Source organism: Marilutibacter spongiae (assembly GCF_014145325.1).
GTDB lineage: Bacteria > Pseudomonadota > Gammaproteobacteria > Xanthomonadales > Xanthomonadaceae > Marilutibacter > Marilutibacter spongiae.
In genome coordinates, this window is record NZ_JACHTF010000003.1 from 1 (window position 1) to 110,728 (window position 110,728).

The 110,728-nt window shown below is 69.4% G+C and carries 112 protein-coding genes and 5 tRNA genes (1 of these 117 cut by a window edge); 80 read left to right on the forward strand and 37 right to left on the reverse strand.

Translation table 11 applies throughout. The annotated features are described in order from the left end of the window. Window positions 1-269, reverse strand: a 269-nt coding sequence (locus H4F98_RS03170) for a hypothetical protein (protein WP_220479075.1), incomplete at its 3' end; no start/stop codon positions are given. 94 nt (window positions 270-363) lie between these two features. After that, entirely contained in the window at window positions 364-2,127 is a 1,764-nt protein-coding gene (locus tag H4F98_RS03175) for a glutamine--tRNA ligase/YqeY domain fusion protein (protein ID WP_182685226.1), read from the reverse strand. 125 nt (window positions 2,128-2,252) lie between these two features. Here H4F98_RS03175 and H4F98_RS03180 point away from each other — a divergent pair, with 125 nt between their 5' ends. The 5 genes from H4F98_RS03180 to H4F98_RS03200 all read left to right on the forward strand — a co-directional run bounded on the left by H4F98_RS03180 (window position 2,253) and on the right by H4F98_RS03200 (window position 6,918). Beyond that, on the forward strand, window positions 2,253-2,525 hold the full coding sequence (locus H4F98_RS03180; RefSeq protein WP_182685227.1) for a putative signal transducing protein: 273 nt from the start codon (window positions 2,253-2,255) through the stop codon (window positions 2,523-2,525). A gap of 11 nt (window positions 2,526-2,536) precedes the next feature. Continuing rightward, window positions 2,537-3,064, forward strand: a complete 528-nt coding sequence (locus H4F98_RS03185; protein WP_343064717.1) for an adenine phosphoribosyltransferase — start codon at window positions 2,537-2,539, stop codon at window positions 3,062-3,064. 56 nt (window positions 3,065-3,120) lie between these two features. Continuing rightward, a complete protein-coding gene (gene msrA, locus H4F98_RS03190; protein ID WP_182685228.1) occupies window positions 3,121-3,771 on the forward strand; it encodes a peptide-methionine (S)-S-oxide reductase MsrA in 651 nt (216 codons plus the stop codon). 83 nt (window positions 3,772-3,854) lie between these two features. Then, window positions 3,855-4,628 carry an MliC family protein gene (locus H4F98_RS16785; protein ID WP_182685229.1) on the forward strand — a complete coding sequence of 258 codons (774 nt, stop codon included), beginning with the start codon at window positions 3,855-3,857 and terminating at the stop codon, window positions 4,626-4,628. A gap of 133 nt (window positions 4,629-4,761) precedes the next feature. Next, window positions 4,762-6,918, forward strand: coding sequence for an NHL repeat-containing protein (locus H4F98_RS03200; protein WP_182685230.1), 2,157 nt, complete (start codon window positions 4,762-4,764; stop codon window positions 6,916-6,918). 171 nt (window positions 6,919-7,089) lie between these two features. Here H4F98_RS03200 and H4F98_RS03205 read toward each other — a convergent pair whose 3' ends face one another. The 3 genes from H4F98_RS03205 to H4F98_RS03215 form a co-directional block, all read right to left on the reverse strand. Continuing rightward, window positions 7,090-7,470, reverse strand: a complete 381-nt coding sequence (locus H4F98_RS03205) for a BON domain-containing protein (protein WP_182685231.1) — start codon at window positions 7,468-7,470, stop codon at window positions 7,090-7,092. Between the two features lie 303 nt (window positions 7,471-7,773). Next, window positions 7,774-8,562 carry a hypothetical protein gene (locus H4F98_RS03210; RefSeq protein WP_182685232.1) on the reverse strand — a complete coding sequence of 263 codons (789 nt, stop codon included), beginning with the start codon at window positions 8,560-8,562 and terminating at the stop codon, window positions 7,774-7,776. A 155-nt stretch (window positions 8,563-8,717) separates the two neighbouring features. Further along, on the reverse strand, window positions 8,718-9,260 hold the full coding sequence (locus H4F98_RS03215) for a fasciclin domain-containing protein (protein ID WP_182685233.1): 543 nt from the start codon (window positions 9,258-9,260) through the stop codon (window positions 8,718-8,720). Window positions 9,261-9,547: 287 nt separating this feature from the next. Here H4F98_RS03215 and H4F98_RS03220 point away from each other — a divergent pair, with 287 nt between their 5' ends. The 3 genes from H4F98_RS03220 (at window position 9,548) to H4F98_RS03230 (ending at window position 12,387) form a co-directional block, all read left to right on the forward strand. Continuing rightward, entirely contained in the window at window positions 9,548-10,183 is a 636-nt protein-coding gene (locus H4F98_RS03220; RefSeq protein WP_425487564.1) for a sigma-70 family RNA polymerase sigma factor, read from the forward strand. After that, a complete protein-coding gene (locus tag H4F98_RS03225) occupies window positions 10,180-10,845 on the forward strand; it encodes a ChrR family anti-sigma-E factor (protein WP_182685235.1) in 666 nt (221 codons plus the stop codon). The genes H4F98_RS03220 and H4F98_RS03225 overlap by 4 nt, the downstream gene beginning before the upstream one ends. 90 nt (window positions 10,846-10,935) lie before the next feature. Next, the gene (locus H4F98_RS03230; protein WP_182685236.1) at window positions 10,936-12,387 is read left to right on the forward strand and encodes a M20/M25/M40 family metallo-hydrolase; all 1,452 of its coding nucleotides are present in this window, start codon (window positions 10,936-10,938) and stop codon (window positions 12,385-12,387) included. Between the two features lie 51 nt (window positions 12,388-12,438). Here the strand turns inward: H4F98_RS03230 and H4F98_RS03235 are convergent, their stop codons facing one another. Continuing rightward, window positions 12,439-14,403, reverse strand: coding sequence for a M56 family metallopeptidase (locus H4F98_RS03235; protein WP_182685237.1), 1,965 nt, complete (start codon window positions 14,401-14,403; stop codon window positions 12,439-12,441). Further along, complete coding sequence (locus H4F98_RS03240) at window positions 14,396-14,785, reverse strand: BlaI/MecI/CopY family transcriptional regulator (protein ID WP_182685238.1); 390 nt, start codon at window positions 14,783-14,785, stop codon at window positions 14,396-14,398. Before H4F98_RS03240 ends, H4F98_RS03235 begins: the two co-directional genes overlap by 8 nt. A gap of 217 nt (window positions 14,786-15,002) precedes the next feature. Between H4F98_RS03240 and H4F98_RS03245 the strand changes: the two genes are divergently transcribed. Next, complete coding sequence (locus tag H4F98_RS03245) at window positions 15,003-16,106, forward strand: NADH:flavin oxidoreductase/NADH oxidase (RefSeq protein ID WP_182685239.1); 1,104 nt, start codon at window positions 15,003-15,005, stop codon at window positions 16,104-16,106. A 118-nt stretch (window positions 16,107-16,224) separates the two neighbouring features. Then, window positions 16,225-18,279 carry a M13 family metallopeptidase gene (locus H4F98_RS03250; protein WP_182685240.1) on the forward strand — a complete coding sequence of 685 codons (2,055 nt, stop codon included), beginning with the start codon at window positions 16,225-16,227 and terminating at the stop codon, window positions 18,277-18,279. A 403-nt stretch (window positions 18,280-18,682) separates the two neighbouring features. Here the strand turns inward: H4F98_RS03250 and H4F98_RS03255 are convergent, their stop codons facing one another. From H4F98_RS03255 to ahpC, 4 genes are all read right to left on the reverse strand, one after another. Next, window positions 18,683-19,351: a hypothetical protein gene (locus H4F98_RS03255; RefSeq protein ID WP_182685241.1), complete on the reverse strand. Its 669-nt coding sequence runs from the start codon at window positions 19,349-19,351 to the stop codon at window positions 18,683-18,685. A 219-nt stretch (window positions 19,352-19,570) separates the two neighbouring features. After that, on the reverse strand, window positions 19,571-20,506 hold the full coding sequence (gene oxyR, locus H4F98_RS03260) for a DNA-binding transcriptional regulator OxyR (RefSeq protein WP_182685242.1): 936 nt from the start codon (window positions 20,504-20,506) through the stop codon (window positions 19,571-19,573). A gap of 181 nt (window positions 20,507-20,687) precedes the next feature. Next, entirely contained in the window at window positions 20,688-22,286 is a 1,599-nt protein-coding gene (gene ahpF / locus H4F98_RS03265) for an alkyl hydroperoxide reductase subunit F (RefSeq protein ID WP_182685243.1), read from the reverse strand. Between the two features lie 246 nt (window positions 22,287-22,532). Further along, a complete protein-coding gene (gene ahpC / locus H4F98_RS03270; RefSeq protein ID WP_182685244.1) occupies window positions 22,533-23,096 on the reverse strand; it encodes an alkyl hydroperoxide reductase subunit C in 564 nt (187 codons plus the stop codon). Between the two features lie 36 nt (window positions 23,097-23,132). On the opposite strand from ahpC, the gene H4F98_RS03275 reads away from it, so the two are divergent. The 3 genes from H4F98_RS03275 (at window position 23,133) to pip (ending at window position 25,305) form a co-directional block, all read left to right on the forward strand. Continuing rightward, window positions 23,133-23,315 (forward strand): hypothetical protein, encoded by a 183-nt coding sequence (locus H4F98_RS03275; protein WP_182685245.1) that lies wholly within the window; start codon window positions 23,133-23,135, stop codon window positions 23,313-23,315. Window positions 23,316-23,444: 129 nt separating this feature from the next. Continuing rightward, a complete protein-coding gene (gene prmC / locus H4F98_RS03280) occupies window positions 23,445-24,281 on the forward strand; it encodes a peptide chain release factor N(5)-glutamine methyltransferase (RefSeq protein WP_182685246.1) in 837 nt (278 codons plus the stop codon). A gap of 82 nt (window positions 24,282-24,363) precedes the next feature. After that, a complete protein-coding gene (pip, locus tag H4F98_RS03285; protein ID WP_182685247.1) occupies window positions 24,364-25,305 on the forward strand; it encodes a prolyl aminopeptidase in 942 nt (313 codons plus the stop codon). Window positions 25,306-25,365: 60 nt separating this feature from the next. On the opposite strand, the gene H4F98_RS03290 is transcribed toward pip, so the two are convergent. From H4F98_RS03290 to H4F98_RS03300, 3 genes are all read right to left on the reverse strand, one after another. Further along, window positions 25,366-25,941 (reverse strand): NUDIX hydrolase, encoded by a 576-nt coding sequence (locus H4F98_RS03290; protein ID WP_246372820.1) that lies wholly within the window; start codon window positions 25,939-25,941, stop codon window positions 25,366-25,368. Window positions 25,942-26,012: 71 nt separating this feature from the next. Then, window positions 26,013-26,921: a 5'-3' exonuclease gene (locus H4F98_RS03295; RefSeq protein WP_182685248.1), complete on the reverse strand. Its 909-nt coding sequence runs from the start codon at window positions 26,919-26,921 to the stop codon at window positions 26,013-26,015. After that, the gene (locus H4F98_RS03300; protein ID WP_182685249.1) at window positions 26,918-27,535 is read right to left on the reverse strand and encodes a nitroreductase family protein; all 618 of its coding nucleotides are present in this window, start codon (window positions 27,533-27,535) and stop codon (window positions 26,918-26,920) included. Before H4F98_RS03300 ends, H4F98_RS03295 begins: the two co-directional genes overlap by 4 nt. Window positions 27,536-27,661: 126 nt before the next feature. Here H4F98_RS03300 and H4F98_RS03305 point away from each other — a divergent pair, with 126 nt between their 5' ends. Both H4F98_RS03305 and H4F98_RS03310 read left to right on the forward strand, forming a co-directional pair. Next, entirely contained in the window at window positions 27,662-29,926 is a 2,265-nt protein-coding gene (locus H4F98_RS03305) for a DUF1631 family protein (RefSeq protein ID WP_182685250.1), read from the forward strand. Window positions 29,927-30,094: 168 nt separating this feature from the next. Next, window positions 30,095-31,210 carry an NAD(P) transhydrogenase subunit alpha gene (locus H4F98_RS03310; RefSeq protein ID WP_182685251.1) on the forward strand — a complete coding sequence of 372 codons (1,116 nt, stop codon included), beginning with the start codon at window positions 30,095-30,097 and terminating at the stop codon, window positions 31,208-31,210. Between the two features lie 71 nt (window positions 31,211-31,281). Here the strand turns inward: H4F98_RS03310 and H4F98_RS03315 are convergent, their stop codons facing one another. Genes H4F98_RS03315 through H4F98_RS03325 form a run of 3 tightly spaced genes read right to left on the reverse strand, consistent with a single transcriptional unit; the run spans window position 31,282 to window position 32,772 of the window. After that, window positions 31,282-31,755, reverse strand: a complete 474-nt coding sequence (locus tag H4F98_RS03315) for a DUF3106 domain-containing protein (RefSeq protein WP_182685252.1) — start codon at window positions 31,753-31,755, stop codon at window positions 31,282-31,284. Between the two features lies 1 nt (window position 31,756). Beyond that, window positions 31,757-32,194 carry a hypothetical protein gene (locus tag H4F98_RS03320; RefSeq protein WP_182685253.1) on the reverse strand — a complete coding sequence of 146 codons (438 nt, stop codon included), beginning with the start codon at window positions 32,192-32,194 and terminating at the stop codon, window positions 31,757-31,759. Continuing rightward, window positions 32,191-32,772, reverse strand: a complete 582-nt coding sequence (locus H4F98_RS03325; protein ID WP_182685254.1) for an RNA polymerase sigma factor — start codon at window positions 32,770-32,772, stop codon at window positions 32,191-32,193. Before H4F98_RS03325 ends, H4F98_RS03320 begins: the two co-directional genes overlap by 4 nt. A gap of 167 nt (window positions 32,773-32,939) precedes the next feature. On the opposite strand from H4F98_RS03325, the gene H4F98_RS03330 reads away from it, so the two are divergent. Continuing rightward, window positions 32,940-33,251 carry an NAD(P) transhydrogenase subunit alpha part 2 gene (locus tag H4F98_RS03330; protein WP_182685255.1) on the forward strand — a complete coding sequence of 104 codons (312 nt, stop codon included), beginning with the start codon at window positions 32,940-32,942 and terminating at the stop codon, window positions 33,249-33,251. After that, window positions 33,248-34,675: an NAD(P)(+) transhydrogenase (Re/Si-specific) subunit beta gene (locus H4F98_RS03335; RefSeq protein WP_182685256.1), complete on the forward strand. Its 1,428-nt coding sequence runs from the start codon at window positions 33,248-33,250 to the stop codon at window positions 34,673-34,675. Before H4F98_RS03330 ends, H4F98_RS03335 begins: the two co-directional genes overlap by 4 nt. Before the next feature lie 27 nt (window positions 34,676-34,702). On the opposite strand, the gene H4F98_RS03340 is transcribed toward H4F98_RS03335, so the two are convergent. Further along, a complete protein-coding gene (locus H4F98_RS03340; RefSeq protein WP_182685257.1) occupies window positions 34,703-35,200 on the reverse strand; it encodes a hypothetical protein in 498 nt (165 codons plus the stop codon). A 159-nt stretch (window positions 35,201-35,359) separates the two neighbouring features. Here H4F98_RS03340 and pdxR point away from each other — a divergent pair, with 159 nt between their 5' ends. After that, window positions 35,360-36,847: a MocR-like pyridoxine biosynthesis transcription factor PdxR gene (pdxR, locus tag H4F98_RS03345; RefSeq protein WP_343064718.1), complete on the forward strand. Its 1,488-nt coding sequence runs from the start codon at window positions 35,360-35,362 to the stop codon at window positions 36,845-36,847. A gap of 3 nt (window positions 36,848-36,850) precedes the next feature. Here pdxR and H4F98_RS03350 read toward each other — a convergent pair whose 3' ends face one another. Beyond that, a complete protein-coding gene (locus H4F98_RS03350; protein ID WP_182685258.1) occupies window positions 36,851-37,285 on the reverse strand; it encodes a hypothetical protein in 435 nt (144 codons plus the stop codon). Window positions 37,286-37,397: 112 nt separating this feature from the next. Here H4F98_RS03350 and sufT point away from each other — a divergent pair, with 112 nt between their 5' ends. After that, entirely contained in the window at window positions 37,398-37,958 is a 561-nt protein-coding gene (sufT, locus tag H4F98_RS03355) for a putative Fe-S cluster assembly protein SufT (protein WP_182685259.1), read from the forward strand. A gap of 22 nt (window positions 37,959-37,980) precedes the next feature. Here sufT and H4F98_RS03360 read toward each other — a convergent pair whose 3' ends face one another. Beyond that, window positions 37,981-40,950: a winged helix-turn-helix domain-containing protein gene (locus H4F98_RS03360; RefSeq protein WP_182685260.1), complete on the reverse strand. Its 2,970-nt coding sequence runs from the start codon at window positions 40,948-40,950 to the stop codon at window positions 37,981-37,983. An 845-nt stretch (window positions 40,951-41,795) separates the two neighbouring features. Between H4F98_RS03360 and H4F98_RS03365 the strand changes: the two genes are divergently transcribed. Together H4F98_RS03365 and H4F98_RS16790 are read left to right on the forward strand one after the other, a co-directional pair. Beyond that, a complete protein-coding gene (locus tag H4F98_RS03365) occupies window positions 41,796-44,024 on the forward strand; it encodes a M4 family metallopeptidase (RefSeq protein WP_246372824.1) in 2,229 nt (742 codons plus the stop codon). 177 nt (window positions 44,025-44,201) lie between these two features. After that, complete coding sequence (locus tag H4F98_RS16790) at window positions 44,202-46,430, forward strand: M20/M25/M40 family metallo-hydrolase (RefSeq protein ID WP_182685261.1); 2,229 nt, start codon at window positions 44,202-44,204, stop codon at window positions 46,428-46,430. A gap of 255 nt (window positions 46,431-46,685) precedes the next feature. On the opposite strand, the gene H4F98_RS03375 is transcribed toward H4F98_RS16790, so the two are convergent. The 3 genes from H4F98_RS03375 to wrbA all read right to left on the reverse strand — a co-directional run bounded on the left by H4F98_RS03375 (window position 46,686) and on the right by wrbA (window position 48,176). Further along, window positions 46,686-47,171, reverse strand: a complete 486-nt coding sequence (locus H4F98_RS03375; protein ID WP_182685262.1) for an asparaginase domain-containing protein — start codon at window positions 47,169-47,171, stop codon at window positions 46,686-46,688. A 79-nt stretch (window positions 47,172-47,250) separates the two neighbouring features. Beyond that, complete coding sequence (locus H4F98_RS03380; RefSeq protein WP_343064719.1) at window positions 47,251-47,586, reverse strand: DUF2069 domain-containing protein; 336 nt, start codon at window positions 47,584-47,586, stop codon at window positions 47,251-47,253. After that, window positions 47,583-48,176: an NAD(P)H:quinone oxidoreductase gene (wrbA, locus tag H4F98_RS03385; protein WP_182685263.1), complete on the reverse strand. Its 594-nt coding sequence runs from the start codon at window positions 48,174-48,176 to the stop codon at window positions 47,583-47,585. The genes H4F98_RS03380 and wrbA overlap by 4 nt, the downstream gene beginning before the upstream one ends. Window positions 48,177-48,303: 127 nt before the next feature. On the opposite strand from wrbA, the gene H4F98_RS03390 reads away from it, so the two are divergent. From H4F98_RS03390 to H4F98_RS03400, 3 genes are read left to right on the forward strand one after another with little or no spacing between them, the layout of a single operon-like run. Beyond that, complete coding sequence (locus H4F98_RS03390; RefSeq protein WP_182685264.1) at window positions 48,304-49,572, forward strand: YihY family inner membrane protein; 1,269 nt, start codon at window positions 48,304-48,306, stop codon at window positions 49,570-49,572. A gap of 4 nt (window positions 49,573-49,576) precedes the next feature. Next, entirely contained in the window at window positions 49,577-50,182 is a 606-nt protein-coding gene (locus H4F98_RS03395; protein ID WP_182685265.1) for a TlpA family protein disulfide reductase, read from the forward strand. After that, entirely contained in the window at window positions 50,179-50,448 is a 270-nt protein-coding gene (locus H4F98_RS03400) for an acylphosphatase (RefSeq protein ID WP_182685266.1), read from the forward strand. The genes H4F98_RS03395 and H4F98_RS03400 overlap by 4 nt, the downstream gene beginning before the upstream one ends. Window positions 50,449-50,476: 28 nt before the next feature. On the opposite strand, the gene H4F98_RS03405 is transcribed toward H4F98_RS03400, so the two are convergent. The 5 genes from H4F98_RS03405 to H4F98_RS03425 all read right to left on the reverse strand — a co-directional run bounded on the left by H4F98_RS03405 (window position 50,477) and on the right by H4F98_RS03425 (window position 54,433). After that, window positions 50,477-51,142 (reverse strand): NrsF family protein, encoded by a 666-nt coding sequence (locus H4F98_RS03405; RefSeq protein WP_182685267.1) that lies wholly within the window; start codon window positions 51,140-51,142, stop codon window positions 50,477-50,479. Further along, window positions 51,135-51,746, reverse strand: coding sequence for an RNA polymerase sigma factor (locus H4F98_RS03410; protein ID WP_182685268.1), 612 nt, complete (start codon window positions 51,744-51,746; stop codon window positions 51,135-51,137). Before H4F98_RS03410 ends, H4F98_RS03405 begins: the two co-directional genes overlap by 8 nt. Before the next feature lie 196 nt (window positions 51,747-51,942). Continuing rightward, entirely contained in the window at window positions 51,943-52,701 is a 759-nt protein-coding gene (gene ppk2 / locus H4F98_RS03415) for a polyphosphate kinase 2 (protein WP_182685269.1), read from the reverse strand. 34 nt (window positions 52,702-52,735) lie between these two features. Beyond that, window positions 52,736-53,254 (reverse strand): molybdenum cofactor biosynthesis protein B, encoded by a 519-nt coding sequence (gene moaB / locus H4F98_RS03420; RefSeq protein WP_182685270.1) that lies wholly within the window; start codon window positions 53,252-53,254, stop codon window positions 52,736-52,738. Window positions 53,255-53,305: 51 nt separating this feature from the next. Beyond that, on the reverse strand, window positions 53,306-54,433 hold the full coding sequence (locus tag H4F98_RS03425) for an alpha/beta fold hydrolase (RefSeq protein WP_182685271.1): 1,128 nt from the start codon (window positions 54,431-54,433) through the stop codon (window positions 53,306-53,308). Between the two features lie 95 nt (window positions 54,434-54,528). Between H4F98_RS03425 and H4F98_RS03430 the strand changes: the two genes are divergently transcribed. From H4F98_RS03430 to H4F98_RS03440, 3 genes are read left to right on the forward strand one after another with little or no spacing between them, the layout of a single operon-like run. Beyond that, window positions 54,529-55,674 carry a metallophosphoesterase gene (locus H4F98_RS03430; protein WP_246372826.1) on the forward strand — a complete coding sequence of 382 codons (1,146 nt, stop codon included), beginning with the start codon at window positions 54,529-54,531 and terminating at the stop codon, window positions 55,672-55,674. A gap of 60 nt (window positions 55,675-55,734) precedes the next feature. After that, window positions 55,735-56,874, forward strand: coding sequence for a sialidase family protein (locus tag H4F98_RS03435; RefSeq protein WP_246372828.1), 1,140 nt, complete (start codon window positions 55,735-55,737; stop codon window positions 56,872-56,874). Then, the gene (locus tag H4F98_RS03440; RefSeq protein ID WP_343064720.1) at window positions 56,871-58,079 is read left to right on the forward strand and encodes a sialidase family protein; all 1,209 of its coding nucleotides are present in this window, start codon (window positions 56,871-56,873) and stop codon (window positions 58,077-58,079) included. The genes H4F98_RS03435 and H4F98_RS03440 overlap by 4 nt, the downstream gene beginning before the upstream one ends. Window positions 58,080-58,102: 23 nt before the next feature. Here H4F98_RS03440 and H4F98_RS03445 read toward each other — a convergent pair whose 3' ends face one another. Genes H4F98_RS03445 through paoA form a run of 5 tightly spaced genes read right to left on the reverse strand, consistent with a single transcriptional unit; the run spans window position 58,103 to window position 63,578 of the window. Then, window positions 58,103-58,705 carry a nucleotidyltransferase family protein gene (locus H4F98_RS03445; protein ID WP_246372830.1) on the reverse strand — a complete coding sequence of 201 codons (603 nt, stop codon included), beginning with the start codon at window positions 58,703-58,705 and terminating at the stop codon, window positions 58,103-58,105. Further along, window positions 58,702-59,733 carry an XdhC family protein gene (locus tag H4F98_RS03450; RefSeq protein ID WP_182685274.1) on the reverse strand — a complete coding sequence of 344 codons (1,032 nt, stop codon included), beginning with the start codon at window positions 59,731-59,733 and terminating at the stop codon, window positions 58,702-58,704. The genes H4F98_RS03445 and H4F98_RS03450 overlap by 4 nt, the downstream gene beginning before the upstream one ends. A gap of 49 nt (window positions 59,734-59,782) precedes the next feature. After that, on the reverse strand, window positions 59,783-61,978 hold the full coding sequence (gene paoC, locus H4F98_RS03455) for an aldehyde oxidoreductase molybdenum-binding subunit PaoC (protein ID WP_182685275.1): 2,196 nt from the start codon (window positions 61,976-61,978) through the stop codon (window positions 59,783-59,785). Beyond that, complete coding sequence (locus H4F98_RS03460; RefSeq protein WP_182685276.1) at window positions 61,975-62,931, reverse strand: FAD binding domain-containing protein; 957 nt, start codon at window positions 62,929-62,931, stop codon at window positions 61,975-61,977. The genes paoC and H4F98_RS03460 overlap by 4 nt, the downstream gene beginning before the upstream one ends. Next, complete coding sequence (gene paoA, locus H4F98_RS03465; RefSeq protein ID WP_182685277.1) at window positions 62,928-63,578, reverse strand: aldehyde dehydrogenase iron-sulfur subunit PaoA; 651 nt, start codon at window positions 63,576-63,578, stop codon at window positions 62,928-62,930. Before paoA ends, H4F98_RS03460 begins: the two co-directional genes overlap by 4 nt. Window positions 63,579-63,773: 195 nt before the next feature. Here paoA and H4F98_RS03470 point away from each other — a divergent pair, with 195 nt between their 5' ends. After that, window positions 63,774-65,057: a hypothetical protein gene (locus H4F98_RS03470; protein WP_220479076.1), complete on the forward strand. Its 1,284-nt coding sequence runs from the start codon at window positions 63,774-63,776 to the stop codon at window positions 65,055-65,057. Here the strand turns inward: H4F98_RS03470 and H4F98_RS03475 are convergent. The 4 genes from H4F98_RS03475 to hemA all read right to left on the reverse strand — a co-directional run bounded on the left by H4F98_RS03475 (window position 65,054) and on the right by hemA (window position 69,778). Then, on the reverse strand, window positions 65,054-66,748 hold the full coding sequence (locus tag H4F98_RS03475; protein ID WP_182685279.1) for an O-linked N-acetylglucosamine transferase, SPINDLY family protein: 1,695 nt from the start codon (window positions 66,746-66,748) through the stop codon (window positions 65,054-65,056). The genes H4F98_RS03470 and H4F98_RS03475 overlap by 4 nt on opposite strands. Continuing rightward, a complete protein-coding gene (locus H4F98_RS03480) occupies window positions 66,745-67,236 on the reverse strand; it encodes a GNAT family N-acetyltransferase (RefSeq protein WP_182685280.1) in 492 nt (163 codons plus the stop codon). The genes H4F98_RS03475 and H4F98_RS03480 overlap by 4 nt, the downstream gene beginning before the upstream one ends. An 88-nt stretch (window positions 67,237-67,324) precedes the next feature. After that, on the reverse strand, window positions 67,325-68,410 hold the full coding sequence (prfA, locus tag H4F98_RS03485; RefSeq protein ID WP_182685281.1) for a peptide chain release factor 1: 1,086 nt from the start codon (window positions 68,408-68,410) through the stop codon (window positions 67,325-67,327). 66 nt (window positions 68,411-68,476) lie between these two features. Then, window positions 68,477-69,778 (reverse strand): glutamyl-tRNA reductase, encoded by a 1,302-nt coding sequence (hemA, locus tag H4F98_RS03490; RefSeq protein ID WP_182685282.1) that lies wholly within the window; start codon window positions 69,776-69,778, stop codon window positions 68,477-68,479. 172 nt (window positions 69,779-69,950) lie between these two features. Between hemA and H4F98_RS03495 the strand changes: the two genes are divergently transcribed. The 52 genes from H4F98_RS03495 to rplQ form a co-directional block, all read left to right on the forward strand. Beyond that, the gene (locus H4F98_RS03495; protein ID WP_182685283.1) at window positions 69,951-71,720 is read left to right on the forward strand and encodes a tetratricopeptide repeat protein; all 1,770 of its coding nucleotides are present in this window, start codon (window positions 69,951-69,953) and stop codon (window positions 71,718-71,720) included. Beyond that, window positions 71,717-72,376, forward strand: a complete 660-nt coding sequence (gene lolB, locus H4F98_RS03500; RefSeq protein ID WP_182685284.1) for a lipoprotein insertase outer membrane protein LolB — start codon at window positions 71,717-71,719, stop codon at window positions 72,374-72,376. Before H4F98_RS03495 ends, lolB begins: the two co-directional genes overlap by 4 nt. A 28-nt stretch (window positions 72,377-72,404) precedes the next feature. Next, window positions 72,405-73,331 (forward strand): 4-(cytidine 5'-diphospho)-2-C-methyl-D-erythritol kinase, encoded by a 927-nt coding sequence (ispE, locus tag H4F98_RS03505; protein WP_182685285.1) that lies wholly within the window; start codon window positions 72,405-72,407, stop codon window positions 73,329-73,331. A 4-nt stretch (window positions 73,332-73,335) separates the two neighbouring features. After that, window positions 73,336-73,412: transfer RNA gene (locus H4F98_RS03510), tRNA-Gln, on the forward strand. A gap of 145 nt (window positions 73,413-73,557) precedes the next feature. Then, entirely contained in the window at window positions 73,558-74,517 is a 960-nt protein-coding gene (locus tag H4F98_RS03515; protein ID WP_141518874.1) for a ribose-phosphate diphosphokinase, read from the forward strand. 169 nt (window positions 74,518-74,686) lie between these two features. Then, window positions 74,687-75,340, forward strand: a complete 654-nt coding sequence (locus H4F98_RS03520; protein ID WP_182685286.1) for a 50S ribosomal protein L25/general stress protein Ctc — start codon at window positions 74,687-74,689, stop codon at window positions 75,338-75,340. Between the two features lie 66 nt (window positions 75,341-75,406). Next, on the forward strand, window positions 75,407-75,988 hold the full coding sequence (pth, locus tag H4F98_RS03525; RefSeq protein ID WP_182685287.1) for an aminoacyl-tRNA hydrolase: 582 nt from the start codon (window positions 75,407-75,409) through the stop codon (window positions 75,986-75,988). A gap of 84 nt (window positions 75,989-76,072) precedes the next feature. Continuing rightward, window positions 76,073-77,164, forward strand: coding sequence for a redox-regulated ATPase YchF (gene ychF / locus H4F98_RS03530; protein WP_141518877.1), 1,092 nt, complete (start codon window positions 76,073-76,075; stop codon window positions 77,162-77,164). 117 nt (window positions 77,165-77,281) lie between these two features. Then, a tRNA-Tyr gene (locus H4F98_RS03535) sits at window positions 77,282-77,367 on the forward strand. Window positions 77,368-77,649: 282 nt separating this feature from the next. Continuing rightward, window positions 77,650-77,723 (forward strand) — tRNA-Gly (locus tag H4F98_RS03540). Window positions 77,724-77,757: 34 nt separating this feature from the next. Further along, window positions 77,758-77,833, forward strand: a tRNA-Thr gene (locus H4F98_RS03545). A 47-nt stretch (window positions 77,834-77,880) separates the two neighbouring features. Further along, window positions 77,881-79,071: an elongation factor Tu gene (gene tuf, locus H4F98_RS03550; RefSeq protein WP_182685288.1), complete on the forward strand. Its 1,191-nt coding sequence runs from the start codon at window positions 77,881-77,883 to the stop codon at window positions 79,069-79,071. A 142-nt stretch (window positions 79,072-79,213) separates the two neighbouring features. Continuing rightward, a tRNA-Trp gene (locus H4F98_RS03555) sits at window positions 79,214-79,289 on the forward strand. Between the two features lie 40 nt (window positions 79,290-79,329). Then, complete coding sequence (gene secE, locus H4F98_RS03560) at window positions 79,330-79,707, forward strand: preprotein translocase subunit SecE (protein ID WP_182685289.1); 378 nt, start codon at window positions 79,330-79,332, stop codon at window positions 79,705-79,707. 4 nt (window positions 79,708-79,711) lie between these two features. Beyond that, complete coding sequence (gene nusG, locus H4F98_RS03565; RefSeq protein ID WP_141519602.1) at window positions 79,712-80,281, forward strand: transcription termination/antitermination protein NusG; 570 nt, start codon at window positions 79,712-79,714, stop codon at window positions 80,279-80,281. A gap of 226 nt (window positions 80,282-80,507) precedes the next feature. Beyond that, window positions 80,508-80,936, forward strand: a complete 429-nt coding sequence (gene rplK, locus H4F98_RS03570) for a 50S ribosomal protein L11 (protein ID WP_141519603.1) — start codon at window positions 80,508-80,510, stop codon at window positions 80,934-80,936. Window positions 80,937-80,939: 3 nt separating this feature from the next. Continuing rightward, a complete protein-coding gene (gene rplA / locus H4F98_RS03575; RefSeq protein WP_182685290.1) occupies window positions 80,940-81,638 on the forward strand; it encodes a 50S ribosomal protein L1 in 699 nt (232 codons plus the stop codon). Between the two features lie 348 nt (window positions 81,639-81,986). Then, window positions 81,987-82,511, forward strand: a complete 525-nt coding sequence (rplJ, locus tag H4F98_RS03580) for a 50S ribosomal protein L10 (protein ID WP_141519605.1) — start codon at window positions 81,987-81,989, stop codon at window positions 82,509-82,511. A 69-nt stretch (window positions 82,512-82,580) separates the two neighbouring features. Beyond that, on the forward strand, window positions 82,581-82,958 hold the full coding sequence (gene rplL, locus H4F98_RS03585) for a 50S ribosomal protein L7/L12 (RefSeq protein WP_220479078.1): 378 nt from the start codon (window positions 82,581-82,583) through the stop codon (window positions 82,956-82,958). Between the two features lie 343 nt (window positions 82,959-83,301). Next, the gene (gene rpoB, locus H4F98_RS03590) at window positions 83,302-87,468 is read left to right on the forward strand and encodes a DNA-directed RNA polymerase subunit beta (RefSeq protein ID WP_182685291.1); all 4,167 of its coding nucleotides are present in this window, start codon (window positions 83,302-83,304) and stop codon (window positions 87,466-87,468) included. 110 nt (window positions 87,469-87,578) lie between these two features. Next, the gene (rpoC, locus tag H4F98_RS03595; RefSeq protein ID WP_182685292.1) at window positions 87,579-91,802 is read left to right on the forward strand and encodes a DNA-directed RNA polymerase subunit beta'; all 4,224 of its coding nucleotides are present in this window, start codon (window positions 87,579-87,581) and stop codon (window positions 91,800-91,802) included. A gap of 271 nt (window positions 91,803-92,073) precedes the next feature. After that, on the forward strand, window positions 92,074-92,448 hold the full coding sequence (gene rpsL, locus H4F98_RS03600) for a 30S ribosomal protein S12 (RefSeq protein WP_141519609.1): 375 nt from the start codon (window positions 92,074-92,076) through the stop codon (window positions 92,446-92,448). Window positions 92,449-92,460: 12 nt separating this feature from the next. Beyond that, window positions 92,461-92,928, forward strand: coding sequence for a 30S ribosomal protein S7 (gene rpsG, locus H4F98_RS03605; RefSeq protein ID WP_141519610.1), 468 nt, complete (start codon window positions 92,461-92,463; stop codon window positions 92,926-92,928). Window positions 92,929-93,081: 153 nt separating this feature from the next. Next, the gene (gene fusA / locus H4F98_RS03610; RefSeq protein ID WP_182685293.1) at window positions 93,082-95,172 is read left to right on the forward strand and encodes an elongation factor G; all 2,091 of its coding nucleotides are present in this window, start codon (window positions 93,082-93,084) and stop codon (window positions 95,170-95,172) included. A 68-nt stretch (window positions 95,173-95,240) separates the two neighbouring features. Further along, a complete protein-coding gene (gene tuf, locus H4F98_RS03615; RefSeq protein WP_182685288.1) occupies window positions 95,241-96,431 on the forward strand; it encodes an elongation factor Tu in 1,191 nt (396 codons plus the stop codon). Window positions 96,432-96,785: 354 nt separating this feature from the next. Then, a complete protein-coding gene (rpsJ, locus tag H4F98_RS03620) occupies window positions 96,786-97,097 on the forward strand; it encodes a 30S ribosomal protein S10 (protein ID WP_027070119.1) in 312 nt (103 codons plus the stop codon). 10 nt (window positions 97,098-97,107) lie between these two features. Next, window positions 97,108-97,761 (forward strand): 50S ribosomal protein L3, encoded by a 654-nt coding sequence (gene rplC, locus H4F98_RS03625; RefSeq protein ID WP_141519283.1) that lies wholly within the window; start codon window positions 97,108-97,110, stop codon window positions 97,759-97,761. 12 nt (window positions 97,762-97,773) lie between these two features. Continuing rightward, window positions 97,774-98,379, forward strand: coding sequence for a 50S ribosomal protein L4 (rplD, locus tag H4F98_RS03630; RefSeq protein ID WP_141519284.1), 606 nt, complete (start codon window positions 97,774-97,776; stop codon window positions 98,377-98,379). Then, window positions 98,376-98,672, forward strand: a complete 297-nt coding sequence (rplW, locus tag H4F98_RS03635; protein WP_141519285.1) for a 50S ribosomal protein L23 — start codon at window positions 98,376-98,378, stop codon at window positions 98,670-98,672. The genes rplD and rplW overlap by 4 nt, the downstream gene beginning before the upstream one ends. Window positions 98,673-98,682: 10 nt before the next feature. Next, window positions 98,683-99,510 carry a 50S ribosomal protein L2 gene (gene rplB, locus H4F98_RS03640; RefSeq protein WP_182685294.1) on the forward strand — a complete coding sequence of 276 codons (828 nt, stop codon included), beginning with the start codon at window positions 98,683-98,685 and terminating at the stop codon, window positions 99,508-99,510. Between the two features lie 6 nt (window positions 99,511-99,516). Then, complete coding sequence (rpsS, locus tag H4F98_RS03645; RefSeq protein WP_141519287.1) at window positions 99,517-99,783, forward strand: 30S ribosomal protein S19; 267 nt, start codon at window positions 99,517-99,519, stop codon at window positions 99,781-99,783. Window positions 99,784-99,793: 10 nt separating this feature from the next. Further along, on the forward strand, window positions 99,794-100,129 hold the full coding sequence (gene rplV / locus H4F98_RS03650) for a 50S ribosomal protein L22 (protein WP_111267074.1): 336 nt from the start codon (window positions 99,794-99,796) through the stop codon (window positions 100,127-100,129). Window positions 100,130-100,144: 15 nt separating this feature from the next. Next, on the forward strand, window positions 100,145-100,879 hold the full coding sequence (rpsC, locus tag H4F98_RS03655; RefSeq protein WP_141519288.1) for a 30S ribosomal protein S3: 735 nt from the start codon (window positions 100,145-100,147) through the stop codon (window positions 100,877-100,879). A 6-nt stretch (window positions 100,880-100,885) separates the two neighbouring features. Next, complete coding sequence (rplP, locus tag H4F98_RS03660) at window positions 100,886-101,299, forward strand: 50S ribosomal protein L16 (protein WP_111267072.1); 414 nt, start codon at window positions 100,886-100,888, stop codon at window positions 101,297-101,299. After that, window positions 101,299-101,484 carry a 50S ribosomal protein L29 gene (gene rpmC, locus H4F98_RS03665; RefSeq protein ID WP_141519289.1) on the forward strand — a complete coding sequence of 62 codons (186 nt, stop codon included), beginning with the start codon at window positions 101,299-101,301 and terminating at the stop codon, window positions 101,482-101,484. Before rplP ends, rpmC begins: the two co-directional genes overlap by 1 nt. 9 nt (window positions 101,485-101,493) lie before the next feature. Continuing rightward, the gene (gene rpsQ, locus H4F98_RS03670) at window positions 101,494-101,763 is read left to right on the forward strand and encodes a 30S ribosomal protein S17 (RefSeq protein ID WP_141519290.1); all 270 of its coding nucleotides are present in this window, start codon (window positions 101,494-101,496) and stop codon (window positions 101,761-101,763) included. Window positions 101,764-101,779: 16 nt separating this feature from the next. Beyond that, window positions 101,780-102,148 (forward strand): 50S ribosomal protein L14, encoded by a 369-nt coding sequence (gene rplN / locus H4F98_RS03675; RefSeq protein ID WP_141519291.1) that lies wholly within the window; start codon window positions 101,780-101,782, stop codon window positions 102,146-102,148. Window positions 102,149-102,164: 16 nt separating this feature from the next. Next, the gene (rplX, locus tag H4F98_RS03680) at window positions 102,165-102,479 is read left to right on the forward strand and encodes a 50S ribosomal protein L24 (RefSeq protein ID WP_141519292.1); all 315 of its coding nucleotides are present in this window, start codon (window positions 102,165-102,167) and stop codon (window positions 102,477-102,479) included. 11 nt (window positions 102,480-102,490) lie between these two features. After that, window positions 102,491-103,030 carry a 50S ribosomal protein L5 gene (gene rplE, locus H4F98_RS03685; RefSeq protein ID WP_182685295.1) on the forward strand — a complete coding sequence of 180 codons (540 nt, stop codon included), beginning with the start codon at window positions 102,491-102,493 and terminating at the stop codon, window positions 103,028-103,030. Window positions 103,031-103,046: 16 nt separating this feature from the next. Further along, a complete protein-coding gene (gene rpsN / locus H4F98_RS03690; protein WP_141519294.1) occupies window positions 103,047-103,352 on the forward strand; it encodes a 30S ribosomal protein S14 in 306 nt (101 codons plus the stop codon). A 149-nt stretch (window positions 103,353-103,501) separates the two neighbouring features. After that, window positions 103,502-103,900 carry a 30S ribosomal protein S8 gene (gene rpsH / locus H4F98_RS03695; RefSeq protein WP_141519295.1) on the forward strand — a complete coding sequence of 133 codons (399 nt, stop codon included), beginning with the start codon at window positions 103,502-103,504 and terminating at the stop codon, window positions 103,898-103,900. 13 nt (window positions 103,901-103,913) lie between these two features. Next, on the forward strand, window positions 103,914-104,441 hold the full coding sequence (gene rplF, locus H4F98_RS03700) for a 50S ribosomal protein L6 (protein WP_182685296.1): 528 nt from the start codon (window positions 103,914-103,916) through the stop codon (window positions 104,439-104,441). A 29-nt stretch (window positions 104,442-104,470) separates the two neighbouring features. Beyond that, a complete protein-coding gene (gene rplR, locus H4F98_RS03705; protein WP_141519297.1) occupies window positions 104,471-104,824 on the forward strand; it encodes a 50S ribosomal protein L18 in 354 nt (117 codons plus the stop codon). Between the two features lie 160 nt (window positions 104,825-104,984). Next, window positions 104,985-105,524: a 30S ribosomal protein S5 gene (gene rpsE / locus H4F98_RS03710; RefSeq protein ID WP_141519298.1), complete on the forward strand. Its 540-nt coding sequence runs from the start codon at window positions 104,985-104,987 to the stop codon at window positions 105,522-105,524. Next, window positions 105,517-105,714: a 50S ribosomal protein L30 gene (gene rpmD, locus H4F98_RS03715; protein WP_141519299.1), complete on the forward strand. Its 198-nt coding sequence runs from the start codon at window positions 105,517-105,519 to the stop codon at window positions 105,712-105,714. Before rpsE ends, rpmD begins: the two co-directional genes overlap by 8 nt. Beyond that, a complete protein-coding gene (gene rplO, locus H4F98_RS03720) occupies window positions 105,714-106,157 on the forward strand; it encodes a 50S ribosomal protein L15 (RefSeq protein ID WP_182685462.1) in 444 nt (147 codons plus the stop codon). The genes rpmD and rplO overlap by 1 nt, the downstream gene beginning before the upstream one ends. 7 nt (window positions 106,158-106,164) lie before the next feature. Then, window positions 106,165-107,514 (forward strand): preprotein translocase subunit SecY, encoded by a 1,350-nt coding sequence (gene secY, locus H4F98_RS03725; protein ID WP_182685297.1) that lies wholly within the window; start codon window positions 106,165-106,167, stop codon window positions 107,512-107,514. Window positions 107,515-107,900: 386 nt separating this feature from the next. After that, complete coding sequence (gene rpsM, locus H4F98_RS03730; RefSeq protein ID WP_141519302.1) at window positions 107,901-108,257, forward strand: 30S ribosomal protein S13; 357 nt, start codon at window positions 107,901-107,903, stop codon at window positions 108,255-108,257. Window positions 108,258-108,269: 12 nt separating this feature from the next. Further along, window positions 108,270-108,662 carry a 30S ribosomal protein S11 gene (gene rpsK / locus H4F98_RS03735; protein WP_141519303.1) on the forward strand — a complete coding sequence of 131 codons (393 nt, stop codon included), beginning with the start codon at window positions 108,270-108,272 and terminating at the stop codon, window positions 108,660-108,662. Window positions 108,663-108,676: 14 nt separating this feature from the next. Then, window positions 108,677-109,306, forward strand: coding sequence for a 30S ribosomal protein S4 (rpsD, locus tag H4F98_RS03740; RefSeq protein ID WP_141519304.1), 630 nt, complete (start codon window positions 108,677-108,679; stop codon window positions 109,304-109,306). A gap of 51 nt (window positions 109,307-109,357) precedes the next feature. Then, a complete protein-coding gene (locus H4F98_RS03745) occupies window positions 109,358-110,356 on the forward strand; it encodes a DNA-directed RNA polymerase subunit alpha (protein ID WP_141519305.1) in 999 nt (332 codons plus the stop codon). Between the two features lie 292 nt (window positions 110,357-110,648). Further along, window positions 110,649-110,728, forward strand: the start of a protein-coding gene (rplQ, locus tag H4F98_RS03750) for a 50S ribosomal protein L17 (RefSeq protein WP_182685298.1). The gene runs 298 nt beyond the window's last position; 80 of the gene's 378 nt are visible here — the first part of the coding sequence; it begins with the start codon at window positions 110,649-110,651; its stop codon lies beyond the right edge, outside the window.

A 110,728-nucleotide genomic window follows, 5' to 3' on the forward strand; every position in this document is an offset into this window, starting at 1 on the left:
GGCGCCGGCGCCGTGGCGTCCGGCGGGGGCGCTTGCGCCTCGAGCGGCGGCGGGGTGGGGGCCTCCGGTGCGGTGGCCGGCGGGGCCTGGGCGGGCGCGGGCCCGGCCGGTGCGTCGGCCGGGGGGGTGTTCGCGATCGCGGTCTCGCCGGACGGCGCGGCGCAGGCGCCCAGGGAGAGGATCAGGGCAGCGAAGAGCGCGACCCAGGGCCGGGCGTGCCAGGTCGGGTCGAGGCGGCGCGCGGTGCGCGCTGTGGATGCATCAAGCATGGCAAGCTCCCTGCGGTTCCGGTGCCCGGCGTGCCGCCGGGCGAGCCCGTGCGTGCAGGGTACGACAGCCCCCCGCACGACGTCTTCCTTGTGTTCAGCCCTTGTTGGCCCAGGTGTCGCGCAGTGTCACGGCGCGGTTGAATACCGGCGCGCCGGGCGCATGGTCCTTGCGGTCCGCGCTGAAGTAGCCGATGCGCTCGAACTGGAATGCCTGCTCGGGCGCCGCCGATGCGGCCGCGGGCTCCACGTAGCCGGTGACCACACGGCGCGAGTCCGGGTTGATGTGGTCCTGGTAGGTCTTGCCGTCGGTATCGTCGTCGGGGTCGGCGACGTCGAACAGGCGGTCGTACAGGCGCACCTCGGCCGCGATGGCGTGGACGGCGCTGACCCAGTGGATGGTGCCCTTGATCTTGCGGTTGGCGCCCTCCATGCCCGGTCGCGATTCCGGATCGAGGCTGCCGCGCAGTTCGACGATGTGGCCGTTCGCGTCCTTGACGACCTCATCGCACTTCACGATGCCCGCGCCGCGCAGGCGGACCTCGCCGCCGGCGACCAGGCGCTTGAAGCCCTTGGGCGGGACCTCGGCGAAATCCTCGCGCTCGATCCACAGCCGGTTGGAGAACGGCACCTGGCGCTCGCCGAAGCCTTCGTCCTTGGGGTGGTTGGGGAAGGCCAGCGATTCCTCGTGCCCCTCGGGCAGGTTGGTCAGCACCAGCTTGAGCGGCTCGATGACCGCCATGCGGCGCGGCGCGGCCGCGTCCAGGTCTTCGCGCAGGCAGCCTTCCAGCACCGAGTAGTCGATGACCGAATTCTGCTTGCTGATGCCCAGCCGCTCGGCGAACAGGCGCAGCGACGCCGGCGTGTAGCCGCGGCGGCGGATGCCCTGCAGGGTCGGCATGCGCGGGTCGTCCCAGCCGTCGACCAGGCCGGCCTGGACCAGCGCCATCAGCTTGCGCTTGCTCATCACCGTGTAGTTGAGGTTCGCGCGCGAGAACTCGATCTGCCGGGGCGCGCTGGCTTCCATCGGCAGCCCGGCGTCGACCAGCGGCCGCAGCAGTTCCGGCGAGCCGGCCAGGTCGACCTTCTCCACGCACCAGTTGTAGAGCGGGCGGTGGTCCTCGAACTCCAGCGTGCACAGCGAGTGGGTGATGCCCTCGATGGCGTCGCCCAGCGAGTGCGCGTAGTCGTACATCGGGTAGATCGGCCAGGCGTCGCCGGTGTTCTGGTGCGCGACCTTCTTGATGCGGTACAGCGCGGGGTCGCGCAGGTTCATGTTGCCGCTGGCCATGTCGATCTTCGCGCGCAGCGTGCGCGTGCCGTCGGCGAACTCGCCCGCTCGCATGCGCCTGAACAGGTCGAGGTTCTCCTCGACGCCGCGGTCGCGCCAGGGCGAGTCTCGTCCCGGCTCGGTGAGCGTGCCGCGGTACTCGCGCACCTGCTCCGCGCTGAGGTCGCAAACGAAGGCGTCCCCCTGCGCGATGAGCTTTTCCGCCGCAAGGTAGTACACCTCGAAGTAGTCCGAGGAGTGGCGCAGCGAATGCCAATCGAAGCCCAGCCAGCGCACGTCCTCCTGGATGGCGCGCACGTACTCGGGGTCTTCCTTCGCGGGATTGGTGTCGTCCAGGCGCAGGTTGCACGCGCCGCCGAACTCGGCGGCGATCCCGAAGTCCAGGCAGATCGCCTTGGCGTGGCCAATGTGCAGGTAGCCATTGGGCTCGGGCGGGAATCGGGTCTTGATCGCCGCATGCTTGCCGCTCGCGAGGTCGTCGCGGACGATCTGGCGGATGAAGTCCTGCTTCTGGGGCGCCGGGTCGGTGGCGGGGCTGGCGGTGGCGGGACGATCGGGCGTGGCGGACATGCGTGGGGCACAGGCGTGGGTGGATCGCCCAGTTTAGCCGGTTACGCCGCCATGGGCGGCGTTGACGCCCCGTGCTTGACGACCGGCGTATGCTCGATTCAGCCCCCCGCGCATAAGGTGTGACGATGAAGGTCGTCTATGAAGCCGCCAACCTGATCGATGCCCACCTGGTCAAGCACGCCCTGGAAGACAGGGAGATCCCCGTGTTCCTGCGCGGGGAAAACCTCGTCGGCGGCATGGGCGAGTTGCCCCTGTTCGGGGTGATCGCGGTATGCGTGCCCGACAGCGCCTGGCCAGAGGCCAGCGAGATCGTCGCCGCGCTGCCCATCGCCGAGGCCGCTGAGGCGCCCGCCGCGGATGCCTCGCCCCTGGACGGGGCGGACTGGGTCCCGGCCTGAGCGTGGACGCGGTGCCCCCTTTCCAGGCCTTGCGCGACAGGGTCAGGGACGTCCCGGACTTCCCGTCGCCAGGGGTGCTGTTCCGCGACCTGACGCCGCTGCTTGCCGATCCTCGCGCGTTCGATGCATGCATCGAGGCGCTGGCCGCGCCCTGGAGCGCGGCCGGGATCGACGTGGTCTGCGGGATCGAAGCACGGGGTTTCATCTTCGGCGCCGCCCTCGCGCGACGGCTCGAGGCCGGTTTCGTGCCGCTGCGCAAGCCGGGCAAGCTGCCGCCGCCCGTGGTGGAGGTCGAATACGCGCTCGAGTACGGCGCCGACCGGCTGCAGGCCGCGGCGGGCGCGCTGCAGGGACACCGCCGCGTGTTGCTGGTCGACGACGTGCTGGCGACCGGCGGTACCCTTGCCGCGGCGTGCCGGCTGGTCGAGCGCCTGGGCGCCGGCATCGCCGGTGCGGCGGTCGTCATCGAGATCGAATCCCTCGCCGGGCGCACGCGGTGGCCGTGCGACACGCCGCTGCACGCTGTCCTGCGCTACTGAACGAACCCGCGGCGGTCGGCGACCGTCGCCCCGTCCACAACGATGGAGAAGGATCCATGCTCGGCATCGGTGCCTACAAACAACGCCTGCCCGCACCCGGCGATGCGCTGCCGGGTCGCGACCAGCCCCTGCCGCTGCACAATGCCCACCACGTGCACGGGCGGCCGCTTCGCGACGACTTCGAGGGCCTGGCCTGGCTGCAGTTCGGCATGGGCTGCTTCTGGGGTGCGGAGCGGATGTTCTGGTCCATCCCCGGGGTGGTCACCACGGCGGTGGGCTATGCCGGCGGGCAGACGCCGAACCCGACCTACCGCGAGGTCTGCAGCGGGCAGACCGGGCACACGGAGGCGGTCCGGGTGGTCTACGACCCGGCCAGGGTCGGCATCGGCGTGTTGCTCAAGGCGTTCTGGGAGGGCCACGACCCGACCCAGGGCATGCGCCAGGGCAACGACGTGGGCACCCAGTACCGTTCCGTCATCCACTGTACGGGCGAAGCCCAGTACGAGGCGGCGCTGGCCAGTCGCGAGGCATTCCAGGCGCGCCTGGACGATGCGGGGCTGGGCGCGATCACCACCGAAATCGTGTATCCCGCACCCCGTTTCTACTACGCCGAAGACGAACACCAGCAGTACTTGTCCAAGCATCCGGGCGGTTATTGCGGCCTGGGCGGCACCGGTGTCAGCTGTCCTGTCGGCGTGGGGGCCTGAATACGCAAGCGCCCGGCCTTTTCCCCGCCATCACGCCGGGGGCCGGACGCTTTGCGTCCCGTTCCCGTTCCAGGAGGTCCCCCGTGAAGCACCTTGCCCCCCCGCTTCTGCTCGCACTGGCCGCCATGGCCTTGTCCGCCTGCCAACCCCAGACCGCCGCGGGCGACGACGAGCGCGCCACCGCGGATGCCGCGCCGACGGCAGCGGGCATGACCGACGCGGTGACGGGGGCGGAGGCGGGCACGGATGCCGACGACATGGGGGCGCCTGAAGGCACGAGCGATGCCGACCTGGCGCCGCCCTCGATCATGTCCCCCTCTGACGTCGATCCCGCGAGCGGTCCCTCCTTCGACTGCAGCCGCGCCAGCAGTTCGAGCGAGACGATGGTGTGCTCGGATCCCGCGCTGGCCGCGCTGGATCGCGAACTCGAGGCCGTCTATGGCCGTCGGCTGGCGGCGACTTCCGGCGCGGAACACGATCGCCTCCAGGCCATGCAGCGCGGCTGGGTCAAGGGTCGCGACGAGTGCGGCAAGGCCGAGGACACGCAGCGCTGCGTGCGCGAGGCCTACCAGACCCGCCTGGTCGAACTGCAGATCGAGGGTGGCGAGGTGATGGTGCCCACGCCCGTCGAGTTCGTCTGCGACGACAATCGGCAGCCTTTCACGGCGACCTTCTACAACGACATCGAACCCCGTGCCGCGGTGCTGACGCTGGGCAACGACCAGGCCATCGCCATCGCCCAGCCAGCCGCCAGTGGCAGCCGCTACGGGCGCGAGGGCGTGGAGTTCCGGGAGCACCAGGGCGAAGCGACCGTCGACTTCCATGGCACCCGCCTGAGCTGCCGCGTGGCCCAGTGAGGGTGCGCGCCGGGGCCGGGGCATCCGGCGCCGGTCGACCGCGCGCGGGGCGTTCGCCCGGCACGCGCATGCGTGGATAGAATCAGGCGTCATCGCGGCCGTCGTCGCGTCCCGGCCGAGGATCTTCCATCGCATGACCCGCAGCACGTGGCTCTGGCTGGTCGTCGCCACGACCTTTGCGGCCCTCGCGGCCACCTTCCTGTTCGATCCACCGGCACCCCTGCCCCGCTTCGAGGACGCAGGACCGCCCGCCACCCCCATCGGCGGCCCGTCGCGGGTGCGCCTGCTGGCGGGCGAGGGCGTGCGCGGCACGCTCGACGGCGAGGGGCGTCGTGCCCGCTTCGCCGATCCCTGGGGCCTGGCCCTGTCGCGGGACGGCCATCTGTTCGTGGCCGACGGCGGCGAGGGCAACCGCATCCGCCGCATCGCCCCGGACGGCACCGTGGCGACGCTGGCGGGCGGGCGCGAGGGCTTCCTTGACGGCCCCGGCGGCCTGGCGGCCTTCGATACGCCCTCCGGGCTGGCGCTGGACCTGGCCGGCAACCTGTACGTCGCCGATACCGGCAACCATGCGATCCGCAAGCTGGGACCCGACGGCACGGTCAGCACGCTCGCCGGCAACGGCCGTCGTGGGTATCGCGACGGACCGGGCGCCCAGGCGCAGTTCGATGCGCCGATGGGCGTGGCGGTCGACGCCAGCGGGCGCGTGTACGTGGCCGACACCTACAACGATCGGATCCGGATGATCCAGCCCGACGGTCGCGTCTCCACCCTGGCCGGCGATGGCCGCACCGGCGCCGTCGACGGCCCCGGCGCCGTGGCCCGCTTCGATACGCCGACCGATCTCGTGGCCGGAGCCCGCGGCGAACTGTGGATCGCCGACAGCGGCAACGGTGCCATCCGCCACATGGATGGCCGCGGTCGCGTTTCGACGCCGATGACCGACGTGCCCAGCGTGCCCATTGGCCTGGCCCGGAGCCACGACGGCGTGCTCCACGTGGCCGGCATCTGGCCCAGCCGGGTCCTGCAGGTGGGCCGCGACGGCCGCTGGCGCGTCCTGGAGAGCGACGAACGCCCGGACGCACGCTTCTCGCGGCCCGCCGGCATCGCGGTGGACCGCCGCGGCGGCGTCTTCGTGAGCGACGCGGGCGCGTACCGGGTGCATCGCCTGGTCCAGGCCGCACGCGCCTCCGGTCGCGCACGGGCGCCTGCCGTTCACGATCCGGCACGCGATGAAGGCGCGGGCTTCCCGGAACTGGGGCCTTCGCCCGGCGATCCGCTGCCGGCCACCGGCGGTCGCTGGCCGCTGCGCCCGCAGCTGGGCTGGCACGAGGTCGTGGGCACGCTCGGCGAGGTCCGCGGCAATTACCAGGGCGAAAGCCGCGACCATCTCCACGGCGGCCTGGACATCCGCGGCGACGTCGGCCAGCCGGTCCTCGCCATCGCCGACGCCAAGGTCAACCTGCCGCTGGCGACCTGGGGCCTGGATCGCCTGGGCGAGGGCTTCGCGCTCGACACCGTGCAGTACATCCACATGCGGGTCGGCCGCACGCCGCGCGGCGACCTGCTCGATCCGGAGCGTTTCCAGCTCGTGGCGGGCGACGACGGTACGCCTGCCCGCCTGCGCGTGCGCCGCGGCGAGCGATTCCGCGCCGGCGACATGCTCGGCACGATCAACCGCATGGCCCACGTGCACCTGGTGGCCGGCAACAGCGGCTACGAACGCAACGCGATCGCGCTGGGCTTCGTCGACTTCGCCGACCAGGTGCCGCCGCACATCGACGCGGTTGAAATCGTCGACGCGTCGGGCCGGGCGCTGGCGCGCGTCGACGGCCGGGTGGAGGTCGCACCGGGCGCCGGCGACCTGCAGATCGTGGTCGAGGCCTGGGACCAGGTCGACGACAACCTGCCGCGTCGCCGGCTGGGCCTGTACGCGGTGGGTTACCAGTGGTTGGATGCCGCCGGCCGGCCACTGCCGGGCTTCGACGCACCGCGCTTCAACATCGAGTTCAACCGCATGCCACCGCAGGACGATGCGGTCCTCGTGGCCTATGCACCCGGGAGCGGCATCACCGTGCACGGCAGCGCGGTGACGCGCTTCCGCTATGCATTGGCCAACACCGTCCGCGACGGACGCATCGCGAGAGGCGCCTGGCGCCCGGACGAGATGGCGCCGGGCGACTACCTGCTGCGCGTGCATGCGCGCGACTACAGCGGCAACGAGGCCCAGGCCGGACGCGACCTGCCGGTGCGGATACTGCCGCGCTTGCATGGGGCGGCGATGCCCTGAGCGGGATGACCCTGGGCCGGGTGTCCGTGGGCCGGATGCCCCTGAGCCGGGTGTCCGTGGGCTGGCTGAGCCTGGACAGGACGAAGGCCCTGCCGGGGCAGGGCCTTCGGGTGCCGGCTTCCAGGCCGCCCACTGTGTCGATGACGCGCCGCCGCGTGGGCGGCGTACTGCTTACTTGGAGTCGGCGTTCGACACGGTGAGGTCGCTGGTGTCGACATCGGTCACGCCCTCGGTGCTGCGGGCGATCTCGATGGCCTTGTCGATCTCGGCCTGGCTGCCCAGCGCGCCCGACATGTGGACCACGCCGTTGAGCGTGTCGACGTCGATCTCGGTGCCCTTGGTGAGGTCGTCGGCCAGCAGCTGGCTCTTCACCTTCGTGGTGATCCAGGTATCGCCCATCGGCTGGGTCGACTCGGCGTCGTTGACGGTCTCCTCCGGCTCGGTCTGCTGCGCGGCAGGGTTGGCGACCGCGTAGCCGGTGCCGACCAGCAGCATGGCGCCCATCAGGGCGCTGGCGCCGATATTCGAGATCCGCTTGGTATTGATGCGCATGGTGAACTCCTCGTCGTCTGTGGGATGGCCTCCGCGCGGACGACGTCGGGGGATGCGCCGTGCGGAAACTCCAGTGCCGACGCTACGCAGGCGGCGGTGAACGACGGGATATCGTGGTGTTAACGATGCGTGCGCAAGGTGTTCGCCACGCGTTCGAAACACGCGAAATCCGCGTGTATCGCGACAACGCGTCACAGTTCTGGCCCAAGCGCGGCTGAACGATCACAAGCCCGGCCGACGGTGTTCAGGCCGCGGACGGGGAACGATCCGGCCTCGCGGGAGGCCGGATCTTCGGCGCGCAGGTCAGAAGTCCCAGCGCGCAGAAACGCTCACCGGCACCGAGACGCGACTGCCGGTGTCGTTGATCGACGCCAGGCCCAGTCCGCCGATGGCGCTGTCGTCGTCGGACAGGTCGCCCACGTAGCGCACCCCGGTTTCGGCGGTGATGCTGAAACGGTCGTTGACCGGGATCGTGACGCCGACGTCGAGACCGCCGCTGACCGCCCAGCCCTTGTCGTAGAACGCCGCATCGGGAATGGTGATCGCGGCGGCGGGGATCTCGAAGGTGGCATCGATGGCGTCGGTCTGGGTGGCGCCCAGCCGCGCCGCGAGGTAGGGACGCGCGGCGCCCGCGGCCATGAAGTAGTGGCGGTAGCCGAACTCGATGCTCAGCGCGCGGTAGTCGGAGAACGTGCCATAGACCGGCAGTTCCGTGGCCAGTGCGGGCACGTAGGCGCCGCCGACCTGCACCCGGCCTTCGTCGGCGCGCGCCTGGCGGATCTGCCCGAACACCTCGGCGCGGTCGCTGAGGCCGTAGCTCATTTCGAGCCCCAACGAGGTCGCCATGTCGTAGATGCGGTCGTGGCCGCGGGCACCGATCCGCAACTCGGCGTCGACGCCGGAGAGCGCCGGGTTCAGGGGGCCGAGATCGGGCACCACGGCGGTGGCACCGTCATGCACGTCGCCACTGACCGGCGCCTCCACGCCGCCGGTCAACGAGAACGAAAAGCGGCCGGCCTCGGGGCCGGCTGCTGCGGGGAGGACGGGCGCGGCGGCAATCGCCAGCGCCGGGATGAGAAGCCGTGTCTTCATCGGATCACCTTCTTCCTTGGGAACGGGAAAGGGGGAGACGGGAAAAGGGGGGCGACTCCGCGGAGAGGAAGCACCACGACGAGGCGCGGAGCCGCCCGTTGAAGAACCCGGAGGCGGGGAGTGCGCCTCCGGGGATGCCCTGCCCAGGAGCGAGGTCAGGGCATCAGAACCGTGTCGATCACGTGGATGACGCCATTGGACTGCCGCAGGTCGGTGGCCGTGACCCGTGCGCTGTTGCCCTGGGCATCGGTGAGGGCAACGCCGTCGCCCTGCAGGCGCGCGGTCAGGGGTTCGCCCTGCACGGTGGTCAAGGTGGCGCTGCCGCCGCCGGCTTCGATCTGCTCCACCAGGGTCGCGGCGTCGACGTTGCCCGCCACCACGTGGTAGGTCAGCACGGATGCCAGCTTGGCCTTGTTGGCCGGTTCAAGCAGCGTCTCGACCGTGCCGTCGGGCAGCGCGTCGAACGCGGCGTTGGTGGGCGCGAACACGGTGAACGGGCCCTTGCCCTTGAGGGTGTCCACGAGGCCCGCGGCCTTGACCGCAGCGACCAGGGTGCCGTGGTCGGGCGAGGCCATGGCGCCACCGACGATATCGGTGGCGGGCCGGGTGGACGCCGCGGACGCCATGGGGGTGCCGGCGAAGGCGGTCGGGGCCAGCAGGGCAAGCGAGACTGCAAGGATGAATCGCGTGTGTTTCATCGAAGTCGCTCCTCGGTGCGTTGGGGGATGGCTGCTCGGCGCAGCGGCAGCCTGTACGCGACGCGTGGCGGATCGGATGCAGGGCGATCGTCGGAAGCGCCACGCCGTCCGGCAGTCGACGAGCGGAGGCATCCGATCGGCCAAGGCATGCGTACAACCCCCCAGGCCATATCGCGAGATGCCGCCATGCCCTTCCAGACCAGACGCCCGACGAGCCGCCTTCGCGCTTTGCTGCGTGCATCCACGGGACTTGACCGCTGCACGCGCCAGCGTCGTCCGGCACCCCTATGATGGCCGCTGACCTCGACACCGGAAGGGTGGCGGCCTTCGGGCCGGCCAGACGCTTGAATCGATCGCGCCAGTCCAGACCCGACGACGCCGGCTATTGGGCCGGGCAGATCGCGCGCGTGGCGCAGCAGCAGGACCGCGAGTGCTTCCTGCGCATCCACGACCACTTCGCGCCGCGCCTGCAGCGCTACATGCTCGGCCTCGGGGTCGCCCCCGCGCAGGCGGAAGAGCTGGTCCAGGACGTCATGCTCAAGGTCTGGCGTCGCGCGCGCCTGTTCGATCCAGCGCGCGCCCATTTCTCGACCTGGTTGTTCCGCATCGCGCGCAACCTGCACATCGACCACCTGCGCCGGCAGCCGCACTGGCTGCCGGTGGACGACGGCCTGGAGTACCTGGAGCGCCAGGAAGGCGACCGGGACGACGAAGGGCCGGACGCCGTGGCCGACCATGCCGGGCTCGGCGACGCGATCGACCGGCTGCCGGCCGCGCAGGCACGGTTGCTGCGCATGTCCTACCTGGAATCCAAGAGCCACAGCGAGATCGCCAGTGAGCTGGGGATGCCCCTGGGTACCGTCAAATCCAACCTGCGTCGCTCGTTCGAGAAGCTCAAGGACGCACTGAGGCCGCCCCTATGAATCCCCACCACCACCTCGACGCCGCCACCCTGCTCGGCTTCTCCGCCGGTGCGCTCCCGGACGCATTCTCCGTGGTCGTCGCCGCCCACCTGGAAGTGTGCGCGCATTGCCGGGCGCAACTGGGAAGCGCCGACCGGATCGGCGGGCAGTTGCTTCGCCAGCAGGAAGGCGCCCCGCTTGCGAGCGGGGCGCGGGAAGCGCTGATGGCGCGGCTGGACGCCGACCCGGTGCAGCTCGATCGCCCCGCGTCGCCGGCGCCGGTTCGCGGACGCGCCGACGAGGACCTTTTGCCGGCCGCGCTCAGGCCCTACTTCGGCGAGCGCTACAGCACCCTGCGCTGGCGCATGATCGGGCCGGGCGTCCACCACATCCGCTCGCGCGACGTCGACGACAGCCACCTGATGCTGCTGCGCACGTCGGCCGGGCGCAGCATTCCCATGCACAGCCACGGCGGCAACGAATTGACGATGATCCTGCGCGGTGCCTACGACGATGCCCTGGGCCACTTCGGCGCCGGCGACGTCGCCGACCTGGACTGCGACGTCGAACACCAGCCGGTCACCGCGCCGGGCGTGCCCTGCATCTGCGTGGCCGCCACCGACGCGCCGTTGCGGTTCCGGGGCTGGATCGCGCGTACGCTGCAGCCGCTGTTCGGCCTCTGAGCGTCGCGCCCCCGGCGCGTCGTGGCGTCTGCGACGCGCGCCCGCCGCCAAGGTCGTACCATCGGGATACATCATCTCGGGAGGCGGACCATGCGGCATGCGTTCTTGAAGGGCTTGGGGGTGGTCGTGCTGGGCGTCGCGTCGGCGGGCGCCCGGGCCTCGGGCGACCCGGGGGAAGCAGAATTCCGCGCGCTGTACCGCGAACTGGTCGAAACCAACACCACCCTGTCGTCGGGCAGCTGCACGCGCGCCGCCGAGGCCATGGGCGCGCGGCTGCGGGAGGCCGGCCTGCCCGCGTCCGACGTCGAGGTGATCGCACCGCCCGATCGTCCCCGCGACGGCGCGCTGGTGGCCTTGTTGCGCGGCAGCGACGCGCGCCTGAAGCCGCTCATGCTGCTGGCCCACATCGACGTGGTCGAGGCCAGGCGCGAGGACTGGGCGCGTGATCCGTTCACGCTGGTCGAGGAAGACGGTTTCTTCTACGCGCGCGGCGCCGCCGACGACAAGGCGATGGCCGCGGCCCTGACCGACAGCCTGGTCCGATATCGCCAGGAGGGCTACGTGCCGCGACGCGGCATCAAGCTCGCGCTCACCTGTGGCGAGGAAACCCCCGACACCTTCAACAGCGTGCGCTGGCTGCTGCAGACGCGCCCGGACGTCCTCGACGCGGCCTTCGTGATCAACGAAGGGGCCGGCGGCGAGCTCGACGCGGACGGCAAGCCGGTGGCGTTGCAAGTGCAGGCGGGCGAGAAGGTGTACCAGGACTTCCGCCTCGGCCTGGCCAACAGCGGCGGCCACAGCTCGCGTCCCAAGAAGGAAAACGCCATCGTCCAGATGAGCGCGGCGCTGGTGCGACTGGGCGCGTATCGTTTCCCCATCGCGGTCAACCCCGCGGTGCGGGCCTACTTCGAAGCCCAGGCGGGGCAGGCCTCGCCGGAGGTGGCCGCCGACATCCGCGCCGTGCTCGCCGATCCGGCCGACGAGGCCGCGGCCTTGCGGCTTTGGGACGTCAACCCCGGCTGGAACGGCATGCTGCGCACGACCTGCATCCCGAGCATGGTCGAAGGCGGCCACGCGCCGAACGCACAGCCGCAGAAGGTCACCGCCAACGTCAATTGCCGGATCCTGCCGGGCGTGCCGGTGGACACCGTGCAGGCGACGCTGGCCCGGGTGCTCGACGACCCGTCCATCGGCATCGAACCGGTCGGCGAGATCGGGCAGTCGACCGTGCCGCCGCCGCTGGACGCGGGGATGCTGGCGCCGGTGCGCGAGGTGGCCGAGGGGATCTGGCCGGGCGTCGCGATCGTGCCGACGATGACCACCGGCGGGACCGACGGCCGCTTCCTCAACGCCGCGGGCATTCCCACCTACGGTGTCTCGGGCATGTTCCACGACGCCGAAGGCAGCCATGCGCATGGCCTGGACGAGCGCATTCGCGTGCAGTCGCTGCTGGATGGGCGCCGTTTCCTGTACGCGCTCGTGCGTCGCTATGCCGATTCGGGCTGGGCCCCGGGTGGTCAGGCGGCCACCCCCGCGCCATGAGGAACCGCGGCGAGGCGCGCCAGGGCCGCCCCGCCGCGAACATGGCCTGCGTCAGCGACGAGCCGGCGCGGGCCTGGCCAGACCGGCGGCGAACGCCTCGTCGATCAGTCGCCTGACCTGCGCGTCGGCGCGGACCGCGGCGAGCTCGATCTGTTTGCCGACCGCTTCCATGTCCTTGCCGATCGCTTCCATCGGCTTGCCGGCGTCCTCCATCTGGCGGCCCAGGGCTTCCATGGGCGCCATGCGTGCCTCCATGCGCGCGGAGTGCGCCTCCATCGCGCGCTGCTCGACCTCCATGCGACGCGCGAGCTCGGCCTGCTCCTTCGCCAGCACTTCCATCTCGCGACGCGCCTGCTCGCGCGCCTGGGCGTCGCCGGTGGAGATGCGATCCGCCATCGCGGCCTGGCGCGCGCCCATGGCGCCTTGCCGTTCACCGAGTGCCTGCATGCGGCGACCGGCGGCTTCCAGCGCCTGGTCGTGATGGTCGGCTTCCGAAAGCGCCTCCATCCGTGCGCCCAGGGCCTCCATCCGTTCGCCATGCGGTCGCATCCGCGCATCGAGCGCTTGCATGCGGGCGTCCAGGGTGTCCAGCGGCGCCCACGCAGCCCGCGCCTTGGCGAGCGTGGCCGGATCGGTGACGACGTAGCTCTTGCCCTCGCGGTCGAGCCAGATGAAGTCGCCCTGGATCGATTCGCGCGCCCGTTGCACGGCATCGCGCGTCTGCATGTCGCCGACCAGGGTGATCGCGTCGTGGTCGCTCCGGACGAGCGCATACCCCTCGGCACCGCGGTCCCCGGTGACGTAGTGGGTGGTGGTCAGGCTCGAGGAAGTCGACCGTGCCGGCGCTTCCGGCGCGGCCTGGGGAGGCGTTGCGCGTGCCGGGGGCGCGGGTGGGGCGGCGCTCGATGGGCGGCCGGCTGGTGCGGCCGGCACCACGGGCGCCTGCGCCGGGGTCGCCGGGGCGGGCTGGGCCGGTGCGACCGGCGCGGGCGTCGGCGTCGAGGCGGCATGGGCGATGGCCAGGCCGGCGATGGCCATGGCGACCAGGGGCAGGGCGACCACGCCGCGCAGGGCGCTGCGCGGCGGACGGACGAGTTGCTGTATGCGGGACATGAGCTGACCTCCATGCGCGGCGAGCGCGGGGTTGGGGACGGGAACGGCGTAGCGGTCGAGTTCCGACAGGGCGACGGCGAGGCGGCGCGGCTCGCCGATCAGCGTGGCGGCGAGGTCGTCGGCGACCTGCTCGCGCTCCAGCCGGATGCGGCGCGACAGCCACCAGGTGACCGGGTGGTAGAACAGCAGTATCTCGACCACGCCCTGCAACAGGTTCACCAGGTAGTCGTGGCGACGCACGTGGGCCAGTTCATGCGCCACCAGCGCTTCCAGCAGGGGCGTGGGCATGCGCAGCACGAGCGCGGCGGGGACCATCACGACCGGCCGCCACCAGCCCACCGACAGTGGCGAGTCGCCGTCGGCGAGCACGCGCCAGGCCACGGGACGGCGGATGCCCAGCGCGCGGGCCATGGCGTCGAGGCGGCACTGCCATCCATCGTCGCCGGCGGCCAGGGAGCCGGCATGCAGGCGGTGGACCCAGCGCAGGCCCAGGCCCATGCGGATCGCGAGCAGTCCGGCCCCCGCGGCCCACAGGGCGACGATCCAGGGCAGGCTGTCGGGCGGGAGGTCGGGCCAGGCGTCCGGCCGGAAGGCGGGATCCAGCGCGCCCGGGCTGTCGGGCTGGAAGCTGAAGAAGCGCGCGCCCGCCGCGTCCGCCATGCCCGTTCCAGGGGGCGGCGTCCCGTCGACCGGTGCCGACAGCGCGCGCAGCAGGTGCGAGGCGGGCAGCACGACACAGGCCAGCAGGGCCAGGCACGCCACGGCGTAGCGCGCCTGCGGTCGCGCATGGCGCAACAGGCCCAGTGCGAGCCAGGCCAGTACGCCGACGACCGCCCCCTGCCACAGGAAGGCGAACAGGGTGCCAGCGATGGCAGGCACCAGGGTGGTGGCGAGCTCAGTCATCGCGGGTGTCCTCCAGGAAGCGCTGGATCTCCGCGCGTTCCTCGTCGCTGACGCGGCCGCCACGCAGCGCCGCCAGCACGAGGTCCTTGCCGGAGCCGGAAAAGGCCTTGTGGATCAGGTCGTCGAGCAGCCGCGTCTGCAGCGAGCCCTGCGCCTGTGCGGCGGCATAGACGTGCGAGCGCTGGCTTTCGTCGCGCGTGAGCAGCCCCTTGCCATGCATGACCTGCATGAGTCGAAGCACGGTGGCGTAGGTCAGCTCGGGGCGCTCGCGCTGCATCAGCTCGTGGACCTGCTTGACGGTGCCCGGCCCCAGGCGCCAGAGCGTGCGCAGCAGGCCCAGTTCGGCGGGCGTGGGCTTGGGCGGTCGGGGCGGTCGGGACATTGCGGCAGCCTGGATTCCGATGATGGATGTCACCCTACGCTTGCTAGACAATCTTGTCTAGACCATGTGGTCTATGACTGATGGCAGGGGTGTCGTCGCCGGCTTGCATCGAATGACGTGCCCGTGCCGTCCGCACGTCGAGGCGACATGGTCCCCGGTACGATCCTCGACGCCGCCTGCGCATCGGCGCGGCGTTCCTTTTTCCCGAGACCCCCCCATGCCCGCTCCCCAATTGTTCCAGCCGCTCGACGTCGGCGGCCTTCCGCTGTCCAACCGCATCGTCATCGCGCCGATGTGCCAGTACTCCGCCGTCGACGGTTGCATGACCGACTGGCATCGCGTCCACCTGGGCCAACTCGCGCTCTCGGGCGCGGCGCTGCTCACCCTGGAAGCCAGCGCGGTCGTGCCGGAGGGACGTATCACCCATGCCGATGTGGGCCTGTACGACGACGCGACCGAAGCGGCGATGGCCGCGACGCTCGCCGTCGTGCGCCAATGCTCTGACATGCCGATCTCGATCCAGCTGGCCCATGCCGGCCGCAAGGCCTCGACCCGGCGCCCCTGGGAGGGCGGCGGGCAACTGCCGCCCGGCGATCCGGACGGCTGGCAGACCGAGGCGCCCTCGGCCGTGCCGTTCCAGGCCGGCGAGCAGGCGCCGCGCGCGCTCGATCGCGCGGGCATGGTCGCCATCCGCGACGGCTTCGTCGACGCTGCGCGTCGCGCGGCGCGCCTGGGCATCGAGGCGGTGCAGATCCACGCCGCCCACGGCTACCTGCTGCACCAGTTCCTGTCGCCGCTGTCCAACCGGCGCGACGACGAATGGGGCGGCAGCCTGGAGAATCGCATGCGTTTCCCGCTCGAGGTCTTCGATGCCGTGCGTGCCGCGTTTCCGGCGGAGCGCCCGGTCACCGTCCGCCTCTCGGGGACCGACTGGGTGGTGGGAGGCTGGGACCTGGCCCAGACCCTGGTCTTCTCGCGCGAGCTCGAAGCGCGCGGTTGCGCCGGCATCCACGTCTCCAGCGGTGGCCTGCATCCCGGGCAGGCGATCCCGGTCGGCCCCGGCTACCAGGTGCCGCTGGCGCGCGCGGTGAAAGCGGCCGTCGGCGTGCCGGTGGTCGCGGTCGGGCTGATCACCGACTACGACCATGCCGAGGCGATCGTCGCCACCGGCGACGCCGACCTGGTCGCGCTGGCCCGCGGCATCCTCTACGACCCGCGATGGCCGTGGCACGCGGCGGCGCACCTGGGGGCCGCGGTGAAGGCCCCGCCGCAGTACCTGCGCTGCCAGCCGCGCCGGCACCCGGACCTGTTCGCGGTCTGAGCGTTCCCGGAAGCGGGCCCACGGGGACGAACCTGAACGGTTCGTCCAAACCATCGACACGGGACGGCGCGGCCCCGGGCCGATAGCCTTGCCGCTCTTCATCCTGCTGGAATCGTGCATGAAACTTTCCACCCTCAGCCTCGGCATGGCCGTGGCGCTCGGCCTGGCCGCGTCCTTTCCCGCCGCGGCGGACTCCGCCGGCAAGCCCCTGCTGGGCGACTTCGGCGTCGACCTGAGCGCGCGCGACCTGGGCGTGAAGCCCGGCGACGACTTCAACCGCCATGTCAGCGGCCACTGGCTGGACACCTACGAGCTGAAGGACTACGAGGTCTCGTACGGCTCGTTCAACGAGCTGCGCGACCGCTCCGAGGCGCAGGTGCGCGCGATCATGGACGAGCTGGCCAAGCGCGACGACCTCGCGGCGGGCAGCGACGCCCGCAAGCTGCACGACTACTACCTGAGCTTCATGGACCGCGCCGCGCGCGACGCCGCCGGCATCGCGCCGCTGGCGCCGGTGCTCGACCGCATCGCCGCGATCGACTCGAGCGCGGACCTCGTCGCGGCCTTCGGTCATGTCGACCTGGACGGCACCACGGCGCCGGTCGGCCTGGGCCTGGGGCTGGACCGCAAGGACCCCGACCAGTACCTGGTGTCGCTCGGCGTCGGCGGCCTGGGCCTGCCCGACAAGGACTACTACCTCAACCAGGACGCGCGCTTCGCCGGCATCCGCGACGCCTACGTCGACCACATCGAGCGCATGCTCGGCCTGGCCGGCGTCGCCGATGCGCGCGCGCGCGCCGAGGCGGTCATGGCCCTGGAAACCGCGCTGGCGAAACCGCAGTGGGAGCGCGCCGACAAGCGCGACCGCGACAAGACCTACAACGTGGTGGCCTTCGCCGACCTGTCGCGCCAGTACCCCGGCTTCGACTGGGCCGCGCTCGCGCGCGCGCAGGGCATGGCCTCGCTGGACCGCGTCAACGTCGTCACGCCCAGCGCGGTCAAGCCGGTGCTCGACGTCATCGCCGCCACGCCGTTGCCGGTCTGGCGCGACTACCTGACCTTCCACGCGGTGGACGGCAACGCGCCGTTCCTGAGCACGGAGATCGACGAGGCGTCCTTCGACTTCAATGGCAAGGTGCTCGGCGGGGCCAAGGCCCAGCGCGAGGACTGGAAGCGCGCGCTGGCCCTGGTCGGCGCGAAGGACGGGCTGGGCGACGCGCTCGGCAAGCTCTACGTCGCGCGCTACTTCACGCCCGAGGCGAAGGCCGCAATGGACGACCTGGTCGCCAACCTCCGCGCCGCGCTGCGCCAGAACATCGGCCAGATCGACTGGATGAGCGAGGCGACCAAGGCCGAGGCCTACCGCAAGCTGGAAACCTTCAACCCGAAGATCGGCTATCCCTCCAAGTGGACCGACTACGGCAGCGTGTCGATCGTGCCCGACGACCTGATGGCCAACGTCGTCGCGATGCGCGCGTTCAACCGCGAGGACAGCAACCGCCGCATCGGCACCCGGACCGACCGCGACGAATGGTTCATGACCCCGCAGACGGTCAACGCCTACTACAACTCCACCTTCAACGAGATCGTGTTCCCGGCGGCGATCCTGCAGGCGCCGTTCTTCGACCTCAACGCCGACCCCGCGGTCAATTACGGCGGAATCGGCGCGGTGATCGGCCACGAGATGGGCCACGGATTCGACGACCAGGGCAGCAAGTCCGACTACGCCGGCATCCAGCGCAACTGGTGGACCGACGCCGACCGCGAGCACTTCGAGGCGCGCACCTCGGCGCTGGGCAAGCAATACGACGCGTTCTGCCCGCTGGAAGGGCAGTGCGTCAACGGCGCGCTGACCATGGGCGAGAACCTGGGCGACCTGGGCGGCATCTCGATGGCCTACACCGCCTACCACATGAGCCTGGACGGCAAGCCGGCCCCGGTCATCGACGGCCTCACCGGGGACCAGCGCTTCTTCCTGTCGTTCGGCCAGATCTGGCGCGGCAAGTACCGCGAGGAGGCGCTGGTCAACCTGATCAAGACCAACCCGCATTCCCCGGTGATGTACCGCGCCAACGGGCCGGTGCGGAACTTCGATCCCTGGTACGAGGCCTTCGACGTCAAGCCCGGCGACGCGATGTACCTGCCGCCCGAGCAGCGCGTGCGCATCTGGTAAACCTTTCGCGCGACCCCTGGCCCCGGCCAGGCATTGGCCGACCGGCGCCCGCTCACGCGGGCGCCTTTTTTTCTGGTTCTTCTCCCCACCGACGGGAGAATGGCGCCCGGCTGCCCCGGGCGGCCTGTGGATGCCCAACGCGACACGCTGGGGCGGCCACCCGTCAGCACCGTAGGAGGGGTAGCGCGAAGCAAAACCCATCACTCGTCGTGCGTGCAATTTCGCGACGGTGGGTTTCGCCTTTGGCTCTACCCACCCTACGAGGCCGGGGCAGGGCAGCACCGCAGGATGGGTAGCGCGAAGCAAAACCCATCGCGCGTCGTGCGTGCAATTACGCGACGGTGGGTTTCGCCTTCGGCTCTACCCACCCTACGGCCGTGAACGACCTGTCGACGGATCACGCCTAGCCCGCGTCGGGTGCCCGGAAGGTCACGTTGCCCTCCGCATCGAGGACTTCGATGCGCGCGTCGCCCTCGCGATCGACGCTCAGGCGAATGCGCTCGCGACCTTCGGGGTCGGCCAGCAGGATCTCGGCATCCTCGTCCTGGTTCAGGATCGCGATCCGGCGTTGGACGACCTTGCTGGCCCCGATCACGTCGAGATCGGCAGGGGGGCGGGAGTTGATCTGGAGGCCCGCGGTCGCGCTGCTGCCGTCGGCGGCGACCCGCGTGACCAGGCCCACGGCGTCGTAGTTCGGATAGTCGAACGCGAGCGCGGATATCTTGCCCATGCTTGCATCGGTAATGGCCAGGCCACCCAGTTCGCTGCCCTTGGCGTCGTAGAACACCATCCCGGCGGGCTGCACCGCCCGCGGGTACTCCTTTCCGCCGAGTCGCGGCAACGGGAAGCGTTCGGCATTGGAAATCACCAGGCGCGTGACACCCGACGGGTCGACGATGTTGATGCGCTCGACGTTCAGTTCTCCGTCCTCGTCCAGGGACAAGGGCGACCGTGCGCCGGTGGTGACGATGACTGCCAGCGCGACCGTCACCAGCGCGGCGTAGACCTTGAGACCTCGAACATCGCGGTCAAGGCGGGTCAATCGGGAGTCGCGCGAGTCGTGTTCGGTCATGGGCTTGCCTCTCGAGATGGACCTTCATCCTAGTGGCCGCGAGCGAGGATGGATCGTGCCGTTGGTGTTGGACGTGGCCCCCGTCTTCGCCGTTCGCTTCGTTCGCGGGTCGAGCGGATTGAACGGGTCGCCCGGGTTCACCGGCTGGACGATCGCACGCGTCCAAGGACCTGCGCGCCGACCCGGGCGGGGCGGATCGAGCCGGGTCTCGCCGGGCGATCAGAGGGGCGAGGGCGGTGCGTCGCCGCTGCCGGGGGCGTGCAGCAGTTCGGCCGGCAGTTGCGCGAATTCGTGCGCGAGCTTGCGCAGGAAGGCGTCCATCGCCGAGCTCTTGCGCCACACCATCGCGATCCGGCGGTGCGGAGGCTGGCCGTCGAAGCTGAGCAGGTGGATGCCCGGCGAGGGCGGGATCGGCGGCTGCACCGCGAGCATCGGCAGCAGCGTGATGCCCACGCCCGACGCGACCATCTGCCGCAGCGTCTCCAGGCTGGTGGCGCGGAAGCCATCGCGTTCGTCGGCGCCGGACATGCGGCAGACGTCGAGCGCCTGGTCGCGCAGGCAGTGGCCTTCCTCGAGCAGCAACAGGTGCTGGTCGTCGAGGTCGTCCAGGCGCAGGTGGTCGCGCGCGGCCATCGGGTGCTGGCGCGGCACGGCCAGCATGAAGGGCTCTTCGAAGAGGGGTTCGACGTGCAACTGCTCGTCGTGGATCGGCAGGGCGAGCAGGCCGGCGTCGAGGCGGCCGTCGCGCAGGCGCGCGAGGATCTGGTCGGTCTTCTCCTCGACCAGCAACAGTTCCAGGCGGGGAAACCGCTCGCGCAGCCCGGGCACCACGTGCGGCAGCAGGTACGGCCCCAGCGTGGGGAACATGCCCAGGCGCACCGTGCCGGCCTCGGGGTCCTGGCTGCGCCGGGCGATCTCGGCCATCTGGTCGACCTCGGCGATCACGCGGCGCGCGCGCTCGGCGATGTCATGGCCGACCGGCGTGAGCATCACCCGTCGCGGCGCCCGTTCGACCAGGGCCACGCCGAGTTCGTCCTCGAGCTTGCGGATCTGCGTCGACAGCGTCGGCTGGCTGACGAAGCTGGCCTCGGCGGCGCGGCCGAAGTGCTTGTGCTCGGCGAGGGCCACCAGGTACTTGAGGTCGCGCAGGTTCATGCCGGCGTCCCGCCGGCGCTCGCGTGCCGGTCGCGGGGCGCCCGGGGGGCGTGCGGGGAGGGCAAACAAGGAACCGGCGTGCCTGCGTGCATGTCTCTATATACCCCGTTGGACGGGATGGCGGGTGGCCGGCGCGGCCAGGCACGCGTCCCCGCCGTACCCGGCGGGGACGCGAACGGACTCACGCGGCGACGGCTTCGTCTTCATCCTCGGCCTCGGCCGGTGCCGATGTCCGGATCAGGTGGTCGAAGGCGCCGAGCGCGGCGGTCGAGCCGGCGCCCATCGCGATTACGATCTGCTTGTACGGCACCGTGGTGGCGTCGCCCGCGGCGAACACGCCGGGGACCGAGGTCTGGCCCCGCTCGTCGATGATGATCTCGCCGCGCGGGGACAGCGCGACCGTGCCCTTGAGCCATTCGGTGTTGGGCAGCAGGCCGATCTGCACGAAGACACCCTCCAGGTCGAGACGGTGCGACTCGCCGGAGACGCGGTCCTTGAAGTGCAGGCCATTGACCTTCCTGCCGTCGCCGAAGACCTCGGTCGTCTGCGCGTTGACCTTGATGTCGACGTTCGGGAGGCTTCGCAGCTTGCGCTGCAGGACTTCGTCCGCGCGCAACTGGCCGTCGAACTCGATCAGGGTGACGTGGGCGACGATGCCGGCCAGGTCGATCGCGGCCTCGACGCCGGAATTGCCGCCACCGACGACGGCCACGCGCTTGCCCTTGAACAGCGGACCATCGCAGTGCGGGCAGTAGGCCACGCCCTTGTTGCGGTACTCGTCCTCGCCGGGCACGCCCATCTGGCGCCAGCGGGCGCCGGTGGAAAGCACGACGGCGCGCGAGCGCAGCGATGCCCCGTTCTCGAGTTGCACTTCGACCAGGCCGCCCTCGCGCGCGGCCGGCACCAGCGCCTTCGCGCGCTGCAGGTTCATCACGTCGACGTCGTACTCCTTGACGTGCTGTTCGAGCGCTGTCGCCAGTTTCGGACCCTCCGTGTAGGGGACGGAGATGAAATTCTCGATCGCCATGGTGTCGAGCACCTGGCCGCCGAAGCGCTCGGCCACCACGCCGGTACGGATGCCCTTGCGGGCCGCGTATACCGCGGCGGCGGCGCCGGCCGGGCCGCCGCCGACGACCAGCACGTCGAACGCGTCGCGGGCCTGGATCTGCTCGGCGGCGCGGTCGGCCGCGCCGGTGTCCAGGCGGGCGAGGATCTGTTCAACGCTCATGCGGCCGGTGTCGAAGACCTCGCCGTCGAGCAGCACGGTCGGCACGGACATCACCTGGCGCGCCTCGACTTCCTCCTGGAACAGGGCGCCGTCGATCGACACGTGGCGGATGTTCGGGTTGAGCACGCTCATCAGGTTCAGTGCCTGCACGGTATCCGGGCAGTTCTGGCAGGACAGCGAGAAGTAGGTCTCGAAGCGGTATTCGCCTTCCAGGCCGCGGATCTGTTCGATGACGTCCGCGCCGAGCTTCGGCGGATGGCCGCCCACCTGCAGCAGGGCCAGCACGAGGGAGGTGAACTCGTGTCCCATCGGCAGGCCGGCGAAGCGCACTTCGACGTCGGTGCCGGTGCGGCGGATCGCGAAAGAGGGCCGGCGCGCGTCGTCGCCGTCGCCCGAATACGCGACCTTGTCCGACAGTGCGGCGATGTCGAGCAGCAGGGCCTCGAGTTCCTTCGACTTGTCGCCGTCGTCCAGCGACGCGACCAGCTCGATCGGCTGCTGGACCTTTTCGAGATAGGCCTTCAACTGGGTCTTGAGGTCGGCGTCGAGCATGGGCGGGACTCCTGGCAAAGGGGGAAGGGGAGGGAGGGGAAAGGGACCGCGGGCTGCCGGTGCAGGAGAGAGCGTCGCAGCGGCGTCCACGGCCCGGCAATCGGGGGGAGGACCCGGCGCTGGGGCCGGGTCGCTCCGCGCGGCACTTCGGGTTGCCGCGTCGCCTGGCCTCGCGGCGCGAGGGGCGATGGGGTGGGCGGCGCGCGGCCGCCCGGTACTACGGGTACTGCGGGTGGTGCGTGGGAATCAGATCTTGCCGACCAGGTCCAGCGACGGCGCGATGGTCTTCTCGCCTTCCTTCCACTTGGCCGGGCAGACCTCGTTGGGATGCTCGGCGACGAACTTGGCGGCCTTCAGCTTGCGCAGGGTCTCGGAGACGTCGCGGGCGATGGCGTTGTCGTGCACTTCCATCGTCTTGATGACGCCTTCGGGATTGATCACGAAGGTGCCGCGCAGGGCCAGGCCGTCTTCCTCGATGTGGACGCCGAAGGCGCGGGTCAGCTGGTGGGTCGGGTCGCCGACCAGCGGGAACTGGGCCTTGCCGACGGCGGGAGAGGTCTCGTGCCACACCTTGTGCGAGAAGTGGGTGTCGGTGGTGACGATGTAGACCTCGGCACCGGCCTTCTGGAATTCGGCGTAATGGTCGGCGGCGTCCTCGACCTCGGTCGGGCAGTTGAAGGTGAACGCGGCCGGCATGAAGATCAGCACCGACCACTTGCCCTTCAGGCTGGCCTCGGTGACTTCGATGAACTCGCCGGTCTGGAAGGCGGTGGCCTTGAACGGCTGGACTTGGGTGTTGATGAGCGACATTCAGTCTGTCCTTCTGGTCTGGGGGTGGAGAGAAACATGGCGGCTGCCATGGAATCGAACGCTGGGGCGGGCCACGGGGTGCTGCGCCGCGATAGCGAAAGGATAGGGATGGCGGCCATATTAATCAATTTGATTGATCATATCACTTCAATAGATTTTATCTATCAAAGTGAAAGCCAATTCCTGTCGGGGACGCCATTGCCCCTCTCCGCCCGTTAAGCTTCTCGGCATGGCAGGGTGGCGGCAGGACGAGGTCCTCCCCCGGGAGAGCCCCATCACCCTTCGCACGTACGGACGATGCCGCGGCGCCGGGATGCCGCGCGGCCGTCCGCGAGGACCCCTTCAACGATGCCCCGACTCGACGCCCTGCTGCGCGAAGCGCGCGCCGACACCGGACCCGGCGACGCCGAGGCGCTTGCCGCCCATGTACTCGACCGGCCGGTGTCCTGGCTGTACGCGCACGGCGACGAGGAACTGGAACCCGCCATCCGGGCGCGCTTCGAGCGCCTGCTGGCGCGACGCCGGGCCGGCGAACCCGTCGCGTACCTCACCGGGCAACGCGGATTCTGGCGCTTCGACGTGCGGGTCACGCCCGACACGCTGATCCCGCGGCCGGAGACCGAGCTGCTGGTGGAGCTGGCACTCAACCAACTGCCCTACGATGCCCGGACCGACATGCTCGACCTGGGCACCGGCAGCGGCGTCATCGCCCTGGCCGTCGCGATCGAGCGACCGCGCGCGCGCGTCGATGCCGTGGACGCCAGTGCAGCCGCCCTGGCCGTGGCGCAGTCCAACGCGCAGGCCCTGGACGTGGGCCGGATCGCCTTCCACGAGGGCGACTGGTTCGCCCCGGTGGCGGGACGCCTGTTCGACGTGGTCGCCAGCAACCCGCCCTACATCGCCGACCGCGACCCGCACCTGGCCCAGGGCGACCTGCGCCACGAACCGGTCTCGGCGCTGGCCTCGGGCCCGGATGGGCTGGCGGCGATCCGCGTCATCGCCGCCGACGCCCCCGGGCACCTCAAGCCCGGCGGCTGGCTGCTCGTCGAGCATGGTTGGGACCAGGGGGCGGCCGTGCGCGGGCTGTTCGAAGCGGCCGGCCTGGTCGAGGTGTTCACCGAGCGCGACCTCGAGCATCGCGACCGCGTCACCCTGGGGCGGAATCCCGGTCCCGACCCCGACTGACCGCCCCTGCGTACATGTGCCCGCCCGGTCCAAGCCGGTACACTGCGCCCCTGTTCCACGAAGCCGCCTGGCGAGACCCTGCATGCGCAAGCTCTACCCCGAGATCGAACCGTTCAACACCGGCAAGATCGAAGTCGACGATCGCCATACCCTGTACTTCGAGGAGTGCGGCAACCCCGACGGCAAGCCGGTGGTGATCCTCCACGGGGGCCCGGGCGGCGGTTGCAGCGCCAAGATGCGCCGCTTCCACGATCCGGCGAAGTACCGCATCGTGCTGTTCGACCAGCGGGGCTCGGGGCGCTCCACCCCGCATGCCGACCTGGTCGACAACACCACCTGGCACCTGGTCGAGGACATCGAGAAGCTGCGTACGCGGCTCGACATCGACCGCTGGCAGGTCTTCGGCGGCTCCTGGGGCTCGACCCTCGCGCTCGCCTACGCCGAAAGCCACCCCAAGCGCGTCACCGAGCTGGTGCTGCGCGGCATCTTCATGCTGCGCCGCTGGGAGCTGGAATGGTTCTACCAGGAGGGCGCCTCGCGCCTGTTCCCCGAGGCCTGGTCCAAGTACGTCGCCGCGATCCCGGAAGTCGAGCGCCACGACCTGATCAGCGCGTTCCACCGCCGCCTGACCTCCGAGGACGAGTCCACGCGCCTGGCCGCGGCACGTGCCTGGAGCGTGTGGGAAGGCGCGACGAGCTTCCTGCACGTGGACGAGGACTTCGCCAAGAGCCACGAGGACGCGCAGTTCGCGCTCGCCTTCGCGCGGATCGAGAACCACTACTTCATCCACAGCGGCTTCTTCGAGGTCGACGACCAGCTGCTTCGCGACGCAGGCCGGCTCGCCGACATCCCCGGCGTGATCGTGCACGGCCGCTACGACGTGGTCTGCCCGCCGCAGAACGCCTGGGACCTGCACAAGGCCTGGCCCAAGGCGAAGCTCGCGATCACGCCGACCTCGGGCCACTCGGCCTTCGAGGAGGAGAACATCGACGCGCTCATCGAAGCCACCGACGGCTTCGCCTGAGCCGGGCGGCGCCCTGCGCGGGCGCATCCGCCCCGGTCGCGCGTAGCGCGGTCCCGGGGATCAGGCGGGGCTGCCGTCCGGATTGCGGTCGATCATCCACAGGCCGGCCCACAGCTTGAGGTCCAGCTCGTAGCCTTCGGCCTGGCGGGCCATCAGCCAGGCGGGCGCCTCGGCGCGTGGGATTTCATGGACGGTGATGTCCTCGTCGTCGACGCCCCCGCCCGCGCCGACCCGGGTGAGGTCCAGGGCGCGGACGAAGGCGATGCGTTCGTTGCTCATGCCCGACGAGGTCGGGCCCACCAGCAGGACGTCGACCCGCGCCGCCTCCCAGCCGGTTTCCTCGATGAGTTCGCGCCGCGCGGCCGAGGCCAGGGTGTCGTCGGCGTGGTCGTCGCCGACCAGGCCGGCCGGCATCTCGATCGTGCGGCTGCCCAGCGGCGCGCGGAACTGGTCGACGAACACGACCCGGTCGTCCGGGGTCACCGCGATGATGATCACCGCCATGCCCTTGCCGTGGGTGCGTTCGGCGAATTCCCATTTGCCCCGCCGGTTCAGGCGCAGCCACTGGCCTTCGTACAGCGTTTCGGTCCCGGCCGATGCGTCGCCGCGGGTGTCGTGCATGTCGCTGGTGTCCATGGAGCCTCCCCTGCAATGCGACCGATCCTAGCGCGGCCGCGTGGCAGGCGTGCGGATGCCGCCGGCGACCGTCACGCCGATCCGTACGCGAGCCCGGCGGCCTCGTGCAGGCGGCGTCGCGTCAACGGTCCGAAGCGAAGCGCGTCGCACAGGGCCTGCAGGGCCGCGGCATCGCCCCCGGTACGGGCGAAGTGCGGGCGCACGCCCTCCAGCGGTGCGTCCAGGGCGATGGTCGTGAGCTGCCGGCACAGCAGGGCCTGTTCGCGATGCTCGCGCAGCTTGCGCGCCGTGCTGGCCGCGCCGCGAAGGCGCAGGTACGGCACTTCGTCGACCCGTTCGAGCAGGGCGTCCAGGGTGTCGAAATGCGCCAGCAGCGCCGCCGCGGTCTTGGCGCCGATGCCGGGCACGCCGGGGATGTTGTCCACGCTGTCGCCGGTGAGCGCCAGGTAGTCGGCGATCTGGCGGGCCTCGACGCCGTGCCGTGCCGGCACGCCAGCCGCGCCCCAGCGCTGGTTGCGCGCATAGTCCCACTGCTCGTCGCCCTCGCCCAGGAGCTGCGAGAGGTCCTTGTCGGCGGATACGATCACCGCGCGGTAGCCGCGCGCGCGCGCGGCGTGGGCGGCGCTGCCGATCAGGTCGTCGGCCTCGTAGTGGCCATGCGAGAGCACGTCCAGGCCCAGCGCCACGCACAGCGCGCGGCAATGCGCGAACTGGCGCTTGAGCGCTTCGGGGGCGGGCTCGCGATTGGCCTTGTAGGCGGGGTAGAGGCGATTGCGGAAGCAGTCGTCGAGGGCTTCGTCGAACGCCACCGCGACATGGGTGGCGCGGGTGCGCTCCAGCAGCTCGGCCAGGAAACGCGCGAAACCCTGCACGGCGTTGGTGGGCCAGCCCTCGGCATCGCTGAACTCGTCCGGCATCGAGTGCCAGGCGCGGAACACGTACAGGCTGGCGTCGACCAGGTAGAGGGTGGGGGCGCTCATGCCGGCTGCCAGTCGGTCAGCAGGGCCTCCGGGTCGGGACGGTCGCGTTCGGGCGCTTCGATCCTGGGCGTGCCCAGGTGGATGAAGCCGGCCACCGTCTCGTTGGCGTCCAGTCCGAGCCACTGGTGCACCGTGGGATCGTAGGCCGGCCAGCCGGTCAGCCAGGTGCCGCCGAAACCCGCGGCCTGGGCCGCCTGCAGCAGCGCGAAGCACACGCAGCCGGCGGTCAGGAGGCGCTCCTGGGCGGGAATCTTGTCGTCGGGCCCCAGGCGGGCGACCACCGTGACCACCAGCGGTGCGTGCGAGAAGCGCTGCCGGTCCTTCTCGATGGCGGCCTCGCCGGCGCTCGGGTCGCGCGAGGCGGTCAGCCCGGCCAGGCGCTCGCCGAAGGCGTGGCGGGCATCGCCGCGCAGGGTGACGAAGCGCCAGGGCACCCGCTTGCCGTGGTCCGGGACCCGGCAGGCCGAACGCAGCAGGCGGGCGAGGGTGGCCGGGTCCGGACCCGGTTCGTCCAACTGGCGGGCCGGAACGGAGCGTCGGCGATCGAGCAGGGCCAGCTGGCCTTCCGTGAACAGGTGGGGAGTTTCAGGGGTATCAGGGCTGTTGAGCGACATGGGTCACAGATTGTGATGGCCGTAAATATAAGTGACCCATCTTGCCACTATGCTGCCCCGTACGCTCTAAACGACGTTGTGCGTCACTTCCGGGTCAGGGGGTCAGGTGTGTTGAATCCATCGCAGGTGACGCGCAGCGAACCGTTGCGTGTGTTGGAGGAAATCAAGCGCCAGGCCCTCGAACAGCTGGGCAGCCTGCCCGATGCGCTGTATCCCGGGGTCGAGCAGGCGCTGGCCATGGCCCTGCAATCGGGCGACGTCGGCCCCGGCCATTTCGAGGACCAGACCTGCCTGCGCATGCTCAGGCAGCAGAACGCCTCGCTGGTGATGCGCTATCGCCAGCAACTCGCCAAGGGCTTCGACGACTTCCGTGGCCTGCGCGTGCGCGCACGCGGCGACCTGCCGCTGGGCCTGATCGACGACCAGCACCTGGCCTACCACCTGGATGGCCAGCGCATGGCCGAAAGCCTGCAGGGACGCTTCGACGAGCCGCTGCAGGCCATGCACGGCCGGCTGCAGGAGATGACCGCGTCGCTGGGCATGCCCGAGGCCCCCAACCCGGTCGGGCCCGAGCGCCTGGCGGGCGCCTTCGTGGAGACCTTCCGCGAACACGAGACCACCGAGACCGTGCGCAGCCTGCTGTTCCGGCTGTACGAGGCGGAGCTCGGGCGTCGCCTGGGCGATTTCTACGGGCGTGCCAACGCCCTGCTGGCCGCCACCGGTTACGGTGCCGCGGCGCGCGGTCCGCGGCCCGTGCAGGGCCGGCCGGGGCCTGCCCCCGCGCGGCAGGACTACATTCACGACACGGTGGACGCCGTGCCCTATCGAGGACCGACAGGCGTGGAAAATGGGATGGATACCCGCGGCTACCCGGGCGGCGGCGCGGCAATGGCCGGCGCCGACGCAGGCAGCATGCCCGATGCCGACCTGAACGACCTGCGATCCATGCTGCGCATGTGGCGGCAGGGCTCGCTCGCCGGCATGGAGAGCCCGGTCCCGGCGGGCGCCGGCCGGGGCTCCGCGACGCGTGCCGAAGCGCCGCGCGACCGCGGCATGGGCAATCCGCGGCGCGAACTGCGCATCGACGAAATGCTCAGCGTGGTCAGCCTGCTCCAGCCCGAACCGTCCGACACCTTCGCGCGCGCGCTGGCCGGTCCCGGCCGCCTGGGCGAGGCGATCCGCGACCATCTCTGCGACGGCGCGCGCCGGATCGGCGTCGACCCGGAGCAGACCCGTTTCAGCGCCGACGAGGAAGACGCCATCGACCTGGTGGCGCTGCTGTTCGACTCGCTGTTCCGCACCAACTCGCTGCAGGACCGTGCCCGCCGCCTCTACGGGCGCCTGGTGCTCCCGTACGTCAAGGTCGCGCTGACCGACGAGGGCCTGTTCGTCGAACGCGAACACCCGGCCCGCAAGCTGCTCGATGCGATCACCGAGGCCTGCGAAGGCAACCAGGGCACGACGCCGCAGGAGAAGGAACTGCTCGAGCGCGCCGCCTCCGTCTCGCAGCGGGTCGTGGCCGAGTACAACGAGGACGTGGCGGTGTTCGAGCTGGCCCATGCCGAGCTCGATGCCCTGCTGGGCCAGCACCGCAAGCGCAGCAGTCTGCAGGAAGACCGACTGGTGAAGGCCACGCTCGGCCGCGAGCGCCTGGACAAGGCGCGCGAAACGGCCGACGAGGCGCTTACCGATCGCCTGCGCAGCACCCGGCTGACCCAAGCCGTCGCCGATTTCCTGGCGATGCCCTGGCGCCACCACATCGTCCAGACCCAATTGCGCGACGAGGACGGCAGCAAGCGCGAGGAAGCCATGATGCTCGGCGACGCGCTGCTCAAGGCCGATCGCCTGGCGGCCGAGAACCGCGGTCGCGAGCTGGCCGACCACCTGCTGGCGATCGAGCCGCTGGTCCTGCGCTGCCTGGGCAGTTCCGGCCTGGACGAGAGCGCGGCCCAGCACGGCCTGGCCGGCCTGGTCCGGGCCCTTGCGACCCCGGATGGCCCGCGCCGCGCGCAGACCGCGCAACCGCTCGCCGGTGGCGACACGGTCGAGAGCGTCGAGGAGCGCAAGCTGTGGCTGGCCGGCGGAACGGCCTCGCTCGGCCACGATCCCGAGGCCGCCGGTCGCATGCGTGGCCTGCAGTCGGGCGACTGGGTCCGGCTGACCGACGTGCATGGCGACATCGTGTCGGCCAAGGTGGCCTGGAAGAGCCCCATGACGTCGCGCTTCCTGCTGGTCAACCGGCGCGGCCTGCGCGTGCTCGTGGCCTCGGCCGAGGAATTGGCGGTGATGGAGCAGGACGGACGCCTGGTCGTAGGCTCGGAGCGTTCGGCGTTCGACGAAGCCATGCGGCGCGTCCGCGAGCGCATCGACAGCGCCTCGGTCGCCGACTGATCCTTCGCGTCGCCGCGTTCGCGGCGATGCCCCTGTCGGCTGCCAGCGCAGCCTTGCCCCGTCCACCCCGGCCCCTGGCGGAGACCGCCGGCCCCGGCCGTCGCGTGCATGCGGGGCATTGGTTACGATGCCGGGAGTCCGGGGCCCGGCCCCACGCGGAGTGACGGTATGGCGGAAGACACGGAGAGTGCGACGATCGGGGTGCTGCGCGAGCGGGCCGAAGGCGAGCGACGCGTGGCGATGACCCCGGAAACCTGCCGGAAGTTCGTCGCCGCGGGTGCGCGGGTCCTGCTCGAACGTGGCGCGGGCCTGGGGGCCGCGTTCCCCGACGAGGCCTATGCCGAAGCCGGCGCGCGACTCGAGGACGATCCCGCGTCCGTGCTGGCGGTCGCCGATGTCCTGCTATGCGTGCAACCGCCGCCGGCCGAGGCCTTGCGCGGCATGCGTCCCGGCGCCTCGCTGGTGGGCCTGCTGGCGCCGCAGGCCGACGCTGCCCGCGGCGAGGCGATCCGCGCGCGTGGGCTGCTGGCCTTCCCGCTGGAACGCCTGCCGCGCACGACGCGTGCGCAGGCGATGGACGTGCTGAGCTCGCAGGCGGGCATGGCCGGCTACAAGGCCGTGCTGATCGCCGCCCAGCTGGCCCCACGCTTCTTTCCCATGCTCACCACGGCCGCGGGCACCATCCGCCCCTCGAAGGTCCTGGTGGTCGGCGCCGGCGTGGCCGGCCTGCAGGCGATCGCGACGGCCAAGCGCCTGGGCGCGCAGGTCGAAGGCTTCGACGTGCGGCCGGAAACGCGCGAGCAGATCGAGTCGCTCGGCGGACGCTTCCTCGACCTGGGCGTCAGCGCCGCGGGCGAGGGTGGTTACGCGCGGGCGCTCAGCGACGAGGAGCGCGCCGAACAACAGCGCCGCCTGGGCGAGCACCTGCGTGGCGTGGACGTGGTCGTGTGCACGGCCGCGGTGCCCGGGCGCCCCGCGCCGAAGATCATCAGCACGGCGATGGTGTCGGGGATGAAGCCTGGCAGCGTGATCGTCGACCTGGCCGCGGAGACCGGGGGCAACTGCGAATCGACGCGACCGGGCGAGACGGTCGAAGTCGGCGGCGTCGCCATCGATGGCCCGCTGAACCTGGCCAGCCGCGGCGCGGTCCATGCCAGTGAGATGTACGCGCGCAACCTCTACAACTTCACCCGGCTGTTCCTGGAAGCGGGCGCCATCGCCCACGACTGGAACGACGAACTGCTGGCCCGGACCGTCTGGCCGGAGCGCGAAGCCGCCGAGTAGGCCTGAGCCGGGCGGCGGGCGCGGGTGGGATCGGGCCCGCGTCCGCGTCCCAGACAGACTGCGTGGCGCCGTCAGTCCGTGTCCTTGCCGCGTTGCTCGCGGATCCACGCGTCGCGCTGCCCGGGGCTCATCGCCCGCCACTTCGCCTTCAACGCGCCGCGTTCCTCGGGCGTCATCGAACGCATGGTCTCGAACAGGGCGCGCGTCTGCCGGCGCTGCTCGGGACTCATGTCTTCCCAGCGATGGCGGCCGTGGCGCGCGCGGTTGCGCTGTTCGGGGCTGAGCTCCTGCCAGCGGCGGGCGCGCTCGAGCATGCGCTCGCGCTCGGCCGGCTCGTTGTTCCAGCGTTCCCGGATGGGTGCGATCAGCATCTCGCGCTGCGCGTCGGTCAAGGCCTCCCAGGTGGGCGGCGGCGGGCCCTGGGGCGGTGCAGGCGGAGGCGGCGCGCCGAGCGCCGCCGTGGACAGGCCCAGCGCCAGCAGCAGCGCGAACAGGCGGGGGAGGGCACGATGACGCGATGGCGTGGTTTGGGGAATGGCGTGCATGTCAGCGTTCCAGGATGGCGGGCAGGGCTTCGTCGTTGGCGGCGAGCCAGAGGTACAGGTCGGGATCTTCGTCGAGCGGATTGAGCACCACCTCGTCCTCGGCGGCCTCCAGCGCGGACACCAGGCCGGCATCGCCGGTCGGTGCGACGCCGTCTGTCGACGCCGAGAGGGCGGGGGCAGGCGTCGTCGAAGACGGTGGCGACTGCAGCCAGGCGATGCCGAGCGCGCAGGCGAACACCGCCGCCAGCGCACCGCCCATCATCCAGCCCGGCCTCGCATGGGGCCGGGGCAGGAAGACCTCGTGGCGGTCGCGGCGCAGTCGCGACAGCGTGCGCGGTTTCAGGCGGGCCAGGCCCTCGGCGTGGAGCGCACGCATGGCCTGGTCGAAATCGGCGCCCGACCGTGCGTCGGCCGGCGGGGTGTCGTGGGGGGCGTTCATCGCCAGTCCTCCAGTTTTCGTTGCAGTGCCTCGCGGGCACGCGATAGATGTGTCTTGACCGAGCCTTCGCTGCAGCCCATGGCCCGCGCCGTGGTGGCGACGTCGAGTTCCTCGAGCACGCGCAGCGAGAAGGCCTCGCGCTGGCGGGCGGGCAGTTCGCCCAGCGCCTCGGCCAGGCGGGCATAGCCTTCGCGCCCGTCGTGGGCGCGGGAGGGGTCCGGGCCATCGTCGGACCACTCCACCGGCGTCTCGTCCTCGTTGCGCGGCGCGGGCGACAACCAGGTCAGCCGGAACCGGCGCCGACGCTGCACGTCGATGATCCGGCGGCGCAGGATGCTCCAGAACAGGGGCGTCCATTCCGACGCCGGCCGGTCCTCGTAGGCCAGCATCTTCATCATCGCGTCCTGCACCGCGTCCAGCGCGTCCTCGCGCTGGCGCAGGCCGGTCTCGGCGAAGCGGAACGCGCGCGCGCCGATCCCCGCCAGGAAAGCCTCCAGCGTGGCCGGCAGGTCGGGCCGGACGGTCTCGTCCGGCGCCTCGTCGCCTGGGAGCGTGCGTGCGTTCACCGTGTCGAGCATACGGTTTGGCGGGTGCGCTGGGCGTGGATGTTCACCGGGGTCCTCGGGCCCGCCGTTGCGCGGCCTTCGAGACATGGCAACGCCCGCGCGGGGCCGGGGTTGACACTGGACGCCGGGGGTTAAGGGCCGGTTATGATGCGGACGACTTCGCGCAGGGACTGGGGACGATGGCTGACGGATTCATGGCGTTGTACATCTTCATGCTGGCGGCGATCGCGGGGCACGTGATCATCTCCCGGGTCCCGGTCATCCTGCACACGCCGCTGATGTCGGGTTCGAACTTCATCCACGGCATCGTGCTGATCGGTGCGATGGTGGTGCTCGGCCACGCCGACACGACGCTGGAGAAGGCCATCGGTTTCGCCGCGGTCCTGCTGGGCGCGGGCAACGCCGCCGGTGGCTACGTGGTCACCGAACGCATGCTCGAGATGTTCAAGAGCTCCCGCAAGCCCGCCGACGGCAGCGGGGGCGGCGCATGAGCATGCAGGCGATGCTGGCGTCGGCGAGCTATTTCGTGGCCGCCACCCTGTTCCTGCTGGGCCTGCAGCGCATGGCCTCGCCGAAGACTGCGCGCAGCGGCATCCGCTGGGCGGGCTGGGGCATGGTCATCGCCACCGCGGCGACATTCCTGTTGCCGGACCTGCACAACCTCGGGCTGATCGTGACCGCGCTGGTCCTGGGCACGGTACTGGCCTGGGTCTCGGGCAAGAAGGTGGCGATTACCGACATGCCGCAGATGGTCGCGCTGTACAACGGAATGGGCGGCGGTTCGGCAGCGGCGATCGGCGCGGTCGAGCTGCTGAAGTTCAGTGGCCTGGTCGCCGGCGCGACCGCCGTCGCGGGCGCGGGCGCGCCAGGGGCCGGCGCACCGGTGGTGACCCTGGTGCTGGCCGTCCTGGGCTCGGCGATCGGCGCGGTCTCGCTGTCGGGTTCGGTGATCGCCTGGGCCAAGCTCGACGGCCGCCTCGACAAACGCGTGGTGTTCCCCGGCCAGCAGGTGTTCAACCTCGCCATTGCCTTGGCGATGGTGGTGCTGGGCGCGCTCGCGGTGACCACGCTGTCGGTGCACTGGATCGTCGCGTTCTTCCTGGTCGCGCTGGCCCTGGGCATCCTGATGACGTTGCCGATCGGCGGCGCCGACATGCCGGTGGTGATTTCGCTCTACAACGCACTGACCGGCCTGGCCGTCGCCTTCGAGGGTTACGTGCTCGGCAACCAGGCCCTGATCATCGCCGGCATGATGGTCGGCGCGGCCGGCATCCTGCTGACCCGGCTGATGGCCAAGGCGATGAACCGCAGGATCGGTAGCGTGCTGTTCTCCAACTTCGGCGGCGGCGGGCAGGCGCAGGAGATCGCCGGCAGCCAGAAGCCGATCGAGGCCGGCGACGTCGCCGCGATGATGGCTTTCGCCGAGCGCGTGGTGATCGTGCCGGGCTACGGCATGGCGGTCGCCCAGGCCCAGCACAAGATCTGGGAACTGACCCAGAAGCTGATCGAGCGCGGGGTCAAGGTGAAGTTCGCCATCCACCCGGTCGCCGGCCGCATGCCCGGCCACATGAACGTGCTGCTTGCCGAGGCCGGCGTGCCATACGACCTGATCGTCGACATGGACGACATCAACCCCGAGTTCCGCAACACCGACGTGTCGTTGGTGATCGGCGCCAACGACGTCGTCAACCCCGTCGCGAAGACCGACCCGGCCAGCCCGATCTACGGCATGCCGATCCTGGACGTCTCCGAGTCGCGGAACACGATCGTGATCAAGCGGGGCAAGGGCACCGGCTTCGCGGGCATCGAGAACGCGCTGTTCTACGGCGACAACACGCGCATGCTGTACGGCGACGGCGCCGAGATGGCGAGCGCGCTGGTCAGCGAACTGAAGGCGCTCGACGGCGGTCACTGAAGCGGCCGCCGTCGTATCCGGCCGGCTTCAGGGCTGGCCCAGTGCCAGGCAGAGCTGGCCGCTGAGTTCGGTGGTGACCACGCCTTCCGGCGACTTGGTGCCGCTGACGAAGAAGTAGCCCGTCGCACCCTCGAAGCGTCCCTCGCCGTGGTCGACCTGCTGGTAGGCGGTGACCACCGCGGGACTGGTGACGCCGGTCTCGCGCATGTGCAGCGTGCCCCGCGCGGTGCGGTACTCGAAGGCGCCGCCATAGGAAATGAAGCCCGGCGAGGTGGCCGGTCCGGCGGCCGCGCTGTCGGCATTGAAATGCGTGGTGCCGACCAGGCCGTGGTTGCCCTCGACCTCGCCGAGGAAGCATGACGCCAGGCCGGGATTGCAGCCCTCGGTCGAGGCGAGTTCGACCAGGTCGGCATGGATCTGCTTGCAGCGCGGCGGGCCCTCGGTCCCGGGCGTCGTCGCGCCGGCAAGCAGGGGGATCGTGGCCAGCACGAGGCAGCCAAGGCGGAGGCGGGTCTGGACGCTCATTCGCGGTTCTCCTTGCGGTGGGTGGGGGAGGCGCGGCGGCGGGAGGCGACTCCGCTGCCGGATGGCCCTGATCCTCGGCTGCCTGAGTGGTACTGAAAAGATCCGGAATACGTGCTATTGATAGGTCCAATCTCCGCCGCGGGGCGTCCGGCCCCTGGGGTGCCCGTGCTGCTCCACCTGCCGCTCGATGGACAAGGACCGCTGCACGCGCAGCTGACGCGCGCGTTACGCACGGCGATGATCGAGGGGCGACTGGCCGAGGGCGAACGCCTGCCTGCCACGCGCCTGTTGGCAAGGGAGCTGGGCCTGTCGCGGAATACGGTCCTGGAAGCCTACGAACAACTGCAGGCCGAGGGCTGCGTCCAGGCGCGCGTCGGGGCCGGCAGTTTCGTCGCTCCCGGCGTGGTCCATGCGAACGCGGCCGCGCCCGCGGTTGCGCCGGGAACGCACGGGGCGGCGGAAGCCTCGCCCGCGCCCAGCGCCTTCGCCGAGCGCGCCCGCCGCTTCCACGATCACGGCGCGATCCCCGGACGCACCGTGCCGGGCACGCGGTACGCCTTCCAGTACGGCGTGCCGATGGCCAATCCGACCCTGACCAGCGACTGGGCGCGGGCGCTGTCGCGCGCGGCCCGCCGTGCGCCGCCCGCCTATCCGCACGTGCTGGGCCTGCCTGCCCTGCGCGAGGCGATCTGCGGTTACCTCTCGCGCCGGCGCGGCGTGCAGGTGGCGCCGGAGGACGTGCTGGTGGTCAACGGCACGCAGCAGGCGATCGCCCTGGCGGCGCGTGTGCTGGTCGATCCGGGCGCGGCCGCCCTGGTCGAGGAGCCGCAGTATTTCGCCATTCGCGAAGTGCTCCAGATCCATGGCGCGGCGCTGCGTTCGGCGCCCGTCGACGCCGCCGGACTGGTCGTGGACGCGCTACCGGTTCCCGCGCCGCGGCTGTTGTGCGTGACCCCCTCGCACCAGTTCCCGACCGGTGCGCTGATGTCGCTCGAGCGCCGCCGACAACTGCTGGACTTCGCCCGCCGCCACGGCAGCTGGATCTTCGAGGACGACTACGACGGCGAGTTCCGCTACGACGCGCGCCCGCTGGCGGCGCTGCGTTCGCTCGATCGCGACGACCGCGTGATCTACGTGGGCAGTTTCTCCAAGCTGATGTTCCCGGCCCTGCGCCTGGGCTACCTGGTCATGCCGCGCGCGCTGGCGCGCGATTTCGCCAATGCCAAGTGGGCGGACGATTTCGGGTCCCCGGCGATCGAGCAGTGGGCGCTGGCGGATTTCATCGCCGACGGCGGCTTCGAGCGCCACCTGCGACGCACCGCGAAGGCCCTGCGCCAGCGCCGCGACGCGTTGCTGGCGGCCTTGCACCGGCGCCTCGGCGGTCGACTGGAAATCGCCGACTCCAATGCCGGGATGCACCTGGTCGCCTGGTTGCGCGATGCCGATCATGCCGGTTGCCAGGCGCTCATCGACCATGCGGCACGGCGTGGCCTGGGCCTGCATCCGATCGCACCGTTCTACCTGGCGCCGCCCCCGCGACCGGGCCTGCTGATGGGCTTCGCCGGCATGCCACTCAAGGACATCGCGCCCGCGGTTGCGTTGCTGGGCCAGTGCATGGACGAGATGCTGCCCGCACCGCCTGGCTGAGTTTCAGCGCGAGGCGAGGAAAGCCAGCAGCAGGCCAAGGGCCATCAGCGACCAGTCCAGCGGATCGTTGGCCAGCGTGGCCATGAACCAGGCATGGTGGACGCCCAGCTTCAGCGACGAGGCAAAGGGCGTGAGGCCCATCTGGCTGCCGATATGCCCGGCGATGATGCCCCACTGCGCGAGGACGGCGACCGCGGCGGTCGCCGTCGCGGCCAGTGCGCCGCGCGCGATGCCGCCACGCCAGCCGCCGAAACGCAGCACCCAGGCCACGTCCAGGGCCGCGACCAGCGCCATCCAGGCATGCTGTCGTTCCGTGTAAAGCGAGAGCAGCACCCACATCACCACCAGTACCGTCAGGCTGAGGGCCAGCAACAGCCAGGCCGCCGGGCGGACTCGGCGGACGGGCGTGGCGGGGGCGGGCGGAGCGGGGGACGGCATGGGCGGTGGCGGGACGCGAATAGCCCGACAGCATACCGGAGCGGGCACGCCCGGGGCCCCGCCGGTAGAATCGGGGGCTTGCCTCCCGGCACGCCACCCCAATCTCACCGGTATGTATTCCAGATCCAGCGAACCCGTCCGCCTCGAACGCGATTGCGCGGCCGTCCTCGTCCCCCAGGGCGAGCACGTCAACCTGCCCGCCGGCAGCATCGGCTACATCACCCAGGCGCTGGGTGGCAGCTATACGGTGTTCATCGAGGGCAACCTGTTCCGAATCGCGGGCAAGGACGCCGATGCGCTCGGCAAGGAGCCGCCCGAGCCGCTGGAGCTGCCCGACGACGCCGACGACGAGGCCGTCGAACAGATGGTCTGGCGGCAGTTGCGGACCTGCTTCGATCCGGAGATCCCGATCAACGTGGTCGACCTGGGGCTGATCTACGAGGCCAACGTGAAGCCCGCCGGCGATACCGGCGCCGGCGGTCGCCTCGTCGAAGTCCGCATGACCCTGACCGCGCCGGCATGCGGCATGGGCGACATCCTCGTCGACGACGTGCGCAGCAAGCTCGAGATGATCCCGACCGTGGTCGAGGCCGACGTCGAACTGGTCTTCGACCCGCCCTGGGGCCGCCACATGATGTCCGAGGCGGCGCGGCTCGAGACCGGCATGCTCTGAGCCGCGATCGCGGCTCGCGCCCTCAGCGCGAGCTTGTCTGCAGCGACATGCCCGGCTCCATGTCGGTCGCGGTGAGCGACTGGGTCAGCCAAGCGAGGCTGGCGCCGCGCAGGCCGGTGCGCGCCAGCAGCGCGCTGCGCGTCTGCGGACTGCAGCCCTTCAGGTTGGCGTCGCGCGACATGAGGCTGTGCGCTTCGAGTTGCGCGACGGCGTCGCCGGTGCGGTGGGCCTTCTCGTCCATCCGCGTGAGCAGCTCGGCCGCCTCGCCGCGATCGCCGGCCGCCAGCATCAGCACCACGTCCAGCAGGTCCAGGCGCTGCTCCACCACCCAGGTGTCCTTGGGGGCCGCCAGTCGTGCCTGTTCGGCCAGGTTGCGGCTGGCGTCCCATTCGCCGCGCGCCGCGGCGATCTCGGCCAGGCCCAGCTCGACCTCGGCCTTGAGCCAGTCGTAACCGCCGCCTTCGAGCTGCGGCAGCAGGTGTTCGAACAGGTCGTGTGCGGCGTCGAGCTCGCCGGCGCGCACCATCAGCGCCGCCACCTGGACCTGGAAGTCCAGCCGGTCGGGCCCGGGAGGCAGGTCCTCCATCGCCCGCGCCTGCGCGACGTCGAGCTTCTCCAGCGCCGCTTCGCGGTCGCCGGCGAGCAGGTCCGACAAGGCCATGCCATGCAAGGCGTAGAGCTGGGTGATGGCGAAGTTGGGCTGGCTGCAGCGGGCCCAGGAGTTGCGGGCCGAGATCAGGTCGCCCTGGGCCATCTGCATGCGCCCGCGCATGCAGGCCGCGCGTGCCGCGGAGACGGCCGGAAGGCCCTCGCCTTCCGTGCCATCGCCTTCCTTGCCTTCGCCCGCGGCATGCGCGTCGCGATCGAGGATGCCCAGCGCCTTGTCGTACTGCCCGTCGGCGTAGGACAGGAAGGCTTCGGTCTGGTTGATCCAGTGCGCCATGTCGCCTTCCAGGCGGGTGTTGCGCAGCTGTTCGATCAGCTCGCGCGCACGATCGAGCTCTCCGGTCATCAGGGTCTCGTAGAGCATGTCGGTCTCGATCGCCTGGGTGGCCACGACGTCGCCGGCCTCATGGGCCGTGGCAAGTGCCTGCTCCAGCCATTTCCGGTATCCGGCATGGTCGCCCTGGTTGCGTTGCTGCAGGGCCGCCAGGCGCAGGATCTCGATCTCGATGCTCAGGTAACCGTCGTTGCGCGCCGTCGCGAGCAGGGCGTCGAGGCGCTCGCTGGCCTCGCCGCCGGGGCGCAGGGATTCGGCGAGGAACCGGGTGTAAAGCGCGTCGGCGGGCGCATCGGCGGCATCGAACTGGTTGGCGATCTCGTCGAAACGGCCCAGGTCCATGCGACCGGGGAACTGGGTGTACTCGATCTCGGCCAGGTGCAGCTTCGCGGTGGCCTGCTCGTACTGCCAGGCGGCGCCGGCCTCCTCGGCGAGGCGGAGTGCGATCCGCGCATGCCGGGTCGCCGCGTCGTAGTTGCTCAGGATGCCGTGGGCCTGGGCCAGCAACTGCTCGCGCAGGATGGTGGGTCCGACCGGGATGTCGTCCCATCCGGGCCGGTTGAGGATCTCCAGCGCTTCGGCGGCGCGCCCCGTCGCGATCAGCGACCAGGCCTCCTCGAAGGCGAAGTCGCGCTTGCCCGGATAGCGTGCGGCCAGGGCCACGAAGGCGCGGGTGGCATCCTCGATGCGCGCGGGATCCACGCCCAGGCGACGTGCCTCCAGGACCTGCGCGGCGTCCGCGGGCAGCGGCTGCAGGTCCGCAACGGCGCGCTCCATGTGGTGGATCGCCGCGCTGGCGTGGCCCAGCCCGGACAAGGCCAGCGAGAGCTGGTACTGCGCAAGTCCGAAGTCCGGGGCATCGGCGACGATTTCCCTGAGGTCGCGCCGACTGCGCGCGAAGTCGCGGCGATGGTGCGCCTTGTAGGCGTCGGCGTACCGTCGGGCGATGTCGGCATCGATGCCGATGTCCGGCCAGGCCTGTCCCTTGCGCCCGGGCAGCAGCACGTCCATCACCTGCCGTGACAGCGTATCCACCAGTGCCGGGATCTCATCGGCCGTGCCGCGCACTTCGAGTTGGCGCCCACCGGCATCGCCATCCAGCCTCGCGCGGACATAGAGCAGGTCGGGCCGGCCGGGTACCCGGCCGCCGGCGAGCATCACGATCAGCGGCGATTCCTCGGAGGTGTGCGTGGCCAGGTGGGCTTCGTTGAGGACGGTCACGTCGGGGAGCATCGCCAGCTTCCAGCCCAGCCAGGCGCGCAGCAGGGTGATGGGCCAGCGGGTCTCGGCCGGCGCATCCTCGTCGTCGATCTCGACCAGGGCCACGCTGATGGTCTGGTCGTTGCCGGGCAGCCAGTGCTGGCGCAGGCGGGTGATGCCGGTCAGCACGAGCATCGCGAGCGCGACGGCCAGTCCGACGACGATGAAGCGGCCGGGCCAATGGGAACGTCCCGTCGAGCGCGCCATGCCGGCCGTGTCCGGCACCGGGCCGGCGATCGGGTCCGCGGCGGGTGCGCCTGCAGGAGGCGCCACCGCATGCGTTTCGCTCTCTTCGCCGGGCTCATCGCCACGGGCGCGCGACGCGACGTCCGGCCCGGTCCCGGCGGGGGCGGACGATTCGGCCGGCGGCGACTCCGCGCCGGGAACGACCTCCACGGCCCCCGGGGGCTCGAAGATGTAGCCGCTCTTGGCCACGGTGCGGATCCATTGCCGGCGCTCGGGCCCCAGTGCCTTGCGCAGCATCCAGATGCTCTGCGACAGGTTGGCGTCCTCGACCACCACGTCCGGCCACAAGCGCTTGAACAGGTCGGCGCGCGAATGCAGCACGTTGGGCTCGGCGAGGAACAGGACCAGCAACTCGAACACGCGCTGGGTGAGCTCGACCTCTTCGTCCGGGCGGACCAGCCGCCGGCAGTGCAGGTCGACGTCGAGGTCGCCGACCCTGAGGCGCCGCGTTCCCTGCGGCCATGTCGAGAACAATGAAGCTGTCACCAGGCGTGCTCCGATCCAAACCCGTCAAGACCGCCCCGCGCGAAGCGAGGCCCCGTTCGTGCTCTCGCACGAGGCAAGTCGTCGAACCCCCTGTCCGATCGGCATGACCCTGACCCGCGCATGCACGCGGGAATCCGCTTGTCTGGTTAGCGCCCCCCGGCCCCCTCCGGCACCCGTGGTCGGCAGGGAACACGCCAGATGAAGCCAAGAGGCCTGACCGGCTAGGCAACAAGACTACCGCGCCCGGGCCCCGAGGTCAGCCTCGAGGTGGCAAACGTCATGCAATCTGGTTAGCGCGGCACGGTTTCACCTGCCTGAATCATGTCGGCCTTCGTCGCGCAGCCATTCGGGGCCGGACCTTCAGCGCCTGCCGATGCTGCCGTGCAGCATCGCGGCTCCGCCCGTGCGGCCCCGGCCTGCGGGTGCCGGATATGTGTTCCCCATCTTCAATTGATGGGCAATGCGTCTCGCTAATAGACGCTTTTGAGAAGAATTTGAGGCGGGGCCAATCGCCGCCCCCCAAGCGCAGCCCCAGTATCCGTGCAGCCGACGGAGCCTCGCGGCACGACATGGGCGCTTGCATCCGGCACCGCAATGGGCCGGGGCCGCGCCCACGCCGGTCGCGCTCCGCGTGTCGCAGGGGCATCACGCCGTCAGGCGCACCGATGTCCGGCACAGGGCTTGGACCTGCCAGGCGGCATGGCGGTCCACAGGGGGCTTGGCGGTACTTGGTGGGTCCGGGGGCGCAACGTCGCCGTCCACTTGCAAGGGGTCTGGCGACCCCGCCGTACGAACGGATGCAGGAATGCAGCCGAATCTTTCACACCTTGAAGGGAAACAAGCACATGAAAGGCAACCACCACGGACGCGGGCGCACGCTTGCGATGACCACCCTGGCGTTGACGCTGTCCATCGCCACCGCGCAGGCCGCCGAACGCGTCGACCTGCACGCGCTCGACCTGGCCCAGCTCAACCAGCAGTACAGCGCCGCCAGCGCGACCCTCGGCACCCCCGCCCGGGCGATCGACCGGCATGCCGAACTGGTCGGCCTGGAGCAGGACTCCGGCCTGCGCCTGCTGCGCTCGCACACCGACCGCGACGGCAGCCGCCACTATCGCTACCAGCAGACCTTCCAGGGCCTGCCGGTGTTCGGCGAAAACGTGATCGTCAGCGAGAAGGCCGACGGCACCGTCGAGAGCCTGTTCGGCCAGATGGTCGGCGGCCTGGCGTCGGAGGTGTCCATTGCCTCGGCCAGCGTCAATGAATCGCGGGCGATCGCGCTGGCCAAGCGCGCCGCGCTGGGCTCGAAGGCGGTCAGCCGCGTGATCGAGAACGTGAAGGCCGAGAAGGTCGTCTTCGTCGACGACGCCGGCCGCGCGCGCACCAGCTACGTGGTGTCGTTCAACGCCGACCTCTCCGGCGGCGGCGACCCGACCCGTCCCTTCGTCATCGTCGACGCCAGCACCGGCCAGGTCCTGAAGAAGTGGGACGCCCTGGCGCACGCCAACGGCACCGGCCCCGGCGGCAACCAGAAGACCGGCCAGTACGAGTACGGCACCGACTTCGGCTACCTCGACGTGGCGCAGAGCGGCAGCACCTGCACCATGAACAACGCCAACGTTCGCACGATCAACCTGAACCACGGCACGTCCGGTTCGACCGCGTTCTCGTACAACTGCCCGCGCAACACGGTCAAGACCATCAACGGCGCGTACTCGCCGCTGAACGACGCCCACTACTTCGGTGGCGTGGTCTACGGCATGTACCAGGACTACATCGGCGTCGCGCCGCTGACCTTCCAGCTGAAGATGCGCGTCCACTACAGCAACAACTACGAGAATGCGTTCTGGGACGGCCAGCAGATGACGTTCGGCGACGGCGCCAGCACGTTCTATCCGCTGGTCAGCCTGGACGTCACCGCGCACGAGGTCTCCCATGGCTTCACGCAGCAGAACTCCAACCTGACCTACTCCGGCCAGTCCGGCGGCATCAACGAAGCGTTCTCGGACATGGCCGGCGAGGCCGCCGAGTTCTTCATGCACGGCAGCAACGACTTCCTGGTCGGCGCACAGATCTTCAAGGCCAGTGGCGCGCTGCGCTACATGGACGACCCGACCCGCGACGGCCGGTCGATCGGCCATGCCTCGGACTACACCAGCGGCATGGACGTCCATCACTCGTCCGGCGTCTACAATCGCGCGTTCTACCTGCTGGCGAACAAGACCGGCTGGGGCGTGAAGAAGGCCTTCCAGGTCTTCACCCGCGCCAACCAGCTCTACTGGGGCCCGAGCACCAACTTCAACCAGGGCGCGTGTGGCGTGCAGACCGCGGCCACCGACCTGGGCTTCACCGTCGCCGACGTGACCTCGGCGTTCTCCACGGTGGGCGTGAGCTGCGGCACCAATCCGGATCCGGATCCGACCCCGGGCGGCGAGCTCGAGAAGGGCGTGCCGAAGACGGGGCTGTCGGCGACGACCGGCAACTCGCTGAACTACACCCTGGTGGTGCCGGCGGGCGCGAGCAACCTGGCCTTCACCCTGTCGGGCGGCAGCGGCGACGCGGACATGTACGTCAAGTTCGGCAGCGCGCCGACCGACAGCAGCTACGACTGCCGTCCGTACAAGAGCGGCAACAGCGAGAGCTGCACCTTCGCCTCGCCGCAGGCCGGTACCTACCACGTGCGGATCAAGGCCTACAGCAGCTTCTCGGGCGTGAGCCTGGTGGGCGACTACCAGTCCGGTTCGCCGAACCCGAACCCGGGCGAGCCGTGCAGCGGCTGCGACAAGTACAGCGGTTCGCTCAGCGGCACCGGCAACTCGGCGGTGCAGCCCAACGGCACCTACTACCAGTCCGGCGCCGGTGCGCAGAAGGGCTGGCTGCGGGGCCCGTCGGGCGCGGACTTCGACCTGGAGCTGTACCGCTGGAGCGGTTCGGGCTGGAGCAAGGTCGCGTCCTCGACCTCGCCCACCAGCGAGGAGTCGGTGAACTACAACGGGGCCGCCGGCTATTACTACTGGAAGGTGCTGTCCTACTCCGGCAGCGGCAACTACGACCTCTGGATCGACGCGCCGTAAGCGCTTCGCCAGCAGGCATGCAGGACGCAGGCGGCCCGCGGGCCGCCTGCACCGGAGGGCCTGGCCGGTCCAGGCCCTTCCCTCCCTGGCATGGCGCGGCTTCGCGCCGGGCACAGACGCCCACCACATCCCATCTCCAGGTGGCTCCCGGCACGTGCCGGGGGAGGGGACGCCCTCATGGAAGGAACCCACGACATGGTCTTCAAACCCGCTCCCCTGCTGGCCCTCGCGGTCGGCGTCCTGCTCGCGGCATCGCCGCCCGCGCCCGCGCATGGCCCACGGCACGATGCCGAAACCGCCGCGGCCACGGGCCTGGCCCTCGAGTCCGATCCACAGGCCCCGGTCTACATCGTCAGCTCGCGCGACACCTTCGTCGGCAGCCTCAGGCTCGAGGCGCGCAACGCCGACGTCATGCGCGACAGCCTCGGCAATGCCCTGGTGGTGTCGGAGGTCCGCGCCCACCAGCTGCCCGGCATCAGCGAGCGCATCCACGCCGGCGAGAAACGATGCGGCGGCTACTTCGCGTTCGCCACCCGCCAGCAGGCGCAGGACTTCGTTGCCTCCGGACAGGCGCTGCAGGCCACGCAGCAGGCCTTCCTGGTGGACTACGGCATCGACAACCAGGCCACGGTGGATCCGTGGCTGGCGCAGGTGCAGGAAGCCCGCATCCGCGGCACCATCGACCATCTCTCCACCGCCTACGCCAACCGCTACTACTCGACCGGCAGCGGTCGCAGCGCGGCGGTCTGGATCCGCGACACCTGGCTGGCGCTGGGCAACGGCCGCAGCGACGTCAGCGCCGAGTTGTTCGAGGACTGCGGCAACTGTTCCACCCAGCCCTCGGTCATCCTGACCATCCAGGGCAGCGAGCTGCCCGATGAGATCGTGGTCGTGGGCGGCCACCTGGACTCGATTTCCAACAGCGGCAGCGGGAGCGCCATGAACGCGCCGGGTGCCGACGACGACGCCTCCGGCATCGCCAGCGTCACCGAAGTGGTGCGGGTCGCCCTCGCCAGCGGCTGGAAGCCCCGGCGCACCGTCAAGTTCATGGGCTACGCGGCCGAAGAAGTCGGCCTGCGCGGTTCCAACGCGATCGCGCAGTCGTTCAAGGCGCAGGGCAAGAACGTGGTCGGCGTGCTGCAGATGGACATGACCAACTATGCAGCGGGCTCGAACGTGGCGATGAACCTGGTGACGGATTACTCCAACGCCAGCCTCAAGCAGTTCCTCAACGACCTTTTCGATGCGTACCTGGCGCCGCTGGGCCTGGCGCGGGGCACCTATACCTGTGGCTACGGCTGCTCCGACCACGCCTCGTGGACCAGCGCGGGCTATCCCGCGGCGATGATGTTCGAACCGACCTTCAACAACCGCCTCCACACCAGCGGCGACACCCTGGCGAACATGGGCGGCACCGCCAGTGCCAGCGTCAACTTCGCAAAGCTCGGCCTGGCCTTCATCGGCGAGCTGGCCAAGACCTCCGGCGGCACCGGGAACGCGCCTCCGGTCGCCGACTTCAGCGTGACGACCGATGGATTGACCGCCCGCTTCACCGACGCCTCGCGCGACAGCGACGGCGACATCGCCTCGCGACGCTGGGACTTCGGCGACGGCAGCAGCGCCAGTACCGCCAACCCGAGCCATGCTTACGCCGCGGCCGGGCGCTACGACGTGACCTTGACGGTGACCGACGACCGCGGCGCGAGCGACAGCGAGACCCGCTCGGTGAGCGTCAGCGATGGCGGCGATCCGCCCGGCGGCGACGCGCTCGAGAAGGGCGTGCCGAAGACGGGGCTGTCGGCGACGACCGGCAACTCGCTGAACTACACCCTGGTGGTGCCGGCGGGCGCGAGCAACCTGGCCTTCACCCTGTCGGGCGGCAGCGGCGACGCGGACATGTACGTCAAGTTCGGCAGCGCGCCGACCGACGGCAGCTACGACTGCCGTCCGTACAAGAGCGGCAACAGCGAGAGCTGCACCTTCGCCTCGCCGCAGGCCGGTACCTACCACGTGCGGATCAAGGCCTACAGCAGCTTCTCGGGCGTGAGCCTGGTGGGCGATTACCAGTCCGGTTCGCCGAACCCGAACCCGGGCGAGCCGTGCAGCGGCTGCGACAAGTACAGCGGTTCGCTCAGCGGCACCGGCAACTCGGCGGTGCAGCCCAACGGCACCTACTACCAGTCCGGCGCCGGTGCGCAGAAGGGCTGGCTGCGGGGCCCGTCGGGCGCGGACTTCGACCTGGAGCTGTACCGCTGGAGCGGTTCGGGCTGGAGCAAGGTCGCGTCCTCGACCTCGCCCACCAGCGAGGAGTCGGTGAACTACAACGGGGCCGCCGGCTATTACTACTGGAAGGTGCTGTCCTACTCCGGCAGCGGCAACTACGACCTCTGGATCGACGCGCCGTAAGCGCGTCGGGCCGCGTGCGCATTGCATGCGGCCATGGATTCGCAGGGAAGGCTCCGCGCCTCCGGGAAGGAGGCGCGGCGGTCATGGAAGACTTCCGGCAGGCGCCCGTCCGGCGGCCTGTGGGGCGGCGCGACGGGACACCGTCGGCTCCGTATGGCCCGGGTGCTCCAGGATGGAGCGCCCGGGCTCCCTTGACGCATCGCGGGGCGCCCGCGGACGGGTTCCCCGGTGGATGGCCGCGATGCGCGGCGTCGCTCAGATCGCTTCGAAGCGGTTCGCGTCGACGTTCTTGCGCACCCGGGACGGATCCCACACCCGTCCGTTCATGGCGATATAGACGCCCGGCGGCAGTGCCTGCACCGCGCCGACCGCGCACCCGACGTTGAACTCGGCATCGGAACCGCGGAAGCGGGCCGGGCTCAGCGCGCCGGTCAGGACGATGGTCTTGTCGGTCAGGCTGGCCAGGACCTTGGCCGTCTCGACCATGGTGTCGGTGCCGTGGGTCAGCAGCACGTGCCGGGCCGGTTGCGCGGCGATGGTGGCGCGGATCAGCTCGCGGTCGTCGGCACTGATGTGCAGCGAGTCCTTGCGCAGGATCGGGATCACGTTGAAGCGGAAGGCCACGCCCAGCTCATGCAGGATGCCGCCGATCTGCGGCTCGCCGATCTGGTAGTCGGACTTGTCGTCGAAGTAGATCTTGTCGATCGTGCCACCGGTGGTGACGATGCAAAGCTGGTCCATGGCTGGGGCGCTGCATGTAAGCGGGAGAGCGCGGATTATACGGGCTGGCGCGGGCCAACCCCAGCGGCCGAGCCCCGGTTCAGCGGGGCGTGCGGCCGAACTTGTTGCGCAGCCCAGGCCAGCTTCCCGCCAGGATGATCGCGATCGCCAGCACCAGCACCATCCAGGCATGCAGTCGCGCCCCGGGGTGGCTCCAGGCGATCATCACGCCGTGGCAGAACCAGCCCAGGCCGAACACCCCCGACCAGAACACGGCCTGGCGCGATGCGAACCACGCGCCCACTGCCAACAGCACGGGCGGGGCGGCGAAGAACAGCATCGCCGCGGTCCGGTGCGCGTCGTCGCGGAACCAGTGCGCATAGACCGCGGCCAGCACCAGCAGCAGGATCGCGAGCAGGCGATGCGAGGCCATCATGCCGAGAGCTTCCCGGCGATACGCGCCAGCCGGCGTCCCAGCGCCCGCGCCAGGACGGCTTCGTCCTCGCTGGGCTGGGGATCGTCGTTGCTGCCTGCGACGTGGCTGGCGCCGTACGGCGTGCCGCCGCTGCGCGTGCTGCTGAGCGCGGGCTCGGTGTAGGGGATGCCCACGATCACGCAGCCGTGGTGCAGCAGGGGCACCTGCATGCCGAGCAGCGTTGCTTCCTGTCCGCCGTGCATCGTGGCGGTGGAGGTGAACACGGCCGCGGGCTTGTCGACGAGCGTGCCGCTGGCCCATTGCGCGCCCAGCGAGTCGAACCAGTGCTTCATCGGCGCGGCCATGTTGCCGAAGCGGGTGGGACTGCCGATGGCCAGGCCGGCGCACGCCTCCAGGTCCGCGACGCTGACGTAGGGTGCGCCGTCGTCCGGTTCGGGCGGCGCGGCGGTCTGCGTCACCGTCGCCACCGGCGGCACGCTGCGCAGGCGCGCCTGCATGCCGTCGACCTCGCCGATCCCGCGGGCCACCTGGCGCGCGAGGCGCGCGACCGAGCCGCCGCGGCTGTAGTAGAGGACGAGGATGTCGGGCATGGGCAAGGGGACCGGGAAGGCGGTGGCACAGGATACCGTGCCGGCGTCGGGGCGGCCGTCGCCGGCATGTGGACGGCGCGTGAGCATCGACGCCGCAGACCACCGGGCTTCGGGTACCCTTCGTGCCATGGATCCCCTGGTCTCGATGAGCCGCCTGGTCGAACGCGTGCAGGATCGCGCGCGCAACCTTGCGTTCAGCCGCTTCGTCGGCCAACGCGTGCTGGCCGACAACCTGTTCCAGGCCGCCGGGGCGCTGGCCTACACGACGGTGTTCGCGCTGGTGCCGCTGTCGATGGTCGTGTTCGGCGTGCTCTCGGCGTTCCCGGTGTTCAATACCTGGACGGACCGCCTGACCGACTACGTGTTCACCAACTTCGTGCCGAGCGCGGCCGCTTCGGTCGCCACCTACCTGCGCGAGTTCTCGAGCAATGCCGGCCAGCTCACCGCCGCCGGCGTGATCGCACTGGTGATCTCGGTGCTGATCACCCTCAACGGCGTCGAAGCGACCTTCAACCGCATCTGGCGGGTCAGCTCTGCGCGTCCGCAGATCACCCGCTTCATGGTGTACTGGACCGTGCTGACGCTGGGCGCGATGGTCGCCGCCGCGAGCCTGGCGGTATCGGCCAAGCTGTTCGCGCTGGCGATCTTCAACACCGAGACCGGGCATTTCCTGCAGGGCCTGGCCTTGCGCCTGTCGCCGATGGTCATCGAGCTGCTGGCCTTCACCATGATCTACCGCGTGGTGCCGCATCGCGAGGTGCACTGGCGGCACGCGTTGGCGGGGGCGCTGCTGGCGGTGCTGTTGTTCGAGGCGATCAAGGCGGTCTTCGGCGCCTACCTGGGCAGTTTCGATGCCTATTCGCGCATCTACGGCGCCCTGGCCTTCCTGCCGATCTTCCTGCTGTGGATCTACCTGGGCTGGTTCGCCGTGCTGCTGGGCGCCTCGGTGGCGTCGGCGGCCTCCGCGTTCCGCTACCAGCCGGTCGACCTGCGCCTGCCCGAAGGCTACGAGATCTACGGGCTGCTGCGCATGCTCGGCCGGTTCCGCGAGGCGCGGCACAAGGGACGCGGCCTGCATACCGACGACATCCTGGAGCTGGAGCCCATCCTCACCGACGACCTCGTCCAGCAGATGCTCTGCGACCTGGAGGAGATCGACGTGGTCAGGCGCGCCGAGGACGGCGAATGGCTGCTGGCGCGCGACCTCGACACCCTGAGCCTGGGCGAGCTGTACCAGGCCTGCCGCCTGCGCATACCCGTGGCCGACGCGGCGCTGCCGTTGGCCGGCGACGCGAACGGGCGCCCGGTCGTGGCCGCGATCGACGCCCTGCGCATTCCCCTGCGCGAACTGCTTGAACGCCGCGTGGGCAGCCTCCACGCCGATGACGAGGATTGACCTGATGGATCGACGTTTCCGTGCCCGCCCGACGCCGCTGCTGGTCGCCGGCCTTCTGTTCCTGTCGCTGCTGGCCGCCTGCGAGCGCGAGGCGCCGACGCCCGCCCCGGGCGGTGAGGGTGCCTCCAACAGCCCCGACGCCGCCGCGCCGGTCGACGCGGCACCGGACACGCCCGGATCGCCGTCGCAACCGCGCCTGGTGGTGACCACCGTCGATGGCGCGGCCTACGACCTGGCCGAACACCGCGGCAAGTGGGTGGTGGTGAACTTCTGGGCCACCTGGTGCAAGCCTTGCCTGAAGGAGATGCCCGAACTGTCCGCGCTCGATGCGATGCGCGAGCACATCGAGGTGATCGGCCTGGCCTACGAGGAGATCGAGACCGCCGAGATGCAGGCCTTCCTGGAGAAGCATCCGGTGGTCTACCCGATCGCGATCCTGGATACATACGCGCCGCCGGCGGATTTCGAGACGCCGCGCGGCTTGCCGATGACCTACCTGATCGACCCCTCCGGCAAGGTCGCCGACCGCTTCGTCGGTCCGGTGACCGCGCACGAGATCGAGGCGGCGATCGACCAGGCCGGCCAGGACGGGGACGGGGACGGCACGTGATCGCCGCGCGTTTCCTGGTCGCGGGCAAGGTCCAGGGGGTCTGGTTCCGGGCTTCGACCTGCGAGCTCGCACGGGGCCTGGGCCTGCGCGGCCATGCGCGCAACCTGCCCGACGGGCGCGTCGAGGTATTGGCCGTCGGCGAGGCCGCGGCGATCGATGCGCTCGATGCCTGGCTGCAGCAGGGCCCGCCGCTGGCGCGCGTGCAGTCGGTCAGGCGCGACACGGCCAGTCCCGATGATGCGGGCAGCGGGTTCGCGATCGGCTGAGGCCCGCCGCGGGCGCGGGGCGGCTTGCTCAGCGCGCCTGCCGCGCGTAGCCGATCCAGCCCAGCAGTCGCCGCCCGGCCAGCAGGCTGGCCAGCGACAGCACGCCCACCGCCCCGGCATGCCAGAGCAGCACCATCGCCATGCTCTCGCCGGCGTCGTGGATCAGGCTGACGCCGGCCGACGACAGTGCCGCCGTGCCCAGCGTGGCCAGCAGGGCCGTGCGTGCCGGCCGCACCGCGCCGGCATGGCGCACCACCAGCAGCATCACCAGCGCCAGCGGAACGCTGACCATGGTGATCGCCCAGGCGCACTCGACCGTGCCCATGTTCATCTCGAAGGCGCCGGCGCCCAGTCGCGCGTGTTCCTGCAGGCACCCCCAGCCCAGGCTGGACAGCCAGGCCAGCAGGGCGGGCGCGGGCAACCACGCCCATGCGGGCGAGCGCCCGGGCACGCTGACCTGGAAGGTCGCGTAGGCCGCCAGCACCGCGGTCAGCAGGCTCGCGGCCCACTGCAGCTTCGCCGCGCCGGAATGCAGGGTGCCCGGCTCGATCCCGCCGCGGACGGCCAGCAGGACCGCCATGACCAGGGTCGCCAGGGCCAGCCAGGCGAGGGTCCGCCGCAGCGGCGAGGCCAGCGGCCGGACCGGCGCGGCGCGCGCGGCCAACTGGTCGATCAGGCGGGAAGTGTCAGTCATGGGGCGATTCCTCCGGGCCCAGGACCCGGCGCAGTGATTTCAGGGCGCGGTGGTAGGCCACCTTCAGGGCGCCGGTACTCTGCTGGCTGCGCGCGGCCGCTTCGCTGAGCGAGAGCTCCTTGATCCGCAGCAGTTGCACCGCTTCCCGTTGCCGGGGCGGCAGGGCGTCGATGGCCTCGTGCAGTGCGCGGGCGGCTTCGTCGCGCGAGGCCTGGTCGGCCGGGCCGGCGTCGTGGTCCACGGCCTCGGGCAACGCGTCCGCGTCGTCGAACTCGTGCTTCACGCGATGCGTGCGCCGGCGCAGCAGGTCGATGCAGCGACGGCTGGCGATGGTGCCCAGCCAGGGCTTGAAGGGGCGCCCGCGCTCGTAGGTGTGGCGGATGCCGTGGACGATCACCAGGATGTCCTGCACGGCGTCGTCGACCTCGTCGGGATGGCCCAGGTAGCGTCGCGCGACGGCGCGCACGTACGGCGTGATGCCGCTCAGCAGGGCGTGGTAGGCATGGCGGTCGCCGTCCTGCGCCAGGGCCATGAGCTGCTCCCAGGGCACGGCGTCGCGGGCGTCGTCGCCGTTGGCCGTCGGCGTGGCGTTCGAAGGGGACATCGGCGGGGTGGGGGATGTCCGTTGGAAGGGGACGATGGTGCCCATGATGGCGGCGTCGCCACGACACTGCAAAAGGCCGGCGCCGGGCCGGTCTGGCGATGTCGGGGTGGCGTGCGATTCCTCCGTGGCGGGGCGGGGACGGGCAGTCCCGGGCCGATATCCCCCTGTTCGCGCGGGGGGCGCACGAGGTTACGCCTCAGTCGTCCAGCGGCTGCAGGACCCCGTACCGCTCGCGCAGCGGCGGGTGGTCCAGGGGCGGGAACTCGATCGCGGGCGGCGGCACGTCGCGGTCCGGCAGGCGCGACAGGAGGTCGCGCAGCAGGGTCAGGCGGCCGCGCTTCTGGTCGTTGAAGTCGACCAGGGTCCAGGGCGCGTGGGGGGTATGGGTGGCTTCGAGCATGGCCTCGCGCGCGTCGGTGTAGTCCGCGTACAGGCGCCGGGCCTCCAGGTCGATGGGCGACAGTTTCCAGCGCTTGAGCGGGTCTTCCAGGCGTTCGGCGAAGCGTTCCTCCTGTTTGTCCTGGTCGCAGCACAGCCAGTACTTGAACAGCAGGATGCCGTCGTCGACGAGGAGCTTCTCGAAGACCGGCACCTGCACCAGGAAGGCCTCGACCTGGGCCGGCGTGGCGAAGCCCATGACCTTCTCGACGCCGGCCCGGTTGTACCAGCTGCGGTCGAACAGCGCGATCTCGCCCGCGGCCGGCAGGTGGGGCACGTAGCGCTGGAAGTACCATTGCCCGGTTTCGCGGTCGCTGGGCCTGGGCAGGGCGACGACCCGGCACTGGCGCGGGTTCAGATGGTCCTGCAGGGCGCCGATGGCGCCGCCCTTGCCGGCGGTGTCGCGACCTTCCAGGATCACCAGCAGCCGCTTGCCGCAGTGCTTGAGCCAGCGGGCCACGCCCGCCAGTTCCACCTGCAGGGGTTCGAGCTCGGCCTCGTAGTCCTTCTTCTTCATGCGCGTGCGGGTTCCCTCGGGGCGGGCGGGCGCGTCATTCGCGCAGTCGCGGCTTCAGGTGGGCCAGGTTGCAGGGACGGGTGCGCGCGTCCAGCTGCGCCCGGATGATCTTCTCCCAGCCGGTGCGACAGGCCGAGGTCGAACCCGGCAGGGCGAACAGGAAGGTGCCATTGGCCAGGCCGGCGAACGCGCGCGACTGCAGGGTCGAGGTGCCGATCTCGTCGAAACTGATCGCGCGGAACAGTTCGCCGAAGCCGTCCATCTCCTTGTCCAGCAGCGGGCGCAGCGCTTCGGGCGTGGAGTCGCGGCCGGTGAAGCCGGTCCCGCCGGTCACCAGGATGCCGTCGACGGCCTCGTCGGCGATCCACTGCGAGACCTGGGCGCGCAGGCGGTACGTGTCGTCGGGCAGCAGGGCGCGCCCGGCGAGTCGGTGGCCGGCCTCGGCCAGGGCGCCGGCGAGGTAGTCGCCGGAGGTGTCGTCGTCGGCCGTGCGGCTGTCCGACACGGTCAGCACGCACAGGCGCAGGGGCATGAAGTCGGCGGAAGCGGTCATGGCGCCGAGCCTAACCGATCGGGCCCGGCGCGGTCTCGCGCGCTCGGCGCCTCAGTCACCGCTCCCGGCGTCGACCGCCAGGGGCCGCACCGTTTCCAGCAGGCTGACCAGGGTCTTGCCCGGCTCCTCCCAGGGAATCATGTGCGCGGAGCGTTCGAACCAGATCCCGCGCTTGTACGGCGCGTCCACGACATCCAGCCAGGCGGCCGTTGGTGCCGAGGGGGTGGTGTAGTCATGGCGCCCCATGAACATCACCACCGGGACCGGAAAACGCTCCACGTGGCTGTAGTCGACCTCCAGGAAGGCGTCGAGCACCTTGCCCAGGGTGAACAGGCTGCCCTTGTCGATCGCGCAGACATCCGCCGCCTCGTACTCCGGCGACAGCCGGCCGGCGCGATAGAAGTACAGGTTGGACTCGTCGCGGAACGCGCTCATGCCGCCGTAGTGCTGCGCCCAGATGCGCGCGGTGACGATGCGCTCGCGCGTCAGCGGGGTGTCGCCCGGGTAGGGCGCGATGGCTTCCAGCGCGGCCACCGCCTCATGGTTGTCGTGCGCGCGGGCCTGGGACAGCGCGTAGTCGAAGCTGATCCGCTCGTTCTCCTGCACGTCGATCACCTGGCCGATGCCGACGTAGGCGTGGAACAGGTCGGGTCGCTTCAGCGCCGCGCCCATGCCGACGATCGTGCCCCAGCTGTGGCCCATCAGGATCAGCTTGCGCTTGCCGTATCGCGCGCGCACGTGCTCGGCGACCTCGATCGCGTCGTCGATGTAGCGCGGGATCCGGATGCTGTCGGCGATCGCGTCGGGATCGACCTGGTTGTAGGTGCGTCCGGCGCCGCGCTGGTCCCAGGTGACCATCGTGAAGTACTCCTCCAGCGGGCGCTGGAACTCCCACAGGCTGGGCGTCAGCGGCGAAGCCGGGCCGCCGTGGACGAACAGGATGATCGGGTTGTCGCGGTCCTGGCCGCGCACGGTGATGTACTGGGGAATGCCGCCGATCGTGGTGGTGTAGGACGCCTGCACGCCATTGGGCGCGACGATCCGGCCCAGGTCGGCGATGATCTCGCGGGCGGGCGCGTACGGCGCGGTGTCGGGGCAATCCTGGGCGCGCGCTTCCGACGCGAGGCATGCGAGCAGGCACAGGGCGGTGGCGACGAGGCGGAGCAGTGCATGGGCCATGTCGCCATCGTAGCGGCCACGATGCGTTCGAAACCCTGCGGGAAGTCACGCGCCGGCGGCGCTACCATCACCTGTCCACCGATCCGGTACGCACCATGGTGAAGTCGTTCCTTTTGCCCGGCCTGTCCCTGCTCCTGGCCCAGGCCTTCGCGGGCGTGACCTTGGCGGCGCCGCCTGAGGCCTCGCCGGCGCCCGCCGCGCCACGGGCCGGGTTCGACGACGGGCCGTACATCGATTACGTCGACGGTGGGCTGGTGGCGCGCTGGGTCTGCGACGGGCGCAGCGAGGTCGCGCGTTTCCACGCCCGGCGCTGGCCGGTGCGGGTGCCGCCGCGTTGCGGGCAGGCGGCGGCGATCGAGGTGCGCGCCCCGGTCGCCGGGCGCGAACGCGTCGACCTGCGTGGCGTCGAGCGCCTGGCCGCGCTGTCGGACGTGCACGGCCAGTACGCACTGATGGTGCGCCTGCTGCAGGCGAACCGGATCCTGGACGACCGCGGCGACTGGGCCTGGGGCGACGGCCACCTCGTGCTGGTTGGCGACGTCTTCGATCGCGGGCCGCGGGTCAACGAGATCTTCTGGAAGCTCTATGCGCTCGAGCAGCAGGCGCGCGAGGCCGGCGGCGGCCTCCACGTGCTGCTGGGCAACCACGAGGCGATGGTGCTCTACCGCGACCTGCGCTACGTCAATGACCGCTACTTCGCCACCGCCAACGCATTGGGCATCGCCTACACCGACCTGTACGGCCCCGGCAGCGTCATCGGCGACTGGCTGCGCAGCCGGCCGGTGATCGCCCGCATCGACGACATGCTGTTCGTGCACGGCGGCATGTCGCCGGCCTTCCTGGCGCTCGGCATCGACAACGAGACCGCGAACGACCGCTACCGTGCCTCGCTTGGCATGCCGCGTACGCTCACCCGCGACGACCCGCGTTACGCGCCGCTGTACGACGGTCGCGACAGTCCGATCTGGTACCGCGGCTACTTCGATCCCGATGCGCTGGACCCGGCGGGCATGGACGCCGTGCTCGACCGGCTGGGGGTGGCGCATGTGGTGGTCGGCCATACCTCGATGGCGCACGTGGAAAGCCACCGCGGCGGTCGGGTCATCGCCGTCGACAGCAGCATCAAGGACGGCGAGTCGGGCGAACTGCTGTTCGTGGAGGCCGGCCGCATGAGCCGCGGCACCCTCGCCGGCGAGCGCCTGCCACTGCGCGACGCGACCGCCACCGATCCCGTGGAATGAGGCGGCCGGGCGGCATGCAGGTGGCTTGACACCGGTGGTCATGTTCCGTGTACTCGGGGCATGATGCCTGCCAGGCCCTGGTCCGTCCGCAAGCGCCGCCATGAATGGCAGCGCTGGCTTCCTGCCTTCGCGCTGCTGTTCCTGGCGCCTGCGATCACGCCGTCGGCCACCGCTACCGGAGGCGACGTCCGGCCCGCCGCCATCGTCTCTGAGGGCTTCATCTACACCGAGGCGCCGTTCCCGCAGGCGCATGCCTCGACCCTGGTGGAAACCACCGGGGGTGAGATCGTCGCGGCCTGGTTCGGCGGTACCCATGAGCGCCACCCCGATGTCGAGATCCATGTCGCGCGCCTCGGCCCCGGGGGCTGGAGCACGCCGGTCGCGGTCGCCGATGGGGTGCAGGAGGACGGCAGCCGCCTGCCGACCTGGAACCCGGTGCTGTTCCAGGCGCCCGGGGGGCCGCTGTGGCTGTTCTACAAGGTCGGGCCCGACCCCCGCCGATGGTGGGGCATGGCCATGCGCTCCCTGGATGGAGGCCAGAGCTGGAGCGCCGCCGAGCGCCTGCCCGCCGGCGTGCTCGGCCCGATCAAGAACAAGCCGGTGGTGCTCGCCAATGGCGACTGGCTGTCGCCGTCGAGTACCGAGACGGGGACGGCGCGCGACGCGGACTGGCGCCTGCACTTCGAGCGCAGCGCGGACGGCGGACGGACCTGGGCGCGCACGGCCGCCGTCGAGCCCCTCAACGGACTCGATGCGATCCAGCCCAGCCTGCTGTTCCACGCCGACGGCCGGCTGCAGGCAGTGGCGCGCACCGCGCAGGGCGTGGTCGCTTCCACGTGGTCCAGCGATGGCGGCCACCACTGGACGCCCGTCGACGCGATCGACCTCGCCAATCCGAACTCGGGCACCGACGCGCTCACCCTGGCGGACGGTCGCCAGCTGATCGTCTACAACCCCGGCGCGCACCATCCCGAGACCCCGGGCAAGGGGCCGCGCTGGCCGCTCGCGGTCGCCCTGTCCGACGACGGCGTGCGCTGGCGCCGGGTGCTGACCCTGGAATCCGGGCCTATCGAACATGGCTACGCCTATCCGGCGGTGATCCAGGCCCGCGACGGCCTCGTGCATGTCAGTTACACCTGGGGCCGGGTGCGGATCAAGCACGTCGTCCTGGATCCCGCGCGGCTGGAGCCGGAGGCGTGACGGCATGCTGCCGAACCGGGGCCATCGCCGCCCTGCTCATGCTGCTGTCGCCGCCGGCCAGCGACGCTGCCGAAGAAGCCCTTGAGCCGGCATCCGCGCCGTATTCCGTGGCGCCGGCCCTGTTCGATGCGGATAGGCCGGATGACCTGGGCCTGGCCGTGGCGCCGGGCACGGAGACTTCCACCGTGTTCGCGCCGCGCGCGAAGGGGGATCGTTTCAGCAACGGCGTCGTGCTGGTGCCGTTCAAGGGACGGCTCTACGCACAATGGCAGCAGTCCGCGCGCGACGAGGACGCCCCCGACACCCATGTCGCCTACAGCCGCAGCGCCGATGGCGCGCATTGGGAGGCGCCCGCGTCGCTGGCGCCGGCGGGCCGCGAGGGGCGCATGCATTCCAGCGGCGGCTGGTGGACCGACGGACGCACCCTGGTGGCCTACGTGAACGTCTGGCCGACCGGCTTCCAGAGCGGCGACGGCGGCTTCACCGAGTACCGCCTCAGCACCGACGGCGAACACTGGAGCCCGCCGCGACGGATCACCGACGACGAAGGGCGTCCGCTGGAGGGCATCATCGAGCAGGACCCGCACGGTATCGGCGACGGACGCACGGTGACGGCGTTCCACCTGCGACCGGGCATGTTCGTCGCGCCGCACTACACCGACGATCCGCTGGCGATCTCGGGCTGGGTGCGCGGGCGCATGCAGCGCCTGCCGGCCGAGGGCCGCGCCAGCCGCGAACTCGAACCGAGCCTGTTCCTACGCGACGGGCGCGACGGCGCTCGCTGCGTGGTGATGGTGTTCCGCGACCAGGCCTCGAGTTTCCGTCAGCTGGCCGCCGAAAGCTGCGACCGCGGCCGAAGCTGGACGACGCCGGCGATCACCGGCATGCCCGACTCGCGTGCCAAGCAGAGCGCGGGCAACCTCCCCGACGGCAGCGCCTTCCTGGTCAACGCGCCCAACGCCGGCAAGCGTCGCGTGCCGCTGGCGATCACGCTGTCGGACGATGGCCATCGCTTCGACCGCGCCTTCCTGCTGCGCGGCGGCGACGACCTGCAGCCGCTGCGCTTCGAGGGGCGTTACAAGCGACCGGGCTACCACTATCCCAAGAGCGTCGTCTGGCGCGGCCACCTGTACGTGGGCTACGCGACCAACAAGGAGGATGTGCAGGTCACGCGCGTGCCGCTGGCGGCGCTCGCGCGTCCCTGACGGGCTGCGCGGGGGCGCGGCGGTCAGCGGTCCAGCCACCCGCGTGACACCGCTTCGCGCACGTCGTCCGCGGTGTCGAGGTCGAGTAGCAGTTCCGGTGCATCGAGCACCGCACGCGCATCGGTCGGCAGTTCGCGCAGGGCGCGGGCGAAACCGGCATCGCCGGAGGGGCGGCCCGGGCCCGAGAACCAGTCGCCGGGGACGACGGCGGGAATGCCGATGGCGTCGCCATGTCGGGTTGCCGCGCAGCGCGAACTCGCGCGCGCGGCGCCGTCGAGCAGGGCTTGAAGGTGGCCCAGGGCGAGCGCGGGCTGGTCGCAGGCGAGGACCAGCACCGGCACGCCCGCGCGGGCGAAAGCATCCCCGGCGCGGCGCAGGCTGCCGCCCATGCCCTCGCGCCAGTCCGGGTTCAGGACGACACGGCACGGCAGGTCGCGCACGGCATCGGTCACGGCGTCCGCCTGGGCCCCGACCACGACGCACGCACGCGAGGGCCTGCTTTCCAGCGCCAGGCGGGCGGCCCGGTGGACGAGCGTTTCGCCATCCCGGGTCAGCAGCGCCTTGGCGCGGCCAAGGCGTTGGCTGCCCCCTGCGGCGAGCACGATCGCCAGGTGCGCGCTGCTCATGTCCGGCCTGCCTGGCCCCGCCATTGCTGCAGTTGCGCCGCGATGCTCAGGGCGATCGCCTCCGGCCCCTTGCCCCCCAGGTCGATGCCCACGGGCGCGCGCAGGTGGGGCAGCAGGGCCTCGCGGACGTCGGCATGCAGGAGTTTCAACAGGTCGTCGCGGCGCCGCGGCGGCCCCAGCAGGCCGATGAAGGCGGCGCCGCCGCGCGCCGCGGCTTCCAGCGCCTCGCGATCGCGTTCGAAGTCGTGGTGCATCACAAGGACCGCGTCATGCGCGTCCCGCGCCAGCCGCAGCCCCGCCGATGCATCGGAATGGCGGGCATCGGCGTCGTCGCCGACGCCCTGCCAGCGCGGTCGCGGCTCGCACAGCGTGCGGCGCCAGCCCAGGTCGCCGAGGAGGTGGACGAGGGTGCCGGTTTCCGGGCCCGCGCCCAGCAGCAGGGCCGTCGGCGGACGGGGCAGGTGCAGGGCCCATTCGCGATTGCCCCCGCGCCAGGCCACGGGGGCCGCCGGCAGTTGCCAGTCGCACTGGCGTCCGGCGATCGCCAGGCCCACGCGGCCCTCGGCGTCGACGCGGCGTTCCAGCGGCGCGCCGCCGTCCCACCACGCGTCGAGCAGTTCGCCGGCCCCCGGCATCAGGCGCAGCGGCAGCAGGGCGATGCGCAGCCGCCCCCGGCATCCGATGGCACTGCCGGAAAACAGGGCATCGTCGTCGCGGGTGTCGATCTCGACCCATTCGACGCGGCCGTCGGCGTCGGCGCCCGCGGCCCGGCGCGCCAGTTCCGTTTCCAGGCAACCGCCACTCAGCCAGCCCGCCTGCTGCTCGCCGGCGAAGCAGGCCATGGCGCCCGGGTCGACATAGGTCGAGCCTTCGGTCTCGAGCACCATGGCCAACACCCCACGCGATGCGCGCGCCGCCGCCGCGAGCACCGGGCGCGGATGGCCGGTGGGCAGGAAGGCGGGCACGCGCGGGGCATGGTCGCCGGCATCGACGTCGTTGGCGGCGATGCGGCGGGCTACGGTCTCCATCGCAAGCCTCCAGGGGCCGGGCGGCGATCCCGGCAGGTCCGGCAACGCGTCATGCGATCGGCGGCATCTTGTCGATCAGCTTGTCGAGCGTGATCGGGTAGTCGCGCACGCGGATGCCGGTCGCGTTGTGGATGGCATTGGCCACTGCCGCGCCGACCCCGCAGATGCCGAGCTCGCCCACGCCCTTGGCCTTCATCGGCGAGGAAATCGGATCGGTCTCCTCGAGGAACACGACCTCCTGGTGCGGGATGTCGGCGTGCACCGGGACCTCGTAGCCGGCCAGGTCGTGGTTGACGAAGAAGCCGCGGCGCGTGTCGACCGCCAGCGCCTCCATCAGGGCCGCGCCGGCGCCCATCGTCATCGCGCCGATGACCTGGCTGCGCGCCGACTTCGGGTTGAGGATGCGTCCGGCCGCGCAGACCGCGAGCATGCGCCGGATGCGCACTTCCGCGGTCGCCGCATCGACGCCGACCTCAACGAAGTGCGCGCCGAAGGTGGACTGCTGGTATTCCTTGTCGAGGTCGCCGAACTCGATCGCGTCCTCGGCCACGATCTCGCCGTCCTTCGTGGCGTCGGCCAGCGCCACGCTGCGTTCGCCGTCGACGACCTGGCCATCGGCGAAACTGACGCCCGCCGGGTCCAGGCCCAGCCGGGCGGCGATGTCGCCGCGCAGCTTCATGCAGGCGGCATAGACGCCGGAAGTGGAGCTGTTGGCGCCCCACTGGCCGCCGGAGCCGGCCGAGACGGGGAAGTTTGAATCGCCCAGCCGCACCTCCACCCGGTCGAGCGGCAGGCCGAGCATCTCCGCCGCGGTCTGCGCGATCACGGTGTAGCTGCCGGTGCCGATGTCGGTCATGTCGGTCTCGACCACGAGACGCGGCCCGGGCGACAGGCGCACGCGCGCGGCGGACTTCATCACCAGGTTGTTGCGGAAGGCCGAGGCCACGCCCATGCCCACCCACCAGCGCCCTTCGCGCCGGGTGCCGGGCCGGCTGGCGCGGCGGTCCCAGCCGAAGCGCCTTGCGCCGTCCTCCAGGCACTGCACCAGCTGCCGTTGCGAAAACCGTCGCCCGGGCTTGGCGGGATCGACCTGGGTGTCGTTGAGGATGCGGAACCTGACCGGGTCCAGGCCGAGCTTGTCGGCCATCTCGTCCATCGCGATTTCCAGGGCCATCATTCCCGGCGCCTCGCCCGGCGCGCGCATGGCGTTGCCCTCCGGCAGGTCGAGCACGGCCAGGCGCAGGGCGGTCAGGCGGTTCGCGCCGGCATACAGCAGCTCGGTCTGCCCGGTCGCGGTTTCCGGGCCGCCGCCGGGCAGGTCGCCCGACCAGCTTTCATGGCCGATCGCGTCGATCCGTCCGTCGCGGTCGCAGCCGATGCGGATGCGCTGGATGGTCGCGGGGCGGTGGGTGGTGTTGTTGAAGATCTGCGGTCGCGCGAGCGCCACCTTCACCGGCCGCCCGGCCGCCTTCGCGCCCAGCGCAGCGAGCAGCGCGTCGGCGCGCACGAACAGCTTGCTGCCGAAGCCACCGCCGATGTAGGGCGATACCAGGCGCACCTTCTCGCGCGGAATGCCCAATGTGCGGGCGACGTCGCCGGCGCCCCAGGCGATCATCTGGTTGGAGGTCCACAGGGTCAGCGCGTCTCCCTCCCAGGCCGCGATGGACGCGTGCGGCTCCATCATCGCGTGCGACTGGTCGGGGGTGCGGTAGGTGGCGTCCAGCTGCACCGGCGCGGCGGCGAACGCCCCTTCGAAATCGCCCACGCGCACGTCGGGGTTGTCCTTGGGCTCGACCGCCGATCCCCGCGCCTGGTCGAGGTCGTGCACGCCCGCGGCGCGGGTGTACTCGATCCGCACCCGTGCGGCGGCGGCGCGCGCCTGCTCGAAGGTCTCGGCGACCACCAGGGCGACGGCCTGGTGGTAGTGCTCGATCTCCGGACCGGCCAGGAGGTGGGCGGTGTTGAAGCGCCCCTTGTCCAGCTTGCCCGCGTTGCGTGCGGTCACCACCGCCAGCACGCCCGGGGAGGCAAGGGCGACGCTGGTGTCGATCGAGGCGATGCGGCCCTTCGCGATCGCCGCGCCGACGACATGCCCGTAGGCGGCATCCGGTGCGACGTCGTGCCGTTCGTAGGCATATGGCGCGGTACCGGTGGTCTTGAGCGGGCCGTCGATGCGATCGGTCGGCTTGCCGACCACCGCGAGCCGGTCGATGGGATTGGTGGTGGCGGGGGTGTCGAATTTCATGGCGTGGCTCCCGCATCCACCAGCACGGCGGCGATGGTGCGCTCGACCAGCGGCACCTTGAAGGCGTTGTCCGCGGTGGTGCGCGCACCGGCGAGCAGCTTGGCCGCCGCGGCGCCCGCGCCGTCGGGCAGGGCCGCGTCGGCGGCCTCCACGCGCCAGGGCTTGTGCGCGACGCCGCCCAGGGCGACCCGGCCGCTGCCGTCGCGCTGGACGATCGCGGCGACCGACACCAGCGCGAACGCATACGAGGCACGGTCGCGCACCTTGCGATAGGCGTGTATCCCGCCCACGGGCGGCGGTAGGGTGACCGCGGTGATCAGCTCGCCGGCCTCCAGCGCGGTCTCCACCTGCGGCGTGTCGCCGGGCAGGACGTGGAAGTCGGCGATCGGGATCGAGCGCGTGCCGCCGTCCGCGCGGGTGGTTTCCACCGTGGCGTCGAGCGCCCGCATGGCGACGGCCATGTCGCTGGGATGGGTGGCGATGCAGGCCTCGCTCGTGCCCAAGATCGCGTGCCCGCGGCTGTAGCCCCCGATGGCCGAACAACCACTGCCGGGCACGCGTTTGTTGCAGGGTTGGTCGATGTCGTAGAAGTAGGGGCACCGCGTGCGCTGCAACAGGTTCCCCGCGGTGGTGGCCTTGTTGCGCAACTGCCCCGAGGCGCCGGCAAGCAGGGCGCGCGAGAGCACGCCGTAATCGCGGCGCACGCGGGCGTCGGCGGCGAGGTCGGTGTTGCGCACGAGCGCGCCGATGCGCAGGCCGCCGTCTGCGCTGGCCTCGATTCGATCCAGGCCCAGGCCGTTCACGTCGACCAGGTGGGACGGCGTCTCGACCTCGAGCTTCATCAGGTCCAGCAGGTTCGTGCCGCCGGCGATGAAGCGCGCGCCCGGCGTGGCCTTGATCGCGGCGACCGCGGCCGCGGGCGAATCCACGCGCTCGTAGCTGAAGGCCCTCATGAGCGGCTCCCGGCGACGTCGTTGATCGCCTCGACGATGTTGGAGTAGGCGCCGCAGCGGCAGATGTTGCCGCTCATGCGTTCGCGGATCTCCTCGTCGCTGGAGGTGGGCGCCGCGGTCAGGTCCTCGCTGACATGGCTCGGCACGCCGGCCTCGATCTCGTCCAGCATCGCCACCGCCGAGCAGACCTGGCCCGGCGTGCAGTAACCGCACTGGTAGCCGTCGCGGGCGACGAAGGCCTGCTGCATGGGATGGAGTCGTCCCGGGCTGCCGAGGCCTTCGATGGTGGTGATCGCATCGCCCTCGTGCATGACCGCCAGGCTCAGGCAGGCATTGATGCGCCGGCCACCGGCGATCACCGTGCAGGCACCGCACTGGCCGTGGTCGCAGCCCTTCTTGGTGCCCGTGAGCTTGAGGTGCTCGCGAAGGGCGTCGAGCAGGGTGGTGCGCGTGTCCAGTTCCAGCCGCCGGGGGGTGCCGTTGACCGTGAACGCCACCTCGCGGGTCACCGCGTCGCGGGCCGGCATCGGCGCGGCGGCCTGCGCCGCCCCGATGAAGGCGCGCGACGCGCCGCTGGCGGCCACGGTGGTGGCGCCGGCGATGATGAATTCGCGCCGCGTGAGTCGGAAACCGTCGTCGTCCTGCATGCCTGCCTTCCCGGATCGCGTGGGTGGGTGGGGGTGCCGTGTCGCTGGACCGGGCATCGGGGACCGGGCCATCGGCGTGAGCCGGACGGCAGGGCGCGACCATCGCAGGTCAGGGTGTCGCGACTGCGGCGCGCGCCGAGCGCCATCACCCGATCAATACCAATCCCACCGCGACCACGACGTGAAATCGAAACGATGGGCCCGCACCCGGGCGCGCTGCGCCAAGGGGCAGGCTGCACCGGCGCGCGCTGCGTGCAACACTGCGGACGTGACCAGCACTGGCCGGTCGTGGCGTTCGGGGAGATGCTCATGCAGGGCGATGGCCATTCCTTGATGCGGGGCGGGCCGGTCTTCCGCCTGTTCCAGGCGCTGGGCCTGCTGCGCCGCCGGCGCTTCCTCGCGCCATGGGTGGCCCTGGCCTGCCTGCTGGTGGCGATGGGCCCGCTCGTCGTCCTGTGTCTGTCCCAGGGCACGCTGGCCGGCGATCGCGTGGCGGTGCCGCTGCTGCACGACCCTGCGGTGTTGGCGAGGTTCCTGCTGGCGTTGCCCTTGCTGGTGCTGTGGGCGCCGCGCATCGACATGATGGTCAAGCGCGACCTGCGCCAGTTGCGCCTCCTGCCCCTGGTCCGGCGGGGCCGCGAGGCGCGGCTTGAAGCGATCTTCCATTCGATGCGCCGCCTGCGCGACGCCCGCACGCCGGAAGTGGTGTGCCTGGTCGCCGCGCTCGTGCCCTCGCTGTTCGGCATGGCGTCGCTCGAAGCCCTGCCGGGCATCGGCAGCTGGCGGGTCGCTGAAGGCGGCGGCCCCAGCCTCGCGGTGCAATGGCTCAACGTGGTGTCGATGCCGCTGTTCCGCTTCGTCGGTGCGCTTTGGCTGTGGCGCTTCTTTCTCTGGGTCCACCTGTTGTGGCGTTTGTCGAGGATCGGCCTGGTGCTTCGCCCGGCGCACCCGGACGGGGCCGGCGGGATCGCGTTCCTGGGCGTCGTGCAGGCGCGTTTCGCGATCCTGGCCTTCGCCGGTGGCCTGCTCATCTGCGGCGAGGCGGCGAACCAGGTGCTCTACCTCGGCGAAACGGTCCACGGCCTGCGCTTCCTGTTGCTGGGCTACGTGGTCGGCGTGACGGTCCTGCTGGTGGCGCCGCTGGCGCTGCTGGCGCCGACCATGCTGCGGGCCCGGCGCAAGGCGCTGCGGCGCTACGACCTGCTCGGCCACCGGATGGCACGCCGCTTCGACCGGCGATGGACGCGTTGGCCTGCCCCGTCGGGCGGCGACTCCCTGCTCGACGACGACGATGCCTCCGGCATGGCCGACTACGCGGGCGGCCCGTACCAGGCGGTCAAGCGCATGTCCTCGATGCCGCTGTCGCGCGTCAACCTGCTCGCCATCGTGTTGATGGCCGGCGTGCCGCTGGTACCGCTGGTGTTCCTCGCGATCCCCCTTGTCGATCTGCTTGGTCGCATCTTCTCGACGCTGTTCTAGACCGGGGGCTGGGCCAGCGCGCGCACCGCGGCGGCGAAGTCGCGGGCGAAGCCGGCCATGTCGAACAGGCTCCCGTCTCGCCGGCGCGCGGCGACTTCGGCGCGCAGCGCCGCCAGCGCGGTGGGATCGCGGCCCAGGGCGATGGCCTTGTCGATGAACGCGGTGTCGTCGGCAACGTTCATCTCGTCCAGGCCGAGGTGGTGGTTGAGGCTGCCGGCGACGCGCGCGGCGAAGGTCTCGCCGGGACAGGTGAGCACCGGGCACCCCACCCACAGCGCGTCCGACGCCGTCGTGTGCGCGTTGTAGGGGTGGGTGTCGAGGAACAGGTCGGCGTGGCGGAGGCGGGCCAGGTACTCCGCGTGCGCCTGCTTGGGCATGAACACCAGGCGCGCGGGGTCCAGGCCCGAAGCCGCCGCGTGCGCGCGCAGGCGGCCATCGGCCTGGCCCGGGCCCGACAGCAGCCACAGCACGCTGCCGGGCACGCCCCGCAGCACCGCGAACGCACGATCGACACTGCGCGGGTTGAGCTTGTAGCTGTTGTTGAAGCAGCAGAACACGACGCCTTCGGCAGGCAGCCCGCAGGCATCGCGCGCGGGCGCGGGCGGCACTTCGCGGCGGGTATCGGAGGGCTGGAACGCGCGCGGCAGACGCACGACGCGCTCGCTGAAGTGCGGCGCGAGGGCCTCGGGCAGCACGAAGGCATCGGCCAGCACGGCGTCGATCCAGGGCGCGCCCGAGGTGCCGGGATAGGCCAGCCAGTTCACCTGCACAGGCGCCGGGCGCATGGCCAGTACCTCGGGCGCGCCGCCGCCGCCCCAGCCACGCAGGTCGAACAGCACGTCGATCCCGCGTGCGCGGATGGCCTGGGCGACATCGCGGTGCGATTGCCCGGCAACCTCGTGCAGGGCGGTCGCCCCGGCGAGGCGCTGGCGGATCCGGCTGCCATCCTCGGGATTGAGCGCGAACAGGTGCGCCTCGATCCCGGCGGACGCGGCCTGCAGGGCCTCGAACAGGGCAACGGTCAGCAGGCCGGTGGGATGCGCGCCGAACCCGTTGGAGAGGAAGCCGGCGCGTATCGCGCCGCCGCGCCGGGCGGGTGCGGGGGGCAGGGGACGCACGTGGCGGGCGAGGGCGCCAGCGCGCAGGCCGGCGCAGGCGAGCTGTTCGGCCGCGCCGGCATCCTCGCTGAGGAAGGCGAACGGCTCGATCGCCGCGCGCCGGTCGCGCACGGCCTGCCGGACCTGCGCGGAGAGCCTGTCCAGTTCGCGCCAGTCGCAGAGCTTGCGCCGCCACGCCAGCAGGTAGGCGGCCAGTTGCGGTTCGCCCGGCGCCAGCGCGTGGGCGCGCGCATAGGCATCCGCGGCGGCTTCGGCTTCGCCCACGTCCTCGAGCACGTGGGCCAGCCAGACCTGGATGCCCGGATGGCCGGGTGCCGCCGCGGCAGCGGCGCGCAGGCTGGCGGCGGCGTCCGGGTGCCGGCCCTGCATGGACTGGGCGCGCCCGAGCCTCGCCAGCGCTTCGGGATGACCGGGCGCGAGCGCGAGGGCCCGGCGGCAGGCGGCTTCGCCCGCGCGCGCGTCGCCGGCTTCCAGCTCGGCGTCGCCCAGCACGATCCAGGCCATTGCGCTGCCCGGTTCCAGCGCGACCCGGGCGCGGGCGGCGGGGCGCGGGTCGGCGTCGGGCGTGCTCATGTGCGCGGCGTGTCGGCGTCGGTTCCGGCCAGGGGGCCGGGGCCTGCGAGCGGCAGGCTGTACCACTGCGAGGCATCTTCGTGCCAGCCGGCGGCCCGGTACAGGGCGCGCGCGGCGTCGTTGTCGCGGTCGGTCTCGAGCATCAGCCGCGCCCCGCCCGCGTGCCCCGCGGCGACCGCGGCGGAATCGAGCAGGAGTCGCCCGACACCGCAGCGGCGGACGCGCTCGGCGACGAACAGGTCGTTGAGGATGAAGATCGGGGCGGTGCGGACCGAGGAATACATCGGGTACAGCTGGGCGAAGCCCAGCAGCTCGCCCTCCAGCTCAGCAAGGATGATCACGGACTGGTGCTTCTCGATCCGTTCGCGCAGGAACGTGCGGGCGCGATCGGGGTCGGCGGCCTGGCCGTAGAACTGGCGATAGGCGTCGAACAGCGCGGCAACGCCGTCGAGGTCGGCCAGGGTGGCGCGGCGGATGGTCGTCGTCATGGGGCCCCTGTCGGCGTGCGTGGGGGGCCATTGTGCCAAGCCCCCGCCGGGCCTGCCCGGACGCGCGGCGCGAAGCGGGCCGTCGCGCCTAGTGCGCGTCCGTCAGGCGCGCCAGTTCGTCGGCCTGGTGTTCGGCCAGCAGTCGCTCGACCAGCGCGTCCAGCTCGCCTTCGACGATGTTGGGCAGGTCGTAGAGGGTCAGGCCCTCGACGCGGTGGTCGGTGATGCGCCCCTGCGGGAAGTTGTAGGTGCGGATGCGCTGGCTGCGGTCGCCGCTGCCCACCTGCAGCTTGCGGGTCTCGGCCTGGGCGGCGGCGGCCTGCGTGGCCTGCGCCTCGGCCAGCATGGCCTGCAGGCGCTTCATCGCCTTGTCCCGGTTGGCGTGCTGGCTGCGCTCGGTCTGGCTTTCCACCACGGTGCCGCTGGGCAGGTGGGTGATGCGGATCGCCGAGTCGGTCTTGTTGACGTGCTGTCCGCCCGCGCCGCTGGCGCGGAAGGTGTCGACCTTCAGCACGGCCGCGTTCAGCACGATCGGCTCGCCCTCCGGTTCGACCGGGATGATCGCCACCGTGGCCGCCGAGGTGTGGATGCGCCCCTGCGACTCGGTCTCGGGCACGCGCTGCACGCGATGGGTGCCGGACTCGAACTTGAGCTTCGAGTACGCGCCCTGGCCCTCGACGCGGGCGATGACCTCCTTGAAGCCGCCGTGCTCGCCGGGGCTCGCGGACTCGACCTCGACCCGCCAGCCCTGGCGCTCGGCATAGCGCGAATACATGCGGAAGAGGTCGCCGGCGAAGATGGCGGCTTCGTCGCCGCCGGTGCCGGCGCGCACCTCCAGGTAGAGGTCGCCGTCGTCGCGGGGGTCCTTGGGTACCAGGTGGGCGAGCAGCTCGCGGTCGAGGCTTTCCAGTCGCGCGTTCGCCGCGGCGATCTCTTCCTCCGCGAGTTCCCGCAACTCGGGATCGCCGCGCATCGCCTCGGCGGTCGCCAGGTCGGCCTCGGCCCGGGCTTCGTCGGCGAGCGCGCTGGCGACGGGTTCGAGCTGTGCGAACTCGCGCGAGAGCGCGCGGAAGCGCTTGGCATCGCCGATCACGCCGGGATCGGCGAGCAGGCGCTCGAGTTCCTCGCGGCGTTCGACCAGGGCTTCGAGCTTCTGTCGCAGGGAAGGATGCATGGGCTACCGATGGGAAGGGAGGGCCGGGAATGGAGAGGGCGCGAACGACGCGGGCTCGGGGCGTCGCTAGGGTTCGTCGGGCGACGTCGCCCCGGCCTCTTCGATTCCGGATGCCCGGCCTTCCGGCAACGGGGGGAACAAGCGGTCGACCGCACGGCCCAGCTCGGCATTGCCCTCCACCGCGGCCTCGCGCAGGGCGACCGTTGGTGCGTGCAGCAGGCGGTTGGTCAGGGTGTGGGCGAGGTAGCCCAGCACGACCTCGGGGTCGGTGCCGGCTGCGAGTTGCTGGCGGGCGCGGGCCAGGACGTCGGCCTTGGCCACTTCGCCGTGCGCGCGCAGGCGCTTGAGCGGTTCGGTGCGGGTGCTGGCGGCCAGGGTCTCCACGAAACGCGTGACCTGCAGGTCGATGATCGCCTCGGCTTCGTTGGCGGCTTCGCGGCGACCGCGGCGGTTGTCCTCGATCGTGCGTTCCAGGTCGTCCACCGTGTACAGGTAGACGTCGGCCAGTTCGCCGACGTCGGACGCGATGTCGCGCGGCACCGCCAGGTCGAGCAGCAGCATCGGCCGGTGCTTGCGGCGGGCGAGGGCGGCGACGACCTGGGCCTTGTGCAGGATCGGGGATTGCGCCGCGGTTGCCGACAGCACGATGTCGGCCTCGTCGAGGTGCTTGTCGATCTCCGCGAGCGGCAGCGCGACGCCGCCGTGGCGCGTGGCCAGGTCCTGCGCGTGGGCCAGGGTACGGTTGGCGATCATCAGCCGCCGGGCGCCGCCCTGGGCGAGGTGGCGCGCGGCCAGTTCGATGGTTTCGCCGGCGCCGACCAGCAGGACGTTGGAGTCCTCCAGCCGGGCGAAGGATTCCTGCGCCAGGCGCACGGCCGCGGAAGCCACCGAGACCGGGTTGGCGCCGATGCGGGTATGGGTACGCGCGCGCTTGGCGGTCGAGAAGGCCTGCTGGAAGAGGCGGTCGAGCTGGCTGCCGAGGCTGCCGTTGCCGCGCGCGAGCGCCCAGGCCTCCTTCACCTGGCCGAGAATCTGCGGCTCGCCCAGGACCAGCGAATCCAGGCCGGTGGCGACCCGGAACAGGTGGCGCACCGCGTCGGCGTCTGCATGACGGTAGAGATAGCCGTGGAGGTCGCCGGCATCGTCGGGGTGGGTGGCCAGCCAGTCCGCCAGCGCGCTGCCGTCGCCGTCGGCCACGGCATAGAGTTCGGTGCGGTTGCAGGTCGACAGCAGGGCCGCCTCGTGCACGCCCGGCAGGTCCTTCAACGCCATGAGCGCGCGCGGCACCGCGTCGCCGGCAAAGGCCACCCGTTCGCGCAGGGATACCGGCGCGGTCTGGTGGTTGATGCCAAGGACGAACAAACTCACGTATCGGGTCTCGCTGGGATCGCGGCGGGCGCCGCGGGCGCTCGATCTGCGATCCCGTTCAGGTGCTTGCGATAAGCTGCTGGCTGCTGAAAACGCCGACATTCTACCGGGCCCGGACCGGTTCGGCGTGACCCGTCGTTGTATCCACCGTCCCCAACGGAATCTCCGCCCGATGCGCTCCAGACTCCTGACCACTGCCGTCCTGCTGGCCCTGGCCGCGACCCTGCCCGTCGCGCGGGCCGTCGAGGCGCCGCCCGTGCTGACCGCGCCAGGGGCCAGCGACGACCCGGCGGTGCGCACGCTGGGGCCGCTGATGACCGCCGAGTTCGCCCTCCAGGCCGGTCGCCTGGACGAGGCCGCCGATGCGTATCTCGAAGCGGCTGGAGAGGCGCGCGACCCGCTGCTGGCCGAGCGCGCCACGCGGATCAGCCTGCTCACCCAGGACGACGCGCGCACCGCGCGGGCGCTGGGCCTGTGGCGCGAGCTGGGAGCCGAAGGGCTGGACCTGCTCGCCGCCGAGGCGTCGCTCTCGCTGCGCCAGGGCCAGGAACGCAAGGCGCGCCGGCAGTTGTCGGACCTGCTCGCGATGCCCGGGCCGGGCGGCTGGCGGCAGGCTTTTGGCGTCCTCGCCACCGGCAGCCACGATCCCGCGCAGTCGGCCCGGGTGCTGGAATACCTGGTCAAGCGCGACCGCATACCGTCCCAGCTCGAAGCCTGGATGGCATTCGGCGGCCTGGCCCTGCGGCTGGATTCGCCGGGGCTGGTGGACGCGATCGTCGAACGCGTGATCGCGCACTTCCCGGGTGAGCCGCGCGTGGCCCTGCTGCGGGCCAGCCAACTGCGCGAGGCCGGCGAGTCCGATGCGGCGCGCGAGGTGCTGGCCGGCATCGATCCCAAGGCCGCCCGCGACCCGGTCCTGCGCCAGAGCATCGCCCACGAGTACGACCGCCTGGGCGACCTCGACCTCGCCGAGCAGACCCTGGCGCGTGGGCCCCAGGACGACCAGAGCTATGCCACGCGCGCCTCGCTGCTCGCCCGCGACGAGGACAAGGCGGCGCTGACCGCGCTGTACGACGAACTGCGCCGGGACGCTGCCGCGCCCGAGCCCGCGCGACGCCTGCTGCTGGGCCAGATCGCCGAGTTCCTCGAGCGCCACGAAGAGGCGCTGGACTGGTATGCCGGCGTCCCCGGCGGCCTGCTGCGCTGGCAGGCCCGGCTGCGCAGCGCCAACGTCCTGCATGAACTCGACCGGCGCGACGAGGCCTATGCCGCCCTGGCCGCCATCCAGACCGACGCCGCCGCACCCGATCCTGCCCGCCAGGACGCCTACCTGCTCGAAGCGGCCCTGCACCAGGAGGACAAGGACGACACGGCCGAGATGGACGCCTTCGCCCGCGGCCTGGCGACCTTCCCGGACGCGCCGGAGATCCTCTACGCCCGTGCCCTGGCCTGGGAGCGTCGCGACGACATCCCACGCGCGGAGGCCGATTTCCGCAAGATCCTGGTGATCGAGCCCGACAGCGTCGCCGCGCTCAATGCGCTCGGCTACACACTGGCCGACCGCACCACGCGCTACCAGGAGGCATTGGAGCTCATCAATCGCGCCCGCACCGCGCAGCCGGAGAACGCGGCCATCATCGACAGCTACGGCTGGGTGCTCTATCGCCTCGGGCGCCCGCAGGAGGCGGTGGTGGAACTGCGCCGTGCCCTGGCCCTGCAGGAGGACGCCGAGATCGCCGCCCACCTGGCCGAGGTGCTCTGGGTGCTGGGCAAGCGCGACGAGGCGCGCAAGGTCTTCGAACAGTCCCGCGCGATCGACCCGGAGAACCGCTCGCTGCGCCGCGCGCTGGAGAAGCTCGGCCTGCCGCTCGCCCCACCGGCCGACGGCGGCGACGAAGACGGCGGGGGCGACCGCGCCCCGGCCGGGGCGCCTGCCGCATGAGCGCGCGCCTGCTCGGCGCCGTCGCGCTCGCCGCCCTGTTGTCCGCCTGTGCCACCGCGCCGGCCCCGCAGGCTTTGCCGCCGGCGCAGCGCGCGCAGGCCGAAGCGCGCCTGGACGCCCGTGAAGCGGCCCTGCGGCCGGTCCTGGACTGGTCGATGAGTGGCCGGGTCGCGGTCTCGATCGGGCGCGACGGCGGCAGCGGTCGCCTGGAATGGCGGCAGCGCGCGGACGGCTACACGGCCGAATTGAGCGCGCCGATCACCCGGCAGGGCTGGCGTCTCAGCGCCGGGCCGACCGGTGCCCGCCTGGAGGGTTTGGAGGGCGGCCCGCGCACCGGCCCCGACGCGGGTGCGCTCTTGCTCGAGACGACGGGCTGGTACCTGCCGATGTCGGCGCTGGCCGACTGGGCACGGGGCCTGCGCGCGGCTTCGGCCGGGCCCGCGCGGGTCGAGTTCGATGCGCACGGCCGCCTGGCGGTGTTGCAGCAGGATGGCTGGCAGATCCGCTACGAATGGCCCGACGCCGCCAGCGGCGAGGGCGTCGAGCTGCCGCGCCGGATCGACGCGCGCCACGACGACGGCATGCGCGAGGCGCGGGTCAAGCTGATGGTCGACGCCTGGCAGGGCGCCGCCGGCGATGCCGCTTCCGGGGGCTGAGGTGCCGACCGGCGAGGGGACAGTGGCGATGGGTTCAGCTTTCGACCCGCGACCCGATGCAGACGGCTGGCTGGCCTGGCCGGCACCGGCCAAGCTGAACCTGTTCCTGCACATCACCGGGCGCCGCGAGGACGGCTACCACTTGCTGCAGACCGTGTTCCGCCTGCTGGACTGGGGCGATACGATCCGCCTGCGCCCGCGCGAGGACGGTCGCATCGTCCGCCATGGCGGTTCGGTGCCGGGCGTGGCGGAGGCCGACGACTTGACCGTGCGGGCTGCCAGCATGCTTCAAAAAGAGGCTAACGTCGACAAAGGCGCTGACATCTGCATCGAAAAGCGAATTCCGGCGGGCGGTGGCTTCGGCGGCGGCTCCACCGACGCCGCCACCGTCCTGGTCGCCCTGGATGCCATGTGGCAAACGAACCTGGGCCTGGACCGGCTGGCCGCGATGGGCCTGGCGCTCGGGGCGGACGTGCCGGTTTTCGTGCGGGGACGGAATGCCTGGGCGGAAGGGGTCGGCGAACGCCTGACGCCGATCGCGCTGCCCGCGGCGGCCTACGTCGTGCTCGATCCTGGGGTGCATGCCCCGACCGCCGCGCTCTACCGTGCGCCGGAATTGACGCGCGATGCCGCGCCCGCGACAATATCGGACTTCGTTTCGGGCGTTCCGCTCGGCAACGTGTTCGAGCCGGTCCTGCGCGCGCGGGAGCGCGCCGTCGATGCGGCGTTTTCCGTGTTGTCCGGACTGGGTCGCCCGCGGCTGACCGGGTCGGGCAGCGGCTGCTTCGTCGAGTTCCCGTCGATGGAACTCGCCGGACGCGCGCTGGCGACGCTGCCCCCGGGCCTTGCGGCCTGGACGGCGGCCGGTGCGGCGCGTTCGCCCTTGCTGGACGCGCTCGAACATTACGCATCACACCGGGATGCCCACACGGGTTCCGGCGCGACAACGGGCTGAACACAGGGGCGTCGCCAAGAGGCCCAAGGCACCAGGTTTTGATCCTGGCATTCGTAGGTTCGAATCCTACCGCCCCTGCCAGTTCGGTTCGCTGTCGCGGCTCCGGCCAGGACGCCGGGGTCGGCAAAGACCTGGAGCTCCACCCGCAATCCCATGGCCGCACCGGCGTCACCCCGCCGACCGGCCGGCCCCTCGTCCACGAACACCGCATCGCCGGAGTCCGATCGTGCAAACCGACCGCAACCTGCTGGTGTTCAGCGGCAACGCCAACCGTCCCCTCGCCGACGCCGTCTGCAAGGAACTGGGCATCCGCCTGGGCAAGGCCCTGGTCAGCCGCTTCTCCGATGGCGAGGTCCAGGTCGAGATCGAGGAGAACGTCCGCCGCCAGGAGGTGTTCGTCATCCAGCCGACCTGCGCGCCGAGCGCCGAGAACCTGGTCGAACTGCTGGTCCTGGTGGACGCGCTCAAGCGCGCCTCGGTCAGCAACGTCACCGCGGTGGTGCCGTACTTCGGCTACGCCCGCCAGGATCGCCGCCCGCGCTCCTCGCGCGTGCCGATCACCGCCAAGGTCGCCGCCAGCATGTTCAGCGCCGTGGGCACCGACCGCGTGCTGACCGTCGACCTGCATGCCGACCAGATCCAGGGCTTCTTCGACCTGCCTGTCGACAACGTGTACGCCTCGCCGCTGCTGCTGGCCGACATCTGGCGCGCGCACGGCACCGACAACATGGTGGTCGTCAGCCCGGACGTCGGCGGCGTGGTCCGCGCCCGCGCGATCGCCAAGCGCCTGGACGACGCCGACCTGGCGATCATCGACAAGCGGCGTCCGCGCGCCAACGTCGCCACGGTGATGAACATCATCGGCGACGTCGAGGGCAAGACCTGCGTGCTGGTCGACGACATCGTCGACACCGCCGGTACCCTCTGCGCGGCGGCCAATGCGCTCAAGGCGCAGGGCGCCACCAAGGTCGTCGCCTACTGCACCCACCCGGTGCTGTCGGGCGCGGCGATCGACAACGTGACCCGTTCGCAGCTCGACGAGCTGGTGGTGACCGACACCATCCCGCTCACCGACGCCGCGCGGGCCACCGGCAAGATCCGACAGCTCAGCGTGGCCGAGCTGCTGGCCGAGACCATCCGGCGCATCGCGTTCGGCGAGTCGGTCAGCTCGCTCTACGTCGACTGAGCCCGCCGGGGGCGGGAATCGGGAATCCGGACCCGGGGCGGCCATGGCCGCCGGCATCGAGTCCCGATTCCCGATTCCCGGTGCCCCGGGAACGGAGGCTTTCCTGGTCGCGGGAGAGTCCAACAGCCGCCGCGAGGCGGTCCAACGCTAGAAAAAGTGAGTAATCGAAATGTCTGAACACAGCCTCAAGGCCGCCAGCCGCAAGGTCGAAGGGAAGGGTGCGAGCCGCCGCCTTCGCCATGCCGGCGTGATCCCGGCCATCGTCTACGGCGGCAAGTCCGAGCCCAAGTCCATTGAGCTCGAGCACGAGAAGACCTGGCTCGCCAGCCAGAACGAGTGGTTCTATTCCTCGATCATCGACCTTGAAATCGATGGCAAGAGCGAGAAGGTCCTGCTGCGCGACATGCAGCGCCACCCGTACAAGCAGCTGATCATGCACCTGGACTTCCAGCGCGTGACCGCCGGCCAGGCCCTGCGCACCAGCGTCCCGCTGCACTTCGTCAACGAAGACAAGTCCGCTGCCGGCAAGGCCGCCGACGTCGTCGTCACCCATGAGCTGAACGAAGTCCAGATCAGCTGCCTGCCCAAGGACCTGCCGGAGTTCATCGAGGTCGACCTCGCCGAGCTCGAGCTGGGCCAGACCATCCACCTGTCGGAGATCAAGCTGCCCAAGGGCGTCGAGATCCCCGAGCTGAAGCTGGGCAAGGAGCACGACGTCGCCGTGGTCGTCGCCCGCGCCGGCCGCGTGGAAGTCGACGAAGCCCCGGCCGACGAGGCCTCGGCCGACGTCCCGGCCGCCAAGGTCGAGAAGGACGAAGAGTAAACGCGTACCGCGGGCGGGCCTCCCCGGAGGCCTGTCCGCGCACGCGGTTCGCTCGCCACGCGTCCGATGGCCGATCTGCGCCTCATCGTCGGGCTGGGGAATCCCGGTCCCGAGCACGCCCGGACCCGGCATAACGCCGGGTTCTGGTTTGTGGACGCCCTGGCCGAGCGCCTGGGCGCCCGTTTCAACGTGGACGCCAAGCTGTTCGGGTCCACCTGCAAGGTCGACATCGCCGGCAAGCCGGTGTGGCTGTTGAAGCCGGCGACCTTCATGAACCTGTCGGGCAAGTCGGTCGCGGCGGCCCTGCGCTTCTGGAAGATCGACCCCGACCAGGCCCTGCTGGTCCACGACGAGCTCGACCTGCCGCCGGGCACCGCCCGCCTCAAGTTCGACGGCGGCCATGGCGGCCAGAACGGCCTGCGCGACACCATGCGCCTGCTCGGCCACGGCGGTTTCCACCGCCTGAGGATCGGCATCGGCCACCCCGGGCACAAGGACAAGGTCACCCCCTGGGTCCTCGGGCGCCCGAGCGGCGACGATGAGACAATGATCCTGCGCGCGATCGACGCCGCCATCGACGTCCTGCCCCTCGCCACCCACGGCGACTACAACGAGGCGATGAAACGGCTGCACACGGCGAAGCCGTGATTGGCGATTGGTGATTGGTGATTCGGCGCGTGGGCACCCCGCCGCTCGAGTCACCAATCACGAATCACGAATCCCGGACACACCATGGGCATCAAATGCGGCATCGTCGGCCTGCCCAACGTCGGCAAGTCGACCCTCTTCAATGCGCTGACCAAGGCGGGCATCGCCGCGGCCAACTTCCCGTTCTGCACCATCGAGCCCAACGTCGGCGTGGTGCCGGTGCCGGATCCGCGCCTGAACGCGCTCTCGGAGATCGTCAAGCCGCAGAAGTGCATCCCGACCGCGATGGAGTTCGTCGACATCGCCGGGCTCGTCGCCGGCGCGGCCAAGGGCGAGGGCCTGGGCAACAAGTTCCTCGCCCACATCCGCGAGGTCGACGCGATCGCCCACGTCGTGCGCTGCTTCGAGCACGGCGACATCGTCCACGTCGCCGGCAAGGTGGACCCGCTCTCGGACATCGACACCATCGACACCGAACTGGCCCTGGCCGACCTGGAGTCGGTCGAGAAGGCCCTGCAGCGCGCCGAGCGCAGTGCCAAGTCCGGCGACAAGGACGCGAAGGCGCGGGCGGAAGTCCTCGGCCGCATCCGAGAGGGCCTGGACGCCGGCCGTCCCGCCCGCGCGCTGGACCTGTCCGAGGACGACCTCGCGGCGGTGCGCGACCTGTTCCTGCTGACCCTCAAGCCCGTCATGTACGTGGCCAACGTGCTCGAGGACGGGTTCGAGGACAATGCCTTCCTCGATGCCGTGCGCGAGCGCGCGCGGGGCGAGGGCGCCGAGGTCGTGCCGGTGTCGGCGGCCATCGAGGAAGAACTCAGCCAGCTCGACGACGAGGACCGCGACGCCTTCCTGGCCGACCTCGGCCTCGACGAGCCGGGCCTGAACCGCGTCATCCGGGCGGCCTATACCCTGCTGGGCCTGCAGACCTACTTCACCGCCGGGGTCAAGGAAGTGCGCGCCTGGACGGTCCGCAAGGGCGCCACCGCCCCGCAGGCCGCCGCCGTCATCCACACCGACTTCGAGAAGGGCTTCATCCGCGCCGAGACCATCGGTTACGCCGACTACATCCAGTACAAGGGCGAGGCGGGCGCCCGCGAAGCGGGCCGGATGCGGCTGGAAGGCAAGGAATACCGCGTCCAGGAAGGCGACGTGCTGCACTTCCGCTTCAACGTCTGACCCCCGCCGCCCCGCGCCGGGGCGGCTTCGCGGCGGGCAGGTGGCGGAAATGTCGATTTTGTTGCGAATCATGCGTTGACAAGATCGAAGTCAGTCGCCAAAATTGCGGGCTCTTTTGGAGGGATACCCAAGCGGCCAACGGGGGCAGACTGTAAATCTGCTGGCTTACGCCTTCGGTGGTTCGAATCCACCTCCCTCCACCAGAATTGAAGTGCGACAATTACAAGTCCTGGCGGTAAGTGGGGCAGGCGAGTCGGAGGTGGATGAGAGCCACCGCTGGTTCGGCGACGATGCGAAGCGTCGTCGTGCGCGCCGAAGGCGCGGCCCGGAGGGCCCAGGGTGCGAAGCGCCCGCAGCCATCCACCTCCCTCCACCAGAATTGAAGTGCGACAATAGGTGTTCCCGGCAGGCCGTCACGGCCGGGAGCCGCAAGACCCCGAGGCCTTACCAGCCGAGGGCGCGGTACCCAAGCAGGCGTGTCCGGTGCGGGAGTAGTTCAATGGTAGAACCTCAGCCTTCCAAGCTGATGGTGCGGGTTCGATCCCCGTCTCCCGCTCCATTGCTGCCGCACGATCCACCTGCTGCGACAACCTGCTCACGTAGCTCAGTCGGTAGAGCACCTCCTTGGTAAGGAGGAGGTCGCTGGTTCGATTCCAGTCGTGAGCACCACATTCAGATACTCGGTTCCATCCGTCCCAAACAGAGAAGCGACAGCCATGGCTAAAGGTAAATTCGAGCGCACCAAGCCGCACGTGAACGTCGGCACGATCGGCCACGTTGACCACGGCAAGACCACGCTGACGGCTGCGCTGACGAAGGTGGGCGCCGAGCGTTTCGGTGGCGAGTTCAAGGATTACTCCGCGATCGACGCGGCGCCGGAAGAGAAGGCGCGCGGCATCACGATCTCGACCGCGCACGTGGAATACGAGTCCGAGACGCGCCACTACGCGCACGTGGACTGCCCGGGCCACGCCGACTACGTGAAGAACATGATCACGGGTGCGGCGCAGATGGACGGTGCGATCCTGGTGTGCTCGGCCGCTGACGGCCCGATGCCGCAGACGCGCGAGCACATTCTGCTGGCGCGCCAGGTCGGCGTTCCGTACATCGTCGTGTTCCTGAACAAGGCCGACATGGTGGACGACGCCGAGCTGCTGGAGCTGGTGGAGATGGAAGTGCGCGAGCTGCTGAGCAAGTACGACTTCCCGGGCGACGACACCCCGATCGTGCACGGTTCGGCGCTGAAGGCGCTGGAAGGCGACCAGAGCGAGATCGGCGTGCCTGCGATCCTGAAGCTGGTGGAAGCGCTGGACAGCTACATCCCGGAGCCGGAGCGCGACATCGACAAGGCGTTCCTGATGCCGGTCGAGGACGTGTTCTCGATCTCGGGCCGTGGCACGGTGGTGACCGGCCGCATCGAGCGCGGCATCATCAAGGTGGGCGACGAAATCGAGATCGTCGGTATCCGTCCGACCACCAAGACCACGGTCACGGGCGTGGAGATGTTCCGCAAGCTGCTGGACCAGGGCCAGGCGGGCGACAACGCGGGCCTGCTGCTGCGCGGCACGAAGCGTGACGACGTGGAGCGTGGCCAGGTGCTGGCCAAGCCGGGTTCGATCACCCCGCACACGCAGTTCGACGCCGAGGTGTACGTGCTGTCGAAGGATGAGGGCGGCCGTCACACGCCGTTCTTCAAGGGCTACCGCCCGCAGTTCTACTTCCGTACCACCGACATCACCGGTGCCGTGACCCTGCCCGAAGGCGTGGAGATGGTGATGCCGGGCGACAACGTGAAGATGGTGGTGGAGCTGATCAACCCGGTGGCGATGGACGAGGGCCTGCGCTTCGCGATCCGCGAAGGCGGCCGTACCGTCGGCGCCGGCGTGGTGGCCAAGATCCTCAAGTAAGCGACACGCCGCGATCGCCCGGTGGCGGTCGCGGTTGCTTCGGTGGGGGTTGGCGGTCCGCTGGGCCACATCGAAGAAGGCGTGAACGAGGCGAGTCGGCGACGGCTCGCCGTCGCCGTCTAAGACACTCGACAATTTCTGTACGCCAGTAGCTCAATTGGCAGAGCAGCGGTCTCCAAAACCGCAGGTTGGGGGTTCGAGTCCCTCCTGGCGTGCCACCTGATGACGGGTCTGCGAAAGCAGCCTGCGAAGAGCCGGATGAACAGCAAGGTCGAACAACCCCAGGGCGCCAACGCCGGCGATATCGCCAAGTACGTACTGGCCATCGCGCTCGTCGCCGCCGGCGTGTTCGGCTACATCTGGTTCGACCAGTGGGCCGGCGCGCTGCGTTCGCTGCTGGTCGCCGCCGGCGTCGTGGCCGGCGTGCTGGTGTTCTTCACCAGCGGCAAGGGCCACCAGACCCGCGAGTTCCTGGCGGAATCGCGCTTCGAACTGCGCAAGGTCGTCTGGCCGACGCGCCAGGAAGCCCTGCGCACCACGTGGGTGGTGATGATCGCGGTGGTCGTGCTGAGCCTGATCCTGGCCGGCTTCGACCTCGGCATCCAGTTTGTAGTCAAGTCAATCCTGGGACGCTGAGCTGATGACGGAAAACAACAAGCGCTGGTACGTGGTTCACGCCTACTCGGGCTTCGAGAAGTCGGTGGCCCAGGCGCTGCGTGACCGTATCGTGCGTGCCGAGATGGGCGAGCGCTTCGGCGATGTCCTGGTCCCGACCGAAGAGGTCGTGGAGATGCGTTCCGGCCAGAAGCGCCGTTCCGAGCGCAAGTTCTTCCCGGGCTACGTGCTGGTGCAGATCGCCACCCATGACGAGAATGGCATCCCGCGCATCGACAGCGAGTGCTGGCATCTCATCAAGGAGACGCCGAAGGTCATGGGCTTCATCGGCGGTACCGCCGACCGCCCGCTGCCGATCGCCGACCACGAGGCAGATGCGATCCTGAACCGCGTTCAGGAAGGCGTCGCCAAGCCCAAGCCCAAGGTCCTCTTCGAGGCGGGGGAGATGGTCCGGGTCATCGACGGTCCGTTCAACGACTTCAATGGCGTGGTCGAGGAGATCAACTACGAGAAGAGCCGCCTGCGCGTCTCCGTACTGATCTTCGGCCGCTCCACCCCGGTCGAGCTCGAGTTCGGCCAGGTCGAGAAGGCCTGAGCCAGGCCCTCTGGCGCTGGGCGCCGGGATACTGCTATAATTTTCGGCTCGCTGCCTTCTGGCGCGAGTGGATCAGCCCCCGGCCGCCGATTGGCGGCCGTCGGCGTGTTCAGGCCGGACTGCCCTGGCAGGGCTGGCCCGCATTCAACGTGAAGCCGGGACACGCGATTTTCCCGGTCCGATGGGGAGCCTGCATCCCAGGCGCTAGCACCCGGAGAGCAAGTCAATGGCAAAGAAAGTAATCGGCTACATCAAGCTGCAGGTCAAGGCCGGGCAGGCCAACCCCTCGCCGCCGGTGGGCCCCGCCCTCGGCCAGCGCGGCCTGAACATCATGGAGTTCTGCAAGGCGTTCAACGCCGCCACGCAGAAGATGGAGCCGGGTCTCCCGATTCCGACCGTGATCACCGCCTATTCCGACCGCACCTTCACCTTCATCACGAAGACGCCGCCGGCGTCGATCCTGCTGAAGAAGGCCACCGGCATCAAGTCCGGTTCCAAGCGCCCGAACACCGAGAAGGTGGGCAAGGTGACCCGCGCGCAGCTCGAGGAGATCGCCAAGGCGAAGGAACCCGACCTGACCGCGGCCGACCTGGACGCCGCCGTGCGTACGATCGCGGGCTCGGCCCGCTCCATGGGCCTGGTGGTGGAGGGTTAAGACATGGCAATGACCAAGCGTGAGAAGGCCATCAAGGCCGCCGTCGTCCCGGGCAAGAGCTACGCCTTCGAGGACGCCATCCAGATCGTCAAGACCGCCACCAAGGCCAAGTTCGTCGAGTCCGTCGACGTGGCCGTGCGCCTGGGCGTCGACGCCAAGAAGTCCGACCAGCAGGTCCGTGGCTCCACCGTGCTGCCGGCCGGTACCGGCAAGTCGGTCCGTGTCGCCGTGTTCGCCCCCTCGGGCGCCAAGGCCGACGAGGCCCTGGCCGCCGGTGCCGACATCGTCGGCATGGACGACCTGGCCGAGAAGATGCAGGCCGGCGACCTGAACTACGACGTCGTGATCGCGACGCCGGACGCCATGCGCGTCGTCGGCAAGCTGGGCCAGGTCCTCGGTCCGCGCGGCCTGATGCCGAACCCGAAGGTCGGCACCGTGTCCCCGAACCCGGGCGAGGCGGTCAAGAACGCCAAGGGCGGCCAGGTGCGCTACCGCACCGACAAGGCCGGCATCATCCATTGCACGATCGGCAAGGCCGACTTCGACAACGGCTCGCTGAAGGGCAACCTCGAGGCGCTGCTGGCCGACCTGATCAAGGCCAAGCCGGCGACTTCGAAGGGCCAGTACCTGCAGAAGGTGTCGATCAGCTCGACGATGGGCCCCGGCGTGAGCGTCGACCAGTCGTCGCTGTCGCTCAAGTAATCCGTTACAGCCCTCCCCGGGACGGGGAGGTCGCAAGTTTTGAGGGCGTCGCAACGGCTCCGGCCGGCGCGATAGCCGTCAAAGACCGCAGGCGCGGTCAGCGCACATCGAAGGCGGGCAGGGAGGCTGCACTGGCATGGAGTCGCCGTCGATGGAAGCGGGATCGCTTAATCCAGTCCCCGAAGGGGCCGGGCCTGCGTAGATGGTTGCCGACCCTCCAAGGATCATGGAAACGGCTACCACCCCGGAACGCCATCCCGGCGTTCCCGGCATCGGGCCAAACGATGCCGACCGAGGACCGCCCCGCGCGATTCTGCGCGAGGCGGAATTGAAGTACGGAGGAGTGCAATGGCTCTCAATCTGACACAGAAGCAGGAAGTCGTTGCCGAACTGGCCGAGGTCGCCGGCAAGGCGCACTCGCTGGTTGCTTCGGAGTACCTGGGTCTCACCGCAGGTCAGCTGACCGACCTGCGCAAGAAGGCTCGCGAACAGGGCGTGTTCCTGAAGGTTGCAAAGAACACGCTGGTCTCGCGCGCAGTGGCGGACACCGATTACGCGATCGTCCAGGACGATCTCGTCGGTCCGCTGATGTACGCCTTCTCGCAGGAAGACCCCGGCGCTGCCGGACGCCTGATCAAGGAGTTCGCCAAGGCGAACGACAAGCTGAAGCCGCGCATCGTGGCCATCGGCGGGCAGAAGTACCCGGGCACCCACGTGGACGTCCTGGCTTCGCTCCCGACCCGCGACGAAGCGCTGTCGATGCTGCTCAGCGTCATGGTCCAGCCCGCCACCCAGCTGGTCCGCTTGCTCAGCGAACCGGCCTCGCAGGTCACCCGCGTCGTCAACGCGGCCGGCCAGGCGAAGGCGGCCTAAGCCACCCAGTTCGGTTTCGAGTTCCGGAACCACAAGTCGTTTCCAATCTATAAATCAGAGGTAACAACAATGTCCCTGTCCAACGAAGAGATCATCGAAGCGATCGCCGGCAAGACCCTCATCGAGGTGATGGAGCTGGTGAAGGCGATGGAAGAGAAGTTCGGCGTGTCCGCCGCTGCTCCGGTCGCCGTCGCTGCCGCCCCGGCTGCCGGCGCCGCCGCCGCCGCCGAAGAGCAGACCGAGTTCACCGTCGTCCTGAAGGCCGCCGGCGAGAAGAAGGTCGAAGTCATCAAGGTCGTCCGCGCCATCACCGGCCTGGGCCTGAAGGAAGCCAAGGACATGGTCGAAGGCGCCCCGAAGGACGTGAAGGAAGGCGTCTCGAAGGAAGAAGCCGAGAAGCTGAAGAAGGACCTCGAGGCCGCTGGCGCGACCGCCGAGCTGAAGTAAGCCGTATTGCGTCGCCGGCAGCATTTGGCGACCACCTGAGGCTGGGGGCGAAAGCCCCCGGCCTTTGGCCGTTGTAGTACGACGTGATTGGTTATTCGTGATTCGTGGTGTGCGGTGCACGCGATGCCCCGTTCATTCCAGGCCACCAATCACGCTTCGCGAATCACGGCAACAACGAGTTGGCAGTTGGAAGTAGCGGGAGAGGGCGTGCTGGTGCCGGCAATACCAGCGACTTCCAACTGGCAGTTCCCCGGGTATCCCGAGCCGTTCGGGACGCCCATGGACACATCCCCCCAGGGCCGCGGACGCGCGGTCCGCTGAAAAGTCGAGGCGGTAGCTCACCATGACCACAGCTTCTACGTCGTATTCTTTCACCGAGAAGAAGCGCATCCGCAAGGACTTCGGCAAGCGCAAGTCGATCCTTGAGGTCCCTTTCCTGCTCGCGATCCAGGTCGATTCCTACCGCGAGTTCCTGCAGGAGCACGTTGCGTGGGACAAGCGCGATGACCGGGGCCTGCACGCAGCCCTGAAGTCCGTGTTCCCGATCGCCAGCTACAGCGGCAACGCCGCGCTGGAGTACGTGGGCTACAAGCTCGGCGAGCCGCCGTTCGACGAGCGCGAGTGCCGCAACCGCGGCCTGAGCTACGGCGCGCCGCTGCGCGTGACCGTCCGCCTGGTGATCTACGACCGCGAGTCGTCGACCAAGGCCATCAAGTACGTGAAGGAGCAGGAGGTCTACATGGGCGAGATCCCGCTCATGACCGACAACGGCACCTTCATCGTCAACGGCACCGAGCGCGTCATCGTCTCCCAGCTGCACCGCTCGCCGGGCGTGTTCTTCGACCATGACCGCGGCAAGACGCACAGCTCGGGCAAGCTGCTGTACAGCGCCCGCATCATTCCCTACCGCGGCTCCTGGCTGGACTTCGAGTTCGACCCGAAGGACGGCCTGTTCACCCGCATCGACCGTCGCCGCAAGCTGCCGGTGACCGTGCTGCTGCGCGCGCTCGGCTACAACAACGAAGAGATGCTGGCCGAGTTCTTCGAGGTCAACACCTTCCACGTCGACCCGGAAGAGGGCGTCCAGCTGGAGCTGGTCCCCGAGCGCCTGCGCGGCGAAACCCTGGACTTCGACCTGGCCGATGGCGACAAGGTCATCGTCGAGGCCGGCCGCCGCATCACCGCGCGCCACGTCAAGCAGCTCGAGGCCTCCGGCATCGAAGCGCTGGCCGTGCCCGACGCCTACCTGGTCGGCCGCATCCTCTCGCACGACGTGATCGACACCGCCACCGGCGAGCTGATCGCCTCGGCGAACGACGAGATCACCGAAGACCAGCTGGAGGCCTTCCGCAAGGCCGGCATCGAGACCGTCGGCACCATCTGGGTCAACGACCTCGACCGCGGTCCGTACATCTCCAACACCCTGCGCATCGACGCGACCAAGACCCAGCTCGAGGCCCTGGTCGAGATCTACCGCATGATGCGTCCGGGCGAGCCGCCGACCAAGGATGCCGCGCAGAACCTGTTCCACAACCTGTTCTTCACCTTCGAGCGCTACGACCTGTCGGCCGTGGGCCGGATGAAGTTCAACCGCCGGATCGGTCGCAAGGAGACCACCGGCGCCTCGGTGCTCTACGACGCCAAGTACTACGCCGAGCGCAAGGACGAGGAGTCCAAGCGCCTGGTCGAGGAGTGCGGCGAGTCGTCCGACATCCTCGACGTCATCAAGGTGCTCACCGAGATCCGCAACGGCCGTGGCGTGGTCGACGACATCGACCACCTGGGCAACCGCCGCGTGCGTTCGGTCGGCGAGATGGCCGAGAACGTGTTCCGCGTGGGCCTGGTCCGCGTCGAGCGCGCGGTCAAGGAGCGCCTGTCGATGGCCGAGTCCGAGGGCCTGACCCCGCAGGAGCTGATCAACGCCAAGCCCGTCGCCGCCGCGATCAAGGAGTTCTTCGGCTCCTCGCAGCTGTCGCAGTTCATGGACCAGAACAATCCGCTGTCGGAGGTCACCCACAAGCGTCGCGTCTCGGCGCTGGGCCCGGGCGGCCTGACCCGCGAGCGCGCCGGCTTCGAAGTGCGCGACGTGCACCCGACCCACTACGGCCGCGTCTGCACCATCGAGACCCCGGAAGGCCCGAACATCGGCCTGATCAATTCGCTGGCCGTGTTCGCACGCACCAACAAGTACGGCTTCCTCGAGACGCCGTACCGCAAGGTCGTGGACGGCAAGGTCACCGACGAGATCGAGTACCTCTCGGCGATCGAGGAGAACGAGTACGTCATCGCCCAGGCCAATGCCGAGCAGGACGAGAAGGGCAAGCTGGTCGCCCAGTTCGTCGCCTGCCGCCATGCCGGCGAGTCGCTGCTCAAGCCGCCGAGCGAAGTCGACTACATGGACGTCTCGCCGATGCAGACCGTGTCGGTCGCCGCGGCGCTGGTGCCGTTCCTGGAGCACGATGACGCCAACCGCGCACTGATGGGCGCCAACATGCAGCGCCAGGCCGTGCCGACGCTGCGTTCGCAGAAGCCGCTGGTCGGTACCGGCATCGAGCGCGCCGTGGCGCGCGACTCGGGCGTGACCGTGAACGCCAAGCGTGGGGGCGTGGTCGAGCAGATCGACGCCGGCCGCATCGTGGTCAAGGTGAACGAGGACGAGATCTCCGGCGAGACCGATGCCGGCGTCGACATCTACAGCCTGATCAAGTACACGCGTTCGAACCAGAACACCTGCATCAACCAGCGTCCGCTGGTCACCGTGGGCGACGTGATCGCGCGCGGCGACGTGCTGGCCGACGGTCCTTCGACCGACATCGGCGAACTCGCGCTGGGCCAGAACATGCTGGTCGCGTTCATGCCCTGGAACGGCTACAACTTCGAGGACTCGATCCTGCTCTCCGAGCGCGTGGTCGAGGAGGATCGCTACACCACGATCCACATCGAGGAACTGACCTGCGTCGCCCGCGACACCAAGCTGGGGCCGGAGGAAATCTCGGCCGACATCCCGAACGTCTCCGAGAGCGCGCTCAACCGCCTCGACGAGTCCGGCGTGGTGTACATCGGTGCGGAAGTCCGCGCCGGCGACATCCTGGTCGGCAAGGTCACGCCCAAGGGCGAAAGCCAGCTGACCCCGGAAGAGAAGCTGCTGCGCGCGATCTTCGGCGAGAAGGCGTCCGACGTGAAGGACAGCTCGCTGCGCGTGCCGCCGGGCATGGACGGCACCGTCATCGACGTGCAGGTCTTCACCCGCGACGGCATCGAGAAGGACAAGCGCGCCAAGCTGATCGAGGAAACCGAGATCCGCCGCGTCAAGAAGGATTTCGACGACCAGTTCCGCATCCTGGAGAGCGCCATCTACGCGCGCCTGCGCAGCCAGCTGATCGGCAAGGTCGCCAATGGCGGCCCGGGACTGAAGAAGGGCGACACCGTCACCAGCCTCGTGCTGGACGGCCTGTCGCGCAAGGACTGGTTCGGCCTGCGCATGAAGGACGAGGACGCCGTCGAGGCGATCGAGCGCGCGCGCAAGCAGATCGAGGTCCACGAGCAGGAGTTCGAGAAGCGCTTCGCCGACAAGCGCGGCAAGATCACCCAGGGCGACGACCTCGCCCCGGGCGTGCTGAAGATGGTGAAGGTGTTCATGGCGGTCAAGCGCCGCATCCAGCCGGGCGACAAGATGGCCGGCCGCCACGGCAACAAGGGCGTGGTGTCCACGATCGTCCCGGTCGAGGACATGCCCTACATGGCCAGCGGCGAGTCGGTCGACATCGTCCTCAACCCGCTGGGCGTGCCGAGCCGCATGAACATCGGCCAGATCCTGGAGACCCACCTGGGCTGGGCCGCCAAGGGCCTTGGCCGCAAGATCCAGGCGATGCTCGAGGCACAGGCCAAGGTCGCCGACCTGCGCAAGTTCCTGGGCGAGATCTACAACCACGACAGCAAGCTGCACGGCGAGCGCGTCGATCTGGGCCAGTTCTCCGACGAGGAGCTGCTGAACCTGGCGCGCAACCTGACCGACGGCGTGCCGATGGCGACGCCGGTGTTCGATGGTGCCGCCGAGGCCGAGATCAAGCAGATGCTGGCGCTCGCCGACATGCCGAGCAGTGGCCAGACCCAGCTGTACGACGGCCGTACCGGCGAGGCGTTCGATCGCCACACCACGGTCGGCTACATGCACATGCTGAAGCTGAACCACCTCGTCGACGACAAGATGCACGCGCGCTCGACCGGTCCGTACTCGCTCGTCACCCAGCAGCCGCTGGGCGGCAAGGCGCAGTTCGGCGGCCAGCGCTTCGGTGAGATGGAAGTCTGGGCGCTGGAAGCCTACGGCGCGGCCTACACCCTGCAGGAAATGCTGACGGTGAAGTCCGACGACGTGCAGGGCCGCAACCAGATGTACAAGAACATCGTCGATGGCGAGTACGAGATGGTGGCTGGCATGCCGGAGTCCTTCAACGTCCTCGTGAAGGAAATCCGCTCGCTCGCGATCAACATGGAGCTGGAAGAGAGCTGAGGGCGTCCAGGCGCCGGCACGGGACGGGGACGCGCGATCGCGACCCCGCACCCATCCGCCGCCCGAGCTGACGTTCCCCCATCCTCGAATCCGAATTCCGGAGAGTTCAAATGAAAGATTTGCTCAACCTGTTCAACCAGCAGCGGCCCGCGCTCGACTTCGACGCGATCAAGATCGCGCTGGCGTCGCCGGACCTGATCCGTTCGTGGTCGTTCGGCGAGGTCAAGAAGCCCGAGACCATCAACTACCGCACCTTCAAGCCCGAGCGCGACGGCCTGTTCTGCGCCGCGATCTTCGGACCGGTCAAGGACTACGAGTGCCTGTGCGGCAAGTACAAGCGCATGAAGCACCGTGGCGTCGTCTGCGAGAAATGCGGCACCGAGGTCACGCTGGCCAAGGTCCGCCGCGAGCGCATGGGCCACATCGACCTGGCCTCGCCGGTCGCGCACATCTGGTTCCTCAAGTCGCTGCCCTCGCGCATCGGCCTGATGCTCGACATGACCCTGCGCGACATCGAGCGCATCCTCTACTTCGAGGCCTTCGTGGTCACCGAGCCGGGCCTGACCCCGATGGAACGCGGCATGCTGCTCAACGAAGAGCAGTACATGCAGGCGCGCCAGGAGCATGGCGACGACTTCGAGGCCGCGATGGGCGCCGAGGCGGTCTACGACCTGCTGCGCACGATCGACCTGCAGTCGGAGATGATCCAGCTGAAGGAAGACATCGCCGCGACGGGCTCGGAGACCAAGCTCAAGCGCCTGACCAAGCGCATCAAGCTGGTCGAGGCCTTCATCGAGTCGGGCAACAAGCCCGAGTGGATGGTCATGACCGTGCTGCCGGTGCTGCCGCCGGACCTGCGCCCGCTGGTCCCGCTGGACGGCGGCCGCTTCGCGACCTCCGACCTGAACGACCTGTACCGCCGCGTCATCAACCGCAACAACCGCCTGCGTCGCCTGCTGGAGCTCAACGCGCCCGACATCATCGTGCGCAACGAGAAGCGCATGCTGCAGGAGTCGGTGGACGCGCTGATGGACAACGGCCGTCGTGGCCGCGCCATCACCGGCACCAACAAGCGCCCGCTCAAGTCGCTCGCCGACATGATCAAGGGCAAGCAGGGCCGTTTCCGCCAGAACCTGCTCGGCAAGCGCGTCGACTACTCGGGCCGTTCGGTCATCGTGGTCGGCCCGACCCTGCGCCTGCACGAGTGCGGCCTGCCCAAGAAGATGGCGCTGGAGCTGTTCAAGCCCTTCATCTTCGCCAAGCTGCAGCGCCGTGGCCTGGCCACGACGATCAAGGCGGCCAAGAAGCTGGTCGAGCGCGAAGAGGCCGAGGTGTGGGACATCCTCGAAGAGGTGATCCGCGAGCACCCGGTGCTGCTGAACCGTGCGCCGACCCTGCACCGCCTGGGCATCCAGGCGTTCGAACCGGTGCTGATCGAAGGCAAGGCGATCCAGCTGCATCCGCTGGTGTGTACCGCGTTCAACGCCGACTTCGACGGTGACCAGATGGCCGTGCACGTCCCGCTGAGCCTGGAGGCCCAGCTGGAAGCGCGTGCGCTGATGATGTCGTCCAACAACATCCTGTCGCCGGCGAACGGCGAGCCGATCATCGTGCCTTCGCAGGACGTCGTGCTCGGCCTGTACTACATGACCCGCGCCCTCGAGAACAAGAAGGGCGAGGGCATGGTGTTCGCCAACGTCGCCGAGGTGAAGCGCGCCTACGACAACCGCGTCGTCGAGCTGCACGCCAAGGTCAAGGTCCGCCTGACCCAGACGGTGATCGCCGAGGACGGTTCGCGCGAGCGCGTGACCTCCATCGTCGACACCACCGTCGGCCGTTCGCTGCTGCACGAGATCCTGCCCGACGGCCTGCCGTTCGAGCTGGCCAACGTCGAGCTGATCAAGAAGAACATCAGCCGCCTGATCAACTCGTGCTACCGCCTGCTCGGCCTGAAGGACACCGTCGTGTTCGCCGACAAGCTGATGTACACCGGCTTCGCCTACGCGACCCGTGCCGGCGTCTCGATCGGCATCGACGACATGGTCATCCCGGACGAGAAGAAGGGCATCCTGGGCGAGGCCGAGTCCGAGGTGCTGGAGATCCAGGAGCAGTACCAGTCGGGCCTGGTGACCGCCGGCGAGCGCTACAACAAGGTCGTCGACATCTGGTCGCGCACGAACGAGCGCATCGCCAAGGCGATGATGGACGCCATCGGCACCGAGAAGGTGACCGACGCGGAGGGCAAGGAGGTCGCGCAGAAGTCGATGAACTCGCTCTACATCATGGCCGACTCCGGCGCCCGTGGTTCGCAGGCGCAGATCCGCCAGCTGGCCGGCATGCGCGGCCTGATGGCCCGTCCGGACGGCTCGATCATCGAGACCCCGATCAAGGCCAACTTCCGCGAAGGCCTGAACGTGCAGGAGTACTTCAACTCCACCCACGGCGCCCGAAAGGGCCTGGCCGACACCGCGCTCAAGACCGCCAACTCCGGTTACCTGACCCGTCGCCTGGTCGACGTGGCGCAGGACGTGGTGATCACCGAGGACGACTGCGGCACGATGGGGGCACTGACCATGACCCCGATCGTCGAGGGCGGCGACGTGGTCGAGCCGCTGCGCGACCGCGTGCTGGGCCGCATCGTGGCCGAGGACGTGTTCCTGCCGGGCGACGACGAAGATCCGATCGTGACCCGCAACACCCTGCTCGACGAAGCCTGGGTGCAGAAGCTCGAAGACGCCAGCGTGCAGTCCATCAAGGTGCGCTCGACGATCACCTGCGAATCCTCGTTCGGCGTGTGCGCCCACTGCTACGGCCGCGACCTGGGCCGTGGCCACCTGGTCAACCACGGCGAGGCCGTCGGCGTCGTCGCGGCGCAGTCGATCGGCGAGCCGGGTACCCAGCTGACGATGCGTACGTTCCACATCGGCGGCGCGGCATCGCGTGCGGCGGCGATCGACAACGTCACCATCAAGACCACCGGTACGGTCAAGTTCAACAACCTCAAGCACGTCAAGCACAGCAATGGCCACCAGGTCGCCGTGTCGCGCTCGGGTGAACTGTCCGTGCTCGACACCCACGGCCGCGAGCGCGAGCGCTACAAGCTGCCGTACGGTGCGACCGTGGCGGTCGACGACGGCGGCGCGGTCAAGGCCGGCCAGCAGGTCGCCAACTGGGATCCGCACAACCACCCGATCGTGTCGGAAGTGGCGGGCTTCGTCCGCTTCGTGGACTTCGTCGACGGCATCACCGTCATCGAGAAGACCGACGAACTGACCGGCCTGGCGTCGCGCGAGATCACCGATCCCAAGCGTCGCGGTTCGGCCGGCAAGGACCTGCGTCCGCTCGTGCGCATCGTCGACAAGAAGGGCAACGACCTCAACATCCCGGGCACCGACCTGCCGGCGCAGTACCTGCTGCCGCCGCGCTCGATCGTCAACCTGCAGGACGGCGATGCCGTCGGCGTGGGCGACGTGGTCGCCAAGATCCCGCAGGAAGCGTCCAAGACCCGCGACATCACCGGTGGTCTGCCGCGCGTGGCCGACCTGTTCGAAGCGCGCAAGCCCAAGGATCCCGCGATCCTGGCCGAGCGTTCGGGCGTGGTCAGCTTCGGCAAGGACACCAAGGGCAAGCAGCGCCTGATCATCAAGGGCGCGGACGGCGAGGAGCACGAGGAACTGATCCCGAAGTACCGCCAGATCATCGTGTTCGAAGGCGAGCACGTCGAGAAGGGCGAGACCGTGGTGGACGGCGAGCCGAGCCCGCAGGACATCCTGCGCCTGCTGGGCGTGGAGCCTCTGGCCGTCTACCTGACCAAGGAGATCCAGGACGTCTACCGCCTGCAGGGCGTGAAGATCAACGACAAGCACATCGAGGTGATCGTCCGCCAGATGCTGCGCAAGGTCGAGATCACCGACCAGGGCGACAGCAAGTTCCTGCATGGCGAGCAGGTCGAGCGCCAGCGCCTGGTCGAGGAGAACGCCACGCTCACGGGCAAGGGCCTGATCCAGGCGCAGTTCGACCCGGTCCTGCTGGGCATCACCAAGGCCTCGCTGGCGACCGAGTCGTTCATCTCGGCGGCCTCCTTCCAGGAGACCACCCGCGTGTTGACCGAGGCGGCCGTCCGCGGCACCAAGGACAACCTGCGCGGCCTGAAGGAGAACGTCATCGTCGGTCGACTGATCCCGGCCGGTACCGGCCTGGCGTACCACACCCAGCGCCGCCGCGGGGCCAGTGGCCTGACGGCGTCGGAAATTGAGCAGTTGACCGCTCCAGTGGGTGGCGACGCCCCGGTCGAAACGCAGGAAGGCGTGGACGAAGCGTCCGACGCCACGTAAGATATCGCGGCATTGCGCGCCCCCCGGGGCGCGCCAGATCACGAAATGAGGGGCACGGAGCCCCTCGTGTTCGGCCCAGGAAGGGCGGGATCGCAGTATCGGGCACGGGTTCCGTCGCAAGGCGGGGGAGCTCCGTGCTGGTCTCGTGTTTGACGCGCGCGTCGGATGCGGGCTATACTTTTCCGTCTCGGTGAGCTGGGTGTGCCCGGCTTGCCGTTCGTTATTCACGTAGGGGCCCCGTCCTGGGTGCCCTCTCAGCAAAGAGCACCAGATGGCAACGATCAATCAGCTGGTCCGCAAGCCGCGGCAGGCGACCACGTACAAGAGCACTTCGCCTGCGCTGGCCAATTGCCCGCAGCGTCGCGGCGTCTGCACGCGCGTCTACACCACCACCCCGAAGAAGCCGAACTCGGCCATGCGCAAGGTGGCCAAGGTGCGCCTGACCAACGGTTACGAGGTCATCTCGTACATCGGCGGCGAAGGCCACAACCTGCAGGAGCACTCCGTGGTCCTGATCCGCGGCGGCCGCGTGAAGGATCTGCCGGGCGTGCGTTACCACACCGTGCGTGGCTCGCTCGACGCCGCCGGCGTCGCCAAGCGTCGCCAGCGTCGCTCCAAGTACGGCGCCAAGCGCCCGAAGTCCTGAGGAATTTGATCCATGTCGCGTAAAGGTTCCGCCCCGCAGCGTTCCGTCCTGCCCGATCCGAAGCATGGCAGCGAGACGATCGCGCGTTTCATCAACATGGTCATGAAGAGCGGCAAGAAGTCCGTCGCCGAGAAGATCGTCTATGGCGCAATGGACGTCATCGGCGAGAAGAACGACGCCCCGCTGGAGCTCGTCGAGAAGGCCCTGGGCAACGTGTCCCCGGCCGTCGAGGTGAAGTCCCGCCGCGTCGGTGGCGCCACCTACCAGGTGCCGGTCGAAGTGCGTGCCTCGCGTCGCATGGCGCTGGCCATGCGCTGGCTGATCGAGTCCGCCCGCAAGCGTGGCGAGAACAGCATGCCGCGCAAGCTGGCGGCCGAGCTGATCGACGCGTCCGAGAGCCGCGGCGGCGCCATCAAGAAGCGTGAAGAGACCCACCGCATGGCCGAAGCCAACAAGGCCTTCGCGCACTACCGCTGGTGATCCGGGCGACCCCTGCGCTCGACTGAGGGCAGGGGAGTCTGACGGCAGCCTTGCGGCTGCCATGGCGACGAAACTACGCCGCCTCGCGAACCGGATGCCGCCGTCAGGCGGCGTCCGGCCATCTGGAATTCGAAAACTATACGAGAGGGTCCCGTGGCTCGCACCACTCCCATCGAGCGTTACCGCAACTTCGGCATCATGGCCCACATCGATGCCGGCAAAACCACCACGTCCGAGCGCATCCTGTTCTACACGGGTGTCAGCCACAAGATCGGCGAAGTCCACGATGGCGCTGCCACCATGGACTGGATGGAGCAGGAGCAGGAGCGCGGCATCACCATCACCTCCGCGGCCACCACGGCCTTCTGGAGCGGCATGGACAAGTCGATGCCGCAGCACCGCCTGAACATCATCGATACGCCCGGCCACGTCGACTTCACCATCGAAGTCGAGCGTTCGCTGCGCGTACTCGACGGCGCGGTCTTCGTGCTGTGCGCCGTCGGTGGCGTGCAGCCGCAGTCCGAGACCGTCTGGCGCCAGGCCAACAAGTACCGCGTGCCGCGCATGGCGTTCGTCAACAAGATGGACCGCACCGGCGCCAACTTCGACAAGGTCGTCGAGCAGCTGAAGTCCCGCCTGGGCGCCTATCCGGTGCCGATGCAGGTGCCGATCGGCGCCGAGGACGGCTTCGAGGGCGTGGTCGACCTGGTCAAGATGAAGGCGATCCACTGGGACGTCGCTTCGCAGGGCACCGTGTTCGAGTACCGCGACGTGCCGGCCGAGCTGGCCGACAAGTGCGCCGAAGCCCGTAGCTTCATGGTCGAGGCCGCCGCCGAGGCCAGCGAAGAGCTGATGGACAAGTACCTGACCGATGGCGACCTCGACGAGGCCGACATCCTGGCGGGCCTGCGCGAGCGCACCCTGAAGGTGGAGATCGTGCCGGTCTTCGCGGGTACCGCGTTCAAGAACAAGGGCGTGCAGGCCATGCTCGACGGCGTCATCCAGCTGCTGCCGTCGCCGATCGACGTGCCGCCGGTGGCGGGCATCGACGAGGACGAGAAGGAAGACACCCGCAGCGCCGACGACAAGGCGCCGTTCTCGGCGCTCGCGTTCAAGATCATGACCGACCCCTTCGTGGGCTCCCTGACCTTCTTCCGCGTTTACTCGGGCGTGCTCAACTCCGGCGACCAGGTGTACAACCCGGTCAAGTCGAAGAAGGAGCGGGTGGGCCGCATCCTGCAGATGCACTCCAACAACCGCGAAGAGATCAAGGAAGTCCGCGCCGGCGACATCGCCGCGGCCGTGGGCCTGAAGGACGTCACCACCGGTGACACCCTGTGCGCCCAGGACCACATCATCACCCTGGAGCGCATGACGTTCCCGGAGCCGGTGATCTCGATGGCGGTGGAGCCCAAGACCAAGTCGGACCAGGAGAAGATGGGCATCGCCCTCGGCCGCCTGGCGCAGGAGGATCCGTCCTTCCGCGTGCGTACCGACGAAGAGTCCGGCCAGACCATCATCGCCGGCATGGGCGAGCTGCACCTGGACATCCTCGTGGACCGCATGAAGCGCGAGTTCAACGTCGAGGCCAACGTCGGCAAGCCGCAGGTCGCCTACCGCGAGACCATCCGCAAGCCGATCAAGGTCGAAGGCAAGTTCGTCCGCCAGTCCGGTGGTAAGGGTCAGTTCGGCCACGTCTGGATCGAGATGGAGCCCAACGAGCAGGGCGCCGGCTACGCGTTCGAGAACGCGATCGTCGGTGGCGTCGTGCCGAAGGAGTACATCCCGGCCGTCGACAAGGGCATCCAGGAAGCCGCCGCCAACGGCGTGCTGGCCGGCTACCCGATCGTCGACGTCAAGGTCAAGCTCGTGGACGGTTCGTACCACGAGGTCGACTCCTCGGAAATGGCGTTCAAGATCGCCGGCTCGATGGCCTTCAAGGAAGGCTTCATGAAGGCCAGCCCGGTCCTGCTGGAGCCGATGATGAAGGTCGAGATCGTCACCCCCGAGGAATACCTCGGCGACGTGATGGGCGACGTCAGCCGTCGTCGCGGCATGCTGGAAGGCCAGGAAGACAGCCCGTCGGGCAAGATCATCAACGCCAAGATCCCGCTGGGCGAGATGTTCGGTTACGCGACCACCCTGCGCTCGATGTCGCAGGGCCGCGCGACCTTCACGATGGAATTCGACCATTACGCCGAGGCGCCGGCCAACATCGCCGAAGCCGCAAGCAAGAAGAACTGATGGGTGCCGGCCACGGCCGGCCCCTCGACCATTTCAACGATCAATACGCAATTAAAAGGTAGATAGTCATGGCTAAGGGTAAGTTCGAGCGCACCAAGCCGCACGTGAACGTCGGCACGATCGGCCACGTTGACCACGGCAAGACCACGCTGACGGCTGCGCTGACGAAGGTGGGCGCCGAGCGTTTCGGTGGCGAGTTCAAGGATTACTCCGCGATCGACGCGGCGCCGGAAGAGAAGGCGCGCGGCATCACGATCTCGACCGCGCACGTGGAATACGAGTCCGAGACGCGCCACTACGCGCACGTGGACTGCCCGGGTCACGCCGACTACGTGAAGAACATGATCACGGGTGCGGCGCAGATGGACGGTGCGATCCTGGTGTGCTCGGCCGCTGACGGCCCGATGCCGCAGACGCGCGAGCACATCCTGCTGGCGCGCCAGGTCGGCGTTCCGTACATCGTCGTGTTCCTGAACAAGGCCGACATGGTGGACGACGCCGAGCTGCTGGAGCTGGTGGAGATGGAAGTGCGCGAGCTGCTGAGCAAGTACGACTTCCCGGGCGACGACACCCCGATCGTGCACGGTTCGGCGCTGAAGGCGCTGGAAGGCGACCAGAGCGAGATCGGCGTGCCTGCGATCCTGAAGCTGGTGGAAGCGCTGGACAGCTACATCCCGGAGCCGGAGCGCGACATCGACAAGGCGTTCCTGATGCCGGTCGAGGACGTTTTCTCGATCTCGGGCCGCGGCACGGTGGTGACCGGCCGCATCGAGCGCGGCATCATCAAGGTGGGCGACGAAATCGAGATCGTCGGTATCCGTCCGACCACCAAGACCACGGTCACGGGCGTGGAGATGTTCCGCAAGCTGCTGGACCAGGGCCAGGCGGGCGACAACGCGGGCCTGCTGCTGCGCGGTACGAAGCGTGACGACGTGGAGCGTGGCCAGGTGCTGGCCAAGCCGGGTTCGATCACCCCGCACACGCAGTTCGACGCCGAGGTGTACGTGCTGTCGAAGGACGAGGGCGGCCGTCACACGCCGTTCTTCAAGGGCTACCGTCCGCAGTTCTACTTCCGTACCACCGACATCACCGGTGCCGTGACCCTGCCCGAAGGCGTGGAGATGGTGATGCCGGGCGACAACGTGAAGATGGTGGTGGAGCTGATCAACCCGGTGGCGATGGACGAGGGCCTGCGCTTCGCGATCCGCGAAGGCGGCCGTACCGTCGGCGCCGGCGTGGTGGCCAAGATCCTCAAGTAATGACGCGGCCCGGCGCGTAGCCGGGCAGGCCGGGGAGGTGGGCTAGGTGCAGCCTCCCGGGCATGTCCCCTGAACGGGGACGAATACCGCGAAATGAGGGACAGGACGTCCCTCGTGTTCGCCCGACAGGGAAGCGTCGTATGGAAGGGCAGCGTGGGCTGGGCGCGTTCAGCGTCCCGGCTTGACGATGTCGTTACATACGCCTTATACTTTTCTGTCTGGGCGGGCCAGTTTCACTGGCCTGCCCTTTTTCCCGACTGCGAGGAGGGGTTTTCCTGGCAGCGGGTGCTGTTTTCCACGGGGTTCTGCGCACCCAGCCGCAGGCCTGTCGCTCTTTAACGAAGGAATACCGTCATGGCGGACCAAAAGATCCGGATTCGGCTCAAAGCGTACGATCATCGCCTGATCGACCGCTCGGCCAGCGAGATCGTTGAGACGGCGAAGCGGACTGGCGCGCAAGTGCGTGGCCCGATCCCTCTGCCGACCAAGATCGAGCGCTACACCATCCTCGTTTCCCCGCACGTCGACAAGGACGCGCGCGACCAGTACGAGACCCGCACGCACAAGCGCGTGCTCGACATCGTCGACCCCAACGACAAGACCGTGGACGCGCTGATGAAGCTCGAGCTCGCGGCTGGCGTCGACGTCCAGATCAAGCTGACCTGAGGCAACCACCATGACCGCGAAGAAGTATTCGTTGGGCATTGTCGGTCGCAAGGCCGGCATGAGCCGCGTGTTCACCACCGACGGCAAGTCGGTGCCGGTGACCCTCATCGAGGCCACCCCGAACCGCATCACCCAGATCAAGACCGTCGACAGCGACGGTTACACCGCCGTGCAGGTCACCGCCGGCGTCAAGCGCGCATCGCTCGTCAACAAGCCCGAGGCCGGTCACCTGGCCAAGGCCAAGGTCGAAGCCGGCCGTGGCCTGTGGGAGTTCCGCGTGGCCGAAGACAAGATCGGCGACTTCAATGTCGGTGGCGAGATCAAGGCCGACATCTTCGAAGTCGGCCAGATCGTCGACGTCCAGGGCGTGACCAAGGGCAAGGGCTTCCAGGGCACCATCAAGCGCTGGAACTTCAAGATGGGCGACGCGACCCACGGTAACTCGCTGTCGCATCGCGCCCCCGGTTCGATCGGCCAGCGCCAGACGCCGGGCCGCGTTTTCCCGGGCAAGAAGATGTCCGGCCACATGGGTGCCGTCCAGCAGAGCACGCAACGCCTGGAAGTGGTGAAGGTCGACGCCGAGCGCGGCCTGATCGCCATCAAGGGTGCCGTGCCGGGCGCACCGGGTGGCGACGTCATCGTGCGTCCCTCGAGCAAGGCATAAGGAGAGATGACGATGGAACTCGCCATCAATAACAGCAAGAAGACGGTGTCGGTCTCCGACGCGATCTTCGGTCGCGAATTCAGCGAGGACCTGGTCCACCAGGTGGTCGTTGCCTATCGCAATGCCGGCCGCGCCGGCACCAAGGCCCAGAAGACCCGCTCGGAAGTCGCCGGTACGACCAAGAAGTCGAAGAAGCAGAAGGGTGGCGGCGCGCGTCATGGCGCCCTGACCGCTCCGATCTTCATCGGCGGTGGCGTGACCTTCGCGGCCAAGCCGCGCAGCTTCGCGCAGAAGGTCAACCGCAAGATGTACCGTGCAGCGATCGCCGCGATCCTGTCCGAGCTGAACCGCCAGGGCCGCATCACGGTCGTCGAGAGCTTCGACGTCGATGCCGCCAAGACCAAGAGCCTGGTCGGCAAGCTCAAGGAACTCGAGGTGGGCAAGCGCCCGCTGATCGTCACCGAGGAAGCCACCGAGAACCTGTACCTCTCGGCCCGCAACCTGCCGTACGTCGAAGTCCGTGACGTCCAGGGCCTGGATCCCGTCGCCCTGGTGGGCGCCGATTCGGTCGTGGTCACCGCCGACGCGGTCAAGAAGATCGAGGAGTGGCTGGCATGAACGACGCCAAGCTCTACAACATCATCCGTGCGCCGCGCGTGTCCGAGAAGACCGCGCGCCTGCAGGAAGTCTCCAACCAATACGTCTTCGAAGTAGCGACGGACGCGACCAAGGCCGACATCAAGGTGGCCATTGAGAAGCTGTTCGACGTGAAGGTCGAGGCAGTCAATGTGGTGAACGTGAAGGGCAAGAGCAAGGCCTTCCGCTTCCGCATGGGCCGCCGTGCCGACTGGCGCAAGGCGTACGTGAAGCTGGCCGAAGGCCAGTCGATCGATGTGATGGCCACGGCCTGAGGATAGACCCATGGCATTGATGACATTCAAACCCACCTCGCCCGGCCGCCGTTCGGCCGTCCGCGTGGTGACGCCCGGCCTGCACAAGGGCGCCCCGCACGCCGCGCTGGTCGAGAAGAAGAGCAAGACCGGTGGCCGCAACCACCACGGTCGGATCACCACCCGCCACGTCGGCGGTGGCCACAAGCAGCACTACCGCATCATCGACTTCAAGCGCAACAAGGAAGGCATCCCGGCGCGCGTGGAGCGGATCGAATACGATCCGAACCGCACCGCCCACATCGCCCTGCTGTGCTACGTCGACGGTGAGCGCCGCTACATCATCGCCCCGAAGGGCCTGAAGGCCGGCGACCAGGTGATCGCGGGTCGCGACGCCCCGATCCGCGTCGGCAACACGCTGCCGCTGACCAACGTCCCGGTCGGTTCGACGGTGCATTGCATCGAGATGAAGCCGGGCAAGGGCGCCCAGATCGCCCGCGCCGCCGGCGCCAGCGTCCAGCTGGTCGCCCGCGAGCACGGCTACGCCACGCTGCGCCTCCGCTCCGGCGAGATGCGCAAGGTGCCGGCCGAGTGCCGCGCCACCATCGGCGAAGTCGGCAACGACGAGCACAACCTGGAGAAGCTGGGCAAGGCGGGCGCGAAGCGCTGGCGCGGCGTTCGTCCCACCGTCCGCGGTGCGGCCATGAACCCGGTCGACCACCCGCACGGCGGTGGTGAAGCCAAGGCCGGCCAGGGTAATCCGCATCCGGTCACCCCGTGGGGCGTCCCGACCAAGGGTTACAAGACCCGCAAGAACAAGCGCACCCAGCAGTTCATCGTGCGCGATCGTAGGAGCTAATCGGCCATGGCACGTTCACTGAAGAAAGGCCCGTTCGTCGATCACCACCTGATGAAGAAGGTGGAGACCGCGGGCAACAACAAGAAGCCGATCAAGACCTGGTCGCGTCGCTCGATGGTTCTGCCGGAGATGGTGGGTTTCACCATCGCCGTGCACAACGGTCGCAACCACATCCCCGTGCTGGTCAACGAGAACATGGTTGGCCACAAGCTCGGCGAGTTCGCCCTGACGCGTACCTTCAAGGGTCACGTCGGCGACAAGAAGAGCCGATAAGGAGATGACCATGGAAGCGAAAGCCATCCTGCGTACCGCACGCATCTCCCCGCAGAAAGCCCGCCTGGTCGCCGACCAGGTCCGCGGTCTCTCGGCCGAGCGCGCCGTCAACCTGCTGAAGTTCTCCGACAAGAAGGCCGCGGGCATGATCCGCAAGGTCGTCGAGTCGGCCATCGCCAACGCGGAGAACAACCAGGGCGCCGACATCGACGAGCTCAAGGTCAAGACCATCATGGTGGACGAGGGTCCGACGCTGAAGCGCTTCATGGCGCGAGCGAAGGGCCGCGGCACCCGCATCCTCAAGCGCACCAGCCACATCACTGTGGTTGTGGGCGCCGGCAAGTAAGGCGGAGTCAGACTAATGGGTCATAAAGTTCATCCTACTGGCATCCGCCTTGGCATCTCCAAGGACTGGAACTCCAAGTGGTTTGCCAACAAGAAGCAGTACGCCGAGTTCCTGGTGACGGACCTGAAGGTCCGCGAGATGCTTCGCAAGAAGCTCTCGCAGGCCGGCATTTCCCGCATCTTCATCGAGCGTCCCGCCAACAACGCGCGCGTCACGATCCACACCGCCCGTCCGGGCGTTGTGATCGGCAAGCGCGGTGAGGACATCGAGAAGCTGCGCAAGGAAGTCAGCGACCTGATGGGCGTTCCGGCGCACATCAACGTCACCGAGGTCCGCAAGCCGGAGCTCGACGCGCAGCTGGTCGCCGAGTCGATCGCGCAGCAGCTCGAGCGCCGCATCATGTTCCGTCGCGCGATGAAGCGCGCCGTCGGCAACGCGATGCGCCTCGGCGCCCTGGGCATCAAGGTCAACGTCGCAGGCCGCCTCAACGGTGCGGAAATCGCCCGTTCGGAGTGGTATCGCGAAGGCCGCGTGCCGCTGCACACCCTGCGTGCCGACATCGACTATGGCTTCGCCGAAGCCAAGACGACCTACGGCATCATCGGCATCAAGGTATGGGTCTACAAGGGCGAGATCTTCGATTTCTCCCAGGTGGGTCAGGAAAAGCCGGAAGAGAACGCGCGCGGCGACCGCGGCGATCGTCCCTCCCGTCCGGCGCGTCCGGCCCGTCCGGCCCGCGAATCGAGGTAAACGACCATGTTGCAACCCAAGCGAACCAAATACCGCAAGGTGCACAAGGGCCGTAACGAGGGCCTGAGCTGGAACGGCAATGCCGTCAGCTTCGGCGAGTACGGCCTCAAGGCCACCGCGCACGGCCAGATCACGGCGCGCCAGATCGAGGCGGCCCGCCGTTCGATCAGCCGCTACGTCAAGCGCGGCGGCAAGATGTGGATCCGCGTCTTCCCGGACAAGCCCATCACCAAGAAGCCCATCGAAGTCCGAATGGGTTCGGGTAAGGGCAACGTCGAGTACTGGGTCGCGCAGATCCAGCCCGGCCGCATGATCTACGAGATCGAGGGCGTCAGCGAGGAAGTGGCGCGCGAGGCATTCCGCCTGGCGTCCGCCAAGCTGTCGGTGACCACCACTTTCGTGACCCGGACGGTGCGGTAATGGAACTCAAGCAACTGCGTGAAAAATCGGCTGACGAGCTGCAGGCCCACCTGGTCGAACTGCACAAGGAGAGCTTCGCCCTCCGCATGCAGAAGGCCACCGGCCAGCTCGCCAAGACCCATGAAGCCCGCCGGGTGCGCCGCGAGATCGCGCGCGTCAACACCCTGCTGGGTCAGAAGAAGTAAGGACCCGTCATGACCGACAACAATACAGAGAAGGCGCTGCGCACGGTCGAAGGACGCGTGGTCAGCAACAAGATGGACAAGACCGTCACCGTGCTCGTCGAGCGCCAGGTCAAGCACGCGCTGTACGGCAAGTACATCCGTCGCTCGACCAAGCTCCACGCCCATGACGGCGACAACGCATGCAACGAGGGCGACATCGTCCGCCTCACCGAGTGTGCACCCCTGTCCAAGACCAAGAACTGGCGCGTGGTGAAGATCGTCACCCGCGCGGTCGAATAACCGAGGAGGCTGAACCATGATCCAGATGCAAAGCTACCTCGGGGTGGCCGACAACTCGGGTGCGAAGGAAGTGATGTGCATCAAGGTGCTGGGCGGCTCCAAGCGCCGTTATGCCGGCATCGGCGACATCATCAAGGTGACCGTCAAGGACGCCATCCCGCGCGGCAAGGTGAAGAAGGGTGACGTCTACGACGCCGTCGTGGTGCGTACCCGCAAGGGCGTGCGTCGTCCGGACGGCTCGCTGATCCGTTTCGACGGCAACGCCGCCGTCCTGCTGAACAGCAAGCACGAGCCGATCGGCACCCGTATCTTCGGGCCCGTGACCCGTGAGCTTCGTTCCGAGAAGTTCATGAAGATCGTCTCGCTCGCGCCTGAAGTGCTCTGAGCGGAGGAATAGAGAAATGAACCGTATCCGCAAGGGTGACCAAGTGATCGTCACCGCCGGCAAGGACAAGGGCAAGAAGGGTGATGTGCTGCGCGTCGACGGCGACAAGGTCGTCGTGTCGAACATCAACATCATCAAGCGCCACACCAAGCCGAACCCGCAGGCCGGCCAGCCTGGCGGCGTCATCGAGCGCGAAGCGCCGATCGACATTTCCAACGTGATGCTCTTCAACCCGGCCACTGGCAAGGGTGAGCGCATTGGTTTCAAGGTGCTGGAGGATGGACGCAAACTGCGTGTGTTCCGCTCCAGCGGTGAGGCGGTCGACGCCTGAGGAATGCCCAAATGACCCGGCTTGAAAAGATTTATAAGGAAGAGGTGGTTCCTGCGCTGACCGAGAAGTTCGGTTACAAGAACCCCATGGAAGTGCCCCGTCTCGTCAAGATCACGCTGAACATGGGCGTGGGCGAAGCGGCCACCAACAAGAAGGTCCTCGAGAACGCCGTGGCCGACATGGCCAAGCTCTCGGGCCAGCAGCCCATCGTGACGAAGAGCCGCGTGTCGGTCGCTTCGTTCAAGATCCGCGACGGCTGGCCGATCGGCTGCAAGGTGACCTTGCGTCGCGCCAAGATGTTCGAGTTCCTCGATCGCCTGGTGAACGTGGCCCTGCCGCGCGTGCGCGACTTCCGCGGCGTGTCCGCCAAGTCGTTCGACGGTCGCGGCAACTACAACATGGGCGTCAAGGAGCAGATCATCTTCCCGGAGATCGACTACGACCAGGTCGACGCGCTGCGCGGCATGGACATCGCGATCACCACCACCGCGAAGACCGACGCCGAGGCCCGGGCCCTGCTCGAAGCCTTCCGTTTCCCCTTCCGCAACTGATCCGAGGACATACACCATGGCCAAGACCTCAATGGTCAACCGCGAGATCAAGCGGGCCAAGCTGGCGGCGAAGTATGCCGCCAAGCGCGACGAGCTGAAGAAGATCATCTCCAGCGACCGCTCCTCCTACGAGGAGAAGCTGGAGGCAGCGGTCAAGCTGCAGAAGCTGCCCCGCGACTCCTCGCCGAGCCGCCAGCGCAACCGTTGTGCCCTGACCGGTCGTCCGCGTGGCGTCTACGCGAAGTTCGGCCTGGGCCGCAACAAGCTGCGCGAAGCCACCATGCGTGGCGACGTGCCGGGCCTGCGCAAGGCCAGCTGGTAACACACAAGGCCGGCAAGTCTGCTAGACTTGCCGGCTGCGTTGCAGGAAACGCCCCGGCCCCGTCCGGGGCGCCAGCGTTACAACTGATCCGTATTACTGAAAACCCGCAATTCCGCGGATATCGGTGCTACTCATAAGGTGAATACTCCATGAGCATGACTGATCCCATCGCCGACATGCTGGTGCGCATCAAGAATGCCGCCGCGGTCCGCAAGCCGACGGTGAAGATGCCGTCGTCCAAGATCAAGGTCGCGATCGCAGCCGTCCTGAAGGAAGAAGGCTACATCGTCGACTCCAGCGTCACCGACCAGGGCAACGGCAAGGCCGAGCTCGAGATCGTGCTGAAGTACTACGAAGGCAAGCCGGTCATCGACCGCCTCGAGCGCTACTCGCGCTCCGGCCTGCGCCAGTACCGCGGCAAGGACGCGATCCCCAAGGTCCTCAACGGCCTGGGCGTCGCCATCATCTCCACCTCGAAGGGCATCATGACCGACTCGCAGGCGCGCCAGCAGGGCGTCGGCGGTGAAGTCCTGTGCTTCGTGGCCTAAGGGAGGAACTGCAATGTCCCGAGTTGCCAAGAAGCCGATCGCCCTCCCGAAGGGTGTCGAGCTGAACATCCAGGCCGACAACGTCAGCGTCAAGGGCCCGAAGGGCACCCTGTCGATCGCGCGTCCCGCCGGTGTCGAGATCGCCATCGAGGACGGCCAGGTCCAGCTGTCGCCGGCCACCGCCGAGCAGACCGCCATCACCGGCACCCTGCGCGCGATCATCGCCAACATGGTCCACGGCGTCTCCGAGGGCTTCGAGCGCAAGCTGGAGCTGGTGGGCGTCGGTTACCGCGCCTCGATGTCGGGCAAGGACCTGAACCTGTCGCTGGGTTTCTCCCATCCGATCGTGTTCCCGGCCCCGGAAGGCATCACCATCGCCACCCCGACCCAGACCGAAGTGCTGGTGCAGGGCGCCGACAAGCAGCGCGTGGGTGAAGTCGCCGCCAAGATCCGCAGCTTCCGTCCGCCGGAGCCCTACAAGGGCAAGGGCGTGAAGTACAGCGACGAAACCATCATTCGCAAGGAAGCCAAGAAGGCCTAACCGGGTCTTCAGCTTTCGAGGAACAAAACATGAACAAGAACATTGCCCGTCTGCGTCGCGCCAAGTCGACCCGCGCGCACATCCGCGAGCTCGGCGTGCCGCGCCTGTCGGTCCTGCGTACCGGCCAGCACCTCTACGCCCAGGTCTTCACGGCCGACGGCTCGAAGGTCCTGGCGGCCGCGTCGACCACCCAGGCCGACGTCCGCGATGGCCTGAAGAACGGCCACAACGCCGAAGCCGCCGCCAAGGTGGGTCGCGCCATCGCCGAGAAGGCCAAGGCGGCCGGTATCGAGAAGGTCGCCTTCGACCGCTCGGGCTACCGCTACCACGGCCGCATCAAGGCGCTGGCCGAAGCGGCCCGCGAGGGCGGCCTGCAGTTCTAAGGCTTGAAGCGGCATGGGGGCGACCCCATGCCGTCGTCGTACCCGCCGGCACGGGCGTGCCGGACGCTGCAACGAATTCTCGTTGCAGCGGAGCACCCGAGGCGCTTCACAACGATAAGCGGCAACGCCGCAAATTTCTCCAACTACAGGAATACAGAAAATGGCAGAAGATCGGGCACCGCGGGGTCGTGATCGCGACCGTAACCGCGAAGAGATCGACGACGGCATGATCGAGAAGCTGATCGCGGTCAACCGCGTCAGCAAGACCGTCAAGGGCGGCCGCCAGTTCACCTTCACCGCGCTGACGGTGGTGGGCGACGGCGAGGGTCGCATCGGCTTTGGTTACGGCAAGGCGCGCGAAGTGCCGGTCGCGATCCAGAAGTCGATGGAGTACGCCCGCAAGAACATGGTCAACGTCGACCTGAACAACGGCACCCTGTGGCACCCGGTGAAGTCCGGCCACGGCGCGGCCCGCGTGTACATGCAGCCCGCCTCCGAGGGTACCGGCGTGATCGCCGGTGGCGCGATGCGCGCCGTGCTCGAGGCCGTCGGCGTGAAGGACGTGCTGGCCAAGGCGGTGGGTTCGCGCAACCCGATCAACCTGGTGCGCGCGACCGTGCGCGGCTTGGCCGACATGCAGTCGCCGGCCAGGATCGCCGCCAAGCGTGGCAAGAAGGTGGAGGATCTGATCCATGGCTAAGAAGCCAAGCGAAGGCGGCACCGTGAAGGTGCGTCTGGTCAAGGGCCTGCGTGGTTCGCAGGCACGCCACCGCCTGTCGGTGCGCGCCCTGGGCCTGAACAAGCTCAATGACGTCCGTGAACTGAAGGACAGCCCGCAGGTGCGCGGCCTGATCAACAAGGTCCACTACCTGGTCCGGGTCGAGGAGTAATCATCATGCGTCTGAACACACTCAAGCCCGCAGAGGGCGCCCGCGAAGACCGCAAGCGCGTCGGTCGCGGCATCGGCTCCGGCCTGGGCAAGACCTGTGGCCGTGGCCACAAGGGCTCGTTCGCGCGCGCCGGCAAGGGCAAGATCAAGGCCGGCTTCGAAGGCGGCCAGATGCCCATGCACATCCGCCTGCCCAAGGTTGGTTTCCGTTCGCGGATGGCCAAGGACACCGCCGAAGTGCTGCTGTACCAGCTGGACAAGCTGGAGGCCGGCGAGGTCGATTTCGCCGCCCTGCGCGCCGCGAAGCTGGTCCCGGCGACCGCCAAGAAGGCCAAGGTCGTCGCCAAGGGCGAGCTGACCAAGGCGTTCGTGCTCAAGGGCCTGCTGGCGACGGCGGGTGCGAAGGCGGCGATCGAAGCCGCCGGCGGCAAGGTCGAGGAGTAAGCACCGGATGGCGCGTAGCGGCAATGCGATGGCCGGCATGGGCGGCGGGCTCGGGAAGTTCACCGAGCTCCGCCAGCGTCTCCTGTTCGTTGTGGGTGCGCTGATCGTCTATCGCATCGGCTGCTACATCCCGGTGCCGGGCGTCAATCCGGATGCCATGCTCCAGTTGATGGAGAGCCAGGAAGGCACCATCGTGGACATGTTCAACATGTTCTCCGGTGGTGCCCTGTCGCGCTTCAGCCTGTTCGCGCTGAACGTGATGCCGTACATCTCCGCGTCCATCATCGTCCAGCTGCTGGTCAACATGGTGCCGAGCCTGAAGGCCATCCAGAAGGAGGGCGAGTCGGGCCGCCGCAAGATCAACCAGTGGTCGCGCATGGGCGCGATCCCGCTGGCGGTGTTCCAGGCATGGGGCATCGCCACCGCGCTCCAGGCGGGCGGCGCGAGCCAGGGCATCCAGGTGGTCTACAACCCCGGCCCGGGCTTCATCCTGACCGCCGTGGTCGCGCTGACCGCGGGCACCATGTTCCTGATGTGGCTGGGTGAGCAGATCACCGAGCGCGGCGTCGGCAACGGTATCTCGCTGATCATCTTCGCCGGCATCGTCGCGGGCCTGCCCGCAGCGGTGATCGGCATGTTCCAGCAGATCAACAACGGCGACATGAGCGTCATCAGCGCGATCCTGATCGCGGCGATCGTGCTCGGCTTCACCTATTTCGTGGTGTTCGTGGAGCGCGGCCAGCGTCGCATCACGGTGAACTACGCGCGTCGCCAGGGCGGTCGCAGCGCGTACATGAACCAGTCCTCGTTCCTGCCGCTCAAGCTGAACATGGCGGGCGTCATCCCGGCCATCTTCGCCTCGAGCATCGTGATGTTCCCGGCGACCGCCGCCAACTGGTTCAGCCAGGGCAGTTCGTCGTCGTGGCTCCTTCAGGTCAGCCAGTGGCTGAACCCGGGCGAGCCGCTCCACATGATCTTCTACGGCGGCATGATCGCGGGCTTCGCGTTCTTCTACACGGCGCTCGTGTTCAATTCCCAGGAAACCGCGGACAACCTGAAGAAGCAGGGCGCCCTGATCCCGGGCATCCGGCCGGGCAAGGCCACCGCCGAGTACATCGACGGCGTGCTGACCCGCCTGACGGCCGCCGGCGCCGCCTACCTGGTGCTTGTCTGCCTGCTGCCGGAAGTGATGCGCAAGGAACTGAATACCTCGTTCTACTTCGGCGGCACCTCGCTGTTGATCGTGGTGGTGGTGGTGATGGACTTCATCGCGCAGATCCAGGCGCACCTGATGTCGCACCAGTACGAGAGCCTGCTCAAGAAGGCGAACCTGAAGGGTTCGCGTTCCGGGCGCTGATGGAATGCAGTCGCGCCGGGCCCCAGGGCACCGGCGCAGGCAGGGCGGACCCCGGTCCGCCTGCCAGGCGGCCGCCGGCCTCGACCGGCTTTCGCGATCCGGATTCCCGTCCGGACAAACGTGATGGGCGACCCGCGCGGCAATTCCAGGCGCGGGTGGTTCCAGGCCATACGCGCACCAGAGTAGTGCGCGGGGCCGGCAGGGGGTTCCAGACCCTGCCGGTACAGCCCGGGGCCGTCGCCGGAGCATGGGCACACTCCCCATGCCGGGCCATGCGCCGTGCCTTGGCGTAGGGCTTCCTGTAACCCTGGAATTTTGCTATCATTTCCGATTCACTCCGCCGGGCAATTTCCTGCCTGGCCGCCAAACCAGTTGGAGATCGCGTTATGGCGCGTATTGCAGGCGTCAATCTGCCGCCACAGAAACATGTCTGGGTGGGTATCCAGAGCATCTACGGCATCGGTCGTACCCGTTCGGTCCAGGTCTGCGATGCAGCCGGGATCGAGAAGACGACCAAGATCCGTGACCTGTCCGAGCCCGAAGTCGAGCGCCTGCGCGCCGAGATCGGCAAGTACGTGGTCGAAGGCGACCTGCGTCGCGAGATCGGCATGTCGCTCAAGCGTCTGATGGACCTGGGCTGCTACCGCGGCCTGCGTCATCGTCGCGGCCTCCCGCTGCGTGGCCAGCGCACCAAGACCAATGCACGCACCCGCAAGGGTCCGCGCAAGGCCATCAAGAAGTAAGGAACCCAGATCATGGCCAAGCCGGCAGCAGCCAAGACGAAGAAGAAGATCAAGCGCGTCGTCACCGACGGCATCGCCCACGTCCACGCTTCTTTCAACAACACCATCATCACGATCACCGACCGCCAGGGCAATGCGCTGTCGTGGGCGACCTCGGGTGGCGCGGGTTTCCGCGGCTCGCGCAAGTCGACCCCGTTCGCCGCGCAGGTCGCCGCCGAGCGCGCCGGTCGTGCCGCGCTCGACTACGGCGTGAAGTCGCTGGAAGTGCGCATCAAGGGCCCGGGTCCGGGTCGTGAGTCAGCCGTTCGTTCGTTGAACAACGTCGGCTACAAGATCATCAACATCATCGACGTGACGCCGATCCCGCACAACGGGTGTCGTCCGCCGAAAAAGCGTCGCGTCTGAGGAGCTGAAGAATAATGGCTCGTTATATTGGTCCCAAGTGCAAGCTCTCCCGTCGCGAAGGCGCAGACCTCGGTCTGAAGTCGCCGGCGCGGGCGCTCGATTCCAAGTGCAAGCTGGAGCAGAAGCCCGGCCAGCACGGTCCGAACGTACGTCGCGGCAAGCTGTCCGACTACGCCAACCAGCTGCGTGAAAAGCAGAAGGTCAAGCGTATCTACGGCCTGCTCGAGCGTCAGTTCCGCAACTACTACAAGAAGGCCTCGACCAAGAAGGGCAACACGGGTGAGAACCTGCTGCAGCTCCTCGAGACCCGCCTGGACAACGTCGTCTACCGCATGGGCTTCGCCGTCACCCGCCCGGCTGCGCGCCAGCTGGTGTCGCACCGTGGCGTCACGGTCAACGGCCAGTCGGTGAACCTGCCGTCCTACCAGGTCAAGGCCGGTGACGCGATCGCGCTGTCCGAGCGTGCCCAGAAGCAGCTCCGCGTCCAGGAGTCGCTGACGGTCGCCCAGCAGATGGACCTTTCCCCGTCCTGGGTCGAGGTCGACAGCAAGAAGTTCAGTGGTGTGTTCAAGGCCGTGCCGGATCGTACCGACCTGCCTTCCGACATCAATGAAGCGCTGATCGTCGAGCTGTACTCGAAGTAATCCATTTCACGCGCCTCCGGCCCCCCGGAGGCTCGCAGGAGACACCCAAACATGACGGTTACCGCCAATCAGGTACTGCGTCCGCGCGGTCCCCAGATCGAACGCCTCACCGGCAACCGTGCCAAGGTCGTGATCGAGCCGCTGGAACGCGGCTACGGCCACACCCTGGGCAACGCGTTGCGTCGCGTGCTGCTGTCGTCGATCCCGGGTTTCGCCATCACCGAGGTCGAGATCGACGGCGTGCTCCACGAGTACACCACGGTCGAAGGCCTGCAGGAGGACGTGCTCGAGGTGCTGTTGAACCTCAAGGACGTCGCCATCCGCATGCACACCGGTGAGACCGCCACCCTGGCGCTGAGCAAGCAGGGCCCCGGCGTCGTCACCGCGGCCGACATCAAGGCCGACCACAACGTCGAGATCCTGAACGCCGACCATGTCATCGCGCACCTGACCAAGGACACCGCGATCAACATGCGCCTGAAGATCGAGCGTGGCTACGGCTACCAGCCGGCCGCCGCGCGTCGTCGTCCCGACGAGGACAACCGCGCCATCGGCCGCCTGATGCTGGATGCCAGCTTCAGCCCGGTCCGCCGCGTGGCCTATGCCGTGGAAGCGGCCCGCGTCGAGCAGCGCACCGACCTGGACAAGCTGGTCCTGGACATCGAGACCAACGGCACGATCGACGCCGAGGAAGCCGTCCGCACCGCGGCCGACATCCTCACCGACCAGCTGTCGGTGTTCGGTGACTTCACCCAGCGCGACCGTGGCCAGGCCAAGCCGCAGACCGGTGGCGTGGATCCGGTGCTGCTGCGCCCGATCGACGACCTCGAGCTGACCGTGCGTTCGGCCAACTGCCTCAAGGCCGAGAGCATCTACTACGTCGGCGACCTGATCCAGAAGACCGAGGTCGAGCTGCTCAAGACCCCGAACCTGGGCAAGAAGTCGCTCACCGAGATCAAGGAAGTCCTCGCCCAGCGCGGCCTCTCCCTTGGCATGAAGCTCGAGAACTGGCCGCCGGCGGGCATTGCCTCGCACGGCATGATGGGCTGAGCGACCGCATCGGGCTGATGTCCCCAGGGGCATCGGCCGCGGTCGCGAACACCCGTCCGGGCGGGACAGGCAGGGCTCCCCGGAGCCCCGCCGGGCCGCCGGGGCCCTGCAGTAATACCGGGTGCACGGCTGCGTGGCGACACGCGGCCGAGGCCCCAGGCCGACGGACCCGAAGGTCCGCGGCAACGTCCGCCCAGGGAGGGTCGGTCCGGACCATCCGCAGTCCAATTTCCAGCGCCAGGACGGCGACAGCGATCTCCAGCAGTTCCATCATTCAACAGGACACACAGTCATGCGCCACCAGAAAGCCGGACGCAAGTTCAACCGCACCAGCGCGCATCGCGATGCGATGTTCCGCAACATGGCCGCCTC

Bases quoted from the DNA above. Each gene is read 5' to 3' on its own strand.
- H4F98_RS03175 (WP_182685226.1), bottom strand. From the start codon at position 2,127: ATGTCCGCCACGCCCGATCGTCCCGCCACCGCCAGCCCCGCCACCGAC.
- H4F98_RS03180 (WP_182685227.1), top strand. From the start codon at position 2,253: ATGAAGGTCGTCTATGAAGCCGCCAACCTGATCGATGCCCACCTGGTC.
- msrA (WP_182685228.1), top strand. From the start codon at position 3,121: ATGCTCGGCATCGGTGCCTACAAACAACGCCTGCCCGCACCCGGCGAT.
- H4F98_RS03200 (WP_182685230.1), top strand. From the start codon at position 4,762: ATGACCCGCAGCACGTGGCTCTGGCTGGTCGTCGCCACGACCTTTGCG.
- H4F98_RS03205 (WP_182685231.1), bottom strand. From the start codon at position 7,470: ATGCGCATCAATACCAAGCGGATCTCGAATATCGGCGCCAGCGCCCTG.
- H4F98_RS03210 (WP_182685232.1), bottom strand. From the start codon at position 8,562: ATGAAGACACGGCTTCTCATCCCGGCGCTGGCGATTGCCGCCGCGCCC.
- H4F98_RS03215 (WP_182685233.1), bottom strand. From the start codon at position 9,260: ATGAAACACACGCGATTCATCCTTGCAGTCTCGCTTGCCCTGCTGGCC.
- H4F98_RS03220 (WP_425487564.1), top strand. From the start codon at position 9,548: ATGATGGCCGCTGACCTCGACACCGGAAGGGTGGCGGCCTTCGGGCCG.
- H4F98_RS03225 (WP_182685235.1), top strand. From the start codon at position 10,180: ATGAATCCCCACCACCACCTCGACGCCGCCACCCTGCTCGGCTTCTCC.
- H4F98_RS03230 (WP_182685236.1), top strand. From the start codon at position 10,936: ATGCGGCATGCGTTCTTGAAGGGCTTGGGGGTGGTCGTGCTGGGCGTC.
- H4F98_RS03235 (WP_182685237.1), bottom strand. From the start codon at position 14,403: ATGACTGAGCTCGCCACCACCCTGGTGCCTGCCATCGCTGGCACCCTG.
- H4F98_RS03240 (WP_182685238.1), bottom strand. From the start codon at position 14,785: ATGTCCCGACCGCCCCGACCGCCCAAGCCCACGCCCGCCGAACTGGGC.
- H4F98_RS03245 (WP_182685239.1), top strand. From the start codon at position 15,003: ATGCCCGCTCCCCAATTGTTCCAGCCGCTCGACGTCGGCGGCCTTCCG.
- H4F98_RS03250 (WP_182685240.1), top strand. From the start codon at position 16,225: ATGAAACTTTCCACCCTCAGCCTCGGCATGGCCGTGGCGCTCGGCCTG.
- H4F98_RS03255 (WP_182685241.1), bottom strand. From the start codon at position 19,351: ATGACCGAACACGACTCGCGCGACTCCCGATTGACCCGCCTTGACCGC.
- oxyR (WP_182685242.1), bottom strand. From the start codon at position 20,506: ATGAACCTGCGCGACCTCAAGTACCTGGTGGCCCTCGCCGAGCACAAG.
- ahpF (WP_182685243.1), bottom strand. From the start codon at position 22,286: ATGCTCGACGCCGACCTCAAGACCCAGTTGAAGGCCTATCTCGAAAAG.
- ahpC (WP_182685244.1), bottom strand. From the start codon at position 23,096: ATGTCGCTCATCAACACCCAAGTCCAGCCGTTCAAGGCCACCGCCTTC.
- H4F98_RS03275 (WP_182685245.1), top strand. From the start codon at position 23,133: ATGGCGGCTGCCATGGAATCGAACGCTGGGGCGGGCCACGGGGTGCTG.
- prmC (WP_182685246.1), top strand. From the start codon at position 23,445: ATGCCCCGACTCGACGCCCTGCTGCGCGAAGCGCGCGCCGACACCGGA.
- pip (WP_182685247.1), top strand. From the start codon at position 24,364: ATGCGCAAGCTCTACCCCGAGATCGAACCGTTCAACACCGGCAAGATC.
- H4F98_RS03290 (WP_246372820.1), bottom strand. From the start codon at position 25,941: ATGGACACCAGCGACATGCACGACACCCGCGGCGACGCATCGGCCGGG.
- H4F98_RS03295 (WP_182685248.1), bottom strand. From the start codon at position 26,921: ATGAGCGCCCCCACCCTCTACCTGGTCGACGCCAGCCTGTACGTGTTC.
- H4F98_RS03300 (WP_182685249.1), bottom strand. From the start codon at position 27,535: ATGTCGCTCAACAGCCCTGATACCCCTGAAACTCCCCACCTGTTCACG.
- H4F98_RS03310 (WP_182685251.1), top strand. From the start codon at position 30,095: ATGGCGGAAGACACGGAGAGTGCGACGATCGGGGTGCTGCGCGAGCGG.
- H4F98_RS03315 (WP_182685252.1), bottom strand. From the start codon at position 31,755: ATGCACGCCATTCCCCAAACCACGCCATCGCGTCATCGTGCCCTCCCC.
- H4F98_RS03320 (WP_182685253.1), bottom strand. From the start codon at position 32,194: ATGAACGCCCCCCACGACACCCCGCCGGCCGACGCACGGTCGGGCGCC.
- H4F98_RS03325 (WP_182685254.1), bottom strand. From the start codon at position 32,772: ATGCTCGACACGGTGAACGCACGCACGCTCCCAGGCGACGAGGCGCCG.
- H4F98_RS03330 (WP_182685255.1), top strand. From the start codon at position 32,940: ATGGCTGACGGATTCATGGCGTTGTACATCTTCATGCTGGCGGCGATC.
- H4F98_RS03335 (WP_182685256.1), top strand. From the start codon at position 33,248: ATGAGCATGCAGGCGATGCTGGCGTCGGCGAGCTATTTCGTGGCCGCC.
- H4F98_RS03340 (WP_182685257.1), bottom strand. From the start codon at position 35,200: ATGAGCGTCCAGACCCGCCTCCGCCTTGGCTGCCTCGTGCTGGCCACG.
- H4F98_RS03350 (WP_182685258.1), bottom strand. From the start codon at position 37,285: ATGCCGTCCCCCGCTCCGCCCGCCCCCGCCACGCCCGTCCGCCGAGTC.
- sufT (WP_182685259.1), top strand. From the start codon at position 37,398: ATGTATTCCAGATCCAGCGAACCCGTCCGCCTCGAACGCGATTGCGCG.
- H4F98_RS03365 (WP_246372824.1), top strand. From the start codon at position 41,796: ATGAAAGGCAACCACCACGGACGCGGGCGCACGCTTGCGATGACCACC.
- H4F98_RS16790 (WP_182685261.1), top strand. From the start codon at position 44,202: ATGGAAGGAACCCACGACATGGTCTTCAAACCCGCTCCCCTGCTGGCC.
- H4F98_RS03375 (WP_182685262.1), bottom strand. From the start codon at position 47,171: ATGGACCAGCTTTGCATCGTCACCACCGGTGGCACGATCGACAAGATC.
- H4F98_RS03380 (WP_343064719.1), bottom strand. From the start codon at position 47,586: ATGATGGCCTCGCATCGCCTGCTCGCGATCCTGCTGCTGGTGCTGGCC.
- wrbA (WP_182685263.1), bottom strand. From the start codon at position 48,176: ATGCCCGACATCCTCGTCCTCTACTACAGCCGCGGCGGCTCGGTCGCG.
- H4F98_RS03390 (WP_182685264.1), top strand. From the start codon at position 48,304: ATGGATCCCCTGGTCTCGATGAGCCGCCTGGTCGAACGCGTGCAGGAT.
- H4F98_RS03395 (WP_182685265.1), top strand. From the start codon at position 49,577: ATGGATCGACGTTTCCGTGCCCGCCCGACGCCGCTGCTGGTCGCCGGC.
- H4F98_RS03405 (WP_182685267.1), bottom strand. From the start codon at position 51,142: ATGACTGACACTTCCCGCCTGATCGACCAGTTGGCCGCGCGCGCCGCG.
- H4F98_RS03410 (WP_182685268.1), bottom strand. From the start codon at position 51,746: ATGTCCCCTTCGAACGCCACGCCGACGGCCAACGGCGACGACGCCCGC.
- ppk2 (WP_182685269.1), bottom strand. From the start codon at position 52,701: ATGAAGAAGAAGGACTACGAGGCCGAGCTCGAACCCCTGCAGGTGGAA.
- moaB (WP_182685270.1), bottom strand. From the start codon at position 53,254: ATGACCGCTTCCGCCGACTTCATGCCCCTGCGCCTGTGCGTGCTGACC.
- H4F98_RS03425 (WP_182685271.1), bottom strand. From the start codon at position 54,433: ATGGCCCATGCACTGCTCCGCCTCGTCGCCACCGCCCTGTGCCTGCTC.
- H4F98_RS03430 (WP_246372826.1), top strand. From the start codon at position 54,529: ATGGTGAAGTCGTTCCTTTTGCCCGGCCTGTCCCTGCTCCTGGCCCAG.
- H4F98_RS03435 (WP_246372828.1), top strand. From the start codon at position 55,735: ATGATGCCTGCCAGGCCCTGGTCCGTCCGCAAGCGCCGCCATGAATGG.
- H4F98_RS03445 (WP_246372830.1), bottom strand. From the start codon at position 58,705: ATGAGCAGCGCGCACCTGGCGATCGTGCTCGCCGCAGGGGGCAGCCAA.
- H4F98_RS03450 (WP_182685274.1), bottom strand. From the start codon at position 59,733: ATGGAGACCGTAGCCCGCCGCATCGCCGCCAACGACGTCGATGCCGGC.
- paoC (WP_182685275.1), bottom strand. From the start codon at position 61,978: ATGAAATTCGACACCCCCGCCACCACCAATCCCATCGACCGGCTCGCG.
- H4F98_RS03460 (WP_182685276.1), bottom strand. From the start codon at position 62,931: ATGAGGGCCTTCAGCTACGAGCGCGTGGATTCGCCCGCGGCCGCGGTC.
- paoA (WP_182685277.1), bottom strand. From the start codon at position 63,578: ATGCAGGACGACGACGGTTTCCGACTCACGCGGCGCGAATTCATCATC.
- H4F98_RS03470 (WP_220479076.1), top strand. From the start codon at position 63,774: ATGGGCCCGCACCCGGGCGCGCTGCGCCAAGGGGCAGGCTGCACCGGC.
- H4F98_RS03475 (WP_182685279.1), bottom strand. From the start codon at position 66,748: ATGAGCACGCCCGACGCCGACCCGCGCCCCGCCGCCCGCGCCCGGGTC.
- H4F98_RS03480 (WP_182685280.1), bottom strand. From the start codon at position 67,236: ATGACGACGACCATCCGCCGCGCCACCCTGGCCGACCTCGACGGCGTT.
- prfA (WP_182685281.1), bottom strand. From the start codon at position 68,410: ATGCATCCTTCCCTGCGACAGAAGCTCGAAGCCCTGGTCGAACGCCGC.
- H4F98_RS03495 (WP_182685283.1), top strand. From the start codon at position 69,951: ATGCGCTCCAGACTCCTGACCACTGCCGTCCTGCTGGCCCTGGCCGCG.
- lolB (WP_182685284.1), top strand. From the start codon at position 71,717: ATGAGCGCGCGCCTGCTCGGCGCCGTCGCGCTCGCCGCCCTGTTGTCC.
- ispE (WP_182685285.1), top strand. From the start codon at position 72,405: ATGGGTTCAGCTTTCGACCCGCGACCCGATGCAGACGGCTGGCTGGCC.
- H4F98_RS03520 (WP_182685286.1), top strand. From the start codon at position 74,687: ATGTCTGAACACAGCCTCAAGGCCGCCAGCCGCAAGGTCGAAGGGAAG.
- pth (WP_182685287.1), top strand. From the start codon at position 75,407: ATGGCCGATCTGCGCCTCATCGTCGGGCTGGGGAATCCCGGTCCCGAG.
- ychF (WP_141518877.1), top strand. From the start codon at position 76,073: ATGGGCATCAAATGCGGCATCGTCGGCCTGCCCAACGTCGGCAAGTCG.
- tuf (WP_182685288.1), top strand. From the start codon at position 77,881: ATGGCTAAAGGTAAATTCGAGCGCACCAAGCCGCACGTGAACGTCGGC.
- secE (WP_182685289.1), top strand. From the start codon at position 79,330: ATGAACAGCAAGGTCGAACAACCCCAGGGCGCCAACGCCGGCGATATC.
- nusG (WP_141519602.1), top strand. From the start codon at position 79,712: ATGACGGAAAACAACAAGCGCTGGTACGTGGTTCACGCCTACTCGGGC.
- rplK (WP_141519603.1), top strand. From the start codon at position 80,508: ATGGCAAAGAAAGTAATCGGCTACATCAAGCTGCAGGTCAAGGCCGGG.
- rplA (WP_182685290.1), top strand. From the start codon at position 80,940: ATGGCAATGACCAAGCGTGAGAAGGCCATCAAGGCCGCCGTCGTCCCG.
- rplJ (WP_141519605.1), top strand. From the start codon at position 81,987: ATGGCTCTCAATCTGACACAGAAGCAGGAAGTCGTTGCCGAACTGGCC.
- rplL (WP_220479078.1), top strand. From the start codon at position 82,581: ATGTCCCTGTCCAACGAAGAGATCATCGAAGCGATCGCCGGCAAGACC.
- rpoB (WP_182685291.1), top strand. From the start codon at position 83,302: ATGACCACAGCTTCTACGTCGTATTCTTTCACCGAGAAGAAGCGCATC.
- rpoC (WP_182685292.1), top strand. From the start codon at position 87,579: ATGAAAGATTTGCTCAACCTGTTCAACCAGCAGCGGCCCGCGCTCGAC.
- rpsL (WP_141519609.1), top strand. From the start codon at position 92,074: ATGGCAACGATCAATCAGCTGGTCCGCAAGCCGCGGCAGGCGACCACG.
- rpsG (WP_141519610.1), top strand. From the start codon at position 92,461: ATGTCGCGTAAAGGTTCCGCCCCGCAGCGTTCCGTCCTGCCCGATCCG.
- tuf (WP_182685288.1), top strand. From the start codon at position 95,241: ATGGCTAAGGGTAAGTTCGAGCGCACCAAGCCGCACGTGAACGTCGGC.
- rpsJ (WP_027070119.1), top strand. From the start codon at position 96,786: ATGGCGGACCAAAAGATCCGGATTCGGCTCAAAGCGTACGATCATCGC.
- rplC (WP_141519283.1), top strand. From the start codon at position 97,108: ATGACCGCGAAGAAGTATTCGTTGGGCATTGTCGGTCGCAAGGCCGGC.
- rplD (WP_141519284.1), top strand. From the start codon at position 97,774: ATGGAACTCGCCATCAATAACAGCAAGAAGACGGTGTCGGTCTCCGAC.
- rplW (WP_141519285.1), top strand. From the start codon at position 98,376: ATGAACGACGCCAAGCTCTACAACATCATCCGTGCGCCGCGCGTGTCC.
- rplB (WP_182685294.1), top strand. From the start codon at position 98,683: ATGGCATTGATGACATTCAAACCCACCTCGCCCGGCCGCCGTTCGGCC.
- rpsS (WP_141519287.1), top strand. From the start codon at position 99,517: ATGGCACGTTCACTGAAGAAAGGCCCGTTCGTCGATCACCACCTGATG.
- rplV (WP_111267074.1), top strand. From the start codon at position 99,794: ATGGAAGCGAAAGCCATCCTGCGTACCGCACGCATCTCCCCGCAGAAA.
- rpsC (WP_141519288.1), top strand. From the start codon at position 100,145: ATGGGTCATAAAGTTCATCCTACTGGCATCCGCCTTGGCATCTCCAAG.
- rplP (WP_111267072.1), top strand. From the start codon at position 100,886: ATGTTGCAACCCAAGCGAACCAAATACCGCAAGGTGCACAAGGGCCGT.
- rpmC (WP_141519289.1), top strand. From the start codon at position 101,299: ATGGAACTCAAGCAACTGCGTGAAAAATCGGCTGACGAGCTGCAGGCC.
- rpsQ (WP_141519290.1), top strand. From the start codon at position 101,494: ATGACCGACAACAATACAGAGAAGGCGCTGCGCACGGTCGAAGGACGC.
- rplN (WP_141519291.1), top strand. From the start codon at position 101,780: ATGATCCAGATGCAAAGCTACCTCGGGGTGGCCGACAACTCGGGTGCG.
- rplX (WP_141519292.1), top strand. From the start codon at position 102,165: ATGAACCGTATCCGCAAGGGTGACCAAGTGATCGTCACCGCCGGCAAG.
- rplE (WP_182685295.1), top strand. From the start codon at position 102,491: ATGACCCGGCTTGAAAAGATTTATAAGGAAGAGGTGGTTCCTGCGCTG.
- rpsN (WP_141519294.1), top strand. From the start codon at position 103,047: ATGGCCAAGACCTCAATGGTCAACCGCGAGATCAAGCGGGCCAAGCTG.
- rpsH (WP_141519295.1), top strand. From the start codon at position 103,502: ATGAGCATGACTGATCCCATCGCCGACATGCTGGTGCGCATCAAGAAT.
- rplF (WP_182685296.1), top strand. From the start codon at position 103,914: ATGTCCCGAGTTGCCAAGAAGCCGATCGCCCTCCCGAAGGGTGTCGAG.
- rplR (WP_141519297.1), top strand. From the start codon at position 104,471: ATGAACAAGAACATTGCCCGTCTGCGTCGCGCCAAGTCGACCCGCGCG.
- rpsE (WP_141519298.1), top strand. From the start codon at position 104,985: ATGGCAGAAGATCGGGCACCGCGGGGTCGTGATCGCGACCGTAACCGC.
- rpmD (WP_141519299.1), top strand. From the start codon at position 105,517: ATGGCTAAGAAGCCAAGCGAAGGCGGCACCGTGAAGGTGCGTCTGGTC.
- secY (WP_182685297.1), top strand. From the start codon at position 106,165: ATGGCGCGTAGCGGCAATGCGATGGCCGGCATGGGCGGCGGGCTCGGG.
- rpsM (WP_141519302.1), top strand. From the start codon at position 107,901: ATGGCGCGTATTGCAGGCGTCAATCTGCCGCCACAGAAACATGTCTGG.
- rpsK (WP_141519303.1), top strand. From the start codon at position 108,270: ATGGCCAAGCCGGCAGCAGCCAAGACGAAGAAGAAGATCAAGCGCGTC.
- rpsD (WP_141519304.1), top strand. From the start codon at position 108,677: ATGGCTCGTTATATTGGTCCCAAGTGCAAGCTCTCCCGTCGCGAAGGC.
- H4F98_RS03745 (WP_141519305.1), top strand. From the start codon at position 109,358: ATGACGGTTACCGCCAATCAGGTACTGCGTCCGCGCGGTCCCCAGATC.